General features: G+C 52.3%; 108 protein-coding genes and 3 pseudogenes (1 of these 111 cut by a window edge). 58 read left to right on the forward strand and 53 right to left on the reverse strand.

The annotated features are described in order from the left end of the window. Positions 1-151 precede the first annotated feature (151 nt). Both mobB and mobA read right to left on the reverse strand, forming a co-directional pair. Entirely contained in the window at positions 152-670 is a 519-nt protein-coding gene (mobB, locus tag OGY04_RS01075) for a molybdopterin-guanine dinucleotide biosynthesis protein MobB (RefSeq protein ID WP_286584624.1), read from the reverse strand. After that, positions 652-1236: a molybdenum cofactor guanylyltransferase MobA gene (gene mobA, locus OGY04_RS01080; RefSeq protein ID WP_003028614.1), complete on the reverse strand. Its 585-nt coding sequence runs from the start codon at positions 1234-1236 to the stop codon at positions 652-654. Before mobA ends, mobB begins: the two co-directional genes overlap by 19 nt. Before the next feature lie 69 nt (positions 1237-1305). Here mobA and OGY04_RS01085 point away from each other — a divergent pair, with 69 nt between their 5' ends. The 3 genes from OGY04_RS01085 (at position 1306) to dsbA (ending at position 3278) form a co-directional block, all read left to right on the forward strand. Next, entirely contained in the window at positions 1306-1575 is a 270-nt protein-coding gene (locus OGY04_RS01085; RefSeq protein ID WP_003028616.1) for a YihD family protein, read from the forward strand. A gap of 76 nt (positions 1576-1651) precedes the next feature. Next, positions 1652-2638 carry a serine/threonine protein kinase gene (locus OGY04_RS01090; RefSeq protein WP_111466290.1) on the forward strand — a complete coding sequence of 329 codons (987 nt, stop codon included), beginning with the start codon at positions 1652-1654 and terminating at the stop codon, positions 2636-2638. Positions 2639-2654: 16 nt separating this feature from the next. Continuing rightward, entirely contained in the window at positions 2655-3278 is a 624-nt protein-coding gene (dsbA, locus tag OGY04_RS01095; protein ID WP_003028621.1) for a thiol:disulfide interchange protein DsbA, read from the forward strand. Positions 3279-3291: 13 nt separating this feature from the next. On the opposite strand, the gene yihG is transcribed toward dsbA, so the two are convergent. Then, a complete protein-coding gene (gene yihG / locus OGY04_RS01100; RefSeq protein WP_063941720.1) occupies positions 3292-4227 on the reverse strand; it encodes a 1-acylglycerol-3-phosphate O-acyltransferase, YihG family in 936 nt (311 codons plus the stop codon). Between the two features lie 362 nt (positions 4228-4589). On the opposite strand from yihG, the gene polA reads away from it, so the two are divergent. Next, positions 4590-7376, forward strand: coding sequence for a DNA polymerase I (gene polA / locus OGY04_RS01105; RefSeq protein WP_286584627.1), 2787 nt, complete (start codon positions 4590-4592; stop codon positions 7374-7376). A 166-nt stretch (positions 7377-7542) separates the two neighbouring features. Next, positions 7543-7590 carry a small protein SpfP gene (gene spfP, locus OGY04_RS23160; RefSeq protein ID WP_071892919.1) on the forward strand — a complete coding sequence of 16 codons (48 nt, stop codon included), beginning with the start codon at positions 7543-7545 and terminating at the stop codon, positions 7588-7590. Between the two features lie 119 nt (positions 7591-7709). Here the strand turns inward: spfP and yihA are convergent, their stop codons facing one another. Then, positions 7710-8342: a ribosome biogenesis GTP-binding protein YihA/YsxC gene (gene yihA, locus OGY04_RS01110; RefSeq protein WP_286584630.1), complete on the reverse strand. Its 633-nt coding sequence runs from the start codon at positions 8340-8342 to the stop codon at positions 7710-7712. Positions 8343-8551: 209 nt separating this feature from the next. Between yihA and OGY04_RS01115 the strand changes: the two are divergent. The 3 genes and pseudogenes from OGY04_RS01115 (at position 8552) to hemN (ending at position 10978) form a co-directional block, all read left to right on the forward strand. Further along, a pseudogene (locus tag OGY04_RS01115) lies at positions 8552-8737 on the forward strand (hypothetical protein). Positions 8738-8906: 169 nt separating this feature from the next. Continuing rightward, positions 8907-9416: a Der GTPase-activating protein YihI gene (yihI, locus tag OGY04_RS01120; RefSeq protein ID WP_003028627.1), complete on the forward strand. Its 510-nt coding sequence runs from the start codon at positions 8907-8909 to the stop codon at positions 9414-9416. A 188-nt stretch (positions 9417-9604) separates the two neighbouring features. Beyond that, on the forward strand, positions 9605-10978 hold the full coding sequence (hemN, locus tag OGY04_RS01125; RefSeq protein ID WP_137376986.1) for an oxygen-independent coproporphyrinogen III oxidase: 1374 nt from the start codon (positions 9605-9607) through the stop codon (positions 10976-10978). Between the two features lie 87 nt (positions 10979-11065). On the opposite strand, the gene OGY04_RS01130 is transcribed toward hemN, so the two are convergent. The 4 genes from OGY04_RS01130 to glnA form a co-directional block, all read right to left on the reverse strand. Further along, positions 11066-11176: a YshB family small membrane protein gene (locus OGY04_RS01130; RefSeq protein WP_020996121.1), complete on the reverse strand. Its 111-nt coding sequence runs from the start codon at positions 11174-11176 to the stop codon at positions 11066-11068. A gap of 112 nt (positions 11177-11288) precedes the next feature. Next, the gene (gene glnG / locus OGY04_RS01135) at positions 11289-12698 is read right to left on the reverse strand and encodes a nitrogen regulation protein NR(I) (RefSeq protein WP_003825317.1); all 1410 of its coding nucleotides are present in this window, start codon (positions 12696-12698) and stop codon (positions 11289-11291) included. A gap of 10 nt (positions 12699-12708) precedes the next feature. Further along, entirely contained in the window at positions 12709-13758 is a 1050-nt protein-coding gene (gene glnL / locus OGY04_RS01140) for a nitrogen regulation protein NR(II) (RefSeq protein WP_008786986.1), read from the reverse strand. Positions 13759-14040: 282 nt separating this feature from the next. Then, positions 14041-15450, reverse strand: a complete 1410-nt coding sequence (gene glnA, locus OGY04_RS01145; RefSeq protein WP_008786987.1) for a glutamate--ammonia ligase — start codon at positions 15448-15450, stop codon at positions 14041-14043. Between the two features lie 379 nt (positions 15451-15829). Between glnA and typA the strand changes: the two genes are divergently transcribed. Further along, complete coding sequence (gene typA, locus OGY04_RS01150; protein WP_008786988.1) at positions 15830-17653, forward strand: ribosome-dependent GTPase TypA; 1824 nt, start codon at positions 15830-15832, stop codon at positions 17651-17653. A 67-nt stretch (positions 17654-17720) separates the two neighbouring features. On the opposite strand, the gene OGY04_RS01155 is transcribed toward typA, so the two are convergent. Together OGY04_RS01155 and OGY04_RS01160 are read right to left on the reverse strand one after the other, a co-directional pair. After that, entirely contained in the window at positions 17721-18509 is a 789-nt protein-coding gene (locus tag OGY04_RS01155; protein ID WP_008786989.1) for a DeoR/GlpR family DNA-binding transcription regulator, read from the reverse strand. Positions 18510-18548: 39 nt separating this feature from the next. Continuing rightward, complete coding sequence (locus OGY04_RS01160) at positions 18549-19445, reverse strand: sugar kinase (RefSeq protein WP_008786990.1); 897 nt, start codon at positions 19443-19445, stop codon at positions 18549-18551. 172 nt (positions 19446-19617) lie between these two features. Here OGY04_RS01160 and yihU point away from each other — a divergent pair, with 172 nt between their 5' ends. The 10 genes from yihU to fabY all read left to right on the forward strand — a co-directional run bounded on the left by yihU (position 19618) and on the right by fabY (position 29293). After that, on the forward strand, positions 19618-20508 hold the full coding sequence (gene yihU / locus OGY04_RS01165; RefSeq protein ID WP_286584634.1) for a sulfolactaldehyde 3-reductase: 891 nt from the start codon (positions 19618-19620) through the stop codon (positions 20506-20508). A 25-nt stretch (positions 20509-20533) separates the two neighbouring features. Beyond that, entirely contained in the window at positions 20534-21421 is an 888-nt protein-coding gene (locus tag OGY04_RS01170; protein WP_008786992.1) for an aldolase, read from the forward strand. A 31-nt stretch (positions 21422-21452) separates the two neighbouring features. Continuing rightward, positions 21453-22463, forward strand: coding sequence for a zinc-dependent alcohol dehydrogenase (locus OGY04_RS01175; RefSeq protein ID WP_008786993.1), 1011 nt, complete (start codon positions 21453-21455; stop codon positions 22461-22463). Between the two features lie 69 nt (positions 22464-22532). Beyond that, positions 22533-23966: an MFS transporter gene (locus tag OGY04_RS01180; RefSeq protein ID WP_008786994.1), complete on the forward strand. Its 1434-nt coding sequence runs from the start codon at positions 22533-22535 to the stop codon at positions 23964-23966. A gap of 104 nt (positions 23967-24070) precedes the next feature. Beyond that, positions 24071-25396: an MFS transporter gene (locus OGY04_RS01185; protein ID WP_020996120.1), complete on the forward strand. Its 1326-nt coding sequence runs from the start codon at positions 24071-24073 to the stop codon at positions 25394-25396. A 30-nt stretch (positions 25397-25426) separates the two neighbouring features. Further along, positions 25427-26317 (forward strand): aldose epimerase family protein, encoded by an 891-nt coding sequence (locus OGY04_RS01190; protein ID WP_111466284.1) that lies wholly within the window; start codon positions 25427-25429, stop codon positions 26315-26317. Positions 26318-26407: 90 nt separating this feature from the next. Beyond that, on the forward strand, positions 26408-27007 hold the full coding sequence (yihX, locus tag OGY04_RS01195; RefSeq protein ID WP_286584637.1) for a glucose-1-phosphatase: 600 nt from the start codon (positions 26408-26410) through the stop codon (positions 27005-27007). After that, positions 27001-27873, forward strand: coding sequence for a virulence factor BrkB family protein (locus tag OGY04_RS01200; RefSeq protein WP_008786998.1), 873 nt, complete (start codon positions 27001-27003; stop codon positions 27871-27873). Before yihX ends, OGY04_RS01200 begins: the two co-directional genes overlap by 7 nt. Then, positions 27870-28307, forward strand: coding sequence for a D-aminoacyl-tRNA deacylase (dtd, locus tag OGY04_RS01205; RefSeq protein WP_003825289.1), 438 nt, complete (start codon positions 27870-27872; stop codon positions 28305-28307). The genes OGY04_RS01200 and dtd overlap by 4 nt, the downstream gene beginning before the upstream one ends. 44 nt (positions 28308-28351) lie before the next feature. Then, on the forward strand, positions 28352-29293 hold the full coding sequence (gene fabY / locus OGY04_RS01210; RefSeq protein ID WP_003825286.1) for a fatty acid biosynthesis protein FabY: 942 nt from the start codon (positions 28352-28354) through the stop codon (positions 29291-29293). A 17-nt stretch (positions 29294-29310) separates the two neighbouring features. Here fabY and OGY04_RS01215 read toward each other — a convergent pair whose 3' ends face one another. The 3 genes from OGY04_RS01215 to OGY04_RS01225 all read right to left on the reverse strand — a co-directional run bounded on the left by OGY04_RS01215 (position 29311) and on the right by OGY04_RS01225 (position 31079). Next, positions 29311-29757 (reverse strand): helix-turn-helix domain-containing protein, encoded by a 447-nt coding sequence (locus OGY04_RS01215; RefSeq protein ID WP_048215203.1) that lies wholly within the window; start codon positions 29755-29757, stop codon positions 29311-29313. Beyond that, positions 29754-30065, reverse strand: coding sequence for a type II toxin-antitoxin system HigB family toxin (locus tag OGY04_RS01220; protein WP_048215202.1), 312 nt, complete (start codon positions 30063-30065; stop codon positions 29754-29756). Before OGY04_RS01220 ends, OGY04_RS01215 begins: the two co-directional genes overlap by 4 nt. A gap of 84 nt (positions 30066-30149) precedes the next feature. After that, positions 30150-31079: an alpha/beta hydrolase gene (locus OGY04_RS01225; RefSeq protein ID WP_111466282.1), complete on the reverse strand. Its 930-nt coding sequence runs from the start codon at positions 31077-31079 to the stop codon at positions 30150-30152. Positions 31080-31284: 205 nt separating this feature from the next. Between OGY04_RS01225 and OGY04_RS01230 the strand changes: the two genes are divergently transcribed. Next, positions 31285-31527, forward strand: a complete 243-nt coding sequence (locus OGY04_RS01230) for a ribbon-helix-helix domain-containing protein (RefSeq protein WP_020996119.1) — start codon at positions 31285-31287, stop codon at positions 31525-31527. Beyond that, the gene (locus OGY04_RS01235) at positions 31527-31901 is read left to right on the forward strand and encodes a type II toxin-antitoxin system VapC family toxin (RefSeq protein WP_020996118.1); all 375 of its coding nucleotides are present in this window, start codon (positions 31527-31529) and stop codon (positions 31899-31901) included. The genes OGY04_RS01230 and OGY04_RS01235 overlap by 1 nt, the downstream gene beginning before the upstream one ends. Before the next feature lie 36 nt (positions 31902-31937). On the opposite strand, the gene fdhE is transcribed toward OGY04_RS01235, so the two are convergent. Genes fdhE through fdnG form a run of 4 tightly spaced genes read right to left on the reverse strand, consistent with a single transcriptional unit; the run spans position 31938 to position 37461 of the window. Continuing rightward, on the reverse strand, positions 31938-32867 hold the full coding sequence (fdhE, locus tag OGY04_RS01240) for a formate dehydrogenase accessory protein FdhE (protein WP_003028685.1): 930 nt from the start codon (positions 32865-32867) through the stop codon (positions 31938-31940). Then, positions 32864-33499, reverse strand: a complete 636-nt coding sequence (fdoI, locus tag OGY04_RS01245; protein WP_003028686.1) for a formate dehydrogenase cytochrome b556 subunit — start codon at positions 33497-33499, stop codon at positions 32864-32866. The genes fdhE and fdoI overlap by 4 nt, the downstream gene beginning before the upstream one ends. Continuing rightward, positions 33496-34398 (reverse strand): formate dehydrogenase O subunit beta, encoded by a 903-nt coding sequence (gene fdoH / locus OGY04_RS01250; protein WP_003825273.1) that lies wholly within the window; start codon positions 34396-34398, stop codon positions 33496-33498. The genes fdoI and fdoH overlap by 4 nt, the downstream gene beginning before the upstream one ends. 12 nt (positions 34399-34410) lie before the next feature. Further along, on the reverse strand, positions 34411-37461 hold the full coding sequence (fdnG, locus tag OGY04_RS01255) for a formate dehydrogenase-N subunit alpha (RefSeq protein WP_100247862.1): 3051 nt from the start codon (positions 37459-37461) through the stop codon (positions 34411-34413). Positions 37462-37655: 194 nt separating this feature from the next. On the opposite strand from fdnG, the gene fdhD reads away from it, so the two are divergent. Then, positions 37656-38492: a formate dehydrogenase accessory sulfurtransferase FdhD gene (fdhD, locus tag OGY04_RS01260; RefSeq protein WP_286584639.1), complete on the forward strand. Its 837-nt coding sequence runs from the start codon at positions 37656-37658 to the stop codon at positions 38490-38492. On the opposite strand, the gene OGY04_RS01265 is transcribed toward fdhD, so the two are convergent. Further along, positions 38459-38965 carry a YgjV family protein gene (locus tag OGY04_RS01265; protein ID WP_153753922.1) on the reverse strand — a complete coding sequence of 169 codons (507 nt, stop codon included), beginning with the start codon at positions 38963-38965 and terminating at the stop codon, positions 38459-38461. The genes fdhD and OGY04_RS01265 overlap by 34 nt on opposite strands. Positions 38966-39023: 58 nt before the next feature. Beyond that, positions 39024-39545: a Crp/Fnr family transcriptional regulator gene (locus OGY04_RS01270; RefSeq protein WP_057066659.1), complete on the reverse strand. Its 522-nt coding sequence runs from the start codon at positions 39543-39545 to the stop codon at positions 39024-39026. 129 nt (positions 39546-39674) lie between these two features. On the opposite strand from OGY04_RS01270, the gene OGY04_RS01275 reads away from it, so the two are divergent. Next, on the forward strand, positions 39675-39887 hold the full coding sequence (locus OGY04_RS01275) for a YdgH/BhsA/McbA family protein (RefSeq protein ID WP_003825262.1): 213 nt from the start codon (positions 39675-39677) through the stop codon (positions 39885-39887). Between the two features lie 42 nt (positions 39888-39929). Here OGY04_RS01275 and OGY04_RS01280 read toward each other — a convergent pair whose 3' ends face one another. Both OGY04_RS01280 and OGY04_RS01285 read right to left on the reverse strand, forming a co-directional pair. Continuing rightward, positions 39930-40253 carry an AzlD domain-containing protein gene (locus tag OGY04_RS01280; RefSeq protein WP_003825260.1) on the reverse strand — a complete coding sequence of 108 codons (324 nt, stop codon included), beginning with the start codon at positions 40251-40253 and terminating at the stop codon, positions 39930-39932. Beyond that, positions 40253-40912, reverse strand: a complete 660-nt coding sequence (locus tag OGY04_RS01285; RefSeq protein WP_003825259.1) for an AzlC family ABC transporter permease — start codon at positions 40910-40912, stop codon at positions 40253-40255. The genes OGY04_RS01280 and OGY04_RS01285 overlap by 1 nt, the downstream gene beginning before the upstream one ends. Before the next feature lie 101 nt (positions 40913-41013). Here OGY04_RS01285 and OGY04_RS01290 point away from each other — a divergent pair, with 101 nt between their 5' ends. Beyond that, complete coding sequence (locus tag OGY04_RS01290) at positions 41014-41562, forward strand: helix-turn-helix domain-containing protein (RefSeq protein ID WP_003825255.1); 549 nt, start codon at positions 41014-41016, stop codon at positions 41560-41562. A gap of 57 nt (positions 41563-41619) precedes the next feature. Here OGY04_RS01290 and rhaM read toward each other — a convergent pair whose 3' ends face one another. The 5 genes from rhaM to rhaB form a co-directional block, all read right to left on the reverse strand. Further along, positions 41620-41934, reverse strand: coding sequence for an L-rhamnose mutarotase (gene rhaM, locus OGY04_RS01295; RefSeq protein WP_003825253.1), 315 nt, complete (start codon positions 41932-41934; stop codon positions 41620-41622). Next, positions 41931-43079 carry a lactaldehyde reductase gene (gene fucO / locus OGY04_RS01300; RefSeq protein WP_020996115.1) on the reverse strand — a complete coding sequence of 383 codons (1149 nt, stop codon included), beginning with the start codon at positions 43077-43079 and terminating at the stop codon, positions 41931-41933. Before fucO ends, rhaM begins: the two co-directional genes overlap by 4 nt. 73 nt (positions 43080-43152) lie before the next feature. After that, positions 43153-43980 carry a rhamnulose-1-phosphate aldolase gene (gene rhaD / locus OGY04_RS01305; RefSeq protein ID WP_008787010.1) on the reverse strand — a complete coding sequence of 276 codons (828 nt, stop codon included), beginning with the start codon at positions 43978-43980 and terminating at the stop codon, positions 43153-43155. Between the two features lie 143 nt (positions 43981-44123). Then, positions 44124-45383 (reverse strand): L-rhamnose isomerase, encoded by a 1260-nt coding sequence (rhaA, locus tag OGY04_RS01310; RefSeq protein WP_008787011.1) that lies wholly within the window; start codon positions 45381-45383, stop codon positions 44124-44126. Continuing rightward, positions 45380-46849, reverse strand: coding sequence for a rhamnulokinase (gene rhaB / locus OGY04_RS01315; protein WP_286584642.1), 1470 nt, complete (start codon positions 46847-46849; stop codon positions 45380-45382). The genes rhaA and rhaB overlap by 4 nt, the downstream gene beginning before the upstream one ends. Before the next feature lie 303 nt (positions 46850-47152). On the opposite strand from rhaB, the gene rhaS reads away from it, so the two are divergent. After that, a complete protein-coding gene (rhaS, locus tag OGY04_RS01320) occupies positions 47153-48001 on the forward strand; it encodes an HTH-type transcriptional activator RhaS (protein WP_008787013.1) in 849 nt (282 codons plus the stop codon). A gap of 147 nt (positions 48002-48148) precedes the next feature. Continuing rightward, the gene (rhaR, locus tag OGY04_RS01325; RefSeq protein WP_008787014.1) at positions 48149-48997 is read left to right on the forward strand and encodes an HTH-type transcriptional activator RhaR; all 849 of its coding nucleotides are present in this window, start codon (positions 48149-48151) and stop codon (positions 48995-48997) included. On the opposite strand, the gene rhaT is transcribed toward rhaR, so the two are convergent. Continuing rightward, positions 48994-50028: an L-rhamnose/proton symporter RhaT gene (rhaT, locus tag OGY04_RS01330; protein ID WP_003825242.1), complete on the reverse strand. Its 1035-nt coding sequence runs from the start codon at positions 50026-50028 to the stop codon at positions 48994-48996. The genes rhaR and rhaT overlap by 4 nt on opposite strands. A 289-nt stretch (positions 50029-50317) precedes the next feature. On the opposite strand from rhaT, the gene sodA reads away from it, so the two are divergent. Together sodA and kdgT are read left to right on the forward strand one after the other, a co-directional pair. Then, positions 50318-50938, forward strand: a complete 621-nt coding sequence (gene sodA / locus OGY04_RS01335; RefSeq protein WP_003825239.1) for a superoxide dismutase [Mn] — start codon at positions 50318-50320, stop codon at positions 50936-50938. Positions 50939-51171: 233 nt separating this feature from the next. Continuing rightward, the gene (kdgT, locus tag OGY04_RS01340; RefSeq protein WP_020996114.1) at positions 51172-52155 is read left to right on the forward strand and encodes a 2-keto-3-deoxygluconate transporter; all 984 of its coding nucleotides are present in this window, start codon (positions 51172-51174) and stop codon (positions 52153-52155) included. 41 nt (positions 52156-52196) lie between these two features. On the opposite strand, the gene OGY04_RS01345 is transcribed toward kdgT, so the two are convergent. Beyond that, entirely contained in the window at positions 52197-53093 is an 897-nt protein-coding gene (locus OGY04_RS01345) for a dihydrodipicolinate synthase family protein (protein WP_071444496.1), read from the reverse strand. Between the two features lie 152 nt (positions 53094-53245). Between OGY04_RS01345 and yiiM the strand changes: the two genes are divergently transcribed. The 4 genes from yiiM to OGY04_RS01365 all read left to right on the forward strand — a co-directional run bounded on the left by yiiM (position 53246) and on the right by OGY04_RS01365 (position 57189). Further along, positions 53246-53920 carry a 6-hydroxyaminopurine reductase gene (yiiM, locus tag OGY04_RS01350; protein WP_128317275.1) on the forward strand — a complete coding sequence of 225 codons (675 nt, stop codon included), beginning with the start codon at positions 53246-53248 and terminating at the stop codon, positions 53918-53920. Positions 53921-54149: 229 nt separating this feature from the next. Beyond that, positions 54150-54854: a GntR family transcriptional regulator gene (locus tag OGY04_RS01355; RefSeq protein WP_020996112.1), complete on the forward strand. Its 705-nt coding sequence runs from the start codon at positions 54150-54152 to the stop codon at positions 54852-54854. 8 nt (positions 54855-54862) lie between these two features. Further along, positions 54863-55816 carry a sugar phosphate isomerase/epimerase family protein gene (locus tag OGY04_RS01360; RefSeq protein WP_267457294.1) on the forward strand — a complete coding sequence of 318 codons (954 nt, stop codon included), beginning with the start codon at positions 54863-54865 and terminating at the stop codon, positions 55814-55816. 122 nt (positions 55817-55938) lie between these two features. Continuing rightward, positions 55939-57189 carry an MFS transporter gene (locus tag OGY04_RS01365; RefSeq protein ID WP_095533158.1) on the forward strand — a complete coding sequence of 417 codons (1251 nt, stop codon included), beginning with the start codon at positions 55939-55941 and terminating at the stop codon, positions 57187-57189. Positions 57190-57232: 43 nt separating this feature from the next. Here the strand turns inward: OGY04_RS01365 and cpxA are convergent, their stop codons facing one another. After that, positions 57233-58606: an envelope stress sensor histidine kinase CpxA gene (cpxA, locus tag OGY04_RS01370; RefSeq protein ID WP_003028758.1), complete on the reverse strand. Its 1374-nt coding sequence runs from the start codon at positions 58604-58606 to the stop codon at positions 57233-57235. Further along, entirely contained in the window at positions 58603-59301 is a 699-nt protein-coding gene (cpxR, locus tag OGY04_RS01375; protein WP_003028763.1) for an envelope stress response regulator transcription factor CpxR, read from the reverse strand. The genes cpxA and cpxR overlap by 4 nt, the downstream gene beginning before the upstream one ends. A 150-nt stretch (positions 59302-59451) precedes the next feature. Here cpxR and cpxP point away from each other — a divergent pair, with 150 nt between their 5' ends. The 7 genes from cpxP to OGY04_RS01410 all read left to right on the forward strand — a co-directional run bounded on the left by cpxP (position 59452) and on the right by OGY04_RS01410 (position 67158). Continuing rightward, entirely contained in the window at positions 59452-59952 is a 501-nt protein-coding gene (gene cpxP, locus OGY04_RS01380; RefSeq protein WP_008787022.1) for a cell-envelope stress modulator CpxP, read from the forward strand. Positions 59953-60099: 147 nt separating this feature from the next. After that, positions 60100-61002, forward strand: a complete 903-nt coding sequence (fieF, locus tag OGY04_RS01385) for a CDF family cation-efflux transporter FieF (RefSeq protein ID WP_003825216.1) — start codon at positions 60100-60102, stop codon at positions 61000-61002. Positions 61003-61187: 185 nt separating this feature from the next. Beyond that, positions 61188-62150 (forward strand): 6-phosphofructokinase, encoded by a 963-nt coding sequence (gene pfkA, locus OGY04_RS01390; protein ID WP_003825214.1) that lies wholly within the window; start codon positions 61188-61190, stop codon positions 62148-62150. 200 nt (positions 62151-62350) lie between these two features. Continuing rightward, on the forward strand, positions 62351-63340 hold the full coding sequence (gene sbp, locus OGY04_RS01395; RefSeq protein WP_284881202.1) for a sulfate/thiosulfate ABC transporter substrate-binding protein Sbp: 990 nt from the start codon (positions 62351-62353) through the stop codon (positions 63338-63340). 104 nt (positions 63341-63444) lie between these two features. Next, the gene (locus OGY04_RS01400) at positions 63445-64194 is read left to right on the forward strand and encodes a CDP-diacylglycerol diphosphatase (protein ID WP_020996109.1); all 750 of its coding nucleotides are present in this window, start codon (positions 63445-63447) and stop codon (positions 64192-64194) included. A 73-nt stretch (positions 64195-64267) separates the two neighbouring features. After that, the gene (locus tag OGY04_RS01405; protein ID WP_258736664.1) at positions 64268-65572 is read left to right on the forward strand and encodes an SLC13 family permease; all 1305 of its coding nucleotides are present in this window, start codon (positions 64268-64270) and stop codon (positions 65570-65572) included. Between the two features lie 113 nt (positions 65573-65685). Continuing rightward, positions 65686-67158 carry a DASS family sodium-coupled anion symporter gene (locus OGY04_RS01410; protein WP_003825206.1) on the forward strand — a complete coding sequence of 491 codons (1473 nt, stop codon included), beginning with the start codon at positions 65686-65688 and terminating at the stop codon, positions 67156-67158. A 39-nt stretch (positions 67159-67197) separates the two neighbouring features. On the opposite strand, the gene tpiA is transcribed toward OGY04_RS01410, so the two are convergent. Beyond that, positions 67198-67965 (reverse strand): triose-phosphate isomerase, encoded by a 768-nt coding sequence (tpiA, locus tag OGY04_RS01415; RefSeq protein ID WP_003028783.1) that lies wholly within the window; start codon positions 67963-67965, stop codon positions 67198-67200. Between the two features lie 108 nt (positions 67966-68073). Then, positions 68074-68673, reverse strand: a complete 600-nt coding sequence (locus OGY04_RS01420; protein WP_079935065.1) for a YiiQ family protein — start codon at positions 68671-68673, stop codon at positions 68074-68076. A 100-nt stretch (positions 68674-68773) separates the two neighbouring features. Here OGY04_RS01420 and OGY04_RS01425 point away from each other — a divergent pair, with 100 nt between their 5' ends. Next, entirely contained in the window at positions 68774-69202 is a 429-nt protein-coding gene (locus OGY04_RS01425) for a DUF805 domain-containing protein (RefSeq protein ID WP_008787028.1), read from the forward strand. 63 nt (positions 69203-69265) lie between these two features. Here OGY04_RS01425 and fpr read toward each other — a convergent pair whose 3' ends face one another. The 4 genes from fpr to OGY04_RS01445 all read right to left on the reverse strand — a co-directional run bounded on the left by fpr (position 69266) and on the right by OGY04_RS01445 (position 73630). Further along, positions 69266-70012, reverse strand: coding sequence for a ferredoxin--NADP(+) reductase (fpr, locus tag OGY04_RS01430; protein WP_048215185.1), 747 nt, complete (start codon positions 70010-70012; stop codon positions 69266-69268). Between the two features lie 95 nt (positions 70013-70107). Then, a complete protein-coding gene (gene glpX, locus OGY04_RS01435; RefSeq protein WP_003840506.1) occupies positions 70108-71118 on the reverse strand; it encodes a class II fructose-bisphosphatase in 1011 nt (336 codons plus the stop codon). A gap of 135 nt (positions 71119-71253) precedes the next feature. Continuing rightward, entirely contained in the window at positions 71254-72762 is a 1509-nt protein-coding gene (gene glpK / locus OGY04_RS01440; RefSeq protein ID WP_003028792.1) for a glycerol kinase GlpK, read from the reverse strand. Between the two features lie 22 nt (positions 72763-72784). Further along, positions 72785-73630: an MIP/aquaporin family protein gene (locus OGY04_RS01445; RefSeq protein WP_008787032.1), complete on the reverse strand. Its 846-nt coding sequence runs from the start codon at positions 73628-73630 to the stop codon at positions 72785-72787. A 428-nt stretch (positions 73631-74058) separates the two neighbouring features. On the opposite strand from OGY04_RS01445, the gene zapB reads away from it, so the two are divergent. After that, entirely contained in the window at positions 74059-74304 is a 246-nt protein-coding gene (zapB, locus tag OGY04_RS01450; RefSeq protein WP_095533156.1) for a septal ring assembly protein ZapB, read from the forward strand. A gap of 219 nt (positions 74305-74523) precedes the next feature. Here zapB and rraA read toward each other — a convergent pair whose 3' ends face one another. The 7 genes and pseudogenes from rraA to priA form a co-directional block, all read right to left on the reverse strand. Further along, complete coding sequence (gene rraA, locus OGY04_RS01455) at positions 74524-75009, reverse strand: ribonuclease E activity regulator RraA (protein WP_008787034.1); 486 nt, start codon at positions 75007-75009, stop codon at positions 74524-74526. A 92-nt stretch (positions 75010-75101) separates the two neighbouring features. Next, positions 75102-76031 (reverse strand): 1,4-dihydroxy-2-naphthoate polyprenyltransferase, encoded by a 930-nt coding sequence (gene menA / locus OGY04_RS01460; RefSeq protein ID WP_003825185.1) that lies wholly within the window; start codon positions 76029-76031, stop codon positions 75102-75104. A 67-nt stretch (positions 76032-76098) separates the two neighbouring features. Next, complete coding sequence (hslU, locus tag OGY04_RS01465; protein WP_003028803.1) at positions 76099-77430, reverse strand: ATP-dependent protease ATPase subunit HslU; 1332 nt, start codon at positions 77428-77430, stop codon at positions 76099-76101. A 9-nt stretch (positions 77431-77439) separates the two neighbouring features. Further along, positions 77440-77970 carry an ATP-dependent protease subunit HslV gene (gene hslV / locus OGY04_RS01470; protein WP_003028805.1) on the reverse strand — a complete coding sequence of 177 codons (531 nt, stop codon included), beginning with the start codon at positions 77968-77970 and terminating at the stop codon, positions 77440-77442. A 91-nt stretch (positions 77971-78061) separates the two neighbouring features. Then, positions 78062-79036 (reverse strand): annotated as a pseudogene (gene ftsN, locus OGY04_RS01475) (cell division protein FtsN). 93 nt (positions 79037-79129) lie between these two features. Further along, a complete protein-coding gene (gene cytR, locus OGY04_RS01480; protein WP_003825179.1) occupies positions 79130-80155 on the reverse strand; it encodes a DNA-binding transcriptional regulator CytR in 1026 nt (341 codons plus the stop codon). Between the two features lie 156 nt (positions 80156-80311). Next, the gene (priA, locus tag OGY04_RS01485; protein ID WP_284884964.1) at positions 80312-82510 is read right to left on the reverse strand and encodes a primosomal protein N'; all 2199 of its coding nucleotides are present in this window, start codon (positions 82508-82510) and stop codon (positions 80312-80314) included. A 257-nt stretch (positions 82511-82767) separates the two neighbouring features. Between priA and rpmE the strand changes: the two genes are divergently transcribed. From rpmE to OGY04_RS01500, 3 genes are all read left to right on the forward strand, one after another. Continuing rightward, entirely contained in the window at positions 82768-82980 is a 213-nt protein-coding gene (rpmE, locus tag OGY04_RS01490; RefSeq protein WP_008787040.1) for a 50S ribosomal protein L31, read from the forward strand. A gap of 338 nt (positions 82981-83318) precedes the next feature. Then, a complete protein-coding gene (locus OGY04_RS01495) occupies positions 83319-83999 on the forward strand; it encodes an oligogalacturonate-specific porin KdgM family protein (RefSeq protein WP_003825173.1) in 681 nt (226 codons plus the stop codon). Between the two features lie 78 nt (positions 84000-84077). Next, positions 84078-85502 (forward strand): MFS transporter, encoded by a 1425-nt coding sequence (locus tag OGY04_RS01500; protein ID WP_032945626.1) that lies wholly within the window; start codon positions 84078-84080, stop codon positions 85500-85502. Positions 85503-85560: 58 nt separating this feature from the next. Here the strand turns inward: OGY04_RS01500 and metJ are convergent, their stop codons facing one another. Further along, positions 85561-85878: a met regulon transcriptional regulator MetJ gene (gene metJ, locus OGY04_RS01505; RefSeq protein ID WP_003825168.1), complete on the reverse strand. Its 318-nt coding sequence runs from the start codon at positions 85876-85878 to the stop codon at positions 85561-85563. Positions 85879-86143: 265 nt separating this feature from the next. Between metJ and metB the strand changes: the two genes are divergently transcribed. Further along, the gene (gene metB / locus OGY04_RS01510) at positions 86144-87304 is read left to right on the forward strand and encodes a cystathionine gamma-synthase (protein ID WP_003028818.1); all 1161 of its coding nucleotides are present in this window, start codon (positions 86144-86146) and stop codon (positions 87302-87304) included. A 2-nt stretch (positions 87305-87306) separates the two neighbouring features. Beyond that, a complete protein-coding gene (locus OGY04_RS01515; protein WP_286584650.1) occupies positions 87307-89739 on the forward strand; it encodes a bifunctional aspartate kinase/homoserine dehydrogenase II in 2433 nt (810 codons plus the stop codon). 44 nt (positions 89740-89783) lie between these two features. Here OGY04_RS01515 and OGY04_RS01520 read toward each other — a convergent pair whose 3' ends face one another. Continuing rightward, positions 89784-90017, reverse strand: a complete 234-nt coding sequence (locus tag OGY04_RS01520) for a hypothetical protein (protein ID WP_048215181.1) — start codon at positions 90015-90017, stop codon at positions 89784-89786. A 58-nt stretch (positions 90018-90075) separates the two neighbouring features. Here OGY04_RS01520 and OGY04_RS01525 point away from each other — a divergent pair. Further along, positions 90076-91071: pseudogene (locus OGY04_RS01525) on the forward strand (bifunctional metallophosphatase/5'-nucleotidase); the annotation flags it as partial. A gap of 38 nt (positions 91072-91109) precedes the next feature. Here OGY04_RS01525 and OGY04_RS01530 read toward each other — a convergent pair. Beyond that, complete coding sequence (locus OGY04_RS01530; protein ID WP_048227742.1) at positions 91110-91487, reverse strand: carboxymuconolactone decarboxylase family protein; 378 nt, start codon at positions 91485-91487, stop codon at positions 91110-91112. Positions 91488-91576: 89 nt separating this feature from the next. Between OGY04_RS01530 and OGY04_RS01535 the strand changes: the two genes are divergently transcribed. The 3 genes from OGY04_RS01535 (at position 91577) to katG (ending at position 95879) form a co-directional block, all read left to right on the forward strand. Continuing rightward, positions 91577-92485: a LysR family transcriptional regulator gene (locus OGY04_RS01535; protein ID WP_060683061.1), complete on the forward strand. Its 909-nt coding sequence runs from the start codon at positions 91577-91579 to the stop codon at positions 92483-92485. A gap of 157 nt (positions 92486-92642) precedes the next feature. Next, entirely contained in the window at positions 92643-93530 is an 888-nt protein-coding gene (gene metF, locus OGY04_RS01540) for a methylenetetrahydrofolate reductase (protein ID WP_060683062.1), read from the forward strand. Positions 93531-93698: 168 nt separating this feature from the next. Continuing rightward, on the forward strand, positions 93699-95879 hold the full coding sequence (gene katG / locus OGY04_RS01545; RefSeq protein ID WP_048237076.1) for a catalase/peroxidase HPI: 2181 nt from the start codon (positions 93699-93701) through the stop codon (positions 95877-95879). A gap of 86 nt (positions 95880-95965) precedes the next feature. Here katG and gldA read toward each other — a convergent pair whose 3' ends face one another. The 3 genes from gldA to ptsP are packed head-to-tail and all read right to left on the reverse strand — an operon-like array spanning position 95966 to position 100258. Further along, positions 95966-97066: a bifunctional L-1,2-propanediol dehydrogenase/glycerol dehydrogenase gene (gldA, locus tag OGY04_RS01550; protein ID WP_286584653.1), complete on the reverse strand. Its 1101-nt coding sequence runs from the start codon at positions 97064-97066 to the stop codon at positions 95966-95968. Positions 97067-97078: 12 nt separating this feature from the next. After that, positions 97079-97741: a fructose-6-phosphate aldolase gene (gene fsa, locus OGY04_RS01555; protein WP_003825157.1), complete on the reverse strand. Its 663-nt coding sequence runs from the start codon at positions 97739-97741 to the stop codon at positions 97079-97081. Positions 97742-97756: 15 nt separating this feature from the next. After that, positions 97757-100258 carry a phosphoenolpyruvate--protein phosphotransferase gene (gene ptsP, locus OGY04_RS01560; protein WP_048227754.1) on the reverse strand — a complete coding sequence of 834 codons (2502 nt, stop codon included), beginning with the start codon at positions 100256-100258 and terminating at the stop codon, positions 97757-97759. Positions 100259-100566: 308 nt separating this feature from the next. On the opposite strand from ptsP, the gene OGY04_RS01565 reads away from it, so the two are divergent. From OGY04_RS01565 to OGY04_RS01585, 5 genes are all read left to right on the forward strand, one after another. Continuing rightward, entirely contained in the window at positions 100567-101646 is a 1080-nt protein-coding gene (locus OGY04_RS01565) for a PTS fructose transporter subunit EIIC (protein WP_286584654.1), read from the forward strand. A 14-nt stretch (positions 101647-101660) separates the two neighbouring features. Continuing rightward, the gene (locus OGY04_RS01570) at positions 101661-101981 is read left to right on the forward strand and encodes a PTS fructose-like transporter subunit IIB (RefSeq protein ID WP_003825151.1); all 321 of its coding nucleotides are present in this window, start codon (positions 101661-101663) and stop codon (positions 101979-101981) included. Positions 101982-102082: 101 nt separating this feature from the next. Next, the gene (locus tag OGY04_RS01575) at positions 102083-104380 is read left to right on the forward strand and encodes a formate C-acetyltransferase (protein ID WP_032945638.1); all 2298 of its coding nucleotides are present in this window, start codon (positions 102083-102085) and stop codon (positions 104378-104380) included. After that, the gene (locus tag OGY04_RS01580; protein ID WP_208744817.1) at positions 104346-105224 is read left to right on the forward strand and encodes a [formate-C-acetyltransferase]-activating enzyme; all 879 of its coding nucleotides are present in this window, start codon (positions 104346-104348) and stop codon (positions 105222-105224) included. Before OGY04_RS01575 ends, OGY04_RS01580 begins: the two co-directional genes overlap by 35 nt. Position 105225: 1 nt before the next feature. After that, on the forward strand, positions 105226-105582 hold the full coding sequence (locus tag OGY04_RS01585) for a PTS fructose-like transporter subunit IIB (protein WP_048215171.1): 357 nt from the start codon (positions 105226-105228) through the stop codon (positions 105580-105582). Here the strand turns inward: OGY04_RS01585 and OGY04_RS01590 are convergent. The 4 genes from OGY04_RS01590 to argE form a co-directional block, all read right to left on the reverse strand. Further along, on the reverse strand, positions 105569-106429 hold the full coding sequence (locus tag OGY04_RS01590; RefSeq protein ID WP_048227745.1) for a helix-turn-helix transcriptional regulator: 861 nt from the start codon (positions 106427-106429) through the stop codon (positions 105569-105571). The two genes, OGY04_RS01585 and OGY04_RS01590, sit on opposite strands and share 14 nt — an antisense overlap. Positions 106430-106580: 151 nt before the next feature. Further along, on the reverse strand, positions 106581-108314 hold the full coding sequence (locus OGY04_RS01595; protein WP_103015329.1) for a phosphoethanolamine transferase CptA: 1734 nt from the start codon (positions 108312-108314) through the stop codon (positions 106581-106583). Between the two features lie 209 nt (positions 108315-108523). Further along, positions 108524-111175: a phosphoenolpyruvate carboxylase gene (gene ppc / locus OGY04_RS01600; protein WP_286584655.1), complete on the reverse strand. Its 2652-nt coding sequence runs from the start codon at positions 111173-111175 to the stop codon at positions 108524-108526. Positions 111176-111444: 269 nt separating this feature from the next. Next, on the reverse strand, positions 111445-112596 hold the full coding sequence (gene argE / locus OGY04_RS01605) for an acetylornithine deacetylase (RefSeq protein ID WP_003028848.1): 1152 nt from the start codon (positions 112594-112596) through the stop codon (positions 111445-111447). A 155-nt stretch (positions 112597-112751) separates the two neighbouring features. Between argE and argC the strand changes: the two genes are divergently transcribed. The 3 genes from argC to argH all read left to right on the forward strand — a co-directional run. Next, entirely contained in the window at positions 112752-113756 is a 1005-nt protein-coding gene (gene argC / locus OGY04_RS01610; RefSeq protein WP_071444524.1) for an N-acetyl-gamma-glutamyl-phosphate reductase, read from the forward strand. Positions 113757-113766: 10 nt separating this feature from the next. Continuing rightward, entirely contained in the window at positions 113767-114540 is a 774-nt protein-coding gene (gene argB, locus OGY04_RS01615; RefSeq protein WP_003028854.1) for an acetylglutamate kinase, read from the forward strand. 108 nt (positions 114541-114648) lie between these two features. Further along, on the forward strand, positions 114649-114841 hold the beginning of the coding sequence (gene argH, locus OGY04_RS01620; protein WP_032945646.1) for an argininosuccinate lyase. It continues 1178 nt past the right edge of the window; 193 of the gene's 1371 nt are visible here — the first part of the coding sequence; it begins with the start codon at positions 114649-114651; its stop codon lies beyond the right edge, outside the window.

The raw sequence follows: 114841 nt of genomic DNA on the forward strand, positions 1-114841 counted from the left end.
AGCCCATCCTGACGGATGGGCTTTTTTGCGTCTGTGCGGGATGAAAACCGCCGGATGCGGCGTGCCGCCTTATCCGGCCTGCAGGGGCCGGGCTGAACGTATTTTGTAGGCCTGATAAGCGCAGCGCATCAGGCTCATCACAACACCACGGTTACCATCTTATCCATTGCGTAACAAAATCAGCAATTTGCTGTATGTCGTTGATATCTAACAATGGAACATCCACCGCCAGCGGAACATCACTGGCAACCGCGATAACATATTCGTCTATCGCCAATTCTTCAGGACTATGCCCGCAATCGTCACGAAAAAGCACGATCTTAGCGACAGGTTCATGCTTAAACCCTTCAACCAGCACTAGATCCAACGTCGCTGCATCCATCCGGCTTACCAGATACGCTAAATCCAGTTCGGGCTCTTCCGGTGTTTCTACCATTAATGCCCAACGTTGCTGGCTGGCGACCAGCGTTTGTGCTGCACCGGCTTTGCGCAGTTCATAGCTATCTTTACCGGGCTTGTCGACATCCATATTGTGATGAGTATGTTTAATCAATCCGGGACGTATACCTCTGGCACGTAGTTCCGGGATCAACTTTTTGAGCAGCGTGGTTTTTCCCGTCCCGCTCCATGCCGCAATGGCGAGTAATGGGATCATGATTTTTCCTGCCATTTTGCGAGCTCTTCGGGGGTGTTCACGTTTACGAACGCATCTTTATGATCGCTGAAATCGACAGCATGACCGCCAGCCAGACGCATAAAGACCATAACGCGTCGTTCACCGGACTGAAGATAATCCTGCAGCAAAGGCTGCATAGAGCGGTGCATCAGCGCAATGGTTGGGTGATCTCTTTCCCCATCATGCACCCAGACAACGGGTGCAGCTTTACGTTGCTCTTTTAGACGAGCGACCAGATCGTGAGGAATATAGGGCATATCGCACGGGCAAAACAGAAACCACTCCCCCGTTTGCTGCAGGAATACCGATAGCATCCCGGCCAGTGGGCCAGGGAAATCGGCCAAGGAATCGGGAATAACTTTCAGGCCGCTTTGCTGGTATATATCCCGGTGGCGATTGGCATTCACCACCACGGTTTCGACCTGCAAAGCGAGAATGTCGGCCACATGCCGCCAAAGAGGTTTACCGTCCAGTTCAAGCAGACCTTTATCGGTCCCACCCATCCGTCTGGCCTTACCGCCAGCCAGCACAACCCCTGTTATTGCACTATCCAGAATCACTGATATCGCCTCTTTTAATGTGGGATTGACCCTGCTAACGTATCTGTATTGAGCCTAAGGAGCACAACCATGAAATGTAAACGTCTGAATGAAGTTATTGAACTCCTCCAGCCTGCCTGGCAGAAGGAACCCGATCTTAACCTGATGCAATTTTTGCAGAAACTGGCGCAAGAGTCAGGTTTTGACGGCGAATTGGCGGATTTAACTGATGACATTCTGATCTATCACCTGAAAATGCGAGACTCAGCGAAGGATGCTGTCATCCCAGGTATTCAGAAAGATTATGAAGAAGATTTTAAAACCGCACTACTCCGCGCTCGTGGCGTAATTAAAGAGTAAAAGCTTGTAATCGCCGCCACCGAAAGCGCTGCGAAATGATATCCTGAATCATTCGTAGTATTTTCCGGATGATGGGATGAACGACAACGCTTTTAATTTCCAGACGCTACACCCGGATACCATCATGGATGCACTGTTTGAGCAGGGGATCCGGGTGGATTCCGGGCTTACCCCGCTTAACAGCTATGAAAACCGTGTCTATCAATTCCAGGACGAAGACCGTCGACGCTTTGTCGTTAAGTTTTATCGCCCTGAACGTTGGTCTGTCGATCAGATCCAGGAAGAGCACCAGTTTGCTCTGGAACTGGTAAGCGATGAAGTCCCGGTAGCTGCGCCGTTGGTACTGAACGGCCAAACGCTGTTAAGTCACCAGGGTTTCCATTATGCGATCTTCCCCAGCGTCGGTGGGCGCCAGTTTGAGGCCGACAACATCGATCAGATGGAGGCGGTCGGGCGCTATCTCGGGCGTATGCACCAGACCGGATCCAAGTGTACTTTTGCCTTCCGACCGACGATTGGCCTTGAAGAATACCTGACTGAACCGCGTAAAGTTTTTGAACACGCACAGCTTATCCCATCAGGGCAAAAAGCGGCTTTCCTGAAGGCAACGGATGCGCTTATCGCGGTGGTTACCGATCGCTGGCATACGCGTTTTACTACGTTACGCCTGCACGGTGATTGTCATGCCGGTAATATTCTGTGGCGCGATGGCCCGATGTTTGTCGATTTAGATGATGCCCGCAATGGTCCGGCTATTCAGGATTTATGGATGCTCCTCAATGGTGATAAAGCTGAACAACGCATGCAGCTAGAAACCATTATCGAGGCTTATGAAGAGTTTAGTGAGTTCGACATCTCTGAAATCGGACTGATAGAACCTTTACGCGCTATGCGTTTAGTTTATTATCTTGCCTGGCTGATTCGACGTTGGGCTGACCCTGCGTTCCCAAAAAACTTCCCGTGGTTAACCGGGGAAGATTACTGGCATCGTCAGACCGCGACCTTTATTGAGCAGGCAAAAATTCTGCAAGAGCCCCCCTTACAATTAACGCCAATGTATTAATCGGAGAAACTTGAACATGAAAAAAATATGGCTGGCGCTGGCTGGTATGGTCTTAGCTTTTAGCGCATCTGCAGCGCAGTTCCAGGATGGTAAACAATACATCACCCTGGAGAAGCCTGTTGCGGGTGAACCGCAAGTGTTGGAGTTCTTCTCCTTCTACTGCCCGCACTGCTATCAGTTTGAAGAAGTGCTTCATGTATCTGATAACGTGAAGAAAAAACTGCCGGAAGGCACCAAGATGACCAAATACCACGTCGAGTTTCTCGGGCCGTTGGGCAAAGATCTGACGCAGGCATGGGCGGTTGCAATGGCGCTGGGCGTTGAAGATCAGGTCACTGTTCCGCTGTTTGAAGGGGTTCAGAAAACCCAGACCGTTCAGTCTGTTGCTGATATCCGTAAAGTGTTTGTCGATGCGGGTATTAAAGGCGAAGACTATGATGCGGCATGGAACAGCTTCGTAGTGAAATCTCTCGTGGCACAGCAGGAAAAAGCAGCGGCTGATTTACAGCTGCAGGGCGTTCCGGCGATGTTCGTGAATGGCAAATATCAGGTCAACCCGCAGGGCATGGATACCAGCAGCATGGATATCTTTGTACAACAGTATGCGGATACCGTGAAATACCTGGTCGGTCAGAAGTAAAAGCAAAAGCCGGTCACTGACCGGCTTTTTTATTTGCAGCTTTAATCGCGTCGAGCTGCGCGTCTTTCTCACTCCACAGCGTATTCAACCACAGCTGAAAGCGGCGCTTGAATGCCTTATCGTTCACGTAATCACCGTGTAACTCTTCATGGATTGGCTCCAGATTCACCCGCACGACAATCCTCGTTAGCTTACCGCTCAGCATGTCGTAGAAAGGCCGACTGCTGTTTTCCGGATAGCATAACGTGACGTTCAACATTTTATCGAACTGTGACCCCAGTACGTTTAATGCCATCGCAATACCTGCCGCCTTGGGTGGGAGCAGGTTTTGATAGGGTGAGCGGGTTTGCTCACGTTTATCTTTGGTAAAGCGCGAACCTTCGACAAAATTCACAATGGTTGTCGGGTGTACGCGAAACTTCTCGCAGGAACGACGGGTTGTTTCGACATCTTTACCACGGCGTTCCGGATGGCGAAGCAGATAGCCACGTGAATAGCGTTTCATAAACGGCATATCCAGCGCCCAGCAAGCCAGGCCAATAAAGGGCACCCAGGCCAGCTGTTGCTTGAGGAAATATTTATTCATCGGGATGTGCTTACGGAACAGAACGCAAAGCACAACGATATCGGCCCAGCTGTAATGATTACAAATGAGCAGATACCAGTTTTTCTTGCTAAGACCTTCCAGTCCTTCAACATCCCACTTCAGCCGTGGATTAAGGTGCAGCAGTAGCGCCAGACCTTCACACCAGCAGTACATCATGAAATTACAGAAGACAGAAACCTTGCGCCAGACGACAGGAATGGGCAAAAGGAGTTTCACAACCCCGGCAAGGATGATCGGCACAGAACAAAAAATCGTGACCAATATGGTCAATACGATACTCAGCAACAGCGTTATCGCAGCGAGTATTCTCGTCATAATTAAATTATTCAAAAGGTTAGCCATAGACAGTGCGCGAAAGAGGCGCAAGGGGCTGATTTTATCAGAAAACGAACCAAATGATGGATCTTCCCTGAATAGAAAAAAGAGAATATCTATCCACATCAGGATATAAGCTGTAAAAATGGAATAAAATGCCGTGAGTTTATTTAACCAATTGAAATTGTTGTATAAATAAAATGGAGCATTAATTGCCTTGCTATATTTAAAGAGCTGAAAATTATTTATTCACAAAGTTATCCACAGCTGTCTTTGCGAGCAAAGCAGAAGATCTGCAAAAGTTTTTCGACAAATGCGGCGAAAAACTCATGTTTTCATCCTGTCTGTGGCATCCTTTACCCATAATCTGATAAACAGGCACGGACATTATGGTTCAGATCCCAGAAAACCCACTTATCCTTGTAGATGGCTCATCTTACCTGTATCGCGCATACCACGCGTTCCCACCGCTGACTAACAGCGCAGGAGAACCTACGGGCGCGATGTACGGTGTCCTCAACATGCTGCGTAGCTTGATTCTGCAATATCAACCAACCCATGCAGCGGTGGTATTCGACGCCAAGGGTAAAACCTTCCGTGATGAATTATTCGAACATTATAAGTCTCACCGCCCACCGATGCCGGACGATCTGCGTGCGCAGATTGAACCTCTGCATGCGATGGTAAAGGCGATGGGGTTGCCACTGTTGGCTGTTTCTGGCGTGGAGGCGGACGATGTTATCGGTACGCTGGCGCGGGAAGCAGAGAAGATCGGTCGCCCGGTGCTGATTAGCACCGGTGATAAAGATATGGCTCAGTTGGTGACGCCGAATATCACCCTAATCAACACCATGACCAATACGATCCTCGGCCCGGAGGAAGTGGTGAATAAGTACGGCGTCCCGCCGGAACTGATCATCGATTTCCTGGCGCTGATGGGGGATTCCTCAGATAACATTCCTGGCGTTCCAGGCGTAGGCGAAAAAACCGCTCAGGCACTGCTGCAGGGGCTGGGTGGGCTGGATACCCTCTATGCCGAATCAGACAAAATAGCGGGGCTGACCTTCCGTGGTGCGAAAACCATGGCGGGCAAACTTGAGCAGAACAAAGAGGTGGCGTACCTCTCTTATCAATTGGCTACCATCAAAACCGATGTTGAGCTGGAATTGACCTGTGAGCAGCTGGAAGTGCGTCAGCCCGCTGCAGAAGAACTGCTTGGCCTGTTTAAACAGTATGAATTTAAACGTTGGGTTACCGACGTTGAAGCGGGTAAATGGCTACAGGCGAAAGGGACGAAGCCGGCGGCAAAACCGCAAGAAACTATTGTCGTCGATGAAACGCCTGAGGAGCCGGCCACGGTTCTTTCGTATGAAAACTATGTGACGATTCTGGACGAAGCGACGCTGGAAGAGTGGATCGCTAAGCTGAAAAAAGCACCTGTCTTTGCCTTCGATACTGAAACTGACAGCCTGGACAACATTTCCGCGAATCTGGTTGGCCTGTCTTTTGCCATTGAACCGGGTGTGGCGGCGTATGTTCCTGTTGCCCACGATTACCTGGATGCCCCTGGCCAGATCGCGCGCGACCGTGCGCTGGAGCTGCTAAAGCCGCTGCTGGAAGATGAGAACGCGCACAAAGTCGGGCAAAATCTGAAGTACGATCGCGGCATACTGGCGAACTATGGCATCGAGCTGCGCGGCATCACCTTTGACACCATGCTCGAATCCTACATTCTTAACAGCGTCGCTGGACGACACGATATGGACAGCCTGTCGGACCGCTGGCTGAAACATAAAACCATCACCTTTGAAGAGATCGCCGGAAAAGGCAAAAACCAACTGACCTTTAACCAGATAGCACTGGAAGAGGCTGGCCGTTACGCTGCGGAAGACGCCGACGTTACGCTACAGCTGCATCTGAAAATGTGGCCAGAATTGCAGCAGCATAAAGGGCCGTTGAACGTCTTTGAAAATATCGATATGCCGCTGGTGCCGGTTTTGTCTCGCGTTGAGCGCAACGGTGTGAAAATCGATCCGGCTGTTCTGCACAAGCATTCAGAAGAGCTGACGCTGCGTTTGAATGAGCTGGAGCAAAAAGCGCACGAGATCGCCGGAGAAGCGTTTAACCTCTCTTCCACTAAGCAACTGCAAACTATCCTGTTTGAAAAGCAGGGTATTAAGCCGTTGAAGAAAACCCCTGGCGGCGCGCCATCAACGTCGGAAGAGGTACTGGAAGAGCTCGCGCTGGATTACCCATTGCCGAAAGTTATCCTGGAATATCGTGGTTTAGCAAAACTGAAGTCGACCTATACGGATAAGCTTCCGTTGATGATTAACAAGAAAACCGGGCGCGTGCACACCTCATACCATCAGGCGGTTACTGCCACCGGGCGCTTGTCTTCAACGGATCCAAACCTGCAAAACATCCCGGTACGTAATGATGAAGGTCGTCGTATTCGTCAGGCGTTCATTGCGCCAGAAGACTACCTGATTGTCTCTGCGGACTACTCACAGATTGAACTGCGTATCATGGCGCACCTTTCACGTGATAAAGGTCTGCTTACCGCGTTTGCCGAAGGGAAAGACATTCACCGCGCAACGGCGGCAGAAGTCTTTGGTTTACCTCTTGATTCCGTGACCAGCGAGCAACGCCGCAGCGCTAAAGCCATTAACTTCGGTTTGATCTACGGGATGAGCGCCTTTGGTTTGGCGCGCCAGTTGAATATTCCGCGCAAAGAAGCACAGAAGTACATGGATCTCTACTTTGAACGCTACCCTGGTGTGTTGGAATACATGGAACGCACCCGCGCGCAGGCGAAAGAGCAAGGCTATGTAGAAACGCTGGAAGGTCGCCGTCTCTATTTACCGGATATTAAATCCAGTAATGGTGCTCGTCGCGCTGGTGCTGAACGTGCGGCCATTAACGCCCCGATGCAGGGAACTGCTGCAGACATTATCAAACGAGCCATGATTGCCGTGGATGGATGGCTGCAAACCGAGCAACCGCGCGTGCGCATGATCATGCAGGTACACGATGAACTGGTGTTTGAAGTGCACAAAGATGATCTGGAAAGCGTCTCCAAAAAGATCCACCAACTGATGGAAAACGAGACTCAGATTGACGTGCCGTTGCTGGTGGAAGTCGGGAGTGGTGAAAACTGGGATCAGGCGCACTAAGGGTTTACTTAATAACGCTCCTTTTTCGTAACTAAGCAACATAAGAGAGAGCTTTTTGTGATGTCCATTAGAATTCCCTATGTAAGGAATGAAAAAAAATTACAAAAAGTGCTTTCTGAGCTGCTCAAAAAAGAGTAAAGTTATTCTCGTAGGGTACAGAGGTAAGATGTTCTATCTTTCAGACCTTTTACTTCACGTAATCGGATTTGGCTGAATATTTTAGCCGCCCCAGTCAGTAATGACTGGGGCGTTTTTTATTGTGCGAAAGAAAAGTTTTGCACATGCTGTAGGCCGGATAAGACGCGCAGCGGCGTCATCCGGCATATCGGTGGGTTATTCCCCTTCCTGCACCTCTTCAACCGGTGCCAGTTCACTAAACCAGCTATCCAGTTTTTGCCGCAGTTTGTCCACACCCAGTTTTTTCAGCGATGAAAATGCTTCTACCTGCACATCACCGTTAAATGCCAGTACGGCTTCACGTACCATATTCAGCTGCGCTTTGCGTGCACCGCTGGCCAGCTTATCTGCTTTAGTCAGCAGTACCAACACCTGAACTTTGCTCTCAACTGCCCACAGGATCATCTGTTGATCGAGATCTTTTAACGGGTGACGAATATCCATCAGTACCACCAGACCTTGCAGGCTCTGACGTTTTTCCAGATATTCAGCCAGCGCGCGCTGCCATTTACGCTTCATTTCTTCTGGAACTTCGGCATAACCGTATCCTGGCAAATCGACCAGGCGTTTGCCGTCAACGACTTCAAACAGGTTGATGAGCTGAGTACGACCCGGCGTTTTAGATGTACGCGCCAGACCTTTTTGATTCGTCAGGGTATTTAGCGCACTGGATTTGCCTGCGTTGGAACGGCCAGCAAAAGCCACTTCGATACCGGTATCGGAAGGTAAGTGGCGAATATCAGGCGCACTCATCACAAAGTGCGTCTGTTGATAATTCAAGTTAGTCAAAGCAGTCCTCTCCATCAATCAGGGCTTTGCAGCGATTATACCTGAACCCCAGCAAAAGGCTGGTTTTTCGACGAGTGGGCTGTGTAAGTAAAAACCTCGCGCTTTGTGAGACATTGCCGACAGTTTCTATACGAGATGACAGAGTAAAAAATGACAGAACTAAAATAAATCATATGGTTACATTTGGGCGCTATTCTTAAAATCAGAAATTGTTACCCAGGTTACTTGTACGTTTAAACCAAAACGGTAAAGTAGCGTCCATAGCGAGGAAGCTGAAAGGATAGACGACTCAGGATGAGGGTCAGGAGCGCCAGGAGGCGAAGACACAGGATTGTCAGGAAGACAAACGTCCGGAGACGTTAGTAAAAGGAAATGGAAACAACACGGAATGTTAGAGGCTAAGGGAAAAACAGGGTGTGTTGATAGCCAACAGGGATTGTAGAGCCCGTAAGGGTTGAGAGTCAGGAAAAAAGGCGACAGATTACTCTGTCGCCTTTTTTCTTTATTTCTGCTAGATTCCGGCGCAATTATATACTGAATAAAAACAGCCAAAGACGAATCATGATGAAACCAACTTCTACACCACGCGGTAAAGGTCCTGCAAAAGCGCGTCGTAAAACACGCGAAGAAATTAACCAGGAAGCTCGCGACCGTAAGCGCCAGAAAAAACACCGTGGTCATGCGGCAGGTAGCCGTGCGTCCGGTAGTGAAGGCGCATCTGGTGGCGGAAACCAAAATAAGCAAAAAGATCCTCGTATTGGCAGCAAAACCCCCATTCCATTGGGCGTGACCGAAAAAGTCACCAAACAGCACAAACCGAAGAGTGAGAAACCTATGCTTTCACCACAGGCTGAGTTGGATTTACTGGAAACGGATGAGCGCCTGGATGCGCTGCTGGAGCGTCTTGAAGCAGGAGAAACCCTGAGCGCGGAAGATCAGTCTTGGGTTGATGCCAAGCTGGACCGCATAGATGAGCTGATGCAAAAGCTGGGTCTTTCTTACGATGACGAGGAAGAAGAGGAAGAAGAAGAAAAGCAGGAAGACATGATGCGCCTGCTGAAAGGCGGCAACTAACGGTTTTACACCGTGGGTCTTCCCGTCCTGCTTATAACCCTTCCGGTTATATGTTATCTGGTGTGGTTATTCGTTAAACTACAGCGGTTGTCGCGGCGACAGAAGTGGCTGCGCAACCGACTTATCACCCGTACTGGGGTTAAGTCGGTACGCCGTACCCGCCAGAGACGCCATCGGAAGGAGTGAGCATGTCAGAGCAGTTAATAGACTGGGACCTGGCCCTGATCCAGAAATATAACTATTCCGGGCCACGATATACCTCGTACCCGACCGCGCTGGAGTTTTCTGAAGACTACGGCACTGAGGCATTTCTAAAGGCCGTGGCGCGTTATCCTGAGCGTCCTCTCTCGCTGTACGTTCACATCCCATTCTGCCACAAGCTGTGTTATTTCTGCGGCTGTAACAAGGTCGTGACTCGCCAGCAGCATAAAGCCGACCAATACCTCGATGTCTTAGAACAAGAAATTATTCATCGCGCACCGCTGTTCGCCGGACGCCATGTCAGTCAGCTGCACTGGGGCGGCGGCACGCCAACGTACCTGAATAAAGCGCAAATCAGCCGTTTGATGTCGCTGCTGCGTAGCAACTTTAACTTTAACGACGACGCCGAAATTTCGATCGAAGTGGATCCGCGAGAAATTGAGCTGGATGTGCTCGATCATTTACGCGCTGAAGGTTTTAACCGCCTGAGCATGGGGGTGCAGGACTTCAATAAAGAAGTTCAGCGCCTGGTGAACCGTGAGCAGGATGAGGAATTCATCTTTGCACTGCTGAATCATGCGCGTGAGATTGGCTTTACCTCGACGAATATCGATCTGATTTATGGTTTGCCAAAACAGACGCCGGAAAGTTTCGCCTTCACCCTGAAACGCGTTGCTGAGCTGAATCCAGACCGACTGAGTGTCTTTAACTACGCGCACCTGCCGACGCTGTTTGCCGCTCAGCGCAAAATTAAAGATGCCGACCTGCCCAGCGCGCAGCAGAAGCTGGATATCCTGCAGGAAACCATCTCTTCACTGACCGAAACTGGCTATCAGTTCATTGGCATGGATCACTTTGCCCGTCCGGATGACGAACTGGCCATTGCTCAACGCAAGGGTGTGCTGCATCGTAATTTCCAGGGTTATACCACCCAGGGTGATACCGATCTGCTGGGAATGGGCGTGTCAGCCATCAGTATGATTGGTGACAACTACGCGCAGAACCAGAAAGAGCTGAAGCGCTATTATCAGCAGGTAGACGAGCAGGGGGACGCGCTGTGGCGCGGAATCGCCCTGACCCGCGACGACTGCATTCGTCGGGATGTTATTAAGCTCCTGATCTGCAACTTCCGCCTCGACTATGCCGCTGTGGAACAGCAATGGGATCTGAACTTCGCTGACTATTTTGCCGAAGACCTGAAACTGCTGGCACCGCTGGCGAAGGATGGGCTGGTGGATGTCGATGAGAAGGGGATTCAGGTCACGCCGAAGGGCCGTCTGCTGATCCGTAATATTTGCATGTGCTTCGATGCGTATCTGCGCCAGAAAGCGCGGATGCAGCAATTCTCGCGGGTGATTTAACGCTTTTCCGGGTGGCGCTTCGCTTACTGTGCCTACGAAAATCTCAATACGTAGGTCGGGTAAGCGAAGCGCCACCCGGCGAACCCGCTAGCTGAACAGTCCAACCAGCGCTGCGCACAATACTGCGGCGACCGCAGTTTGTGGCGTATGGCTTTCGACCGCACCGCTCGACAGCAGATTAATGATTGATTCCAGCATGATGACTTCCCCCCGTTAGTCGGGCACGATCATACTTAACTCATCGGAACAGTAAAGCGCAAAATAGCAGCTATTTGCGCTCAATTATTAATCTTTACACAGTGACGATATATCACTCCATTCCGAGTTCTTTTAGCTTACGCGTCAAGGTATTACGACCCCAACCGAGCAAGCGTGCCGCTTCCTGTTTATGCCCCTGGGTATGACGTAGCGCGGTAGTCAACAGCGTGCGCTCCATCTCTGGTTGGGCCTCAGAAAGCAAGTTTTGATGACCGGAGCGTAATGCCCGATCCGCCCACTGTGCCAATAGCGTTGCCCAACTATCCGGCTGCATATGGGACGGTGCGTCTGGCACAGAGGTTTCAAACAGCTCGGTTGGTAAGTCCTGAATCAGGACTTCCTGCCCGGCGGCCATTACGGTTAACCAGCGGCAGGTGTTCTCAAGCTGACGCACGTTACCTGGCCAGGCCAGACGGGTGAGCGCAGCCTCAGTTTCCGGGTGTAATTGTTTGGCTTCCACCCCCAGTTCGCGGGCGGCCTCCTGCAGGAAATGTCGTGCCAGGCGGGGGATATCTTCCCGACGTTCGCGCAGTGGTGGCAGATGTACCCGGATGACGTTCAAGCGATGGAATAAGTCCTCACGAAATTTGCCTTCCTGCACGCGTAGTTCAAGATTCTGGTGCGTGGCGGCGATAATGCGTACATCTACCTTTACGGGCGCGTAACCGCCAACGCGGTAAAACTGTCCGTCGGCTAATACGCGCAATAAACGCGTTTGCACGTCCAGCGGCATATCGCCAATTTCATCGAGGAACAGCGTACCGCCGTCTGCCTGTTCAAAGCGCCCCTGACGAATGGTATTCGCCCCGGTAAACGCGCCTTTCTCGTGGCCAAACAGCTCAGATTCGATCAAATCTTTCGGGATTGCCGCCATGTTCAGCGCGATAAACGGCGCTTTGACGCGCGGGCTATGACGGTGCAACGCATGGGCGACCAGCTCTTTACCGGTTCCTGACTCCCCATTAATCAATACGCTGATTGAAGACCGGGACAGGCGACCAATAATGCGAAAAACGTCCTGCATTGCTGGCGCTTCGCCGATGATGTCGGTTGTAGGGCCGTTAATCTGAACATTGCGCGGCTGCTGCTGTTCCTGATAGTGACTGATGGCGCGCTCGACCAGCGCCACCGCTTCATCAATATCAAAAGGTTTGGGCAGATAATCAAACGCTCCTTGCTGATAGGCGCTGACGGCAGCATCCAGATCGGAGTGCGCGGTCATTATGATGACCGGAAGCATTGGATGCCGCTGTTTAATCTGTTTTAACAGCGTCAGGCCGTCCATACCCGGCATGCGGATATCTGACAACAGCACGTCCGGCGTTTTGCTGGCCAGCGCGTCCAGTACCTCTTTACCACTTTCAAATGTGGTACAGCTTAGCCCTGCCCCTGCGAGCGCACGTTCAAGCACCCAACGGATGGAACTATCGTCATCAACGACCCAGACTATTCCTCGTTGCATAAACGTCACCTTATTTCCTGATAGGCAGGTAAACCGAGAACTCGGTATGACCCGGCCAACTGGTAAATTCAATTTTGCCGGAATGTTGATCAATCAAATTACGGGCGATAGATAATCCAAGGCCGGTACCGCCTTCGCGACCGCTAACCATTGGGTAGAACAGCGTATCCTGCAAATGCGAGGGGATACCTGGACCGTTATCCTCTACATCAATTCGTGCCGCCAGACGGTAACGCATGCCGTGTAGCGTGAGCTGAAACGCGGTGCGGGTGCGCAGAATGATCTCGCCGCCTTCCGGTCCCAGCGCCTGCAAAGCATTGCGTACGATGTTCAGCAAAACCTGCTCGATCTGGTCCGGGTCGTGCAGTAATTCGGGCAGACTTGGGTCGTAATCCCGGATTAGCGTGACGTTTTCCGGCAGCTCCATCGAGACCAGCGCCACCACGCGTTCCGCCACTTTGTGAATACTTTCCGTGATGTGCATGCCGGGCTGTTGTGGCCCCAGCAGACGGTCGACCAGATTACGCAGGCGGTCCGCCTGTTCAATAATGACTTTGGTATATTCGGTCAGCGCCGGGTCCGGAAGCGCTTTACTGAGAAGTTGCGCCGCACCGCGTAATCCGCCCAGCGGGTTTTTAATTTCATGTGCCAGACCACGCACCAGATCGCGAGCGGCAATCTGCTGGGCGTGCTGGAGCTGTTCCTGACTCAGACGGCGCTGGTTATCCATAGGGGCCATCTCCAGCAAGATAAGGCCATCAGGCAGCCTCTGAGCGGTCACAGAGAGGATATGTGAGTGGCTGTCTATCACCAGCGTCACTTCGTTATCCGTAAAGCCCTGGCCTGCTTCCAGGCTCTCTCGCATCAGTCCGATGTTTAAGGAGAAATAACTCAACAGATCGGGAAGCGGTGTACCAAACAGTTTGCGGGAGCTTTGGGCGAGCAACTGCTGTGCCGCCGGGTTGGCGTAATGTACAGCCAGCTCATCGTCGACGAGTAAGATGCTGTTGATTAAAGAATTGAGGATCTGCCCAGCATCGGGCAGCGTGCCGGTTGCCATTCAGCAGTCTCCTGAAAAGTGTTGCACCAATTTAGTGCATTATAGCTTTTTACATCAAAAAAGCGCGAAAAAGCAGGTTGTTAGTGGAGAAAAAAGCCCATCCGGGGATGGGCTACAGATGACTGGCAAACATAGATGCCGGATGGCGGCTTTGCCTTATCCGGCCTACAAGGTAATGTTACCCTCCAGGCCTGATAAGTTTGCGCCATCAGGCGTCCTATCATTCACCATCGATCTCAAGCCTGCCTGAGCAGGCTAAAAGTTCCACGGCAACTCAAACGATTAAACGCTGTAGTACAGCTCAAACTCTACCGGGTGCGGAGTCATACGCACGCGGTCATCTTCTTCGCGACGCAGCGCAATGTACGCATCGATCGCTTCATTGGTGAACACGCCGCCTGCGGTCAGGAACTCGCGGTCCAGATCCAGTTCTTTCAGTGCTTCTTCCAGAGAACCAGCAACCTGTGGGATCTCTTTCGCTTCTTCCGGCGGCAGGTCGTACAGGTTTTTGTCCATTGCTTCGCCCGGGTGGATCTTGTTCTTAATACCGTCAAGACCAGCCATCAGCAGCGCTGCGAAGCACAGGTATGGGTTAGCAGCCGGGTCCGGGAAACGCACTTCGATACGACGCGCTTTCGGAGAAGCAACTACCGGGATACGGATAGACGCAGAACGGTTACGGGCAGAGTAAGCCAACATTACCGGTGCTTCGTAACCCGGGACCAGACGCTTGTAGGAGTTGGTGGTCGGGTTAGCCAGGGCGTTGATCGCTTTAGCGTGCTTGATTACGCCACCGATGTAGTACAGCGCCTGCTCAGACAGACCCGCATATTTGTCACCGGAGAACAGGTTTACGCCGTTCTTGGACAGGGACATGTGGCAGTGCATGCCGGAACCGTTATCGCCAAACATTGGTTTTGGCATAAAGGTCGCGGTTTTACCGAAACGGTGAGCGACGTTGTGAACGACATATTTGTAGATCTGAATTTCGTCCGCTTTTTTGGTCATGGTGTTAAAGCGGGTCGCGATTTCGTTCTGACCAGCAGTCGCCACTTCGTGGTGATGCGCTTCAACAACCAGGCCCATTTCTTCCATGATCAGACACATGGTAGAACGGATATCCTGAGAAGAATCTACCGGAGGAACCGGGAAGTAACCGCCTTTCACGCCTGGACGGTGACCTTTGTTACCACCTTCGTATTTGGTGGAAGAGTTCCATGCGCCTTCGATGTCATCGATAGCCACGTGGGAACCGGAAATAGTTGCGCCGAAACGGATGTCGTCAAACAGGAAGAATTCTGGCTCTGGCCCGAACAGAACGGTGTCTGCGATGCCGGTAGAACGCAGATACTCTTCAGCACGTTTAGCGATGGAGCGCGGGTCACGGTCGTAGCCCTGCAGCGTACCTGGTTCCAGGATATCGCAACGGATGATCAGGGTAGACTCTTCAAAGAACGGGTCGATGAGAGCAGTAGACGCATCTGGCATCAGAACCATGTCTGATTCGTTAATGCCTTTCCAGCCACCGATTGAGGAGCCGTCAAACATTTTGCCTTCTTCAAAGAATTCGGCATTTACCTGATGAGCAGGAATAGTGACGTGCTGTTCTTTACCTTTGGTATCAGTGAAGCGTAAATCAACAAACTTCACTTCGTGTTCGTTCAGCATCGTCAAAACGTGTTCAGCGGACATACTTACTCTCCCGGATTGGTCATTGTCGTCGTGGTAACGAAGTCTTCAATTCTGCAAAAATTGGCCGTGTCGCCATAAAAAATATAAAGCGAAATCTGTGCCAACTTTTAAATTGCCCCTAAAAGGCGTTATCATGCGCACCATCGTGCAAAGGGGCTGCACCATGAAGGTTGTATTGCACCATTATAGTGCTTTAATGTGAACATTAAGCACCATATTGGTGCAAAGCATGTCAGATTACCCCTTTTAACGCTCCGTGAATGTGATCACAAAGAAACTCTGCAATACTTGTTTGCGGAGGATGTTTGTGATCCTGTTTTGTACTGCGATTAATCCGTGTACAATAACGCGCTATTTCTAAAATGCCTGAGGCAAAGTTGTGATCGAAAATTTGCGTAACATCGCCATCATCGCGCACGTAGACCATGGTAAAACGACCCTGGTAGACAAGCTGCTCCAACAATCCGGTACGTTCGATGCACGTGCTGAAACCCAAGAGCGCGTGATGGACTCCAACGATTTGGAGAAAGAGCGTGGGATTACCATCCTCGCTAAAAACACCGCTATCAAATGGAATGACTACCGTATCAACATCGTTGATACCCCGGGGCACGCCGACTTCGGTGGTGAAGTTGAACGTGTAATGTCCATGGTCGACTCTGTGCTGCTGGTGGTGGATGCAATGGACGGTCCGATGCCGCAGACGCGCTTCGTGACCAAAAAAGCCTTTGCCCATGGCCTGAAGCCAATTGTTGTTATCAACAAAGTTGACCGTCCTGGCGCGCGTCCTGACTGGGTTGTTGATCAGGTATTTGACCTGTTCGTTAACCTCGACGCTACCGACGAGCAGCTGGACTTCCCGATCGTTTACGCTTCTGCGCTGAACGGTATCGCGGGTCTGGATCACGAAGACATGGCTGAAGACATGACTCCGCTGTATCAGACTATCGTTGATCGTGTACCGGCTCCGAGCGTAGATCTTGATGGCCCGCTGCAGATGCAAATCTCTCAGCTGGACTACAACAACTACGTTGGCGTAATCGGTATCGGCCGCATCAAACGCGGTAAAGTTAAACCGAACCAGCAGATCACTATCATTGATAGCGAAGGCAAAACCCGTAACGGTAAAGTCGGTAAAGTTCTGACCCATCTGGGTCTGGAACGTATCGAGAGTGATATTGCTGAAGCAGGCGATATCATCGCGATCACCGGTCTGGGCGAACTGAACATCTCCGACACCATCTGCGACCCGCAGAATGTTGAAGCGCTGCCAGCTCTGTCCGTTGATGAACCGACCGTTACCATGTTCTTCTGCGTAAACACCTCTCCGTTCTGCGGTAAAGAAGGTAAATATGTTACCTCTCGTCAGATCCTTGACCGCCTGAACAAAGAGCTGGTGCACAACGTTGCGCTGCGCGTTGAAGAAACCGAAGATGCGGATGCGTTCCGTGTATCCGGTCGTGGTGAGCTGCACCTGTCTGTTCTGATCGAAAACATGCGTCGTGAAGGTTTCGAAATGGCGGTTTCCCGTCCGAAAGTAATCTTCCGCGAAATCGACGGCCGTAAACAAGAGCCGTTCGAAAACGTAACGCTGGACGTTGAAGAGCAGCACCAGGGTTCTGTGATGCAGGCTCTGGGTGAGCGTAAAGGCGACCTGAAAAACATGAATCCAGATGGCAAAGGCCGCGTACGTCTTGACTACGTGATCCCAAGCCGTGGTCTGATCGGCTTCCGTTCAGAATTCATGACCATGACTTCCGGTACCGGTCTGCTGTACTCCACCTTCAGCCACTACGACGACGTTCGTGCGGGTGATGTGGGTCAGCGTCAGAACGGCGTACTGATCTCCAACGGCCAGGGTAAAGCAGTTGCGTTCGCACTGTTCAGCCTGCAGGACCGCGGTAAGCTGTTCCTGGGTCACGGTGCTGAAGTTTACGAAGGCCAGATCATCGGTATTCACAGCCGTTCTAACGACCTGACTGTAAACTGCCTGACCGGTAAGAAACTGACCAACATGCGTGCGTCTGGTACTGACGAAGCAACGGTTCTGGTTCCGCCGGTTAAGATGACTCTGGAGCAGGCTCTGGAATTCATCGATGACGACGAACTGGTAGAAGTAACACCAACCTCTATCCGTATCCGTAAGCGTCACCTGACTGAAAACGATCGTCGCCGTGCAATGCGTGGCGCGAAAGAAGAGTAATTAACACTCTTTTTCAGGTAAGCACAAAAAAGCCGCTGATTATCAGCGGCTTTTTTTATCTAAAAGATCAGGTCGTTTCCTGCTCTGCAATGACTAGCTCAATATTTTCTAAATCAAGCAATTGCTTGAATGAATTTGGTGGCTGGGAATCGGTAAAAAATGCCCGAATTTTACGCATATTACCGATGGATACAGCGGCTGAGGCGGTAAACTTAGTATGATCAGCAACTAACAGCGTATTACGTGCATGCTTAATCATCGTTTTGGCGACAAGCGCTTCGTTAACGTCAAATTCCAATAGTGTGCCGTCTTCCTCGATGGCACCAATACTGGTAATCAAATAGTCGGCTCTAAATCCTTCAATAAAGTTCACTGCTCCTGGGCCAACAATACCGCCATTATGAGCACGTAACGTTCCACCGGGCACCATAACCTCAAGATCTTGATTCTTATATAAGATCTGCGCAACACGAAGACTGTTAGTAATGATGCGAAGATCCCGACGGTTCAGCAAAGCTCGTGCGACGGCTTCCACCGTTGTACCAATGGTAATAAATACCGTACAGCGTTCAGGAAGATAATCAGCAACCGCTTCCGCTATCGCTTCTTTTTCCTGGGTAAGGGACAACTCTCGCTGTTCAAAGGCGGTATTCATGACGCTGGATACACGTCCGGCTCCACCATGATGTCTGGTGATCAAGCCCTGTTCGCTTAACTTACGAATATCCCGGCGCACGGTTTGCGTGGACACGTCCAGCAATTGTGCGAGCTCTTCGATATTCATATAGCCGCGTTCTGTAATGTAATGAACAAGTTGATCGTGTCGCGGATTACCGGTGACTTCAATGATGCTCATGAATACTCCTGGACTTCTTCCCCGTAATTGTTGGCTATTTTACGCATAAAGTGACAAAAATGATTCGGTTTGCGCACGATTAGGAATTCCGGCTCGTCCGCCCGCCTGAGTGCATTTCATCGCCGCCACCGCACTTGCGAAGCGAATCGCCTGGTCAGTCGGCATTTGCTCTGCAAGAGCTGCTGCCATTGCACCATGGAAAACATCGCCTGCACCGGTTGTATCCACAACATTGACAGAAAATGCAGTCTGTTGACACATATGACCATTTTCGATCCATAGTGACCCTTCGCCGCCAAGCGTAACGTACACTTTACCATTGGTTTGCTCAGCGGCCAGTTTAAGTGCCTGTTGTGCATCATCTTGCCCGGTCATTCTCTTCAGACCTGGAGTTGAAAAAACGGCATGATCGGCAAGCGCCACCAATGGGGTTATATCTTGTGGTGTCATATCGGCATCCAACAGCGTTGGAACTCCGGCGGCACGTGCCAGTTCGAAGGATTTCAACGTCCCTTCATGCCAACGTACATCGGCCAGAACGATGTCATAACGGGAAAAATCAATCGACTCCAGCCACCTTGCATCCGTATCGAGATCCGGGCTTGGATAGTTCACGATAATGCGTTCGCCATGCTGGTCGACCAAAATTGCGGACTGGGATGAACGGGAGTTCGGGTATTGCCGGCAGAACGCCGTATTGACCCCCCAGCTCTGAAGCTCGTTAAGCAAGGTATTCCCACAACTGTCATCGCCTACACGGCCTATAAAATCAACGTCAATACCAAGCCGGGCAATGGCGACAGCTGCTGTTGCCGCCGGGCCGCCACCTGTCTCCAGATATTGATTTGACTGATATTTTCCCCCGCCATCGGGCAGGTTGTTCAGAGAATAAATACGGTCCTGAACGGTGATTCCAACACATGCAATTCTGGTCATATTTGGTTAGTCCTGTGTGATCTTGTCTTCTTTTGTTCATTTTAATGACATAAATGATCAAATTAGTGACGCGTGTCTTGTTTTTAGTCATAAATTACAAATATGCTCAAAAACAGACGAAAACGAGTTTTTAATTGTAATTATTTTGTCAACCTGACACAGGAGAGCATTCATGACAACCGTTGCATTTTTGGGCTTGGGCCAGATGGGCAGCCCAATGGCTAATAATCTGTTGCAAAAGGGACATGCTTTGCGTGTGTTCGACGTAAACCAACAGGCAGTCAATGAATTAGTACAAAAAGGTGCGACTGCTGCTCAAACACCCGCTGAAGCCGCTAAAGGTGCCGAATTCATAATCACTATGCTGCCAAATGGCGACATCGTTCGGCAAGTTCTGCTGGGTAAAGATGGCGTCAGCGAAGGCCTGTCCCCCAATGCCCTGGTTATTGACATGTCCACGATTCATCCATTGCAGACCGATGAGTTGATTCATGAGATGAAAGAGAAAGGCATCAGCATGATGGATGCTCCTGTGGGCAGGACGTCAGTTAACGCGATTGACGGCACGCTGCTGATTCTTGCTGGCGGAACGCCTGAACAGGTTGAACGTGCTCGCCCTGTGCTGATGTGTATGGGGAATGAGCTGGTGGAAGCTTGCGGTCCCGGTATGGGGATCCGCGTAAAGCTCATCAATAACTATATGAGTATTGCGCTGAACGCCTTGTCAGCGGAAGCCGCTGTTCTTTGCGAGTCATTGGGTTTGAGCCTTGATGTGGCCATTAAGGTCATGAGCGGTACTGCCGCAGGCAAGGGGCACTTTACGACAACCTGGCCTGGCAAGGTACTTAAAGGAGACCTTTCTCCGGCATTCATGGTGGACCTCGCGTTGAAAGACCTGCGTATTGCCGTTGATGTCGCTAGTCAGACCGGTGCGCCGCTCAATATGGGCATTGCAGCAGAAACCTATTACACCCGTGCCAGCGAGAACGGTCGAGGCCGTCAGGACTGGAGTGCGCTGTTATCTCAGGTTCGTCAGCAGGCTGGCCGACCAGATTCACTCTAAATTTTAAACAGTTACAGGAGTTATTATGTCTTCCCACAATACCCCATACACGCTGAAAGATATTTCTCGCCCTGGCGGTGGATTTGCCATGCTGGCCGTTGATCAGCGTGAAGCAATGCGTCTGATGTTTGCAGCGTCTGGACATCCTAAACCTGTTGCCGACAGCGTATTGACTGATTTTAAAGTTGCAGCAACACAAATTCTGTCTCCCTACGCTTCAGCGGTTCTGGCAGATAAACAATTTTGTCTCGATCAGATTGTTTCTCAAGGTGCAGTCGCTGATTCATGTGGACTGATTGTGGCGGCTGACCATTTTGTTCCGGGTAATGGTATTCCGGTTGATAGTGTCGAAATTGACAGAGCAATTGATCCGCATAAAGCCCGCGAAATGGGTGCGAAAGCCATGAAGTTGTTAGTGCTGTGGCGTGAAGATGAACCCGCAGAAGAACGTTTGGCTATGGTGGCTGAGTTTGTTCAACGCTGTCGTAGCGCAGGGCTGGTCAGCATCATTGAGCCGGTCGTTCGTCCTCCTCGTCGTGGCTGGGAATTTGACCGGGAAAGCGCCATCGTTGCCGCAGCGGCTGAACTCGGCTGCACCGATGCTGACCTCTATAAAGCTGAAATGCCATTAGGCGGCAAAGGTGATGAACAGACCCTACTTGCTGCGTGTCAAAAGTTGCATGAACAAATGAAAATGCCGTGGGTCATTCTCTCTTCTGGTGTTGATGCGGACATTTTTGGCCGCGCGGTCCGTATCGCCATGAAGGGTGGAGCTTCCGGATTCCTGGCAGGGCGTGCCGTTTGGGCATCGGTTGTTGGTGCTCAAGATCCGCAAACAATGTTGCGTGATGTGTCGGTTCCACGCTTACAACGCCTGGCAGAAATCGTCGATGAAGGGATTTCTCAGCGTTAATCACCCATTTTAACGAATCTGGAGAAGAACCATGGATAAGATTACCCAAGTTCTATTTTCTGATATTGGGAAGGTGACCACCCAATATGTTGAGCTGCCGCACCAGGAACTTAAACCGCAAGAAGTCCGCATTGCTCCGGTGTTTTACGGAATATGTGGCTCTGATCTGCATGTACTGAAAGGAGGACACCCATTTGCAAAACCTCCGGTTGTGCCTGGACATGAAATTGCGGCACGCGTAACTGAAGTGGGCAGTGAAGTAACGAATGTTAAGCCGGGCGATCATGTCGTAGTCGACCCAATTATGGCCTGCATGGAGTGTCGTGCTTGTAAAGCGGGTCGCTTTAATCTGTGTGAGCCGCCACAGGTTGCTGGCTTCCGGGCGCCGGGTTTTGCCCGCTCGCAGCACATTGTACCTGCACGAAACTGCCATGTTGCACCTGCTTCGTTACCACTAAAAGCACTGGCTTTCGCTGAGCCCGCAGCCTGCGCGCGTCATTGCGTGAGCCGTATGCCGAAAGCGTCATTGGAAAGTGTATTAGTGATTGGTGCAGGGACAATTGGTTTATCCATCGTTCAAGCATTGCGCATCATGGGTGCGGGAAAGATCACCGTCATCGAGCCTGATGCCGCCAAGCGCGCGTTGTCGTTAAAACTAGGTGCCACGGAAGTCTGGGCTCCGGGGGAATTGGATGCACAGGTCCGTTTTACGGGGGCAATTGATGTTGTTGCCGCCCAGGCCACGCTGAATGATGCATTTACCCATGTTTATGCTGGCGGAACGGTAGTGTGCATGGGGGTACCGAGTGGCCCACGTGAAATTCCTCTTCCGATGATGCAGCGCTTCGAACGCGATTTGTTGAATTCCGGCATGTACATCCCGGAAGACTTCGATGCCGTGATTGAATGGCTTGCGGATGGGCGGTTTGACACCAGCGAACTGGTGACCGATCTCTTCCCTGTCGAAGATGCGGATAAGGCGTTTGAACGTGCGCAGCAAAATGACTCTATAAAAGTCATGCTGCAATTTGCTGAGGTTTGATGCTGTAACCCTCTGTCTGGCGCTGCTTAAGGGTAGCGCCATCCTACAACAATGAAAAAGGATGCTGCGATGAGTCACATCACCAGTCCTACACCTTACTCGATCGGTCGTCCCCAGGACGTGATTGATATTGTTAATAAACATTCAGCAGTAAACACCAGTGTCGGCGTCATTTTTATCGCTCTTGGTGGCATTCTAATTGATGCCTATCAGGCGGCGATGGTGGGTTTTGGTAATAAATATATCGCATTGCAATTTGGTATTTCACCGGGGCTGGCGGCGACGGTTAACGCCTCTGTTTTAGTCGCCGCCCTGATTGGTGGATTACTGGCGAACCGTGTGATTAACCGCTTTGGTCAAAAGCGTGCATTTATCATCGGAATGGGCCTGTGCACAATAGGTGCCGCAGCTGTCGCGATAGCCCCGAACATCTGGTGGGTGCTGGTGTGTCGCGTAATCATGGGATTTGGCTTGGGTATTGATTTCCCGCTGGCAACAAATGCGGTGGCAGAACTACGCGGCTCAACATCTAAGAAAACCGGTTCGTCAGTTAATCTCTGGCAAATGGCCTGGTATGTATCAACTACGGTTGTCTATCTTGTGCTGCTTCCACTGTTGTTGTCGGGTATCGCGGAAGAGCAATTATGGCGCTATGGTATTTTCATTGGTGCTATTTTTGCCGTCATTATCATGATTCTGCGTTATTTCTTCATCGGTGAGTCTGCAATGTGGGCCGCACGAGTCGGACGTTATGATAAAGCCTGCGATATTCTGGCTAAACGCTATGGTGTTCATGCTCGCGTTGCTGCCAAACCAAAAAACGATGATTTTTCTGCTGAAAAAACAGAAAGTAAGTTTCATGGCGGCTATGGGATTTTATTTAACTCACGTTATCGCAAACGTACTATTCTCGGCTGCGTTGTGGCGACGATGCAAGCCTGGCAATATAACGCCGTGGGTGTTTATTTACCGCTGACTTTGGCGGGAATCCTAAGTGGCGGATTAACCGGGGCTCTTAGCGGTTCTGCGGTAGTGAATGCCCTGTGTGGCATTACAGGTGGATTGATTGGTTCTCTTATCCTCCAGCGTTTGGGAACTCGCCTTCAGTCGATGTATGGTTTCGCCGTCGTAACGGTTGCATTACTGGCTTTAGGTGCATTAGCAACCACCAACCCATGGCTTTCTTTAGGTTTGTTGGGCGCAATCATTTTCTTCCATTCAGCGGGCCCGGGCGGCCTGGGAATGACCATTGCCACACTTTCTTATCCGCCATCTATTCGCCCGACAGGCGTAGGATTTGCTCGTGCAATTATGCGTACTGGGGCGATTGCCGGACTTATTTTCTGGCCTATGTTGTGGGGTGCATTAAAGACAGAAGCGTTCTATTGGCTGGCAATTGTTCCTTTTCTCGGCTTCCTGACATGCGTGTTGATTAAGTGGGAACCACTTGGTGCAAACGTTGACGCTGAAGACGCTGAGGTACTGGCTGAGTTGGATAAATAACAAGCAAGCGCGTCGCAACATGTCGACGCGCTTTTTCGTATAAATCCGCCGCTTTTTTAGTGATTTTATTGCGCAGATTTCTCGCCGACCCGGAGAGGAAAATTATGGCTGAAATAGAACATGTACCAGGGAAAGAGCTATCCGGCAAAGCCATGAGACGCGTTGTCATGGGCAGTTTCGCTGGCGCGTTGATGGAATGGTACGATTTTTTTATTTTCGGAACGGCGGCAGGGCTAGTCTTTGCTCCCCTGTTTTTCCCTGATAGCGATCCTTTTATTGGTTTAATCGCCGCATTCGCCACCTTTGGTGTGGGTTTTCTGTCACGTCCGCTTGGAGGCATTGTTTTTGGCCACTTTGGCGATAAAGTCGGTCGCAAAATAACGTTGATTTGGACGTTAGCGATAGTTGGTTCCTCAACGTTTTTAATCGGTTTCATTCCAACATACCAGGATATTGGTATCTGGGCCCCGATTATATTGATGGTTCTGCGCCTGGTTCAGGGGTTCGGTCTGGGTGGGGAATATGGCGGGGCTGCATTGATGACTATTGAATCTGCGCCTGAGGCGAAGCGCGGGTTTTTAGGTTCGCTCCCACAAACGGCAGCCTCAGTTGGGATAATGCTGGCGACAGGGGTGTTTGCATTATGCAATCACTTCCTGACTCAGGAAGAGTTTCTGGCCTGGGGATGGCGTATCCCTTTTTGGCTATCTGCCATCATGTTAATTGTTGGGATGTTCATACGGTTACATACTGAAGAAACACTGGATTTTAAAAAACAAAAAACGGCTGTCTCACAGGAACAATCAGCACCACCGTTGATTGAACTTTTCCGTAAGCATCCACGGAATATTCTGTTAGCGCTAGGGGCCAGGCTGGCGGAGAGCGTTTCGTCGAACATCATTAATGCCTTTGGTATTGTCTATATTTCCAGCCAGTTGGCATTATCAAGGGATATTCCACTCAACGGCATGCTAATCGCCTCAGCCATTGGCATTGTGTGTTGTCCATTAATTGGTTGGATCTCTGACCGCGTTGGGCAACGGAAGATGTATTTATTTGGCGCTGGTTTTTGCATCCTTTTTGCATTCCCATTCTTCCTGCTGCTGGATACGAAAAGCACACTTATCATCTGGTGCTGCATGATCCTTGGCTATAACCTGGGGCCAACGATGATGTTTGCAGTACAACCCACCTTATTTACTCGTATGTTCGGAACACGAGTGCGCTATACGGGTCTTTCCTTTGCCTATCAGTTCTCAGCAATTCTGGGTGGGTTAAGCCCGCTCATTGCCTCCAGTTTGTTGGCGCTGGGAGGCGGGAAACCGTGGTATGTAGCACTGTTTCTGTTTGTTATCTCAATACTTTCATTCAGTTGCGTCTGGCTTATCGAGCCACATTCAGACAATAAAAATGACGCTAATAACATTTAACTTCTTACCGAAATATCAGAGAGCAATAACATGAACAATGAATTGAATACTGAGCATTATCAAGCATTACAACGTGCTTTTGATACCGCCTGGCCGGGACCGATCGGCCAACCTATTTTTCTGGAAAAAGGACATCTACGTCTGCAAATTTTTCCGCGCGATGGTGCCAGAATCACCTCGCTTCAGGCGTTTGGTTTTGAAGTGTTACGTCAATGGGAGCCACAGCGTAAAGCATTTCAGTATGGCTGCTTTCCTATGGTTCCTTGGGCAGGCCGCCTTGGCGATGCAACATTGACCGTGGGGGAGAAACAGTACGTATTACCTGCTAACAAACCGCCTCATGCTCTACATGGTATGGCCTGTTATTCATCATGGGAAATTGTCGAACATAAAGCGGATACCTTGAAACTGCGCATGCCACTGGGCGCTCCTTGGCCCTGGGAAGGAGAGGTCCTGCAGACGCTGACTCTTGAAGACGATGCGTTAATTCTGCGACTTGAAATTCACACCATGTCTGAAACTTTTCCGGCATCTGCTGGATGGCACCCCTGGTTTGCAAAACAACTGGGCCAGCAGAATGAAGAAGATGAATTACTGGTATGTTTTAAGGCCGACTGGCAGGAAGAAGCCGGGAATAATGAGTTACCAACAGGTAATAAAATCCCCCCACAATCAGGCCCGTGGGATGACTGCTTTGGTTTTAATGATGGTCTCAATGTCAGATTACAGTGGCCAGGTAAGCTGAGTATGACGATGACATCGAGTGCGCAAAGCCTGGTCGTTTTTGACAAACAGCCCGACGCAACATGTGTCAATCCGCTTACTCAGGCGCCAAATGCGATAAATAGGACACCGCAGTTTGTCAGTGCAGGTCTTCCGTTGGTGATTGAGTCGCGCTGGCAATTTACACAGGAATTCTGATGGCTTAGCCAATAATCCCGACAGGGACTCATAGTCAAACTTCTCCTTTCCCGCTACAGTTATTCATCCACGGCGAATAAGGAGAAGGGCATGCTCTATATCTTTGATTTGGGTAATGTGATTGTCGATATCGACTTCAATCGCGTGTTAGGTACTTGGAGCGATCTGAGCCGTGTACCGCTGGCTTCGTTAAAGCAAAGTTTCACCATGGGAGAGGCTTTTCACCAGCACGAGCGAGGTGAAATAACGGATGAAGCCTTTGCCGAAGCGCTATGTCATGACATGGCGCTACCGCTAAGCTATGAGCAGTTCTCCCACGGCTGGCAGGCCGTTTTTGTTACCTTGCGTCCTGAAGTCATCGACATCATGCAAAAGCTGCGTGAGCAGGGGCATCGGGTGGTCGTCTTGTCGAATACTAACCGTCTGCACACGACGTTTTGGCCGGACGAATACCCCGAAATCCGTCAGGCTGCTGACCATATTTACCTTTCCCAGGATCTGGGCATGCGTAAACCGGAAGCGCGGATTTACCAGCATGTCCTGCAGTCTGAAGGTTTTTCTGCGCATGAGGCGGTATTTTTCGACGACAACGCCGATAATATTGAAGGGGCTAATCGGTTAGGGATTACCAGCATCCAGGTTGTCGATAAAACGACCATTCCGGACTATTTCGCGAAGTTGCTATGCTAAAAAATGTTCAGCAACAAGCCAGGCACCATACGCGTCCTGTTCGGGCCTGGCTGAAGCTACTATGGCAGCGGATTGATGAGGACAACATGACGACGCTGGCAGGGAATCTTGCCTATGTCTCATTGCTCTCATTAGTGCCGCTTATTGCCGTAGTTTTTGCGCTTTTCGCTGCATTTCCGATGTTTTCTGACGTCAGCGTCCAGCTACGTCATTTCATTTTTGCAAACTTTATCCCGGCGACGGGAGATGTCATTCAGCGTTATATCGAACAGTTCGTTGCCAACTCGAACAAAATGACCGCCGTTGGGGCGTGCGGGCTGATTGTGACAGCGCTATTACTGATGTATTCCATTGATAACGCGCTGAATACTATCTGGCGCAGCAAGCGTACTCGCCCCAAAGTTTACTCTTTCGCCGTCTACTGGATGATTTTAACGCTGGGGCCGCTGCTGGCAGGGGCCAGTCTGGCAATCAGCTCTTATCTGTTGTCATTGCGCTGGGCCAGCGACCTCAACACGGTGATCGATAACGTCCTGCGTATTTTCCCGCTGGTGCTCTCCTGGCTCTCTTTCTGGCTGCTTTACAGCATCGTACCGACTACACGTGTACCTAACCGTGATGCGGTTATTGGCGCCTTTGTGGCCGCTGTGTTGTTCGAAACCGGAAAGAAAGGATTTGCGCTCTATATCACGATGTTCCCGTCTTATCAGCTCATTTACGGTGTCCTGGCTGTGATCCCCATTTTATTCGTCTGGGTATACTGGACCTGGTGTATCGTCTTGCTAGGCGCGGAAATAACTGTCACTCTCGGGGAATACCGCAAACTTAAACAAGCCGCAGAACAAGAAGAAGCAGAGCAACCATGATTGCATTAATTCAGCGCGTAACCCGTGCCAGCGTCACCGTGGAGGGCGAGGTGACGGGTGAAATTGGCCCAGGACTTTTGGTTCTGTTAGGTGTCGAAAGGGATGATGACGAACAGAAAGCGAACCGCCTGTGCGAGCGCGTACTCGGCTATCGAATCTTTAGCGATGCCGAAGGCAAAATGAACCTTAACGTGCAGCAGTCAGGGGGCAGCGTGCTGGTGGTTTCACAGTTCACGCTGGCGGCAGATACCGAACGCGGCATGCGCCCAGGATTTTCAAAAGGGGCTGCGCCCGATCGTGCAGAGGCGCTGTATGAGTACTTTGTTGAGCGTTGCCGCCAACAGGAAATGAATACGCAAACCGGTCGATTCGCTGCGGATATGCAGGTTTCACTGGTTAATGATGGCCCCGTGACGTTCTGGTTACAAGTATGAACCAGCTACCGGTGTGGCCGCGGACAACAAGAGAGAATACGACGATGTATCACCTTCGTGTACCGCAAACAGAAGAAGAATTGGAGCGTTACTACCAGTTTCGCTGGGAGATGCTGCGTAAACCGTTGCACCAGCCTAAAGGCTCCGAACGGGATGCCTGGGATGCGATGGCGCATCACCAGATGGTGGTGGACGAAGAGGGGAATCTGGTCGCAGTAGGACGTCTGTACATCAATGCGGATAACGAAGCCTCCATACGCTTTATGGCCGTTGACCCCTCCGTGCAGGAGAAAGGGTTGGGCACGCTGATGGCGATGACCCTGGAGTCTGTGGCGCGTCAGGAAGGGGTAAAGCGCGTAACCTGTAGCGCCCGTGAAGATGCGGTCGAATTTTTCGCCAAACTGGGGTTTGTGAGCCAGGGAGAAATCACCACGCCGCAAACCACGCCGGTGCGTCACTTTTTGATGATTAAACCCATCGCGACGCTGGACGACATTCTCCATCGCGGGGACTGGTGCGGACAACTACAGCAAGCCTGGTACGAACATATTCCATTGAGTGAGAAAATGGGTGTGCGCATTCAGCAATATACCGGGCAGAAATTTATCACCACGATGCCCGAGACGGGCAATCAGAATCCGCACCATACGCTGTTTGCCGGTAGCTTGTTTTCCCTGGCGACGCTAACGGGCTGGGGACTTATCTGGCTGATGCTGCGTGAGCGTCATCTGGGCGGGACGATAATCCTTGCTGACGCGCATATACGGTACAGCAGGCCGATCACCGGGAAACCTACCGCTATCGCCGATCTGGGCTCGCTGAGCGGAGACCTGGACCGTCTGGCAAGAGGTCGTAAGGCGCGCGTTCAGATGCAGGTCGGGGTATTTGGCGACGACACGCCGGGCGTGGTGTTTGAAGGCACTTACATTGTGCTACCCGCAAAACCGTTTGGCGCATATGAAGAAGGCGGGAACGAGGAAGAGTAAGTCAGAGGGTATCTTCTCTACTCGATGAATGCGTCTGCCGGAAGATTAAAGCGTTCTGCAAGCGCTTTAATATGGCTTACAGTCAGTGCTCTGCGACCATTTAAGATGTTGCTGACGTTCGATTTTGAACCGAGTTCGTTGGCAAGGTCTGCTGCTTTGAGACTGTATTGGTCCATGAGCGTACGCAATACTGAAACGCCAGAGGGTGTTTTCTCCAGGTGTTGGTTGAGTGCTTTGAATTCCGGCGCATGTTTTTCATATTTACTGATTCGGGCACAGAGCAATTCAAATAGTGGGTTTTCAAGATCGTCGTGGTCGACCAGATACTCCACTAGCGCAAGTGCCCTGCGATACTCAGTGTCATTTCGGTCTTCCCCCAACAGTGGGATGGTTTTTACCGCATCGCTGAAGGTATCAACAATCTTTTTTGCGCTGGCTGCATCCATATGACGATGCGTTCTCATTCTTTATTACCCCGATAATATGCTGTCAGTTTGTCATATTCGGCATGGGAAACGATATGTTTGACAAATATCTTATGTGACCTGAAATCTATGTAGGAGATGAGTCTTAGGCTGTTACCAGAAACATCAATCACCCACCATTTATCTCTGTACTTAAAATTATCCAGTGAAGGAATATACTGCTTCATCTCTTCAGGCTGAATGAATGTTTTTTTCTCCAAAACATTCAGTAAATCAGCGAGAGCAAGCTGATGATTTGGATACATGAGCATTGCCTCGTTAAAAGGTTTTCGGCTGATAACATGCACGGTGTAGTTCCATTACAAGGTTTTCAACCTGTAAACAAAATAACGCAACGCAATTAAGTTTACAAGATGAAAACACTATATTAATTAAGCATGTCTTACTGCTGTAGAATTTATGGCGCGCCAGGCAACATCCCGCATTGCGCTTCGTGCCGCCTGACTCACCCCTGCTAGCTGGAAAAATCCGTGGATAACACCGAGATAGCGTTGGCAGGTGCAATCCACGCCCTGCTCCTGGAACCGTTGATACAGGGCCTCACCTTCATCTCGCAGTGGGTCGAATTCAGCTGTAATGATGTGCGTGGGCGGTAAACCGTTGAAGTCTTCGCGCCAGAGCGGGCTGACCTCGGGATGCAGTGGATCGGTTTGCGGCATATACATCTCGTAGCCCGACAGCAGTGTGTCGCGGGTGATAATGTAATCCTGTCCATTATGGTCATAGCTCGCAAAGCTGGCGGTTGCATCCAGCATCGGGTAGATCAGCATAAGCTGCGCAGGTTGCCATTGCCTGGTAGCTTTCAGGCGTAGTGCGGTGACCAGCGCCAGATGCCCGCCAGCGCTGTCGCCAGCCAGCGTAATGTTGTCCCGGTCTACTCCCAGTTTCTTGGCATACTTCCAGATAATATTGGCCCCCGATTCAGCATCGTTATGTGCTGCCGGGAAGATGTGTTCTGGTGCGAGGCGATACTGCACCGCAATGACCCGACAGCCGCTGTACCAGGCGAGTTGCCTTAGCTGGTTATCATGAGTGGTAAATCCGCCGCTGACAAAGCAGCCGCCGTGATAATAGATAACGCAGGGGAGATTTCCCGTGCAGCCCCGCGGCGAAACTACGCGAAACATCATGGCATCGAGTTCAATATCTTCAACCTGTACGCGGGTTTCAGTGTCTCCGGCCAGTACCGTGCTGGCGATGTAGCCTGCTCTCCGGTCATCAATATTCTGCTCGCGCGAAGAAGGACGTCCCGCCGCGATAAATGCCTCAACCAGCTGTGCAATCCCGCTTTCCAGTGCCATTTTCACATCTTCTTATCTGTATGGATATACAGGGTTATAACCTGGATAACTAAGAATGAAAATGGGAAAAATGGGGGTGGTTATGATTCTGGAAAGTGGCTCGCAAAAGTAAAAATCGTTCGTGTGAAGGCTACTTTCCCGCTTTTCTCAGGTGTATGTTGTGTGGAAATTAATCGCCGATGATATACTGGAGGTATATGTGAGTATGATGGTTGGGATGGATATGGGCAGAATTTTACTCGATTTATCAGATGAGGTGATTAAACGTCTTGATGACCTCAAGGTTCAGCGCAATCTGCCGCGAGCAGAACTCTTACGGGAGGCCGTTGAACAGTATCTTGAGAGGCAGGATCAGGCTGAAACAACAATTTCACGCGCTCTTGGGCTGTGGCAAGGCTGTGAGGAAGATGGTGTTGAATACCAGCGTAAACTCCGTGAGGAATGGTAATGGTCAAAGGATCAGCGCTTTTTGATACCAACATCCTCATCGATCTGTTTAGCGGTAGAAATGAAGCAAAACTAGCGATAGAAACATGGCCGCCGCAGAATGCAATCAGCCTCATTACATGGATGGAGGTGATGGTGGGCGCAAAAAAATACCATCAGGAAGCCCGTACTCGCGTTGCGCTAGGCGCTTTTAACGTGATCGGCGTTTCACAGGATATTGCTGAACGAAGCGTGAGTATCAGGCAGGAGCATGGGATGAAATTGCCGGATGCCATTATTTTGGCCACTGCGCAGATTCATCGTCTTACACTGGTTACGCGTAATACCAAGGATTTTGCAGGCATATCAGGCGTGGTCACGCCGTATACGTTATAACCCGGGCGACTTACGCCGCCCGGTGGTGCGAAGTACTTACTCCCCTTCACCTGGGAACAGGAACGGGTTGATGGAGCTGCGGGCAAAGCCCTCTTGCTCCATGTGCGCGTCCAGCATCAGTGAGGCGAGATCGTCAGCCACGGCCTCAACTTTAGGGTCTTTTTCCTGATAGAGAATCTTCAGGTAAGTCCCACAGTCGCCGCAGCTTTCAGCTTTAATTGCCGCCTGTTCGTTATCCAGCGACCAGTAGTTCAAATCACGGCTTTGCTCGCAGTTGCTGCACTTCACGCGCACCACGTGCCACTCGGTTTCGCACAGGTTGCAGTGCAGATAGCGCAGCCCCTGAGTGGTACCGATTTGCACCATGCTGGAGACCGGCATTGAACCACACACCGGGCAGTACTGACGCTGTTCGCCGTATTCCGCACGGGCTTTGCCGGGGATCAGGCTTGCCATCTGCGCCCAGTAGAGCGACAGGGCAGCCCAAATAAACGGCGCTTTATCGCTGCTGACGGAGGCGAAATCAGAGGCAAACAGCGCGCTGGCCATCAGCTCCAGTTCCTGCTCTGAGGCTTTTTCCAGATTTTCGATCACGGCAAGCGCAGGACCGCTCATTTCTGGTTTCAGCTCAGCAATTAACGACTGCAGCAGTTTTTGCCAGTGCTTGTCGCGTGGCAGAACGTGGATATCCAGCGGCGGTTTGCCCTGATCGTTCGCTTCTTTGATGCGAGCGGTCAGATCCATCTGCAGCGGATGGTCGTACAACACCACTTCCTGCGCGTGTGCGATCAGCGCGGCAAAGCGCAGATAATCGCCCAGCGGGTTGTTCTCGGCCAGCTCGCGCAGGCGCTCAGCGCGGCGGTTATACAAATTTTTGAGTCTGGGGAATAATAACGGCGGAATCATATCCGCCGTGCGTTTCTCGCTCTTCTCCAGCTCATCTTGCGGGATTATGCGAATACTCATTCAGATGACTTTTCCTGTTTCTGGCGGACTTCACGGTACCAGCGTGGGTGATGTTTCTTCGCCCATGAACTGGTAACCCATCCTTCCACCATCGCGGTAATGGTGCCTTTCACCCAAAGGGCGGCGTAAATGTGCACCATGATAACCACAATTAACGCTACTGCGGCAAATGAATGCAGCATTAACGCGAATCGGATCACCGGGATTGAGAAAGCAGGCGCAAAATACGGACGCCAGATGACCACTCCGCTCACCAGCAACAGGACCAGGAAGATAATCGCCGCCCAGAATACGCATTTCTGGCCGAAGTTATAACGTCCCGTGTCACCTACTTCCTCGTTGACGACAATCTTACGAATATTCTTCGCCCAAAAGATATCATCCCGATTGATTAGATTGTGGTGCCAGTAACGGAAAAACATGATGATAAACGAGGCAAACATGATCACGCCGACAAACGGGTGCACAATTCGCGCCAGTTGTGGAGTGCCCATGATGTGCATCAGCCAGTTAAAAGACGGGAAGAGAAAGCCCATCCCGCTCACCGCCGCCAGAATGAAGCAGAAGGCGGTGATCCAGTGGTTGATGCGTTCCGGCGCCGTGTAGCGCACGATGGTGTCACGTCGTTTCATTTGCGCACCTCGTCGTCTTTTTCATGCAGATTGTCTTCTTCTTCTTCCGCACGGTTCGGGCCTACGCCGACGTAGTGGAAGATGCTGGCCGCAAATGTCGCTGCAAAGCCGACGGCTGCGAGGGGTTTCCAGATGCCTTTCCAGAACTTAACGGTTGCGCTGATCTCCGGGTTCTCCGGCAGGCCGTGATACAGATTCGGTTTGTCCGCATGGTGCAATACGTACATTACGTGCGTACCGCCAACACCCGCCGGATCGTACAGACCCGCGTTTTCGTAACCACGCGTTTTCAGCTCCGCCACGCGCTCGCCTGCCAGCGTTTTCATCGACTCTTTGGTGCCGAAATGAATGGCGCCGGTTGGACAGGTTTTCACGCAGGCCGGTTCTTGCCCGACCACAACACGGTCAACGCACAGCGTACATTTGTAGACGCGGTTGTCTTCCGGATTGAGGCGCGGCACGTCGAACGGGCAGCCCGCGATGCAGTAGCCACAGCCGATACACTGCTCAGACTGGAAGTCGACAATACCGTTGGCATACTGAATGATTGCGCCTTCAGCCGGACACGCCTTCAGGCAGCCCGGATCGGCGCAGTGCATACAGCCATCCTTGCGGATAAGCCATTCCAGTTTGTCGTTTTGTTCCACTTCCGAGAAGCGCATCACCGTCCAGGATTTGGCGGTCAAATCGGCCGGGTTGTCGTACACCCCAACGTTGTTGCCCACTTCATCACGGATGTCGTTCCATTCAGAACACGCCACCTGACACGCTTTACAGCCGATACAGGTGGTGACGTCGATAAGCTTCGCCACTTCTTCCTGATGGTCCCGCGCCTGAGGCGCGGGGGTGAAACCGTTAGTGGCGGAACGACGAATGATGTCTTGCGATTGATAAGCCATAGGTCGTCTCCGTTACACCTTTTCCACGTTCACGAGGAAGGACTTAAATTCCGGCGTCTGCGTGTTCGCATCACCGACGAATGGCGTTAACGTGTTAGCGATAAAGCCTTTTTTCGCCACACCTTCGTAGCCCCAGTGAATCGGAATACCGATAGTGTCGATATCCTTACCGTTAGCCTTCAGCGTGCGAATACGTTTGGTCACCACCGCCTTGGCCTTAATGTAGCCGCGATTAGAGGAGACTTTGACGGTATCGCCGTGGGAGATACCGAGCTTATTCGCCAGCTTCTCGCCAATTTCCACAAACTGTTCCGGCTGAGCGATGGCATTCAGCAGCGCATGCTTGGTCCAGTAGTGGAAGTGCTCGGTCAGACGGTAGGTTGTACCGACGTACGGGAACTTATCTGCTTTACCCAGTGCTTCTTCGTCACCTTTAAAGATGCGCGCGGCAGGGTTAGAGATAACGTTCGGGTGCAGCGGGTTAGTCCCCAGCGGTGTTTCAAACGGCTCGTAGTGTTCCGGGAACGGACCTTCCGCCATCTTATCGATAGCAAACAGGCGTCCCATCCCTTCCGGCTGCATGATGAACGGCCCTACGTTGCTGCCAGGTGCGGCAGCACTGTAGTCCGGAATATCCATCCCGCTCCACTTCGCCCCATCCCATTTCAGGATCTGACGTTTTGGATCCCACGGATTCCCCTGCGGATCAGCGGAGGCGCGGTTATACAGAATGCGTCGGTTAAGCGGCCACGCCCAGGCCCAGCCCAGCGTATTACCAAGGCCTGACGGGTCGGCGTTATCGCGACGTGCCATCTGGTTGCCTTCCGGCGTCCAGCTACCGGCAAAAATCCAGCAGCCGCTGGAGGTCGTGCCGTCGTCACGCAGTTGGGCGAACGAGCTAAGCTGTTGGCCTTTCTTGACGATAACCGCACCGGTTGCCGGGTCGGTAATGTCGGCCAGCGCTTTACCGTTGCTCTCCATCGCCACTTCTTCCGAAGCCGGTTCGTGCGGGGTGGAGTAGTTCCAGGTCATGCTCAGCACCTGTTCCGGGTTTGCGCCACCTTGCTCGGCATACATCTTGCGCAGACGCAGGAAGATACCGGCGAGGATTTCGCCATCGGTAACGGCAATCCCCGGGGCATCCGCGCCTTTCCAGTGCCACTGCAGCCAGCGACCGGAGTTAACGATAGAACCGTTCTCTTCAGCGAAGCAGGTGGACGGCAGACGGAATACTTCGGTCTGGATTTTCGACGGATCAACATCGTTTGACTCACCGTGGTTCTGCCAGAAGGTGGAGGTCTCGGTGTTGAGCGGGTCGATAGTGACCAGGAACTTCAGTTTGGACAGTGAAGCCACAACTTTGTTTTTGTTCGGGAATGACGCGACCGGGTTAAAGCCCTGGCAGATATAGCCATTCACTTTGCCCTGATTCATCATCTCGAAGTACTGCAGGACGTCGTACCCTTTATCCCACTTCGGCAGCCAGTCGAAGCCCCAGCTGTTTTCCGCTGTCGCTTTATCGCCAAAGAAGGCTTTCATCATCGAAACGAAGAATTTCGGGTAGTTGCCCCAGTAGTTCACCTGACCTTCCAGCAACGGTTTTGGCGTGTTGGCGGCAAGGTAGGTTTGCAGGTCAGTCTGTTTCTCGCTTGGCAGCGTCATATAGCCTGGCAGGCTTTGTGACAGCAGGCCTAAGTCGGTCAGGCCCTGAATGTTGGAGTGACCGCGCAGGGCGTTAACACCGCCGCCAGCCATCCCCATGTTGCCAAGCAGCAACTGGATCATCGCCATGGTACGGATGTTCTGCGCACCCACGGAGTGTTGTGTCCAGCCCAGGGCGTACAGGAACGACGCGGTTTTATCTTTGGCGCTGGTTTCTGCGATGTACTCACAGACCTTCAGGAAGTCGGCCTTTGGCGTACCGCAGATGTTTTCTACGACGTCCGGCGTGTAGCGGGAGACGTGCTGTTTCAGCAGGTTCCACACGCAGCGCGGATGTTGCAGGGTGACATCGCGTTTGGCGAAGCCTTTTTCATCCAGCTCGTAGTTCCAGCTGGTTTTGTCATACTTGCGTTTGTCCGCGTCGTAGCCGGTGAACAGGCCATCTTCGAAACCGTAATCCTCACGCACGATCAGGCTGGCGTTGGTATAGGCCTCAGTGTATTCGCGGTTAAATTTTTCGTTGTTCAGCAGGTACAGCAAAACGCCTGACAGGAAAGCAATGTCAGTACCGGAACGAATTGGCGCATAGAAATCAGCCACCGCAGCGGTTCGCGTAAAGCGTGGATCGATAACAATCAGCTTCGCGCCGTTGTGAATTTTGGCTTCCATCGCCCAGCGGAATCCGACCGGGTGAGCTTCAGCGGCGTTACCGCCCATCACCACGACGAGGTTGGCGTTTTTAATGTCGACCCAGTGGTTGGTCATCGCACCGCGACCAAATGTTGGAGCAAGACTTGCTACCGTTGGTCCGTGTCAGACGCGTGCCTGGTTGTCGACCGCGAGCATACCGAGCGCGCGGGAGAATTTTTGCGTTAAATAGCCGGTTTCGTTACTGGAAGCGGAAGCACACAGCATTCCGGTGGAAAGCCAGCGGTTAACGGTTACGCCTTCAGCGTTTTGTGCAACGTAGTTAGCGTCGCGGTCTTCTTTCATCAGCTTAGCGATGCGGTCAAATGCCTCATCCCAGCTAATCTGTTGCCACTTATCTGAGCCTGGTGCGCGATATTCCGGGAATTTCAGGCGGCTTTCGGAGTGGATGAAGTCCACAAGTCCTGCCCCTTTTGGGCACAGCGCGCCACGGTTCACCGGGTGATCCGGGTCCCCTTCGATATGGAAGATGGATGCTTTGGCGTTTTTTGCGCCGTCACCGAGGCTGTACATTAACAGTCCACAGCCAACGGAACAGTAAGTGCAGGTGTTACGGGTTTCGCGGGTGCGCAGCAGTTTATATTGCCGTGTTTCCGCGAGCGCTACGCCGGGTGCAAAACCCAGTGCCGCTGCCGTGGTGCCTGCCATACCGCCAGCGCAGATCTTAAAGAACTGCCTTCTGCTGACCTGCATGGTTCGCTCCTTGTTTCGACATTGTCACGTTCCCTTCGCTTTTCTGTAACGCGAACGCGAGGGAAGTGGTTGTTATTTTTCTTTGCGGACGGGACCGCAAAGGTCCAGAATTGGGTGAATTTCCCTCCGTCCAGGAGGGATTTGTAAAGAATACCACAATGTTGGTATGCGTGTTCCAATATGGTTAAAAGAAAGTGAATAAGATTATTCAAGAAAACATCAAGAATGTGACATCTCTGACAGGATCGCGTCAGTTGACCCTCTGGAAGCGCGAGGATTTGCAACATCCTCAGCCTGATGAGGTAGCTGAAGAAGTGCCTGTTGCGCTGGTATACAACGGGATTTCGCACGTGGTGATGATGGCATCACCGAAAGATCTTGAGCACTTCGCGGTGGGTTTTTCACTTTCTGAAGGCATTATTGAGTCCCCGCAGGATATCTACGGAATGGACGTAGTGCCTTCCTGCAACGGATTGGAAGTGCAGGTTGAACTGTCCAGCCGTCGCTTTATGGGGCTGAAGGAGCGTCGTCGCGCGCTGGCTGGTCGCACCGGTTGCGGCGTTTGTGGCGTGGAGCAGCTCAATGACATTGGCAAGCCGGTCCAGCCGCTGCCGTTTACCCAGACATTCGATCTGGCGAATCTTGATAACGCTTTACGACATCTCAACGATTTTCAACCCGTGGGGCAACTGACAGGCTGCACGCACGCGGCTGCCTGGGTACAGCCGTCAGGTCATCTGGCGGGCGGGCATGAAGATGTTGGACGTCATGTTGCGTTGGATAAACTGCTGGGACGACGTGCAATCGAAGGGGAAACCTGGCAACAGGGCGCGGTATTAGTCTCCAGCCGCGCCAGTTATGAGATGGTGCAGAAGTCGGCGATGTGCGGTGTGGAGGTCCTGTTTGCTGTTTCTGCGGCGACAACGCTCGCCGTGGAAGTTGCAGAACGTTGTAACCTGACGCTGGTGGGTTTTTGCAAACCGGGCAGGGCGACGATCTATACGCATCCGCAACGTCTGGTCGCGCAGTGACGCCACCAGGCGGCCAGAATACTGCCGGAAAATGCCAGTTCCATGATTACGGCAACTGGCGAGCCAACAATCACATTGTTCAGCAGCCAACACAGGCTGCCACACAAGGTGTATCCCCGTAATTTTCCGCTGCGTTTTTGAAATGACGCAAAGGTCATCAGCAGGCTTCCCATCAGCGGCAAAATACTCGACAGATTTTGCCAAAGATAAATGCTACACAGCAGCGACCCCAGCATAAATCCCCACATCACCCAGCGGTGAAACGTGACGATGGCTGTCGCGTAGCGGCATGCGGCAATGATCATTAACCCAGCCGCAGCGTGTTGAGCCAAAAGATAGAAATGGATAGCTAACAGAGAAGTAGAGCTGGTGAGCAGCGTTAAAGTGATAGCCCGGCGTTGAAAATGAAAAGCGGAAATATCCAGTAAGAAGCTGATGCCAGCCAGCATCTGAGAAAGAAGAAATGCGTTCATTGTGGTCGCCATCTATTAAAGAGTGACGGGACAATAATCGACACATCACCGTAAGGCGTTAACCTTTGTTAAGACGCTGGCGAATACGGGACAGGCTAACGGGGGTAATGCCGATATAGCTGGCAAGATCGCGCTGGGTGAGCTGTGACTCCCAGTCCGGGAAGTGTGTTTGTACGTACTGATAGCGTTGCTCTGGGGTATTGAGCAGCAGCATTTGCTCTTTTTTCTCTTTGTAGATCAATTGCTGGACCAGTAGCTGAGTCTTAATATCCTGATTTTCCGGCGCATCAAGCAAAGCCAAGGGTATTTCAGTGGTTTCTCCCGCGGTTATCATTTGCAGGCTGTAATCGGCAGGTGTGTTAGTTAGCCAGTTCAGGTACAGAAAGCAGTATTCCCCGGCAAAGTAGAACTCTTTAACCCTTTCAACGCCGTTGTCCGCGTGATAAACCGCACGAGCCACACCATGATGTAAAAGATGAATTTTACTTTGTGGTTCACCCTGACGAAGTAACCAATTACCCGCCAGTTGCGTTTTTCTACGGCTGCCAGCAAGCCATTGTGATTCCTGATTACGTAACATCTCATCTCTCAAATAATTTGAATAAGACTGGCAAATCCTTCCGCTTTCAGTTGTTCGGGTATCAGCCTATTATTTATCACATCAAGGCACGGTGCCTTACTCAAACAACTAAGTTAAAGGGTTTATATCATGAAAAGCATCAAAACTTTTGTCGCAGTTATCGCTCTGGCTACTTCTTTCGGTTCTTTCGCTGCTCAGACAGTGACCGCAACCGGTTCTACGCTGGAAAGCGCTGAAGCAAAAATCGCCGCTCAGGCTGAACGTGCAGGCGCCAGCGATTACAAAATCACTCAGGCATACACCGGTAACCGCGTGCACATGACCGCCGAACTGCTGAAATAAGATACCTTAGTACTGTCGAAAGAGCGCCCTTGAGGCGCTTTTTTAGTTTATACCCGCCATTCGCAGCAATGCGGTCACCACTGCGGCAGCGACGATCACCACGATTAGCGGCATCTTGCGCCATGCGAGAAATACCGCAAAAGCCACGCCCAGCACGCGCGCCATGCCAGCGAAGTGTTCGCCTTCGTAAAAGGTAGTCGCCAGCGCAACGGAGAACAGTAATACCGTTGCGGCGTCGGAAAGCAGCGCCTGCGAGCGTTCCGAGAACGCTAAACGGCTCCCAAGCTTCGCTCCTCCTAAACGCATTAAATATGTTCCCAGAGATAACATGGCGATACCGACGATAAACAGCGTCATGTTGCCCATTATTTTTTCCTCGTCAGTAAGCCAAACAGTGAGAGCAAAACAGGTAAACCGACCGGCGCAAAGGGGATGGCGGCAAGCGACAACCCGGCGCCGCTACAGGCGCGAATCAGCGTGGTGCGGTTTTTAAAGGCCGGGACCACTAAGGCTAATAAAATTGCAGGGAAGACGGCATCCAGACCGATGGTTTCCGGGGCGGGGAGCAGTTTGCCGACGCCCGCGCCGATCAGTGTGCCAACAGGCCAGAAAATCGCGACGCCCAGACCGCACAGCCAGAAGGCGGCTTTACGTTGTTCGGGCGTTTTTTGCGACAGGCCAAAGACTACGCTTTCGTCGTTCATGATATGACAGCCGAGGAAACTCGCAGCCCGGGAGCCCACCAGATCGCGCACCGTGACGCCAAACGGCACGTGTCGGGCGTTGACCAGTAAACCGGCAGCCGCTGCCGCCAGTGGGTTACCGCCGCTGGCGACGATACCGATAAACATAAACTCGGACGCACCCGCCAGTACCGTAATCGAAAGCACAAACGGTACCCACAGCGGGAAGCCGTAGGCCATCGCCAGCGAGCCGTATGACATGCCGACTACGCCGACGGCCAGACAGACTAAAAAAATTGCTTTTATCGTGTCGCCTTTGAGACTGGAAAAATAATGTTTCATACCGTTTTAGCCATATCGAACGAATTTCCATTATAATGAACGCGACCAGTCAATATTACAAGTCGAACGATTCGTTCGATATAAAGAACATGGAGTCGTGAATGACCCAGCCCATCAGTATGATCGCGAAAAGCCTTGTGCGTGAACGTCAGCGCACCGGTTTGTCATTGGCAGAGATTGCCCGTCGCGCAGGGATTGCAAAATCGACACTCTCGCAATTGGAAGCGGGCAATGGCAATCCTAGCCTGGAAACGCTCTGGTCGCTGTGTGTGGCGTTAGATATTCCCTTTGCTCGCCTGCTGGAGCCGCAGGAACAAAAAACGCAGGTGATTCGCCGCGGCGAAGGAACAAAGGTGGTGGCTGAGCAGGCCCACTATCAGGCCATTTTACTGGCCGCCTGCCCACCGGGGGCGCGGCGGGATATCTATCTGCTGCTGACGCAGCCGGGCGCGGATCGTATTTCACAGCCGCATCCACCGGGATCGGTTGAACACATCATCGTGACGCAGGGTAAGGCGATGGTAGGATTGACGGAAGCGCCGGAGGAGTTAGGCGAGGGGGACTATATTTGTTACCCCGCCGATCGGGCGCATATTTTTAAAGCGCTGGAGCCTGACACCCAGGCGATTCTGGTTTCTGAGCAGAACTAACTGTTCTGTTGCGTTGTGCCGGATGCGGCGCGTTAGCGCCTTATCCGGCCTACAAGTCTATTGCAAATAAAACACTTCTTTTAGCTCTGCGCTAACCGGGCTGTTGTCCGGGTTTGCTGGCATGACGTCACGCATATGCTTCCACCAACGTTGGCAAACGTCGGTGCTGGCAACGGCATTCCAGCGTTCTTCGGACTCAATCTCAACGGTGGCGAACAGCAGATTGCGCGCCTGATCGAGATAAATCGCGTAGTGATGGGCGCCGTGCTCTTTCAGCACCGCTTCCAGCTCTGGCCAGATGGGATTGTGCCGACGTTGATATTCAACGTGCGCGTCGGCATTCACCTGCATCACAAAGGCCTTGCGGATCATAACGCCTCCAGATACAGCTCGCGGACCTCGTCGCGGCTGGCGGTGCGCGGGTTGCATGGCGCACACGGATCGGCCAACGCTTTATCCAGCCAGCCTTCAATATCCTCTTTCGTCACGCCAAGGGAACTAAAGCCCGCAGGAATACCAACACGCTTGCTGAGTGCACGAATCGCGTTGATGGCCTCCATACTTGCCGCTTCATCGCTCATGTCACGGGTATCGACGCCCATCGCCTGCGCCACGCGGGCAAAGCGCGCCACGGCGTTCGGACGGTTAAAGTTTTCGATTACCGGCAGCAGGATGGCGTTGCAGACGCCGTGTGGCAGATTATGGGTTGCGCCCGGCTGGTGCGCCAGCGCATGCACCAGACCCAGACCAGCGCTGTTAAATGCCATCCCCGCCAGATACTGACCAAACGCCATTTGCTCACGAGCTTCGAGGTTATGACCGTCGTCGACCGCTTTTGGTAGCCACAGGTTGATCAGGCGAATCGCTTCCAGTGCGTTAGCGTCGGTGAGCGGATGAGCACCAACGGAAACATAGGCTTCCACCGCGTGGGTCAGGGCGTCCATACCGGTTGCGGCGGTGACGGAGGCCGGGATTTCCAGCATTACGCTGGCATCATCCACAGCGATGTCCGGGATGATATTCGGGTCGATGATCACCTCTTTAACCTTACGGGCAGAGTCGATAATGACCGCGTTGCTGGTCATCTCTGCTGCCGTACCGGCGGTAGTGTTGATGGCGACCAGCGGGACGCCAGCATTTTTCACTTTGCCCACGCCGGAGTAAGCGGTAGAAGGGCCAGGGTTGGCTGTCAGGATTTTTACTGCTTTGGCGGTATCGATCGGGCTGCCGCCACCGAAGGCGATGATGTAGTCACATTCTGCGTTCTGATAGGCCGCAAACCCTTTCTGTACCAGCTCTTCTGTCGGGTTCGGGAATACTTCATCAAACAGGTGGTAAGACATTTGATGTTTATCCAGCGCGGCAAACAGGCTATCCAGCAGGCCCAGTTTTACCAGTTGACCATCGGTGACGATCAGCGCTTTGCCCCATTGTTTATTCGCCACGAGATTCACCATATCGGCAATCGCGCCGGCGCCATGCAGGCTAATTTTTGGCAGTGCCAACATAAAGCTCATCATTATTCTCCTTAATAATAAAATCCTGTAGGCCGGAAAGGCGAAGCCGCATCCGGCGTTGCGTTGGGAGGTATCAGTACAGCTCTATGGCGCTTGCCAGCGGCGTAACACCAAAGCGTTTGCCAAGTGCGACCAGCTCTTCACGTGAGATGGTCTGCTTCATACCGCCCATCGAAAAGATTTTGACCAGAACTTCGGCGGATTTCTCTGCGGTATCTATCAAACCGAACGCTTCGTCGAGGGTAGGTCCGCTTCCGAACACGCCGTGGAACGGCCAAAGTACCAGCGAGTGTTTCTGCATTTCCTCGGCGGTAGCCTGACCAATTTCATCTGTACCCGGCACCATCCACGGGAGAATGCCAACGCCATCCGGGAACACCACCAGGCACTCGGTGCTGCCTTCCCACAGCTTGCGGGTAATCAGCGCTGTGTTGTTTTCCAGTACGTAGGTCAGAGCGATCAGGTTGGTGGCATGGCAGTGCATGATCACGCGGTCTTTACCGTTCGTCGCTTTAATGCGTTCGCAGTGAGAGAGGAAGTGAGCCGGCAGTTCAGAGGTCGGCACGGCCTCGTGGGTCAGGCCCCAGAGGATGTGGTAGCCCGCACCGTCGCTGTCTATTTGTACCACGCCCAAGTTTGCCGCGGGATCGAGCTGGACGTTACGGAAAAACTTACCGGAACCGGTGACGATAAACGGTGTGTTTGCCAGCAGCGGCATCGGCTGACTTAGCGCAATATAGCGTGGTTTTTCGTGGAAATCGGCGCTAAACGGCGCGATATCTGCTTCATCAAGACGCAACGTCAGGTTGCCGCCATTACGCTCGTCCCAGCCTTTCAGCCACGCATCAGAAGTGGCTTTGATCATCCCCTGGACGAACCAGGAAGTCGTAATTTTTTGCATGTTCGGTGTTCCTGTTTATTGCCCGAACGTTATCGGGTCTTACGTAGGCCGGATAAGCGAAGCGCCATCCGGCAATCGTGTTTCATTTTTTGCCGGATGGCGACGCGGGGCGTCTTATCCGGCCTACAAGCCTGGCGTCACGGTTAGCTACGTTTGCTCAAAATCTCTTTTTCATAAGCGCGCACGCTGTCCAGCCACTGGCTGCCCGCAGGCGTGTCGTGGCGCTGGCAATACATCTCCCAGACGGCCTGCCACGGCAGCGATTTTTGCTCTTCCAGCAGGGCCAGGCGTGCGGTGTAGTCGCCGCTGGCTTCGAGCTGACGCAGTTGCTCGGTGGGTTCTAACAGCGCGCGCAGCAGGGCTTTTTTCATATTGCGGGTGCCGATCACCCACGCGGCGATGCGGTTAATGGAGGCGTCGAAGAAGTCGAGGCCAATGTGTACGCGGTCAAACAGGTTGTGGCGAACGATCTCGCTGGCAATCGCCTGAGTTTCATCATCCAGCAGCACCACGTGATCGCTGTCCCAGCGCACCGGACGACTGACGTGCAGCAGCAGGCGCGGTACATACAGCATGGCGGCGGAAATTTTGTCGGAGATCACTTCAGTCGGATGGAAGTGGCCCGCATCCAGACACAGTGCGGTCTGGCGGCTGGTGGCGTAACCCATGTAGAACTCGTTAGAGCCCACGGTGTAGCTTTCCGCACCGATGCCAAACAGCTTGCTTTCGACGGCATCGATATGGTGCGCCGGGTCGAGTTTCTCGCTGATCACTTCGTCCAGTGCGTCCAGCAGACGCTGGCGCGGCGCTAAACGGTCAACGGTGATGTCTTTCATGCCATCCGGGATCCAGATGTTCATCACCGATGGTGTACCCAACTGCTCGCCAAAATACGCCGAGACGCGACGGCTGGCTTTGCAGTGATCGATCCAGAACTGGCGAATGGTGTCGTCGGCGTGCGCCAGAGTGAAACCGTCGGCGCTCAGCGGGTGTGAGAAGCAGGATGGGTTGAAATCCAGCCCTAACTGGTTCGCTTTCGCCCACTCCACCCAGTTTTTAAAGTGCTCAGGTTTGATTTGGTCGCGTGCAACCGGCGTATCAGATTCCAGATAGATCGCGTGCAAATTCAGACGTTTTGGACCAGGAATCAGGCTCAGCGCCTGCTCCAGATCGGCCCGCAGTTCGGTGGCGTTACGCGCTTTACCCGGATAGTTACCGGTAGCCTGAATACCGCCAGTGAGCGAGCCTTCCGGGTTTTCGAAACCGGCGACATCATCGCCCTGCCAGCAGTGCATGGAGACCGGCAGACGATCGAGCTGGCGTAAGGCCGCCTCGACATCAATGCCTACCGCGGCGAAACGCAGTTTTGCCAGTTCCCAGGCTTGTTCAAGTTGAGTGGTCATGCGCAAAGCTCCTTTGTCTGTCGTAGTGATTGAAACTGCGCCTGGTAGCGGGCAATTTCACTTTCAGGATTGGGAATGAAGGTGGTCAGTTCGTAGTTGGCGCGCACCACCTGACGGAAATCATCGACGTTGTTCAGCTCGTCCAGCGTCATCAGCTGGATGCCAATATTGCCGAGCGTGGAAGCCTCAATCGGCCCGGACATCACGCGAATACCGCAGGCATCCGCACATAGCTGGTTCAGTAAGGTGTTCTGGCAGCCGCCACCGACAATGTGCAGTTGGCTAAATGCTGCACCACGCAGTTGTGCCAGTTCTTGCAGGATGTCGGCGTACAGCAACGCCAGGCTGTCGAAGATACAGCGCGCCAGTTCGGCGTTTTGCAGGGGAACGGGTTGGCCTGATTCACGGCATGCTGCCTGAATTTCTGTACTCATATCGTCGGGGTTGATAAAGCGATCGTCGTTCGGGTTTATCAGGAACTGGCAGGCCGGCAGCGCTTGCGTTTGGCTGATAAGCGTTGGCAGGTCGGTAATCTGGCGCTCTTTTAATACGCGCTGGAGCAGCCACAGCCCCATAATATTTTTCAGGACACGGTAGCGTCCTTCCGCGCCGCCTTCGTTGGTAATATTCGCCGCCAGCGCCGCATCGTTGGTATACGGTGTTCTGCTCTCAAAGCCCATCAGCGACCAGGTCCCGGAAGAGAGATAGGCGCTGTTTTTGTCGGCCAGCGGAGAAGCAATGACCGCGCTGGCCGTGTCGTGACTGGCGACGGCGACAACCGGAATTTGGTTTTTCTGTGGGCAAATCCAGTGGCCGATCACGTTCCCTGGATGCGTCGGGTGACCAAACCAGGCTTTGTCTGCCCCGGTCCACGCCAGCAGTGTGTCATCCCAGTCGTCGGTATTGATATTGACGAGCTGGGTGGTGGTGGCGTTGGTGTATTCCCAGTTCATTTTGCCGGTCAGGCGAAAGCTGAAGTAGTCGGGGATCAGCAGGGCGTGGGCCACCTGCGGGAGCAGTTCTGGCTGCTGTTCAACCAGCGCACGCAGTTGATACAGGGTGTTAAAGGGCAGAAACTGAATGCCGCTACGGCGGTAAATTTCACCTTTACCCGGCTGCTCCATCGCCTGCGCCATAATGCCGGTCGTGCGGCTGTCACGGTAAGAGACCGGCAGACCGACACGTTGACCGACGTTATCGATCAGAACGTAATCCACGCCCCAGGTATCAATGCCGATGCTGTCTATCCGAATGCCTTCATCGCAGACTTTTTTCAGGCCAAGACGAATATCGTTTTCCAGGCTGTCGATGTCCCAGGTGTCAAAACCGTCTGTTTTTTGCAGGCAGTTCATGAAGCGGTGGATTTCACGTAGCGTCAGGGAGCGGTGTTCACTGTCGTAACGCGCCAGCATTACGCGCCCACTGGATGCGCCGAGATCGACTGCGACACAATGGCGAAAAGTCATAGCGAGGTCCTTCTGAGTTTTATTGCACTCAGTCTAAGAACCCCAGATAACGCGTACCTTCTTGACAGTGACAGCCACAATTAGCGGCTGGCAACATGGCAAAGGTGAACGTGACGCTGTTCACAATTTCTATTAATAGGACCTGTTTTAGCGGATGTGACGCCTTCCGCAATTCGCGATCTTTCCCGCCATTTCTTGAAGAATTGACCGTGTTTACGCACTTTGGCGTCAAAAATTTAAGGTGAGGGTGATAACCCTTAATTACTATTCAGCCATGTTCATTTGATCGGGAAGGATGTCATCATGACGGTATTGCATTGCGTGGATTTTTTTCCGACAGGTAAAGCGCCAGTGGCTATTGAACCGCGGCTTCCTCAACCTGCGTTTCCAGAGCATCATCATGATTTTCATGAAATTGTGGTGGTCGAACATGGAACGGGGATCCATGTGTTCAACGGGCAGCCTTACACCATCAGCGGCGGTACGGTGTGTTTCGTTCGCGATCATGACCGGCATTTATATGAACATACTGACAATCTGTGCCTGACCAATGTGTTGTATCGCTCTCCGGATGCGTTTCAATTTCTGGCTGGGCTGAATCAGCTTTTACCTCAGGAACAGAACGGGCAGTATCCCTCCCATTGGCGGGTGAATCAGGGGGTGTTGCAGCAGGTTCGACAATTGGTGGGGCAGATGGAAGCGCTCGGTGAGGGGATGGATACACCAACGGCGGCAAATCGCGAGATCCTGTTTATGCAACTGCTGGTGCTGCTGCGTAAAAGCAGCCTGATGGAAGCAGCGACCGATAACGACGCGCGGCTTAACCTCCTGATGGCGTGGCTGGAAGATAACTTTGCCGACGAGGTGTGTTGGGAGGCGCTGGCCGAGAAGTTTTCCCTCTCTTTGCGCACTCTGCATCGCCAGCTCAAACAGCAAACCGGATTGACGCCGCAGCGCTACCTTAACCGCTTGCGTCTGATCAAGGCCCGGCATCTGCTTCGTCACAGTGATGACAGCGTGACAGACATCGCTTATCTCTGCGGATTCGGCGACAGTAACCACTTTTCGACGCTTTTTCGCCGTGAGTTCAAGTGGTCACCACGCGATATTCGTCAGGGGCGCGATCTCGTTGTGGCAAGCCGCCTCCAGTAACGCGAAAGCTATCAACGTTTTTTACCGCCGAATCTCAGATAATCATGTCCCTTAACGCCGGATGGTGGCTACGCCTTATCCGGCCTACGTGTCACGTAATCTGTAGGTCGGATAAGGCGTAGCCGCCATCCGACAGGGAATATTGTGATGGCGAATCATCTGGTCCTTCTGAAATCAGACTTCTTTGCGCATGAGCAGCAGGCTGTGGCCGTGGCTGACCGTTATCCGCAGGATGTCTTTGCTGAGCATACCCACGAGTTTTGCGAGCTGGTTATGGTCTGGCGCGGTAATGGTCTGCATGTCCTTAACGATCGCCCGTACCGGATAACCCGTGGCGATCTGTTTTACATTCGCGCCGAAGATAAACACTCCTACACCTCCGTGAACGACCTGGTGTTGCAAAATATCATCTACTGCCCGGAGCGGTTGACGCTGAATGTTGACTGGCAAGGGGCGATCCCCGGATTTAACGGTACGCCGAGGCAGCCGCATTGGCGACTCGGCAGCGTTGGCATGAGCCAGGTCCGACAGGTGATAAGCCAGCTTGAACATGAAAGTAATCAACGTGATGCACAGGCTTTTACCATGGCTGAGCTGCTGTTCGGGCAACTGGTGACACACCTTAAGCGGCATCGTTATGCCACGGATACGCTCCCGGCGACCTCCAGTGAAACGCTGCTGGATAAACTGATCACCGCGTTAGCCGGTAGCCATGAGCATGCGTTTGAACTGGATACGTTTTGCGAGCGCGAACAATGCAGCGAGCGCGTTTTGCGCCAGCAGTTTCGCAGCCAGACCGGGATGACCATCAACCAGTATCTCCGCCAGGTGCGGGTTTGCCATGCGCAGTATCTGCTCAAACATAGTCGGTTGATGATTAGCGAGATTTCCATGCGCTGCGGCTTTGAGGACAGTAACTACTTTTCGGTGGTATTTACGCGGGAAACCGGGATGACGCCGAGCCAGTGGCGTCATCTCAGTACTCAGCATGCTTAGCTGGCCATTCCCAGACCGACAATGTTTGCCGCGACAATGATCACTACGCAGCCGAGGCTTAGCACGCTGACCGGACGACGACCCGCGTTTTTCCACTCTTTCAATACCAGACCGACAATCCCGCCGCACAGAACATAGAAGCTCATGTGCAGCATCCAGCTTACATAGTCATACTGCGCCGGAATACGTGCGTGGCCCCAGGCGTAGAAGAAGAATTGCAGATACCACATCAAGCCACCAAGCGCAGAGAGCAGCACGTTGGTGATAATCAGCGGTTTGGCTAACGAGAAGTCGGCTTTTATCGACAAGTTCTTCACTTTTGCCAGACGAATGAAGCAGAAGCCCAGGTTAACAAGCGCGCCACCGCCCATAATGACCACATAGCTAGGCAGGGCGACATACAGCGGATCGACGCCCAACGCGGCGGCGGCATCGTGCATCGGTTTCGCCGCGTTCATCGCAAAGGACATCCCGGCGGAGAAAATACCGCACATGACGGCCAGAACCAGACCTTTTTTCAGGTTGAAATCTTCCGCTTTGATGCCCATTTTGCGTTCTTTTAACTGACCGGCACGGGTAACAATACCCACGCCAATCAGCGCGACCAGTACGCCAAGCAGCGTCATGCGGCCACCAGAGGTATTGATCAGTACATCAAAATTGCCGTTGATAATCGGGGTCATCAGCGTGCCGACAATCAGCGTAATACCTATCGCAATCCCGATACCCATCGACATACCGAGATAGCGCATGGTCAGGCCATAGTTGATATTTCCAATCCCCCACATTGCACCAAACAGAAATACCGGCGCCAGCGTGGAGAGGCTGAAGGAGCTGAAGTAGGCCCAGAAATCGGGAAGTAACATGGCGCTGATGGTCCACGGCAGGATTATCCAGGAGACGATCCCGCCAACCGACCACATCGTTTCCCATGACCAATGTTTGACTTGCTTGAACGGGGCATAGAAACAGGCGGCACTGGCTGCCCCTATCAAATGCCAAAAGATACCCATCGTAATCGCGTTACTCATGACTTAATCCTCGTTATTTTTTATCGTCGGTAATGACCCCTCCGACCTAACGAGTTTAAAAATTACGCAGGTGGTTAACCTTTTGACGATTGCCGCCCTTTTGCGCATGTTGGCAATTATCACGTTAAGTGGGTGATTCGGCTCACATCTTTAACAATGGGTTTGATTCATTAAGACCCTGTAAAAAGTACGGCATTGATAATCATTTTCAATATCATTTAATTAACTATAATGACCCAACTGCTTACGCGGCGTTAACACTGGCCGCCCGACAATACTGGAGATGATTATGAGTTATACACTGCCATCCCTGCCGTACGCTTATGATGCCCTTGAACCGCACTTCGATAAGCAGACGATGGAAATCCACCACACCAAACACCACCAGGCTTACGTAAACAACGCCAACGCTGCGCTGGAAAGCCTGCCTGAATTCGCCAGCCTGTCCGTTGAAGAGCTGATCACCAAACTGGATCAACTGCCAGCAGACAAGAAAACCGTACTGCGTAACAACGCGGGCGGTCACGCTAACCACAGCCTGTTCTGGAAAGGTCTGAAAACCGGTACTACGCTGCAGGGCGACCTGAAAGCGGCTATCGAACGTGACTTCGGCTCCGTTGACAACTTCAAAGCTGAATTTGAAAAAGCAGCGGCAACCCGCTTTGGCTCCGGCTGGGCGTGGCTAGTTCTGAAAGGTGACAAACTGGCTGTTGTTTCCACCGCCAACCAGGATTCCCCGCTGATGGGTGAAGCTATCTCTGGCGCTTCCGGTTTCCCAATCGTGGGCCTGGACGTTTGGGAACACGCTTACTACCTGAAATTCCAGAACCGTCGCCCGGACTACATCAAAGAGTTCTGGAACGTCGTGAACTGGGACGAAGCTGCCGCGCGTTTCGCAGCAAAAAAATAAGTTCTACGCTTTAACAAAGCCCTGCAAGCGATGCTTGTGGGGTTTTTTTGTGATCAAACTCAATATAAAAACAATGATCCACTTAAATTGAAACAAGGTTTTATTATGCGAGTGGGATCACTTTTATAGTCTCTATGAATGTCTATCTTCTTTTCATCAAGACGGGCGCATCTCAAAGCAAGATGCAATCGCCCATAAAAATTGCCCCATTTTTATGTCTACAGGTGATGGAAATGCAGATCAAACGTACGATAGAGAAAATCCCAGGCGGTATGATGCTGGTGCCGCTTTTCCTGGGCGCGTTGTGTCACACCTTTTCCCCCGGCGCCGGGAAATATTTCGGCTCTTTTACCAACGGTATGATCACCGGTACGGTGCCTATCCTGGCAGTCTGGTTCTTTTGCATGGGGGCGTCGATCAAGCTAAGCGCCACCGGCACCGTGCTGCGTAAATCAGGTACGTTAGTCATCACCAAGATTCTGGTGGCGTGGGTGGTTGCAGCGATTGCTTCACGCATTCTGCCGGAACATGGTGTAGAGGTCGGATTCTTCGCTGGGTTGTCTACGCTGGCGCTGGTGGCTGCGATGGATATGACCAACGGCGGGCTGTATGCCTCAATTATGCAGCAGTACGGCACCAAAGAAGAGGCCGGGGCGTTTGTCCTGATGTCGCTGGAGTCTGGCCCGCTGATGACCATGGTGATTCTGGGAACCGCCGGGATCGCGTCGTTTGAACCACACGTATTTGTTGGTGCGGTATTGCCGTTCCTGATTGGCTTTGCGCTGGGGAATCTGGACCCTGAACTGCGGGAGTTCTTCAGCAAAGCGGTGCAGACGCTGATCCCGTTCTTTGCCTTCGCATTAGGTAACACCATTGATTTGAGCGTGATTGCGCAGACCGGCGTGCTGGGTATTCTGCTGGGCGTGGCGGTGATTATCATCACTGGTATTCCATTGATTATCGCCGATAAACTGATTGGTGGTGGCGATGGTACGGCGGGGATTGCCGCTTCCAGTTCTGCGGGGGCGGCGGTTGCTACGCCTGTGCTGATTGCTGAAATGGTTCCGGCATTTAAACCGATGGCACCGGCAGCAACTTCCCTGGTCGCCACGTCGGTGATTGTGACCTCCATTCTGGTGCCGATTATCACGTCTATCTGGTCGAAAAGGGCCAAAGCAAGGGCGGCAGAAATTGATATTCGTGGCACCGTGAAGTAAGTCTCTTAAGCCGGATGGTCTGCACCATCCGGCTTAATTATTTACCCTTTGACGACAAACACCTCATCGATTGTTCGACACTCACTCTCGTTCAACTCTCCACCGGCATTACGTGACACGCTGGTACAATAGCCAAACTTACGCGATACCACGGTTTTGATGGTAGTGACAAAATCTTCGCCGATGGCATAGATGGACATGTAGGTGCCAATCTGGTCCTGAATATCGCGAAGCGCTGCCAGGTCTCCCTGTTTGAACGCTTCCCGCGCGCTGACAAACAGTTCCGGCATGACGTTGTTCAACCCTGAAATAATCCCCGCGCCACCTGCTAACAGGTTGGGAATGTAGTATTCGTCATAGCCGGACAGCACGGCAAAATCCTCCCGCACGGCGCGGGTGGTCTGAATCATACTGCGGGTATGGGACTGGCAGTCGACGGTGTCTTTAATGCCAGCGAAATTCGGGAACTCGGCGGCGAGGGTGGCTACCAGTTCGGGGGTTAAATCGCAGCCGGTGCGTGCCGGGAAGTTATAAGCAAACCATTTGCCGCTGAGTTTCTGCCCCAACTGACGGAAGTAGCTCAGCAGCTGTTTCGCCGTTTGTCCGTAGTAGTAGGGCGGCAGGATCATCACGGCATCGTAACCTGAGCGATACGCTTCCTGCGCCATCAATAAAACATCATTCTGGCAGGTGGATGAGACGTTGGCGACCATCTTCAGCGAGCTCATGGCGCGGGCCTCGCGGATCAGCAGCAGCCTTTCTTCGAGCGTAAAGGAGGCAAATTCCCCGATGCTGCCCATCAGCAAAATCACGTCGATTTTGGCCTCGGTAAGGCGTTTGAGATGCAGGCTTAGACCGTTGAGATCGATCTTGCCATCATTGTCCATTGGCGTAATGGAAGGACACCAGACGCCAGCAAATTGCGATTGACCAGTCACGTTGTCGACTCCTTATTTGAAATGATGTTTCAAAACCAGATTACATTGATAGCATGTGTCCCTAAGTTTCATGTGAACCGTGCTCTCATTTTGAGCGACTGGGGTAAAATAAATATGGTGTAATGGGGGAAATTTATCGGGAGAGGGAACAGATGCGATATCCGGTCGATGTTTTTACAGGCAAAGTTCGGGACTACACGGGAAGCCGTCCCAGCGCGATTGCTAAAGTCCAGATTGACGGTGAGTTGATGCTGACCGAACTGGGGCTGACGGGGGATGAACAGGCGGAAACGAAAATTCACGGCGGGCCGGATCGCGCGCTGTGTCACTATCCGCGTGAACACTATCAGCACTGGAGACAAGCATTTCCGGAGCAGGCGGAGCTATTTGTCGCGCCTGCGTTTGGTGAGAACCTCTCTACTGAGGGGCTAACTGAAGAGAATGTGTATATTGGCGACATTTTCCAGTGGGGAGAGGCGCTGATTCAGGTCACGCAGCCGCGCTCGCCGTGCTTTAAGCTGAATTTCCATTTTGGCATCAGCGATATGGCCAGCCAGATGCAAGATGCGGGCAAGACGGGCTGGCTGTGTAGCGTCATCGCGCCTGGTCAGGTGTCAGCAGACGCGCCGTTGATCCTGGCGTCACGCGTGAGCGACGTCAGCGTACAGGAGGCAATTGCTATCGCCTGGCATATGCCGTTTGATGATTCGCAATATCATCGTTTGCTGTCGGCTGCCGGGTTATCAAAAAGCTGGACCAGAACGATGCAAAAGCGCCGTTTAAGCGGCAAGATCGAAGACAATTCCCGTCGTTTGTGGGGAAAATAAACCTACCTTCATCTGGCAGTTAAATCAGGTGGAGACACCTGATTTACCTCTCCCCCGTGCTTCATCCCCCCTGTGTACAAAACCGGGCAAAAACCTGACGGTCTCGGTTTGCTTCAAAGCCATTCTTGATACCTGGTCCACAAAAAGAAACTCTGCGTTGAAAAAAAACTTGAGTATTTCCTGCACTCAAATATCTTAGCTTCAAATTGGTTTAAACCAGATGAGCGAAATGAAAAAGAAAAACAATGTTGATGTGCTCAGGGAGCGCTTTGAAAGCTGGTTAAACGAGAAGAATTTACCAGCGGGGTCCAAATTGCCTTCGGAAAGGGAGTTATGTGAGCTGCTGGATGCAAAGCGTATGACCTTACGTCAGGTTCTGATTGAGCTTGAGATCGATGCGCGTATTTTCCGCAAGAACCGCAGTGGTTGGTTTATTTCGTCGAAGCGATTTATTTATAACCCTAAATCACTTTCCAGCTTCAATGCTGAAGCCTGTGCTCAGGGACGTAAGCCTTTTTGGGATTATTTAACCAAAGAAACCATTGATACAGTTCCGCATCATGTTGATGATGTTTTTCTCTCCTCCGGTGACCGCTATTTAGTTACCGGCTGGTGCGGTCTTGATTCACATAAAGTGTTTTACCATGAATCCTATATTGATGCTGATGTTGCGCCAGGATTCATTAATAAATTGGGCAATCAGTCTTTTGCCAGCGTCTGGGAAGATGCGTTTGGCCATGTTTTAAATATCAAAGAAATGATTTTTAAACCGGTCAATATGCCAGAAGTGGCCTGCAAAGAGCTGGGTGTTGCGCCTAATACGTATGGAATTTTAGTAGAAAAACATCGGGCTACCCGAGATAAAAAAGTGGTTCAGGTTGATTTCGAATACTGGAGACTTGAATCAGTGGAACTTGTTATTCGCGATGAATGAGAAAAATAATGGGAAAATGTAACCAAGAACTTCTTGCGGAACGCGCGAGAAATATACCGCTGTACCTACATGCTTATGCTTTTCATCTGAATATGCGCTACGAGAGAGTCCTGCCGGGGGATCTTCTGGATATTGCGCATCAGCAAAAATTGAAGGGTGTAAAAATACATGTTGAGGATGGTGAGTCCCAATCACTGCAGAAACTGAACGATCAGCAGCTACACGATTTTAAAGAGAAGGCCAAAAAATATAATCTGGATGTGCATATCGAAACGAGCGCATCGGATAAGGCGACATTGACGGATGCCATCCGTATTGCTGTTGCTACTGGTGCAACTTCAGTGCGTTTCTACCCGCGTTATGAAGGGCATCTCAACGATGTTATGGCGAAGATTGCCAATGATATTGCATGGCTGTCTCAGTATGACGATTGCGGACTAAGCTTTACTATCGAACAGCATGAAGATCTGCAAGGCCATGAGCTGGTGACGCTGGTTAACAATAGCGGGATGAAAAATCTCTCTATTCTGTTTGATTTTGGCAACATGATTAATGCCAATGAGCAGCCGCTTTCTGCGTTAGAGGTTATGTCTCCTCTGATCACTCAGGTGCATATCAAAGACGCAAAAATTATTAAAGAAGGTAAAGGCTGGGGGCATGAGGCTTGTCGTTCAGGACACGGCGATTTACCCATGGAAGAAATGCTTAAGGCATTATTACTTTTAGGTGAAGATAAACCGCAAGTACATGCTTTTGGCCTGGAAGAAGAAGTTGAATATTATGCCCCTGCATTTCGCTTCGACGATGAGGGTGATAATCCATGGATCCCATGGCGCGATGCAAGTTATACGCCGCTGCCTGACAGCAACATGATTGATGCGCGACTGGCGCAGGAAAAAGAACATGCTCTTGCCCAAATAAAATACATTCGTGATATATGTGACAAGTTTATAGACAATTAATTAGTTTTCTTAAAATATTATTAAATGCGGAAAGGATTATGAAAGTAATCCCCTGGCTTTATTAATTATACAATTTAATTTAGATATTTCTCTCAACAAGCAATGAGGGTTTAATCATGTTCATGAATAAATGGGCAAGGCTCTGTTTTTTGATTTTAGGCGGCGGCACGATATTCAAGCTTTCAAGTATGAAAGATGTTTTCTATGTGCCAATGCAGAATGACTGGGGTTTAACTAATACGCAAATTGGGTTGAGCTTTACGGTTTATACGATTGTTCAGACAACCGGACTTTTTCTTTCTCTCTATATCGCAGATCGTTACTCCAAGAAAATATTATTACCGTTCGGTCTGATTGGCGTTGGGTTATGTGGCTTATATCTGGCAACGCTACCGTCATTTACTGGTTATCTCATTTGCTTTGCCGCGATGGCTTTCTTTGCCGATGTGGTTTATTGGCCGGTATTGCTGAAAGCCGTTCGTTTGCTGGGAACGAAAGAAGAACAAGGACGCATGTTCGGCTTTTTAGAGGCCGGACGTGGCGTGGTGGATGTTATCGTTGCATCTGGCGCTCTGTTTGTCTTCGTCCAGTTTGGTGAAGGTAAAGCGGGGATGCAGGCGGGCCTGTTGTTCTATACGGTAATTACGCTTGTGGCAGGTATTGTGACGTACTTTATTGTCGATGATGACAAAGTGAAAGGCGGCGAGAAAACCAGTGCCAACATGGAAGTGTTAAAGGGTATCAAACATGTTTTGTCCTGCCCTAATGTTTGGCTGGCTTCTTTAGGTATTTTCTTCGTTTATGCCGCGTACTGTGGACTGACTTACTTTATCCCGTTCTTAAAAGATATCTATATGCTGCCGGTAGCTCTCGTCGGTGCGTACGGCATCATCAACCAGTATGCGTTAAAAATGGTAGGTGGGCCGATTGGCGGAATGTTGGCAGATAAAGTTGCTAAATCACCGACAGTGTATCTGAAGTGGACGTTCCTGATCTCTGCTGTGGCGATGCTTGTGTTCATGCAGTTACCGCATCAAACAATGAACGTGTATATCGGTATGGCTGCGACATTAGGGTTCGGAGCGATTATCTTCTCACAGCGCGCCATTTTCTTCGCGCCGATGGATGAGATCGGTACCCCACGTGAGTATGCGGGCTCGGCAATGGCATTTGGTTGCATCATCGGTTATATGCCAGCGATGTTTGCGTACACGTTGTACGGCTATTTGCTGGATACCAATAGCGGCATCACTGGCTACAACTATGTCTTTAGCGTGATGATTGCGTTCAGTTTAATGGGCTTTATCTGTTCGACAATTCTGGTGAAGCGGATTAAAAAGCAAAAGCTAGCGGCTGCGGCTGCGGCGGCATAACGTGAATGCTTCCCCGGTAATCATGTCGTACCGGGGAAGCCTGTTAAGCGCGTTTATACAGCGGTAACCAAATCACCAGCCGTAAACCACCCAGCGGGCTGTCTTCGGCCTTCACCCAGCCACGATGCTGCTGGATCGCGGTTTCCACAATCGCCAGACCCAGACCTGTTCCGCCAGACTCGCGATCGCGCGCCTCATCGGTACGATAGAACGGACGGAAAATCTGTTCTCTGTCTTCAGGGCTAACGCCTGGGCCATCGTCGTCCACGGTGATGGTAATCCCGTCGATATCCACCGCGAAGCCAACTTCAATCTTCGTATGTGAATAGCGCAGGGCATTGCGCACAATGTTTTCCAGCGCACTTTCCAACGCATTTGGGTTACCGTACAGCGGCCACGGACCCGGCGGGAAATTCACCGTGAGTGATTTACCCATCTGCTCAGCTTCAAAGGCGGCGTTATCCAACACTTCACCCCAAAGCTGATTAGCTTTCACTGTTTCGCTGACCAGCGCGTTTTTCTGCTGATTACGTGACATCACCAGCAGGTCGTTGATCATGCTGTCCAGTCGGTGAGCTTCTGTTTCAATGCGCTCCAGCTCTTTGCTCTCACCGCTACGACGGCGCAGCAGAGCGGTGCCCAGTTGCAGACGCGTTAGCGGTGTTCTCAGCTCGTGAGAGATGTCCGACAGCAGGCGTTGCTGTGTGGTCATCATCCGTTCCAACGCCGTCACCATCTGGTTAAAGCTCGCGCCTGCCGCCAGGAACTCCTGCGGACCGGCTTCCAGCTCAGGATGTTGACGCAGGTTACCCTGAGCTACTTCATCCGCCGCGTTTTTCAACTTACGCGCCGGTTTCGCCAGACTCCAGGCAAGCCAAAGCAATAGCGGTGAGCTGACTAACATGGTGACGATCAGCAACAACAGCGGTCGGTCGAACAGCAGGTTGATAAAGTCAGATTGTGAGCTGCTGGCAGGTCGTATGAGATACAGCTGGTAGTTATCTTCACCGTCTCTGACGGAGAAAGGCCCGACCATCTCAACGCGACCGTATTTTTTCTTTTGCGGATGGTCGGCGTTATCGGCCTGACCAATAAAGTTACGAATGATCTGCATTTCGTTGCGTTCTGCGCCGATCACGCGTCCTTCCGTCGTAACAAGTAATAACCGCTGTCCTGGCGGCGCCCACTTGTCTATCGCCCGAAACAAGCGACGCCACCACATCAAATCGTTGGGTGGATCGTTCGCCAGTTCAGCTTCAACATGTTGCTCAATCATTAACCCCTGGCGCTGCTCGCTGTCCAGTAGCTCGGTCATCTGGCGTGAGTCGAGCTTGGGTAACATCAGTACCAACATCAACACCAGTGCCAACGTCAACCAGAAGATGGCAAAGATGCGTGCGGTTAAGCTCCCTATCATGAAGCGGAGACCATCAGGTAGCCGCGACCACGCAGGGTTTTAAACCACGGGTGTCCGTCTTTACGCTCTGGCAGCTTACGACGCAGGTTCGAGATATGCATGTCGATCGCGCGATCGAAAGGCGTCAGGCGTTTGCCCAGCACTTCCTGGCTCAGGTGCTCACGCGAAACCACCTGACCGAGATGCTGAGCCAGCAAATAGAGCAGGGTGAATTCGGTGCCGGTTAACTCCAGAATTTGCCCGTCAAAGCTGGCTTCCTGGCGACCCGGATTAAGGCTTAACGCATCAACTTCCAGCGTCGGCGAACCGTTATCGCTGTTCTGCTGCTGTTCGCTCCAGTGTGAGCGACGCAGAATAGCGCGGATGCGCGCGACCAGTTCACGGTCGTTAAACGGTTTAGGTAAATAGTCGTCCGCGCCCAGCTCAAGGCCAAGTACGCGATCCAATTCGCTGCCGCGAGCGGTCAGCATGATTACAGGTGTCTGGTGTGTCTGACGAAGTGCTTTCAGCGTATCAATGCCGTTTTTCTTCGGCATCATGACGTCGAGCAAAAGTAAATCGATGCTGTCATCCAGAAGCTCAAGCGCCTGTTCCCCATCATAGGCAACCAGCACATCGAAACCTTCCATTTCGAGCAACTCCTTTAACAGGGAAGTCAGCTCTCGGTCATCATCAACTAACAGGATTTTATTCATTGTTTACGTACCTCCGAGGCAGAAATTACGTCATCAGGCGTCGCTAATCTATGACTTTACGTTGTTTTACACCCCCTGACGCATGTTTGCAGCCCGAATCGTAAACTGTCTCTCGTTGAATCGCGACAGAAAAGATTTTGGGAGCAAGTGATGGGCAAAGTTACCGCTGCCGTCATGGCCTCAACGCTGGCACTCAGTACATTTAGCCATGCAGCTGAAGTCGTCACAGGCGATCACTGGCACCTGGGTGAAGGCTCATCGCAACGCAGCGTTCAGAGCCACATGTTTGACGGTATCAGTTTAACCGAACATCAACGTCAACAGATGCGAGATTTAATGCAGCAGGCAAGACACGAACAGCCTCCTGTTAATGTTAGCGAAATGGAGACAATGCATCGCCTTGTCACCGCAGAGAAATTTGATGAAAGCGCAGTGCGCGCTCAGGCAGAAAGAATGGCGCAAGAACAGGTTGCCCGCCAGGTTGAAATAGCCAGGATCCGCAATCAGATGTATCGCCTGTTAACGCCAGAGCAGCAAGCGGTTTTAAATGAGAAACATGAACAACGAATGGAGCAACTGCGCGATGTAGCGCACTGGAAAAAAAGCTCATCGTTGAATTTATTGAGTAGTAGCAACTCACGTTCCCAGTAGTAACCCTGTTTTCCTTGCCATAGACACCATCCCTGTCTTCCCCCACATGATGTGGGGGTTTTTTTTGCCCAAAATTTGTCCCTCGGTTATTGCCTGACTGTTTTACTTCATCCGTTATACTAGCGGCATATCCTGGCAGGAGTGTTTATGAATCAAACCTATGGGCGGCTAGTGAGCCGGGCGGCAATCGCGGCAACCGTGATGGCATCGCTGTTACTTTTGATCAAAATTTTTGCGTGGTGGTACACCGGATCGGTCAGTATTCTGGCAGCACTGGTGGATTCTCTGGTGGACATCGCGGCGTCGTTAACCAATCTGTTGGTGGTGCGCTATTCGCTGCAGCCCGCAGATGATGAACATACGTTCGGACACGGAAAAGCGGAATCGCTGGCGGCGCTGGCGCAAAGCATGTTTATTTCTGGTTCGGCGCTGTTTTTATTCCTGACCGGGATTCAGCATCTCATCCAACCCACGCCGATGAAAGATCCGGGCGTTGGGGTGGTTGTCACCATCATTGCGTTAGTGTGTACAATCATTCTGGTCTCGTTTCAGCGCTGGGTAGTGAAGCGTACGCAAAGTCAGGCCGTTCGGGCAGATATGCTTCATTATCAGTCTGATGTTATGATGAACGGTGCGATTCTCATTGCGCTCGGGCTGGCATGGTATGGCTGGCATCGTGCAGATGCCTTGTTTGCGCTGGGGATTGGCATCTATATTTTATATAGCGCATTACGCATGGGGTATGAGGCAGTGCAATCTTTGCTGGATCGCGCTTTACCCGATGAGGAACGTCAGGAAATTATTGATATCGTGACGTCATGGCCTGGAGTCAGCGGCGCTCACGATCTTCGCACGCGGCAGTCAGGGCCGACCCGCTTTATTCAGATTCATTTGGAAATGGAAGATAATCTGCCGCTCGTTCAGGCGCATTTAGTGGCTGAACAGGTTGAGCAGGCAATTTTACGGCGTTTCCCGGGATCGGATGTCATCATTCATCAGGATCCCTGTTCAGTCGTACCCAAGGAAGGCAAGATGTTTGAGCTTTCATAATTCGTTGTAAAAAAAGTGAACCGGGCCAGCATTTTGTGTATAAATTACCACCATTTGGCCTGACCTGAATCAATTCAGCAGGAAGTGATTGTTATACTATCTGCATATTCGTTGGATCGTTTCGATATGCGGAATCGACTTCCGGCAGCAGATTTCATTTTGCATTCCAAAGTTCAGAGGTAGTCATGATTAAGAAAATCGGTGTGTTGACAAGCGGCGGTGATGCGCCGGGCATGAACGCAGCAATCCGTGGTGTTGTACGTGCAGCGTTGACGGAAGGGCTGGAAGTCATGGGGATCCATGATGGCTACCTGGGTTTGTATGAAGACCGTATGGTCCAGCTTGACCGCTACAGCGTGTCCGACATGATCAACCGTGGCGGTACTTTCCTCGGTTCTGCTCGCTTCCCGGAATTCCGTGATGAAAACGTACGTGCGGTGGCGATCGAAAACCTGAAGAAGCGTGGCATCGACGCCCTGGTTGTTATCGGGGGTGACGGTTCTTACATGGGTGCAAAACGCCTGACCGAAATGGGCTTCCCATGCATCGGTCTGCCGGGCACTATCGATAACGATATCAAAGGTACCGACTACACCATCGGTTACTTCACCGCTCTGGGTACCGTTGTCGAAGCGATTGACCGCCTGCGTGATACCTCTTCTTCTCACCAGCGTATTTCTATCGTTGAAGTGATGGGCCGCTACTGTGGTGACCTGACCCTGGCGGCTGCAATTGCCGGTGGTTGTGAGTTCGTAGTGGTTCCGGAAGTGGAATTCAGCCGTGACGATTTGGTTACTGAAATCAAAGCGGGCATCGCGAAAGGTAAAAAACACGCAATCGTAGCGATCACTGAACACATGTGTGACGTTGACGAACTGGCGCATTACATTGAGAAAGAAACGGGTCGTGAAACGCGTGCAACCGTACTGGGTCACATCCAGCGTGGTGGTTCCCCGGTTCCTTACGACCGTATCCTGGCATCCCGTATGGGCGCCTATGCCATTGAACTTCTGCTGGAAGGTCACGGCGGTCGCTGCGTAGGTATTCAGAACGAGCAGCTGGTTCACCACGACATCATCGACGCTATCGAAAACATGAAGCGTCCGTTCAAAGGTGACTGGCTGGACTGCGCGAAAAAACTGTACTAATTGCAATTGCCGGATGGCGACTTGCGCCTTATCCGGCCTACATGATGCAAATCGTAGGCCTGATAAGCGTAGCGCCATCAGGCAAAAACTCGACTCCATATATTCCCCCAAGTTATAGCAAATCTTTTTTTATTCTTTAATGTTTGGATGCCTTTCTGGCACGCTTTGCTCATCACAACACTACCTAAGAGAGCTGGGCGATGAACAAATGGGGCGTAGGGTTAACATTATTGCTGGCATCGACCAGCGTTCTGGCAAAGGATATTCAGTTACTTAACGTATCGTACGATCCAACGCGTGAATTGTACGAGCAGTACAATAAGGCCTTCAGCGCGCACTGGAAGCAGGAAACGGGCGACAACGTTGTGATCCGCCAGTCGCACGGCGGTTCGGGTAAACAGGCGACTTCCGTCATCAACGGCATTGAAGCCGATGTTGTGACGCTGGCACTTGCTTACGACGTGGATGCCATTGCTGAACGTGGCCGTATCGATAAAAACTGGATTAAACGCCTGCCGGATAATTCTGCGCCTTACACCTCCACCATCGTGTTCCTGGTCCGCAAAGGCAATCCCAAACAAATTCATGACTGGAACGATTTAATCAAACCGGGCGTGTCGGTCATTACGCCAAACCCGAAAAGCTCCGGCGGAGCTCGCTGGAACTATCTGGCGGCATGGGGCTATGCCCTGCACCACAACAACAACGATCAGGCCAAGGCACTAGACTTTGTGAAGGCCCTGTATAAAAACGTTGAGGTACTCGATTCTGGTGCACGTGGCTCAACCAATACCTTCGTTGAACGTGGTATCGGTGATGTGCTGATTGCCTGGGAAAACGAAGCGCTGTTGGCAACGAACGAGCTGGGCAAAGATAAATTCGAGATAGTGACCCCGAGTGAATCTATCCTCGCGGAGCCGACCGTGTCCGTGGTTGATAAAGTGGTGGAAAAGAAAGACACCAAAGCGGTGGCGGAAGCTTACCTGAAGTATCTCTACTCGCCGGAAGGCCAGGAAATTGCGGCGAAAAACTTCTACCGTCCACGTGATGCAGAAGTCGCGAAGAAATACGAAAACGCATTTCCGAAGCTGAAGCTGTTCACTATCGACGAAGAGTTTGGCGGCTGGACGAAAGCGCAGAAAGAGCACTTCTCTAACGGCGGTACGTTCGACCAAATCAGTAAACGATAAATAAGTCTGTGATTTACCGACCCGGTGGCCAAGCGCGACCGGGTTTTTTATTTGTCATGGTTTTGCGTTACTCTTGCCCTTCAATGGGATACAGGAAACGCGTAATGAAAAAAGCAGGCTATCTTTTACTGGCGGTGATTGTGGTCGCCGCCGCTGCAGGTATCGGGTACTGGAAATTCACCGGCAACCCGGACGCATTACGCCAGATCGTTCTTCAGCAATGCCTGCCGCACCAGTTGCAGCAGCAGGACCCCGCCCCATGCGCTGAAGTAAAGCCGGATGCCGGATATGTGGTGTTCAAAGACCGTAACGGCCCACTGCAATATCTGTTGATGCCTACCTGGCGGATCAACGGTACGGAAAGTCCGCTGTTGTTGAAATCAGGCACACCGAACTTTTTCTGGCTGGCCTGGCAGGCGCGTAGCTTTATGAGCCAAAAATACGGCCAGGAAATCCCTGACAAAGCAGTCTCTCTGACCATTAACTCTCGTAGCGGGCGTACGCAAAATCACCTGCATATTCATATCTCCTGCCTGCGAACCGATGTCAGAAAGCAGCTGGATGACAACCTGGCGAAAATCAGCACCCGCTGGCTACCATTACCGGGTGGGCTGCGCGGTCATGAATATCTGGCGCGTCGCGTCACGGAAAATGAACTGGCACAACGCAGCCCGTTTATGATGCTGGCGGAAGAGGTGCCGGATGCGCGTGAGCATATGGGCAGCTATGCGTTGGCGATGGTGCGCCAGAGCGACGAATCCTTTGTCCTGCTGGCTACTCAGCGCAATCTGCTGGCTCTGAATCTCGCCTCAGCTGAGGAAATTCAGGATCATCAATGTGATATTCTGCGTTAACCCCACCTAATCTGGCGTTTACTCCGCATGCCTGTCCCCGTATTCTTGTTGAAAAAAACAACAGGAGACAGGCATGTCGCTCTGGCTTACACACCCTCTGTTTATCCCCTCTCTGGTGGTTGGTATCACCATTCTGCTCTGGGCTACGTCGCTGCTGCCGGAGTTTATAACGGCGCTGCTGTTCTTTGCCGTGGCGATGGTGGCCAAAATCGCGCCACCGGATGTGATTTTTGGCGGCTTTGCGTCCTCCGCGTTCTGGCTGGTGTTTAGCGGCTTTGTACTGGGTATCGCGATTCGTAAAACGGGGCTGGCGGACAGGGCGGCGAGGGCGCTGTCATCGAGGTTGACTGATTCCTGGCCGTTAATGGTGGCGAGCGTAGTGCTGCTGAGTTACGCGCTGGCATTTGTAATGCCATCCAACATGGGCCGCATTGCGCTGCTGATGCCGATCGTCGCGGCGATGGCGAAACGGGCTGGAATTAACGACGGCACGCGCGCCTGGTATGGTCTGGCACTGGCCGTCGGGTTTGGGACGTTCCAGCTTTCTGCGACGATTTTACCCGCTAACGTACCGAATCTGGTGATGAGCGGCGCGGCGGAAGGCTCTTACGGCATCCACCTCAATTATCTTCCCTATTTGCTGCTGCATACGCCGGTTCTGGGTTGGCTTAAAGGCGCGGTGCTCATTGTGCTTATCTGCTGGTTGTTCCCTGGCAAGCCGCATGCGCCGCGCGATCTCACGCCGCCGGAGCCGATGAGCCGGGATGAAAAACGTCTGGCCTGGATGTTAGCGGTGGTGCTGTTCTTGTGGGTAAGCGAAAGCTGGCACGGCATTGGTCCTGCGTGGACCGGGCTGGCTGCGGCAGTTATCACATTGCTACCACGGGTTGGCTTTATCAATGGCGACGAGTTTTCCACTGGGGTCAACATTCGTACCTGTATTTATGTGGCGGGTATTCTGGGGCTGGCGATCACCGTCACGCAAACCGGTATTGGTAGCGCCGTTGGCGAAGCGCTGTTACAGGTGATGCCGCTGGATGCGGAAAAGCCGTTTACCAGTTTCCTCGCGCTGACCGGTATTACCACAGCGCTTAATTTTATTATGACGGCGAACGGTGTTCCGGCGCTGTATACCACGTTGGCGCAAAGTTTTGCCGATGCGACGGGATTCCCGCTGCTGTCGGTGATTATGATCCAGGTGCTGGGTTATTCAACGCCACTGTTGCCTTATCAGGCTTCACCGATTGTAGTGGCGATGGCGCTCGGGAAAGTGCCTGCGAGGGCGGGGATGCTGCTGTGTATGGTGCTGGCGGCGGCAACGTATCTGTTGCTTCTGCCGTTGGATTACCTCTGGTTCAGTATACTGGGGAAATTATAACTGTATATAAATGTTAATTTTTTGTTTTGTGAGATGATGAATTGTTTTATTTGGGCTGATGGCGGTTAATACCGGGGCGCAGATTTGCGCACTGGAAACTCAAGGATTGATTCATGGACAGTTTGACCCCTATCCGCTGTTGGCCTGCCATCATCTCGCTCGTGATTACGCTGACCATCTGGTTTGTTATCCCGTGTCCTCCTGACGTAACCCCGCAAGCGTGGCACCTGCTGGCACTGTTTATTGGTACGATCGCTGCGATTATCGGTAAGGCTATGCCCATTGGCGCAATTGCGATTGTGGCGATTATGCTGGTGGCGATGACTGGCGTTACTAACCCCGGCAAACCCTCCGCGGCGTTGAACGATGCGTTGAGTGGCTTTTCGAACCAGTTAATCTGGCTGATTGGTTTATCCATTATGCTGTCGCAAAGTCTGTTAAAGACCGGCCTGGGGGCGCGTATTGGCTACGGGTTTATTGCGCTATTTGGTAAAAGAACGCTGGGTATTGCGTGGGCATTAACCCTTGCGGAAACGCTAATTGCACCCGTAACGCCAAGTAATACCGCGCGTGGCGGCGGCATTATCCACCCGGTAATGCGGGCGATTGCGGAGAGCCTCGGCTCGCAGCCAGGCCATGCCGAGAATGGCTCAACGGGCCGTTATCTCGCGCTGGTGAACTACAACATTAACCCGATCAGCTCGGCAATGTTCATCACCGCGACCGCACCTAACCCGTTAATCGTCAGCTTTTTGACGAAGGGGACGGATGGCGTGCTGAACATGACCTGGGGAATGTGGGCTATTGCGGCGCTTCTTCCTGCTCTGGTATCACTGGTTGTCATGCCGATTGTAATCTGGTGGCTCTATCCGCCAGCTATCACGCGCACGCCAAATGCGCCGCAGTTCGCGCGGCAAAAACTGGATGCGCTGGGTCCACTATCACTGGCAGAAAAAATCACCCTGGCAGTGTTCATTTTGCTGCTCTGCCTGTGGGCGGGTGTTCCAGCGATGCTGATGGGCAGTGCCTGGAGCGTAAACCCCACTAGCGCCGCGTTAATTGGTTTGTCGATTCTATTGATGGCGGGCGTATTGAGCTGGGATGACATTCTTAAATGCCGCGGGGCATGGGATACGATAGTCTGGTTTGCCGCGCTGGTGATGATGGCGGATTTTCTCAGCAAACTGGGGTTGGTGGGATGGCTGGCAACCAGCGTTGGTAGCGCAATCGACCATCTTGGCGTGCACTGGAGTGTTGCAACGCTGCTGTTGATTCTGCTTTACGTCTACTCGCACTACTTTTTCGCCAGCACTACTGCGCATATTACGGCTATGTTCGCTGCGTTTTTCGCCGCAGGATTAGGCCTCGGCGCGCCGCCAGCATTGCTTGGTTTAATGCTCGGTTTCTCCTCCTCCCTGATGATGTCGCTCACGCACTATGGCACGGGTACTGCGCCGATCATCTTTGGTTCGGGCTATGTCACGCTGGCAGAGTGGTGGAAAACGGGGCTGGTGATGAGTGTGGTCAACCTGACCATTTGGGGTGTGACCGGCGCCTTCTGGTGGCACTGGTTGGGATACTGGTAGTTAATACAGCGGGAGGAGTGCTCCTCCCGCCTTAACAACTTAAGCCTGTTTAGCGGCTTCTGCTGCTTTAACGATGACGGCGAAGGCGTCTGCTTTCAGAGAAGCACCACCAACCAGCGCACCGTCGATGTCCGGCTGAGCAAACAGTTCTGCCGCGTTAGCTGCGTTTACAGAACCGCCGTACTGGATGATTACTTGCTCAGCGATTTTCGCGTCAGCTTTAGCAATGTGGTCACGAATAAATTTGTGAACAGCCTGAGCCTGAGCAGGAGTTGCAGATTTACCGGTACCGATAGCCCATACTGGTTCGTAAGCGATAACGACGCCTTCGAATGCTGCTGCGCCCTGAGTTTTCAGAACCGCGTCGATCTGACGTGCACAAACTTCTTCAGTTTTGCCCGCTTCGTTTTCTGCTTCGGTTTCACCGATGCATAGAACTGGAGTCAGACCCTGCTCTTTCAGCACGGCGAATTTTTTAGCGATCAGCTCGTCAGATTCTTTGTGGTAAGTACGACGCTCAGAGTGACCGATAATGATGTACTGTGCGCCGATGTCTTTCAGCATTTCAGCACTTGTTTCACCAGTGAATGCGCCAGACAGGTTCAGGTCAACGTTCTGCGCGCCCAGAATGATGTGGCTACCGGCAGCGGCGTGTTTCGCCAGGTCGATATACATTTCCGGCGGAGCAATCGCTACTGCACAGCCAGCAACGCCAGCCAGTTCTTTACGCAGATTAGCAACCAGTTCGTTTACCATGTGGCGGCTGCCGTTCAGTTTCCAGTTACCCATCACTAAAGGATGTCGCATTTCATTTCTCCACGCTTGTCAGCGAATTAAGGAATATGGCCGCCCCTCAGGGCAGCATGGTCTGTGAAACAGTATAGAGATTCATCCCCCGAAAGGCTTTGCTTTTTGTCACTTATTCGACCCTTCGAGGTTTTCAGATAGAGCCAGCTTAATCGGTTCAACAGCGAAGGTCAGCCCCTTTTCACCGTTATCTGCTACGACATAGCGAATTGCGCCTTCTGTTTCGGCGTAATAGTGCTTACCTTTGCCTGCGGCGAGCAGTTTTTGTAGCTTTTTCTGGCTCTGTTCCTTCGTCAGTAGCGGTGCGACGGTGCGGATGACGGCGGTCATGTATTCCAGCGCTTTCGCTTTAGCTGCCTTTTGCTCTGGTCCCTGAATTGGTAACCAGGTTATTTGCATGCTTTTGATTTTCAGGGTGCCGCGCTCAAGGGCGGAAGACGCATACAGGTTTTCATTGATTTTGCTGGCCGCGCGGGTGAGATTTGCCCGATCGCGACTGCTGTCGATGGCGCGGAACTCATTCAGGATCAGCTTCGGATTCTGTGTATTAAAGTTTTCGCGAAACTGGCTAATCGACAGGTCAAAGGTCGGCGCGCCCGCCAGTAAATAGGGGGCTGTGGTTGCCGTCGATGGCTCTTCCGCCAATGCCGCAGTGCTCGCGGTTAAGGCTGAAAACAATAATAAAAACAGTGTAAATCCGTGCTTCATCAATCGTACCTTTCATTCTCACTGCTCACGATTAAAACGGTAACCGTCGAGCTTGTCAAAAGGGTAAACTGTTCTGGACGGTAATAATAAAGGAACTTACATGACCATACAGCAGTGGTTATTCTCATTTAAAGGGCGCATCGGGCGCCGTGATTTCTGGATTTGGATTGGCCTATGGATCGTCGGCATGCTGGTTCTGTTTTCGCTGGCGAGCAAACAATTACTCGATATTCAGACCGCGGCTTTTTGTCTGGTGTGTCTGCTATGGCCAACGGCGGCAGTGACGGTAAAACGTCTGCATGACCGGGGGCGTTCCGGAGCGTGGGCGCTGTTGATGATTCTGGCGTGGATGCTGCTGGCCGGAAATTGGGCGATGTTACCCGGCGTCTGGCAATGGGCGGTAGGCCGCTTTGTTCCAACGTTGATTCTGGTCGGCATGCTTATCGATCTGGGTGCGTTCATTGGCACCCAGGACGCAAATAAATATGGTAAGGATACGCAGGACGTAAAGTACAGGGCTGACTCGTAGGCCGGATAAGTGTATGCGCCATCCGGCAAAATGCCCGGGTGTTAACCGGGCATTGAAACGTTCTTACCAGTAGTGCTCTGCGGTCATATGGCCCGGTCGGCGGCGCAGGTGTTTGGTCATCTGCCGGGTGTCCTTCAGCAACTGCTGGGTATCGCGCACCATCTGCGGGTTTCCGCACAGCATCACATGACAGGTTTCTTTATCCATTGGCAGCCCGACCGCTTTTTCCAGTTCACCGCTTTCAATTAGTGCCGGTACACGCCCGGTCAGCGAATCTGCCACGGTTTCACGACTGACCACCGTCTGGATGCGTAATTTACCTTCGTAGCGCTTTTCCAGGGCCTGCATCAACGGTAGATAGCTCAAATCGGCGGCATAGCGCGCGGCATGGACCAGCACCAGATTTTTGAAGCGATCCAGGTCTTTGCCTAATTGCAGAATCGACAAATATGGGCCGATAGCCGTGCCGGTTGCCAGCATCCACAGCGTGTCGCAATCGGGGACTTCATCCAGCACGAAGAAACCAGCAGCTTCACTCACCACCTGGACTTCATCGCCAGGCTTCAGTGCTGCCAGACGAGGACTGAGTTTGCCGTCGGGAACCGTCACCAGATAAAACTCTAAATCGGGGTTATCAGGGGCATTGACGTAAGAATAAGCACGCTGGACGCGCTCGCCCTCGATCTCAAGGCCAAGCTTGGTGAATTGACCTGCAGTGAAAGGAAGAACCGGAGCTCGCACGGTCAAACTAAACAGGGCATCGGTCCAGTTCTGTACCTTCGTGACTTTGCCTGTTACCCAATCTGCCATGGTTCTCTCCTGTCTGCTTTGATTGCCTTATCTTCGTTCGTTGGACGAAAGATTTCCAGCCCATATGGGCTGGAAGGCTCTATTGATCAAATCAATTACAGGATGTGCGCCTGCACATCGGGATCTTTGCGATCGAGGTAGTGAATCGACTGAATGCGACGGATCGTACGTGATTTACCGCGGATCAGCAGCGTTTCGGTGGTCGCGATATTACCTTTGCGGCTAATCCCTTCCAGCAAATCGCCTTTGGTGATGCCGGTGGCAGAGAAAATGACGTTGTCGCTACGCGCCATTTCATCGAGACGCAGCGCTTTGCCCGCTTCAATACCCATGGCGGCGCAACGAGCGAGTTCCTGTTCGCCAATGCGACGGTTCTCTTCGCTGTCGCCTTTGACGTCATGACGCGCCAGCAAACGACCCTGCATGTCGCCGTCCAGCGCGCGGATAACGGCGGCAGAAACGACACCTTCCGGTGCGCCGCCAATGCCGTACAGCACGTCAACTTCACTGTCTGGCATGCAGGTCAGAATGGAGGCCGCAACGTCACCGTCTGGAATAGCAAAGACACGCACGCCCAGTTTTTGCATTTCGGCGATCGTTTCATCATGGCGTGGCTTGGCCAGAATGGTGACGGTCAGTTCACTCAGCGGCTTATTGAGTGCAGCGGCAACGTTATGCAGGTTGGCTTCCAGCGACAGGTTCAGGTCGATAGACCCTTTTGCGCCTGGGCCGACAATCAGCTTTTCCATGTACATGTCTGGCGCGTTCAGGAAGCAGCCTTTATCGCCAACAGCCAGTACGGCCAGCGCGTTTGCCTGACCCATTGCCGTCATGCGTGTGCCTTCGATAGGATCGACGGCGATGTCGACCGCATCACCAAGACCGGTCCCGACTTTCTCACCGATAAACAGCATCGGTGCTTCATCGATCTCACCCTCGCCAATCACGATGGTGCCGTCGATATTGACCTGGTTGAGCATAATACGCATGGCGTTTACCGCCGCGCCGTCAGCGGTATTTTTGTCGCCGCGGCCCAGCCATTTATAGCCAGCCAGCGCGGCCGCTTCGGTCACGCGTGAAAATTCAATGGCAAGTTCTCGTCTCATTGCAAACTCGTAGCTGAAAGGAATGGCGCGAAGTGTAGCACAGGGGAGGGGGCGAGATTATTGATGTGTGTGCGGGGTTGTCCCCGCACGAAGATATTGCCGGATAAGGCACAGTTGCCATCCGGCTATGACGTATTACTCGTCGTGATCTTCCCACGCCATGGCGCGTTTGACCGCTTTTTTCCAGCCGCTGTAACGGAAGTTACGTTCGGTGGTTTCGATGCCTGGGCGGAATTCACGCTCGATGACCGCTTTTTCCTGCAGCTCATCCAGATTCTGCCAGAAGCCTACTGCCAGACCAGCCAGGTATGCCGCACCCAATGCGGTGACTTCGCGGACTTCCGGGCGCTCAACGCGCGTGCCGAGAATGTCGGACTGGAACTGCATCAGGAAGTTGTTGGCGACCGCACCGCCATCGACGCGCAGGGCGTGCAGGCGAATACCGGAGTCAGCCTGCATTGCTTCCAGAACATCACGGGTCTGGTATGCAATAGATTCAAGCGTGGCGCGGATGATGTGGTTGGAGTTTACCCCACGGGTCAGACCAAAGATGGCACCGCGAGCATACGGGTCCCAGTACGGTGCGCCCAGGCCAGTAAATGCCGGAACGACGTACACGCCGTTGGTGTCTTTCACTTTGGTGGCGAAATATTCGGAGTCGAACGCATCGCTGATGAGTTTCATTTCATCACGCAGCCACTGGATAGATGCGCCAGCCATAAATACCGCACCTTCCAGCGCGTAGTTCACCTCCCCGGTCGGTCCGCAAGCGATGGTGGTCAGCAGTCCGTTTTCGGACTTAACGGCTTTCTCGCCGGTGTTCATCAGCATGAAGCAGCCGGTACCGTAAGTGTTTTTCGCCATCCCTTCCTTCACGCACAGCTGGCCAAACAGCGCCGCCTGCTGGTCACCGGCGATACCGGAGATAGGAATACGAATACCGCCTTTACCACCGATGTTGGTCTGGCCGTACACTTCAGAAGAGCGACGAACTTCAGGCAGCATTGCACGCGGAATATCCAGCGCATCCAGCATCGTGTCATCCCAGTCCAGGGAGTGGATGTTGAACAGCATGGTACGTGAGGCGTTGGTGTAATCCGTGACGTGTACACGTCCCTGCGTCATTTTCCAGATAAGCCAGGTATCTACGGTACCGAACAGCAGTTCGCCGCGACGAGCGCGCTCACGCGAGCCTTCTACGTGGTCGAGGATCCACTTCACTTTGGTGCCGGAGAAGTACGGGTCAATGACCAGACCTGTATTATTACGGATGTACTCTTCCATACCGTCGCGCTTGAGCTTTTCGCAGATATCCGCGGTACGACGACACTGCCACACAATCGCGTTATAGATAGGTTTACCGGTTTCGCGTTCCCAGACAATGGTGGTTTCACGCTGGTTGGTAATACCGATCGCTGCAATTTCATCGGAACTGATATCGGCTTTCGCCAGAACTTCTACCAGCGTGGAGCTTTGGGTCGCCCAAATTTCCATCGGGTCATGTTCTACCCAACCTGCTTTCGGGTAGATTTGCTCGAATTCGCGCTGTGAAACGGCAACGATATTCGCATCGTGGTCCATTACGACCGCGCGGGAGCTGGTGGTGCCCTGGTCGAGCGCAACGATATATTTTTTTTCAGTCATAATTTTTTGTCCCGTAGTCACATTACTGCGAAGCTTTTTGTTGAGTGTTGGCCGCAACGTCTTTTTCTTCAATCGCGCAGACATCGCACGGTAAATGACGACCAATCAGTTTGCGATATGCCCATGCGCCCAAAATCGCGCCGGTAATCGGGCCAAACACCGGAACCAGGAAGTAAGGGATATCGCGACCACCCGTGAAGGCAATCTCACCCCATCCGGCCATCCAGGCGAAGAGTTTCGGTCCGAAGTCACGTGCCGGGTTCATCGCAAAACCTGTCAGCGGACCCATGGATGCACCAATAACGGCAATCAACAAGCCGATCAGCAGTGGTGCCAGCGGACCACGAGGAACACCGTTACCATCGTCGGTCAGAGCCAGAATCAGCCCCATTAGAATAGCGGTAATGACCATTTCAACCGCGAAGGCCTGCACAAAATTGATATGCGGGTTCGGGTAGGTGGAGAAAGTACCTGCCAGACCCAGGCTCTCGGTACTGCCGCGTACGATATGGTTAGTTTGTTCGAAATCGAGGAAAAGATTGTAATAAAGCCCGTAAACCAGTGCCGCTGCGCAAAAGGCGCCGGCAATTTGCGAAATAATAAAAGGAACAACTTTGCGTTTATCAAAACAGGCGAACAGCCAGAGTGCGATGGTTACCGCGGGATTCAGGTGTGCACCAGAAACGCCTGCGGTCAGATAGATAGCCATCGCTACCCCCAGACCCCAGATGACACTGATTTCCCACTGACCGAAAGTAGCCCCAGCCACTTTAAGTGCAGCGACACAGCCCACACCGAAGAAAATCAACAACCCGGTACCGAGGAATTCAGCAATGCACTGGCCTTTTAAGGTTGATGTTTGACTCATAATCGGATCCTGAAGAGAGTTTAATGTTTATTGTGTGCGAGAAGGTCACTGACATCCCCGGAGCCGGTAGGCACACTGTTAATTTATCGTTAACGCGCAAAAACGAGAAATATCGAAATTAAAATGTGTGTACTGCATCAACAAAATGAGCGTTTTCGCGCCATTGTGAGGTATTTGTTATACAAAAATAGTGTGAGCTGAATCATTTCACTGATCAATCTGTTAACACTTAAGAGTTATGACAGTAATGTCACCAGGAGAAAGACTAAAAGTGTTGCAAACCGCAATCTGCGCGGGATGCCGCTGGACAGGGATGACGCGGCTTCATACAATCGGTGTTAAGTAGAGTGCGCTCGTTTTTATTAAGGCGTCGCCGGTTATCGGGACGAGGATTTTTATCCATCAACGCCTTGCAATTCAGGAGAGGTATGACGATGTCATTAGAAGTGTTTGAGAAACTGGAAGCAAAAGTACAGCAGGCGATTGATACCATCACGCTGTTGCAGATGGAAATCGAAGAGCTGAAAGAAAAGAACAACTCACTGTCGCAGGAAGTTCAGACTGCACAGCAGCAGCGTGAAGAACTGGAGCGTGAGAACAACAGCCTGAAAGAACAGCAAAGCGGCTGGCAGGATCGTCTGCATGCCCTGCTGGGTCGCATGGAAGAAGTCTAATCCTCGTCATATTTCACGTTATGGCGGCGTTGGCTGCGTGCATTCACCCCAGTCACATAGTGACCTATGCTCCTGGGGATTCACTTACTTGCCGCCTTGCCCTGACGTGAAATCTTTAGAGGATTTAGAGTGCGAGTTTGTAGGCCGGATAAGGCGTAAGCCGACATCCGGCAATCAGCGACAACGCATAAAAAAGGCACCTTGCGGTGCCTTTTTCGCTTACTCGATATCGAGCGGGTCTTCGGAGAGGATTATCCCGGTGTTATCGGCGTACAGGTGGTCGCCGGAGAAGAACGTCACGCCGCCAAAGTTGACGCGCACATCGCTTTCCCCAATGCCTTCACCTGAGGCACCTACCGGAATAGCGGCAATCGCCTGAATGCCGATATCCAGTTCTTCCAGATCGTCTACCTGGCGTACTGAGCCGTAGATGACCAGACCTTCCCATTCATTCTGTACGGCCAGCCGCGCCAGCTCGGCATCGACCAGCGCACGACGGACAGAACCGCCGCCATCGACCAGCAGAATGCGACCACGGCCGTTTTGTTCGAGCAGATCGTACAGCAACCCGTTGTCCTCGAAACATTTTACCGTGATGATTTGTCCGCCAAACGACGACCGTCCCCCAAAGTTAGAGAACAGCGGTTCCACGACGTTGACATCTTCCTGATAGATGTCACAAAGCTCGGATGTATCGTATTTCATAGGCTTAACGTTCAGTTGCTGCGAGAATTTTTAGTATATCGCGCTATGTGTACTGTTGGCAAAATCATCAATTGTTAATTGATATTTGTCAGTTAAAGAGACCACTGACTTAAGAAAATTCCAACGACAAACAGCAGGTTAGTTAACAATGCCGCTTTTACGGTGCGTTCCAGCATCGGACGCATTGCAGCCGGGTCCATCTCGCGCATTACATAGCGAGCCTGTTTGATCAGCAGCGGAGCGGCGAGGATAAACAGCCATCCCCACAGGCTTTGCAGTGAAAACAGGTTGAACAGTGCCAGACAGACCAGCGTGCCCATCAGCAGACAGGCGTGGTAGCGGCGGGCATTGACAGCGCCTAAACGTACGACCAGCGTGTTCTTGCCGTTCTCTCTGTCGCTGTTGATATCGCGCAGGTTGTTGACGTTGAGCACGGCGGTTGCCAGCAGGCCGCAGGCGGTGGCAGGCAGAATCAGCGCTGGAATCAACGTATGCGCCTGCAGATACCAACTTCCCATTACGCTGAGCCAGCCGAAGAATACCAGCACAGAAATATCGCCCAGGCCGATATATCCGTAAGGGCGATTACCCACGGTGTAGGTGATCGCGGCGATAATCGACAGACCGCCGAGCACCAGGAAACCGACAAAATCCGCCAGCGTGTGACAGGCTACAGCAACCAGAGCCAGCCCGGACAGACAGATCAGCACCACGGTGACGATCAGCGCGCGCTTCATCTGCTGTTGGGTGATGACCCCTTTTTGCATACCGCGCAGCGGTCCAATACGGTCGGGTTTGTCGCTGCCTTTAACGGCATCGCCATAGTCGTTAGCGAGATTGGACAGAATTTGCAGCAGTCCTGCCGTAATCAATGCCAGCAGAGCAACCAGCGGATCGAAGTATCCTTGCCACCATGCTAATGCCGTACCGACGATGATCGCCGCGAAGGCGAGCGGTAAGGTCTTAGGTCGTAAACTTTCCAGCCAGGCTTGTGAGCGGCTAATTTGTTGTTGTTCAGTCATATTTAGCGCCAATAAAAATGGGGCTTTATCAGCCCCATCAACAGTGATGAAAATGCATTGAACGCGATTATAGGATAAAACGGCTCAGATCTTCATCTGCGACCAGCGCATCCAGATGTTTGCTCACATATTCGGCATCAATTGTGATGCTTTGGCCGTTCAAATCGCTCGCATCATAGGAAATATCTTCCATCAGACGTTCCAGAACGGTATGCAGACGACGTGCACCGATGTTTTCGGTGGTTTCGTTAACCTGCCAGGCCGCTTCGGCAATGCGTTTAATACCGGATTCAGTGAAGTTGATGTCCACACCTTCAGTCGCCATCAGCGCTTTGTACTGGACGGTGATGGAGGCATTCGGTTCGGTAAGGATACGCTCAAAATCGCTGGTGGTCAGCGCCTGCAGCTCGACACGAATCGGCAGACGACCCTGCAGTTCTGGGATCAGGTCGGACGGTTTGGCTACCTGGAATGCACCAGAAGCGATAAACAGAATGTGATCTGTTTTCACCATGCCGTGCTTGGTGGAGACCGTGCAGCCTTCAACCAGCGGCAGCAGGTCGCGCTGTACGCCTTCACGGGACACGTCCGGGCCGGAGGATTCGCCGCGCTTACAGATTTTGTCGATTTCGTCGATAAACACGATCCCGTGCTGCTCAACGGCGTCGATAGCTTCTTGTTTCAGCTCTTCCGGGTTCACCAGTTTGGCCGCTTCTTCTTCAATCAGCAGCTTCATCGCGTCTTTGATTTTCAGCTTACGCGGTTTTTGCTTCTGACCGCCCAGGTTCTGGAACATGGACTGCAGCTGGCTGGTCATCTCTTCCATTCCTGGAGGCGCCATAATTTCAACGCCCATCGGTGCGGCGGCGAGATCGATTTCGATCTCTTTATCATCCAGCTGGCCTTCACGCAGTTTTTTACGGAATGCCTGACGCGCTGCAGAAGGTTCCTGCGGCTGCTCTGACTGTCCCCAGTTATTTTTAGCAGGTGGGATCAGCACGTCGAGAATGCGCTCTTCCGCCATCTCTTCGGCACGGAAGCGGTTTTTCTCGATTGCCTGCACGCGGACCATTTTGATGGCAGCATCGGTCAGATCGCGGATGATGGAATCTACTTCTTTACCAACATAGCCGACTTCGGTGAATTTTGTTGCTTCAACTTTGATGAACGGCGCGTTGGCCAGTTTTGCCAGACGACGGGCAATTTCGGTTTTACCGACGCCGGTCGGGCCAATCATCAGAATGTTTTTCGGCGTGACTTCATGACGCAACTCTTCGTTGAGCTGCATACGACGCCAGCGGTTACGCAGGGCGATCGCCACGGAACGCTTAGCGTTATCCTGGCCGATGATGTGTTTGTTCAGTTCGCTGACAATTTCGCGTGGGGTCATTTCAGACATGGGGGATCCTTACGCTTTGGAGTTCAATTCTTCGATGGTATGGAAGTGGTTGGTATAAATGCAGATATCCCCTGCAATATCCAACGCTTTCTCAGCAATCTCGCGAGCGCCAAGCTCGGTATTTTCAAGCAGAGCGCGTGCAGCAGCCTGGGCGTAGGGACCGCCGGAGCCGATGGCAATCAGATCGTTTTCTGGCTGGATGACGTCGCCGTTACCGGTGATAATGAGCGATGCAGTTTCATCTGCGACGGCCAGCAGCGCTTCGAGTTTGCGCAGCATACGGTCGGTACGCCAGTCTTTTGCCAGTTCAACGGCCGCTTTCACCAGGTGACCCTGGTGCATTTCCAGCTTGCGTTCGAACAGTTCGAACAGCGTGAATGCATCCGCAGTACCACCCGCAAAGCCCGCAATGACTTTGTCGTTATACAGACGGCGGACTTTCTTCACGTTGCCTTTCATTACGGTGTTACCCAGTGTGGCCTGACCATCACCGGCGATTACCACATGGCCGTTACGGCGTACGCTTACTATTGTTGTCACGAGCAGACCCCTTGGTTACAAATGCAATGTACAGGCCCCGCACAGTGTACGGGGCGTAATGCAAGTATAGATGGGGGGGATTTTGGGGGTTTCAACCCCCAGTGGAGAGTCGAATGCAGTTTGTGTGACCAGCAACCTTCAGGCGGCTGATGGTGTTGTCGGCATTCTCTTTGCCTTTGACCGGACCAATGACCACGCGATTCCAGCCGTTATTGGTGGTAATACGGGAGTTAAAGCCTTCAAAGGCCAGCTGCGCACGCACAGTTTCTGCCTGCTCAGCGCCTTTAAATGATCCGCACTGAACCATCCAGCGGCGTTCATCTTTTTTCTCAGCAGTCTGTTTTGGCGGCTGCGTTTCATTCGTTATCGGCGCGGCCGGCTGCGGTTTTGGCTGAGCAGCGGTGGTATGCGCTGGCGTTTGCAGCAGATCCTGATACGGCTGTTGCGCCGCCGGTTTTGGCTGCGGTTTCGGCTGCTGTACCGGCGCGGCTTGTGCTGTACGCGTTTGCTGCTGCTGATACGGCTGTTCTGTTGCCCGTGGACGCGGCTGCTGAGCCTGCTGCTGTGCGTTATTCCACTGCTGCTGTTGCACCTGACGCTGACGCTGCAGCGTTTGCTGGCGTTGTTCAGGCGTTTGCTCGTTCCACGGTACTTCGTTGAGCTGCGTCGGCTGTTGACGCATATCAGCCTGCATTTGCGCCAATAGCTGGCGCTACTCATTGGTTAGCTGGTCGGCATTCAGCACCTCGCCGCCCGCAGACGGTTCGGTAGGCGCACGTACGCCAGGCTGACGGCTTTCCAGCTCTTTGATGTATCGCCAGCGCTCTTCTGGTTTTGGCGGAATGCCATTACCGGTGACTTTCTGGTTTTGCAGCGTTTCGGACTCTTCTTTCTTGTGATGCGTAATGAAGTACAGACCACCGATAAAGGTCACGAGTACGGCTGCAGCAATAGCAACCATTGCGGGCGATACCGCAGGCGTATTGCGTTGTTTTTTCCGTGATGTGCTCTTCTTGCGCCGCGAAGGTGCCGGTTGGCCGCGACGTACATAATCTCGTTGTGCCACTATCGTTTCGCTGTATTTATTCGTTCGTCAGCCCGCCATGTTACTTAAGCGGCGGGCCTTTGACCAGACAGGGGAGTCCGAAAGCACTTTACTTTACGTCAGTGCCCGGGTAGTACCCCGAATAATAAGCTCGCAGTCCAGTAAACGTGAGCCACTGCTGACGCTCTGCCCTTGTAATTGATCGAGCAGTAACAGCATAGCTTCACGTCCGATATCGAAACGCGGCTGTGCGACGGTTGTCAGGGGTGGATCACAAAATTCCGTGAGCGAAATGTTATCAAAGCCAATAATGGATAAATCATCAGGGACTTTCAGACCCTGACGTTTGGCGTAAGAGAGTGCACCCAGCGCCATGACGTCGCTGTGACAAAAGACAGCGGTAGGCGGCTGCGGTAGTTCAAGGAGCTGCTTCAACGCATTGGCTCCCGCTTCATAGGTAAAGTCACCGCGCGCGATGAAATGCGGATCGACCGTAATTCCGCTGCGGCGTAATGCCTGAACGTAGCCTTGCAGACGGTAATGGCACAGCGGCATATCTTCGGGTCCGGCGATACAACCAATGCGTTTATGTCCCAGTTCCAGCAGATAATTCATCGCGTTAAAGGCGGCGGTGAGGTTATCAATGTGCACGGTAGGGAGTTCCAGCTCTGGCGCGAACTCGTTCGACATGACCATCGGCGGTAAATTGCGCTGTTCTTCCACGCTGGCATCAAACGGCAGGCGCGAGCTGAGCAGTACCATGCCATCGATCTGCTTGGTGATAATGAGGTTAAGAAACGTCTTTTCCTGCTGGTTCTGGTGCGCGCAGTCGCCAATAAGCACCAGGTATCCCTGTTCTGCGGCAGTCACTTCGATGCCACGAATCACTTCGCTAAAAAACGGATCGCAGATATCCGGCACAATCACCAGAATGGTACGTGACTCATTACGCTTAACGTTACGTCCCATTGATTGGGGTAGATATCCCACTTCCAGTGCTGCCTGCTCAACCTTGTTACGGGTTGACTGTGAGACTTTGTCCGGGTTCATTAATGCGCGGGATACGGTTGCCGTTGAGACTTTCGCCTTCAGAGCAACATCTTTCATCGTAGCGGCGGCAACCTGCTTATTCGGTTTCACTCTTTCTCCTCGCCAGAGAGCTGCTGGCACAGACTCGTCCCTGGATAACCTTCATCTGAAACATTTTTATCAGATAGTGAATGGAAGCGGTTACAGAATTTTCATAAAAAGTGTGATGGATCTTTAATTTTACGATCCGCCTCGCATCGTGAGGGGTTATCCCTCGATGGGATCGACATCCAGCACCCATTTAACCTTGCGTGCATCGGGTAGCGTATTGATCAGTGCCAGCGTGCCGCTGACGATATGTTGCAGACGAATTCGTGATGGATGTTGCAACAATATTTGCCAACGATAACGACCACCGCGTTTGGGCGCCAGTGCGGGAACCGGGCCGAGCACCCAGAGTTTGTCATCGGCCAACGGGCTGGCTTGAATGAGATTCCGTAGTTGCTGCAAGAACATTGGTGCATGCTGGTTGTTATGATCTTCTGCCCGCACGATCACATGGCTGGTCCACGGTGGAAGCTGGAGCGTTTGTCGCTCGGCCAGCGCCTGTTCGGCAAACGCGTCATAGCCTTTATACAGCAAGGTTTGCAGCAGCGGATGTTCAGGATGGTGCGTTTGCAGCACCACTTCGCCTTGCTTCCCGGCGCGTCCGGCACGGCCAGAGACCTGCGTATAGAGCTGGGCGAAGCGTTCTGCTGACCGGTAATCTGCGGAGAATAGCGCGCCGTCAACGTCCAGCAGCGCCACCAGAGTGACGTCCGGGAAGTGGTGGCCTTTGGCCAGCATTTGCGTGCCTATAAGAATTCGTGCGCCGCCGCGATGCACTTCCGCCAGATGCTGCTCCAGCGACCCTTTACGGCTGGTGGTGTCACGATCGATACGTGAAATTGGCACACCGGGGAAAAAAGGTGCCAGAGCCTGCTCAAGCTGTTCGGTGCCGAGTCCTACCGGAACCATATGCGTCGAGCCGCAGGAAGGGCACTGACGCGGTATTGGGCGCTGGCTGTCGCAGTGGTGGCAACGCAGGTGGTGCTGCGCCTGATGTAGCGTGTAGTAATGATCGCAACGCGGACATTCGGCAATCCAACCACAGTCGTGGCACAGCAGCGCAGGCGCAAAACCGCGACGGTTCAAAAACAGGATCACCTGGTTATCCGCCTGCAGGTGCTGACGCATACGGGCGATTAGCGCAGGGGCGAGTCCGGCCTGCACTTGCTGACCTTTGAGATCCAGCACGTGCTGAGTGGCTGGGCGCGCATTTCCGGCGCGGCGCGTCAGGCGTAGCATGCGATATTTGTTCTGCCGCACGTTACACAGCGTTTCCAGTGCCGGAGTGGCTGAGCCGAGAATAATCGGGATTTGCTCGCTATGGGCGCGGTAAACCGCGAGGTCGCGCGCATGATAGCGCCAGCCTTCCTGCTGTTTATAAGAGCTGTCGTGTTCTTCGTCGATGACAATCACGCCGAGATTTTTAAACGGCGTAAACAGCGAAGAACGCGTGCCGATAACTATCGCCGCCTCGCCATTTTTTGCTTTCAGCCAGGCTGAAAGACGTTCACTGTCGTTTAAACCGGAGTGCAGGACTTCGACCGGCGCATTAAAACGTTCGCGAAAACGGGCAATAGTTTGCGGCGTCAGGCCAATCTCCGGCACCATCACCAGAGCCTGCTTGCCCTGGGCAAGGACGTTTTCCAGAACGCTAAGATAGACCTCTGTTTTGCCTGATCCCGTTACGCCCGCTAATAGCCAGGCGCTAAAACTGTCTGAGGCGCTGTGAATCGCCCCGACGGCGGTGGCCTGCTCGGTGTTCAGCCGCAGACGCTCACCGGAAACCGCGTAGTGCGTACGCCAGTCGCTAAAGCCTGGTGTTTCGCTCGCCAGATCGCACAGCCCTTTTTTCCGCAGTGCCTGTAATGCGGCATCATTAAATTCCAGTTCAGCCACCTGGTCGCGCCAGATTTTCCCCTGGCGTAGCGCAGCCAGCGCCTGTTGCTGCTTGGGAGAACGCTTCAGGCTGTTGAGGTCAATAATATGGCCTTCTTCAGTAGCAAACCAGAACCACATGGGCGCGTTTGTCGCCGGGCGTCCCTGGCGCAGTAAAATTGGCAGAGCGTGAAACAGTACGTCACCGATGGGATGATGATAATAATCAGCCGCCCACAACAGCAGACGCCAGACAGAGGTCGAGTAGACCGGTTCGCTGTCCAGCACTTCGATAACGGCTTTCAATTCGCTCCGCGGCAGTTCACTGTGCTCGCTGACGGAAAGGACGATACCCACGCGCTCCTGCTGCTTGCCAAAGGGCACGCGTACACGACACCCGGCTTTGGCACTCAAGCCTTCCGGCAGGAGGTAGTCAAAGGTGCGAGGTAGCGGAACAGGTAAGGCAACGTGCGCAACGGGCATTGAATCATCCTGACTTGAAATCTGGCGGGTTAGTATACACATTAGTGGAGGGTAGAATGCGGATCAGTTTGCATGAGCAGGTTAATTTCTGTATGATTCGCCGCCTTTGATGCAAATTGATTGCGTCAAACAATGACCATTACCCGAGAGTTTCAGGCTGTTGATGCAGCGTGAAAGGTGACGGGGAATAATTAACATCGCGTGGTGTCTGGCGTTAGGGCTGGAAGAGCGACGCGGCCTTAAACCGAGGTTTTCCCATGAAAAAAGATATTCACCCGAAATACGAAGAAATTACTGCAAACTGCTCTTGCGGTAACGTCATGAAAATCCGCTCTACCGTCGGTCACGATCTGAACCTGGACGTGTGCGGTCAGTGCCACCCGTTCTATACTGGCAAGCAGCGTGATGTTGCTACCGGTGGCCGTGTTGATCGCTTCAACAAGCGTTTCAGCATCCCAGGCAGCAAGTAAGTTTCAGCTGTCAGAAAAAAGCGCCTTATGGCGCTTTTTTTGTTTCTGCGCTTCAGAACTGAAATATATATTGATGTATTGAATAATCTATTTTATTTAATAAATAAAACGGTGTTTTATTTTTTCGATAAAATATTGCAACTGGTGATCTGCGTCCTTTTTATCTTCTGTCTTTTGCCATTTTTAGCAGTTCCTGGCAAAATACCAAAGGTTTCTGCTTTCTTTCTAAAATACACTTTCGTGGAAATATAAAATTAATCTAAAAGCCTTTTTGTTTTCCCATTTTATGGACAAACGAGATGGATTATTTCCGTTGTTGAGTGTGAAGAGGGATTGTCATGAAATTTAAATCTGCGTTATTACTGATTCCATTATTCTCTGCGGCCGCACAGGCGGGTTATGTTGATTACCGACATGAATATTATGACGATGGACGTAATTACGATCGTGTGTATATGTCTCACCGTTTTGCCACGGGTTTTGGTGTGGCAGTAGAAGCCATTTCTCGTTCCGAAAACACGCAGTCAAATGATGCGTGGAATAATATGGAAAGTAACGGCAACGAGTATACCGCAAGCTATCAGTTCACCTGGCAGGGTCTTGTCTGGCAGCCCGGCATTGCGATCGAAACGGGCGATAATATCGCGATTTATAAGCCTTATATCCGCGTGCAGTACAACATCAACGACAACTGGTGGACCGCGTTCCGCTATCGTCAGGAGTACATGCGCAGAAACACTGACGGCAAAGATGACCGCATGGTCTATCGTCCGGAAGCCTGGCTTGGTTATAACGTCAATGACTGGATGTTTGAGCTAAATGGTATTTATAAAATTGCCGATAGCGAAGATTTATATAACAACCGGAAAGATGATTATGAATATAACTTCCGCGTGGCGTACAAATTAGGCTCCTGGGTTCCATTTGTTGAGGTTGGCAACGTTTCCTCGGGTTATAACACAACAACGACAGACGATCGTCAGACCCGTTATCGTGTCGGTCTTGGTTATAACTTTTAATCGGTAATAGTTTTCGTATCGGCTGATTACGTCGATAAGCATAGTTTGTGTGAATAATATGTCTAAGGAGTTGACATCATGTCTAATGATGGAACTATTATCGGAAATAATGAAACCACTGCTGTCAGGCCTTTCGGAATTAGAGATAAAATTGGTTATTTATGTGGTGACCTCGGAACCTGTTTTATTCTTGGCTTAGTTAATAGTTTTTTAATGATTTATTACACTAACGTCCTCGGTATTTCCGGCGTTATTGTTGGCTCACTCTATTTTGTGACCAAACTCTTTGATGCGTTCGTTGATGTTGGTGTAGGGCGCTTATGCGATACCTCTAAACTGACGGTACATGGACGTTTCAACCCGTGGGTGCGTCGCATGAAGTATCCATTTTGCATCATTGCGGTTGTCCTGTTCCTGCCGTTTGTGAATGATTTTTCTTATACGGCGAAAATCATCTACATCTGCTGCTCCTATTTCATTTACGGTTCGCTGTTATCTACCGTGAGTATTCCGTACGGCGCTATGTCTGCGGCGATTAGCTCGAATCCTGAAGATCGTGTATCGCTTTCAACCTGGCGTAGCGTTGGGTCAGCAATTGGCGGTGGGGCAACTGGCTTTTTCATTCCAATCCTGATGTACACCACCCTGGTGGATGGAAGCCAGGTGATTTCCGGGCAACACTTCTTCTGGATTTCCATTGGTTGCGCAGTGCTGGGCTTGATCTTTTTATCCTTGACCTGTCATTTAACGACGGAGCGCGTGCGCGTGGAGAGAAAAGAGAGCATGCCCGTTTCGGTGTTGCTGAAGGGACTGGCACGCAATAAGGCGCTGATTGTTTTAGTGGTTGTGGATTTGCTGATTGTAATTAATCAGGGGTTGTCCGGTACCAACATGACTTACCTGTTTAATGACTATTTCCACAATAAAGAGGCGATGTCAGTCGCGTTGCTGTTTACCTTTGGTTCCCTGGTTTTGCTGGCGCCATCGGCATCCTGGCTCACGAAGCGGTTTGGTAAAAAAGAAGCCAGCGTAGGCGCGTTGCTTTTTGCCGTGGTCATGTATGTGATTATGTACTTTGTCCACATTACGGATGCAAAGGTCTATCTGGTTTTCTTGTTCCTGGCGACGCTGGGTGCAGGGTTATTCAACCTGATGATTTGGGCGTTTATGACTGATGTTTGTGACTACCATCAGTATGTCACTGGCGATCGCGAGGATGGCACGGTTTATGGTGTGAACTTCTTTGCGCGCAAGGTTGGTCAGGCATGCGCAGGGGCGATTGGTGGCTTTATGTTGGCTATCATTGGCTATCAATCATCGTCAACAGGTGGTGCAGTGCAAACCAGCATTGTGCAGGAAAATATTTATACGATGGCGAATCTCTTGCCGGCGCTATGCCTGTTTTTGGCGGCGGTCATTCTGATTTATTTCTATCCATTGAACCGTACGGAAACGCTCAAAATGGAAGAAACATTGAATAAACTCAATGGTATTAGTAAGTAACACTGTGAGAAAAGGCGGGAGCATTCCCGCCTCTACACGCCCATTGCTGTTCTAACTATCAGTATTCCCACGTTTCCGGGTTGATACCCAGTTCACGCATGATTACCTTTGCTTCTTCCGGGATTTCATCACTGCGTTCTTTACGCAGGTCGTCATCGTTGGGTAAGGGTTGCCCAGTAAAAGCATGCAGAAACGCTTCACACAGCAGTTCGCTGTTGGTGGCGTGGCGCAGGTTGTTCACCTGACGACGCGTGCGTTCATCGGTAAGGATTTTTAACACCTTCAGAGGAATGGAAACCGTAATTTTTTTGACTTGCTCACTCTTCTTACCGTGCTCAGCGTATGGGCTGATATATTCGCCGCTCCATTCAGCCATGAGATACCTAATCCTCTTCGTCATTAATATTGAGGCCAGAACCTGAGCCCGGACCATAATTGCGCGTAGTTTATCGTAGTGGCGTGGCCCTGACACGAAGTAAGCCGACGCAGATGTACGCTAATGCATATAATTTTAACGGCTATTTCCAGTTTGCTCAATCTATACGCAAAGAAGTTTAGATGTCCAGATGTATTGACGGCTATCGTAACTATGATTACTCTGGTGTCTGACTTTTCACCGACTCAGCCAGGATCTCCTCAATATGACGCGTAAACAGGCCACCATCGCAGTGCGTAGCGGGTTAAATGACGACGAACAGTACGGTTGCGTTGTCCCGCCGATTCACCTCTCCAGCACCTATAACTTTACCGGATTTAATGAACCTCGCGCCCATGACTATTCGCGTCGCGGCAACCCAACGCGCGATGTTGTTCAGCGTGCGCTGGCGGAACTGGAAGGCGGTGCAGGTGCTGTGCTGACCAATACTGGCATGTCGGCGATTCATTTGGTAACCACGGTCTTCCTCAAGCCAGGCGATCTGCTGGTCGCACCACATGACTGCTACGGCGGGAGCTACCGACTGTTTGACAGTCTGGCAAAGCGTGGCTGTTACCGGGTCCTGTTTGTCGATCAAGGAGATGAGCAGGCATTGCAGGCCGCATTGGCGGAAAAACCGAAGCTGGTGCTGGTAGAAAGCCCAAGCAACCCGCTGCTGCGCGTGGTGGATATTGCGAAAATCTGCCAGCTGGCGCGTGAAGCTGGCGCGGTCAGCGTGGTCGACAACACTTTTTTAAGCCCGGCATTGCAAAATCCACTGGCATTGGGCGCCGATCTGGTGTTGCATTCATGCACGAAATATTTAAACGGTCACTCAGATGTGGTGGCTGGTGTTGTGATAGCGAAAGATCCGGAAACGGTCACTGAACTGGCATGGTGGGCGAATAATATTGGTGTGACCGGCGGCGCGTTTGATAGTTATCTGCTGTTGCGCGGCCTGCGTACTCTGTCTCCTCGAATGGAGGTGGCGCAACGTAATGCTCAGGCGATAGTCGATTATCTGCAAACTCAGCCGCTGGTGAAAAAATTGTATCACCCGTCATTGCCGGATAATCAGGGCCATGAGATTGCCGCGCGTCAGCAAAAAGGCTTTGGTGCGATGTTAAGTTTTGAACTGGATGGTGATGAGCAAACGCTGCGCCGCTTCCTTGGCGGGTTGTCATTGTTTACGCTGGCGGAATCGTTAGGGGGTGTTGAAAGTCTGATCTCCCACGCCGCAACCATGACACACGCGGGCATGGCGCCAGAAGCGCGTGCTGCTGCCGGAATTTCCGAAACGCTGCTGCGTATCTCCACCGGTATTGAAGATGGCGAAGATTTAATTGCCGACCTGGAAAATGGCTTCCGGGCTGCAAACAAGGGGTAAACATGAGTGTGATTGCGCAGGCAGGGGCGAAGGGTCGTCAACTGCACAAATTTGGTGGTAGTAGTCTGGCAGACGTGAAATGTTATCTGCGTGTCGCAGGCATTATGGCGGAGTACTCGCAGCCTGATGACATGATGGTTGTTTCAGCCGCAGGCAGTACCACTAACCAGTTGATTAGCTGGCTGAAATTAAGCCAGACCGATCGCCTTTCTGCGCATCAGGTTCAACAGGCGTTACGTCGCTATCAGAGCGAGCTTATCAGCGGTTTGTTACCGCCTGATATAGCGGATGGACTAATTGGCGCGTTTATTCAAGATCTGGAGCGTCTGGCTGGATTACTCGACAGCGGCGTGAACGATGCCGTCTATGCTGAGGTTGTTGGGCATGGTGAGGTATGGTCCGCGCGTTTGATGTCTGCGGTCCTTAACCAACAGGGGCTGGAGTCAGCCTGGCTGGATGCGCGCGATTTTTTACGTGCTGAACGCGGTGCCCAGCCGCAGGTAGATGAAGGTCTTTCTTACCCGCTGCTACAGCAACTGCTGGCGCAGCATCCGGGTAAACGGCTGGTGGTTACCGGCTTTATTAGCCGCAGCAATGCCGGTGAAACGGTCCTGCTGGGGCGTAACGGCTCCGACTACTCGGCGACGCAGGTTGGCGCGCTGGCGGGCGTTTCTCGCGTAACTATCTGGAGCGATGTCGCCGGGGTTTACAGCGCGGACCCGCGTAAAGTAAAAGACGCCTGTTTGCTGCCGCTGCTGCGTCTGGATGAAGCCAGCGAGCTGGCGCGTCTGGCGGCACCGGTTCTCCATGCCCGTACCTTACAGCCGGTTTCCGGTAGCGATATCGATCTCCAACTGCGTTGTAGCTATACGCCGGAGCAGGGTTCAACGCGCATTGAACGCGTACTGGCCTCCGGTACCGGGGCGCGTATTGTGACCAGTCATGATGACGTCTGCCTGATTGAGTTTTTGGTTCCGACTGGTCAGGACTTTAAGCTGGCTTATAAAGAGATTGATCAGGTTTTAAAACGTACCCAGGTGCGTCCGCTGGCAGTGGGTGTGCATCCTGACCGCCAACTGCTGCAATTTTGCTATACCTCCGAAGTTGCTGACGGCGCACTGAAAATTCTTGATGAAGCTGGTCTGCCAGGCGAGCTGCGTCTGCGCCAGGGGCTGGCGCTGGTGGCGATGGTCGGGGCGGGCGTCACCCGTAATCCGCTGCATTGCCACCGTTTTTGGCAACAGTTGAAAGGTCAGCCGGTTGAATTCACCTGGCAATCGGAAGAGGGTATCAGCCTGGTCGCGGTACTGCGTACTGGGCCAACAGAGAGCCTGATTCAGGGTCTGCATCAGTCTATTTTCCGCGCGGAAAAACGCATTGGTCTGGTGCTTTTCGGCAAAGGCAACATCGGCTCACGCTGGCTGGAGCTGTTCGCTCGCGAGCAGAGCACGCTCTCGGCGCGCACCGGATTAGAGTTTGTGCTGGCGGGTGTGGTTGATAGCCGTCGTAGCCTGCTGAATTACGAAGGGCTGGATGCCAGCCGCGCGTTAGCTTTCTTTGATGACGAGGCAGTAGAGCAGGATGAAGAGTCTCTATTCCTGTGGATGCGTGCTCACCCGTATGATGATTTAGTGGTGCTGGACGTAACTGCCAGCGAGCAACTTGCGGATCAGTATCTGGATTTTGCCAGCCATGGTTTCCACGTTATCAGCGCCAACAAACTGGCGGGGGCAAGCAGCAGTCATAATTATCGCCAAATTCATGATGCTTTTGAAAAAACCGGTCGCCACTGGCTGTATAACGCTACCGTAGGCGCAGGCTTGCCGATCAATCATACCGTGCGCGATCTGATTGATAGCGGAGATACCATTCTGTCGATCAGCGGGATCTTCTCCGGTACGTTGTCGTGGTTGTTCCTGCAATTTGATGGCACGGTCCCGTTCACCGATCTGGTGGATCAGGCGTGGCAACAGGGGCTGACTGAACCCGATCCGCGCGTAGATCTTTCCGGCAAAGATGTGATGCGTAAGCTGGTGATTCTGGCGCGTGAAGCAGGTTACGACATCGAACCGGACCAGGTTCGCGTGGAATCGCTGGTGCCTGCGCACTGTGAAGAAGGCTCTATTGACCATTTCTTTGAGAATGGTGATGAGCTGAACGAGCAGATGGTGCAGCGTCTGGAAGCGGCGCGTGAAATGGGGCTGGTGCTACGCTATGTGGCGCGTTTTGATGCTAACGGTAAAGCGCGCGTTGGTGTTGAGGCGGTTCGTCCTGAACACCCGCTGGCGGCGCTGCTGCCGTGCGATAACGTATTCGCTATTGAAAGCCGCTGGTATCGCGATAACCCGCTGGTGATCCGTGGACCGGGCGCAGGTCGTGACGTCACAGCCGGCGCTATTCAGTCAGACATCAACCGTCTGGCGCAGCTGCTGTAGTTTTTGTTGCCGGATGACGCTTACGCTTATCCGGCCTACATATTTCATGAATCGTAGGCCCGGTAAGCGGCAGCACCACCGGGCAAATCGTGCTGGGTGATCAGGGCGTTGTATTGATCTACCAGCGTCCTTATCGTCTGAAATACCGAATGGGCGGAGTAGCGGGGGCTTTGCTGAAATTCCGTCTGCTGCCGCAACCAGGCGAGAAAATGATGGCTTGCCGCCAGAGTTTTTGACGCGCCTTCTTCAACACGCCCCTGCGTTAACAAACACACCATTTTACGCGTATCGCCTCGTTGTCAGATTTGTCACTCATTTTGCCACCATCCCTGATAGGTTAAGTGGTTGCAACGCTATATCGATGAGCTTAAAGGCAAAGTCGATCTCACCGTGGCACTCATCCACGAAGGTACGCCAGCACGTCAGTCCAGTCTGGGGGGCACCGATGTGCGCCGTGCGCTGGATAAATATATCCAGACCGCAGGCCAGGTGCAGGGGCTGGATATCCTGATCACCGGCCATGCGCATGTGGGCACGCCGGAGCCGATTAAAGTCGGTAATACCTTAATTCTCTCCACCGACAGCGGCGGTATTGATGTGGGTAAACTGGTGCTGGATTACCAGCAAAAACCGCATCAATTTACCGTTAAGAACTTCGAACTGAAGACCATTTTTGCTGATGAGTGGCAGCCAGACCCGCAAACGAAACAGGTCATTGATGGCTGGAATAAAAAGCTCGATAAAGTGGTACAACAAACGGTAGCCAACTCTCCGGTTGAGCTGACGCGTGCTTACGGTGAATCTTCTTCCCTGGGAAATCTGGCGGCAGATGCATTGCTGGCTGCGGCGGGCAAAGATACCCAGTTAGCACTCACTAACTCGGGCGGCATCCGGAATGAAATTCCGGCGGGTGCTATCACGATGGGTGCCGTCATTAGCACCTTCCCGTTTCCGAACGAGCTGGCAACCATGGATCTCACCGGGAAGCAGTTACGTAGCCTGATGGAGCACGGCGCGGGTTTAAGCAACGGCGTATTGCAGGTGTCCAAAGGACTGGAGATGAAGTATGACAGCAGCAAACCGGTTGGCCAGCGGGTCACCGTATTGACGCTTAACGGTAAGCCAATTGAGGACGCTGTGGTTTATCACATTGCCACCAATAGCTTCCTGGCAGACGGCGGTGATGGTTTTACGGCATTCACCGAAGGTAAAGCGCGTAACACATCCGGCGGTTACTATGTCTCTAATGCTGTCGTTGATTATTTCAAAGCGGGAAATACGCTGACGGATGAGCAACTCAAAGGCATGCGTGTGGAAGATGTGAAACCGTAGTGAGGTCAGGCCAGCAGATATTCCGCTGGCCTGTTGTTTTAGCCTTTGTGGGAGGCAAACACCTCTTTTGCGGCGAACAAGCCGTTGAGTGCCGCGGGGAAGCCAGCATATACGGCCATCTGCATAATCACTTCAATGATCTCATCCTGCGTTAAACCCACGTGTAATGCCGCGCCAATATGCACTTTCAACTGCGGTGCGGCGTTACCCAGCGCAGTTAATGCCGCGACGGTAGCGATTTCTCTACTGCGTAAATCCAGCCCCGGCCTTGAATAGATGTCGCCAAAAGGAAATTCAATCAGGTATTGGGCGAAGTCTGGCGCAATATCCTGCAGACTTTCGACGACCGCATCGCCCCCTTTACCATCCACTTTTTGCAACATCTCCTGACCGGTAATAAAGCGTTCTGAAGGCATCATTCCTTCCTCTTTCGTGTGGTTTGTAGTGTGAGGATAGGGCGTGCGGAATGATTGGGATAATACCGTTTCCGTGATACCTTTTCGGTATGACAACATCGTCTTTGCACTCTCTGGACATTCGCCTGCTGCGTTACTTTTCCGTAGTAGCGGAAGAGAACAATATGAGCCGGGCGGCGCAGCGCTTGTTTATGTCGCAGCCGCCGCTGAGTCGCCACATTCGCCAGCTTGAAGAACGCCTGGGAGTGACGCTTTTTGTCCGTCATACCCGTGGGCTTACGCTGACGGAGGATGGCCAACGCGTACTTGAAATCGTACGCCCGCTATTGGCGCTACAGGATAAAACCTGGGCGGCGCTGGGTCAGTTAGTGAAAACGGGGGAGCAATCTCTGCGCTTAGGGCTAAGTACGGCGTTTGAGCAGGGTGTCTTTACGGCGCTTGAGTCCCGGCTTAATATGCGCATACAGAAGCTACATATTGTCCGGCATGGTTCGCCTGAACTGGCGCGCCAGGTGCGTCGGGGCAAACTGGATGCCGCTCTGGTGGCACTACCGCTTGAAACTTCGGGGCTTAGCGTCACGCCGCTTGGCTGGCAAGAATCGATGATTGCCGCCTTACCCGCGCAGTGGGCAGAAGCGGCACTGTCGTCACTCTCATTAACCGCGCTGAGCCACCGACCGCTGTTCTGGTTCAAACGCGAACGTAACCCTGCCTTCTTTGATTACACCCGACACATTTTTCGTCGTGCGGGTTACTCGCCTGCCTGTATTGAAGAGCCGCTGGAACATGACGTGCTGCTGGCGCGGATCGCGCAGGGTGACGGCCTGAGCCTGATTCCGGCCTCCTTTTCCGCGATCCAGCGTCAGGGCGTGATATTCCTTCCTCTTACCGATACCGAGTTGCGTATTAGCATGGGGTTGCTGATGCTGCCTGAGAACGTAACAAAATTAGCGTGGCTGCAGACGGTCGTGACGCAATCCCTCATCATTTCAGGCTGATGTGAATTTTTTTCACGTTGGCTGAGTATTCCTCACCTTTAACGATGATTTTTGTGTTGACGCCAGCATGCTTTTCCGTCATTTTTACATCTAGACGTCTAAACGTATAGCAGTTCACAACACAACATATAACGACAAAAGATTGATGAGGTAAGGTATGAGCTTTTTTCACGCCAACCAGCGGGAAGCCCTGAATCAGAGCCTGGCGGAAGTACAGGGTCAGATTAACGTTTCGTTTGAGTTTTTCCCGCCGCGCACCAGTGAAATGGAGCAAACCCTGTGGAACTCCATCGATCGCCTGAGCAGCCTGAAGCCGAAGTTTGTTTCAGTCACCTATGGTGCAAACTCTGGTGAGCGCGACCGTACGCACAGCATTATTAAAGGCATTAAGGATCGCACTGGCCTTGAAGCGGCTCCGCACCTGACCTGTATTGATGCTACCCGCGATGAGCTGCGGACCATTGCTCAGGACTACTGGAATAACGGTATTCGTCATATTGTTGCTCTGCGCGGTGACTTGCCGCCGGGAAGCGGTAAACCGGATATGTATGCCTCTGACCTGGTGGCTCTGCTGAAAGACGTTGCGGACTTTGATATCTCCGTTGCGGCTTATCCGGAAGTACACCCAGAAGCGAAGAGCGCTCAGGCCGATTTGCTGAACCTGAAGCGTAAGGTTGATGCCGGTGCAAACCGCGCCATTACTCAGTTTTTCTTCGATGTGGAAAGCTATCTGCGCTTTCGCGATCGCTGCGTGTCTGCGGGAATCGATGTGGAAATTATTCCGGGTATCCTGCCAGTCTCCAACTTTAAACAGGCGAAAAAATTTGCCGATATGACCAATGTTCGTATCCCTTCCTGGATGTCGACCATGTTTGATGGTCTGGATGATGATGCGGAAACCCGCAAGCTGGTAGGTGCAAACATCGCTATGGACATGGTGAAAATCCTCAGTCGCGAAGGGGTGAAAGATTTTCACTTCTATACCCTTAACCGTGCCGAGATGAGCTACGCTATTTGTCACACACTGGGTGTAAGACCGAATTAAACAGATGCCCCAGCCCTCTACGGAGGGCTTTTTATTGATCATTTTGATCTACATCTCTGTAACTTTAAATATAAAAGGAATTAGCTATCGAATCTGTGGGTTTTTTCGACTATATCTTATCTCTGGTGGTGTATATCGTAGTCAGAACACTGTAAAGGGAGCATATAGATGAGCATGTCCGACGATAGCCAAAACGCATCAACTGCCGGTAAGTGTCCTTTTCATCAGGGCGGTCACGATCAGAGTGCGGGAGCAGGAACGAACAACCGCGACTGGTGGCCCAATCAACTCCGTGTAGATCTTTTAAACCAACATTCCAACCGTTCTAACCCGCTGGGTGAGGACTTCGACTACCGTAAAGAGTTTAGCAAACTCGACTATTCTGCCCTGAAAGGGGATCTCAGAGCCCTTCTGTCCGAATCTCAACCGTGGTGGCCCGCTGACTGGGGAACCTATGCCGGATTATTTATCCGCATGGCATGGCACGGTGCAGGGACCTATCGCTCCATCGATGGACGCGGTGGCGCGGGTCGCGGACAGCAGCGTTTTGCACCACTGAACTCCTGGCCGGACAACGTCAGCCTGGATAAAGCGCGTCGTCTGCTTTGGCCAATCAAGCAGAAATATGGCCAGAAAATTTCCTGGGCCGACCTGTTTATCCTTGCGGGTAACGTGGCGCTGGAAAACTCAGGCTTCCGCACTTTCGGCTTCGGTGCCGGTCGTGAAGACGTCTGGGAACCGGATCTCGACGTAAACTGGGGTGATGAAAAAGCCTGGCTGACCCACCGTCATCCGGAAGAACTGGCAAAAGCGCCGCTGGGCGCAACCGAAATGGGCCTTATCTATGTGAACCCGGAAGGGCCGGACCATAGCGGCGAACCGCTCTCTGCGGCCGCGGCTATTCGCGCGACCTTCGGTAACATGGGTATGAACGACGAAGAAACCGTAGCGCTGATTGGCGGCGGTCATACGTTGGGTAAAACCCATGGTGCAGCACCGGCTTCGCACGTAGGCGCCGATCCAGAATCCGCACCAATTGAAGCGCAGGGCCTGGGCTGGGCCAGCAGCTACGGCAGCGGCGCGGGTGCAGACGCAATTACTTCCGGTCTGGAAGTGGTCTGGACGCAGACGCCGACCCAATGGAGCAACTATTTCTTCGAGAACCTGTTCAAATATGAATGGGTACAAACCCGCAGTCCGGCAGGTGCGATTCAATTTGAAGCGGTTGACGCACCGGAAATTATCCCCGATCCGTTCGATCCGTCGAAAAAACGTAAGCCAACAATGTTGGTTACCGACCTGACGCTGCGTTTCGATCCGGAGTTCGAGAAGATCTCCCGTCGTTTCCTGAACGATCCGCAGGCCTTCAACGAAGCATTTGCCCGCGCATGGTTTAAGCTGACGCACCGTGATATGGGGCCAAAAGCACGTTACATCGGACCGGAAGTGCCAAAAGAAGATCTGATTTGGCAAGACCCGCTGCCGCATGCGTTCTTTAACCCAAGCGAAGAAGATATCCTGAAACTGAAGGCGACCATTGCCGCTTCCGGGTTGTCCGTGGGCGAACTGGTATCGGTAGCGTGGGCTTCGGCATCAACGTTCCGCGGTGGGGATAAACGTGGCGGCGCTAACGGTGCGCGTCTGGCGCTGGACCCACAGCGTGGCTGGGATGTGAATGCTACCGCGGCACGCGTACTGCCTGTGCTGGAAGGCATTTATAAGTCAGCCCATACCGCTTCGTTAGCCGATATTATCGTGCTGGCCGGTGTTGTCGGTATAGAGCAGGCGGCTAGCGCTGCGGGTGTCAGCATTAAAGTACCTTTTGCGCCGGGCCGCGTGGATGCGCGTCAGGACCAAACGGATATTGAGATGTTTGAACTGCTTGAGCCGATCGCCGATGGCTTCCGTAACTACCGCTCCCGTCCTGACGTATCGACCACCGAGTCGCTGCTGATTGATAAAGCGCAGCAACTGACGCTGACCGCACCGGAAATGACCGTGCTGGTGGGCGGTATGCGCGTACTGGGCACCAACTTCGACGGCAGCCAGCATGGCGTCTTTACCGATCGTCCTGGCGTGCTCAGCACTGACTTCTTCGTCAATCTGCTGGATATGCGCCATGAGTGGAAGGCGGTTGATGAGTCAAAAGAGCTGTTCGAAGGTCGTGACCGTCTGAGCGGTGAAGTAAAATACACGGCAACCCGCGCCGATCTGGTGTTCGGTTCTAACTCCGTACTGCGCGCAGTGGCTGAAGTTTATGCCTGCAGCGATGCTCACGAGAAGTTCGTGAGAGATTTCGTTGCCGCATGGGTGAAAGTGATGAACCTGGATCGTTTCGATCTGCTGTAACAGATAATGCCGGATGTCGCTTGTGCGTATCCGGCATAGTATGAATAAAAAAATCCCCGCGATTGCGGGGATTTTCTGTTTGCAGGTTATTCCCACTCTTGCAGGTAACGTTGACCGTACTGATCAGCCACCAGCAGGGCGGCATACACCTGGTCCGGCGTCGCGCCGCCAGGCATGTTGTGGATGGTTTCGCCTTCGGCACAGGCCTCAGCCACAATGCGCATTTTCGCCGGGATATCCTGTTTGATGTCCAGTTGCGCCAGGGTAATCGGCAGGCCAACGGAATGGCACAACGCGGCAACGGTTTCAATTTCATCGACCGGTGCGTTTTCCAGCACCAGCTGCGTCAGCGTACCAAACGCCACTTTCTCGCCGTGATAGTAGTGATGCGCATCCGGGATTGCGGTCAGACCGTTATGAATGGCGTGAGCCGCTGCCAGACCACCGCTTTCAAAACCGACGCCACTCAGATAGGTGTTGGCTTCAATAACACGTTCCAGTGCTGGTGTCACCACGTGCTGCTCGGCTGCCAGCATCGCTTTTTCGCCTTCTTCGATCAGCGTATTAAAGCACAGCTCTGCCAGCGCCAGCGCCGCCTGAGTACACTGACCGCCCGCCATGGTGGTTGCGCCGCTGCGTGAACAGGCACGTGCTTCGAACCAGGTTGCCAGCGCATCGCCAATACCCGCAGCTAACAGACGCGCCGGTGCGCCCGCGACAATTTTGGTATCCACAATGACCCTGTCCGGGTTGTTGGGCAGCAGCAGATAGCGATCGAATTCACCGGCATCGGTGTAAATGACGGACAGCGCGCTGCACGGCGCATCGGTAGAGGCGATGGTTGGGGCAATGGCGACAGGCACGCCCATAAAGTGCGCCAGCGCTTTGGCGGTATCCAGCGTTTTACCGCCGCCAATACCAAGTACTGCGCCACACTGCGCTTTTTCCGCTACGCCGCGCAGACGGTCGATTTCGTTTTGTGAACATTCGCCGCCAAACGGTGCAATTTCCAGCGCCAGTCCGGCATCCTGGAAGCTTTTTTCCAGTGCGCCCTGGGCAAAGCCTAAGACAAACTTGTCCCCAACGACCAGCCAGCGTTCTGCCAGTGGTTTGAGGTAGCTACCAAGACGGGTAATAACATCGGCACCCTGGATGTACTTACCAGGTGATTGAATAATGCGATCCATACTTTATTTCCCTCACAGGTTGATGTGACCAAATGCGTTGTTCCAGTCCTGCTCAAACTTCTCTATTGCTGACTCTACCGCAGGGGTATTGAGCATTTGTTGCGCTACGTCTAATGGCAGGGTGATAGCTTCACATCCTGCCAGTAAGCAATCCAGCGCCTGACGCGGGGTTTTAAAGCTGGCTGCCAGTACCATGCTGTTTGGCGCATGCAGCTCCAGTAACGTTTGCAGTTCCTGTACTGTGCGAATCCCGTCGCCGCCCTGTGCGTCGATACGGTTAACGTAAGGCGCGATATATTTAGCTCCTGCCAGCGCAGCCAGTAGCCCCTGAGATGCACTGTATACGGCGGTTCCCAGCGTGGTGATACCCTCTTTTTTCAGCATCTTAATCGCGGCCAGACCTTCGGATGTCACCGGGATTTTCACTACCAGACCAGGCACCGCGTTGCTCAGGCGTTTGGCTTCTTCCACCATGCCCTGTGCGTCTCGGCTCATGGTTTGGGCAAACAAAATACCCTCTTCGCCGATGGCGTTTTGCAGGCGTGGCAGTACATCCCAGATAGATTCTTTGCTTGCCGCCACAATGCTTGGGTTGGTGGTAACACCCGCGATAGGGAAGATGCGTGCCAGACGTTCAACTTCCGCGACGTTGGCGGTATCAAGGTAAAGTTCCATACAAAAACATCCTCTTTAAAGTTCAAGTTCATGTTGCAACAGGCTGGCGATAGCGTCGGCTGAGGCGGCACTAACCAGCGCGTTACGGAATTCTTCATGCATAATGCGGCGCGCCAGACGCGAGAAAATACGCATATGCTGATCGCCAGCGGCATGTTTGTTGAGCGTCAGCATAATAATGAACTGTGCATCATCATCACCCCAACGTACCGGCGCTTGCAGGCGAGCTACGCTGATGGTGGACTGCTCAATATGTTCGGATTTGCTGTGTGGAATGGCGAAGCTAAAACCTAATCCGGTAGAGAAGACGGCTTCGCGTGCCCACAGGTCTGCTTCCAGTTTACGTGGATAGCGACAACGGCCTGCCAGCAGGAGGTTGTCGGTCATCCCTTTGATGACCTCTTCTTTACTGCGCCAGTCGCTGTCCAGTGTGATGCATTCGGCGGTAACCAGAGGCGTATCCTGTTGGGTCATGCGGAACTGGGCCAGCAGATGTTCGACCTCCAGCGAGGTTCGACAAGCCATCGCTTGATTCAGCAATTGACGGCAGGCACGGCTGTCGAGTTGCGCCATCCGTGCTTTGGCGGCGGGAATGGAGGGAGCGCTCATACTGATTTCGTCCAGACCCAGTCCCACCAGCAATGGCAGCACCGAACCTTTGGCACCCAGTTCGCCGCACAGGCCAATCCATTTCCCCTGCCGATGTACTGCCTGCACGGCGTAATCCAGCGCGCGCAGGAAGGCCGGATTCAGGCTGTTGTAGTGGCGGGTAACTTTGGCGTTGTCACGGTCGACCGCCAGCAGGTATTGCGTCAGGTCATTGCTGCCAATACTAAAGAAATCAATCTCTTCACAGCATTGGTCAATGATGAACATCACAGACGGAACCTCCAGCATAATACCGAGCTGGATCTTCTCATCAAACGGAATGTGTTCACTTCGCAGTTGCTGCTTGGCTTCTGCCAGTTTCTCTTTGACCCACAGGATCTCTTCCATCGAGGAGATCATTGGGATCATGATTTTCAGGCTACCGTGCGCTGAGGCGCGCAGGATCGATCGCAGTTGCGTAGTAAACAACGTGGCATATTCTTCATAAATACGCACCGCGCGATAACCGAGAAATGGGTTGGTCTCAGCAGGAATATTCAGATAATCAACGGGTTTATCACCGCCGATATCCATGGTGCGTACAATAATGCTGCGTCCCTTTGCGGGTTCCAGCGCCTGGCAGAAAATGTTGTATAGCTCGTTCTCATCCGGGGCGCAGGTACGGTCCATATACAGCATTTCCGTACGGAACAGGCCAACCGCTTCCGCACCGTTACTAAAGGCTGCTTGTGCTTCCACGGAGTGGGCGATGTTGGCGGCGACTTCCATACGGATTCCATCAGCCGTGCGTGCCTCCTGGGTCAGCCAGATACGTTGCTGTTCCCGAATGGCATCCTGGATACGGGCTTCTTGCTGATAATAACGTACGATGGATTCATCAGGGGCAACGACGACTGCTCCTGCGTTACCATCGATATAAACCGTTTGCTGTAGCCATGGCATCAAAGATTCAATATCTACGCCAACCAGCGTAGGGATGTTGAATGACCGGGCGAGAATCACCGTGTGTGACGTAGTACCACCGCTTTTTAACAGCAAGCCTTTCAGCAATGTTTTGTCCAGTTCGAGGAACTGGCTCGGTGTTAGCTCATCCGCCATGCAAACCGTAGGCTGGGTCAGTTTTCCCGGTGCAGGGAAGCGCTGTTCCCCATAAATTTGCTGCAGAAGCTGGAAGCAAACATCGCGTACATCCAGTGCACGCTCCTGTAAATAACTGCTGCTTGAACGGGCGAATTCATCACAAAAATGTCCGGCACTTTCGACAACCGCCTGGGCGCAGCTTAACCCGCGTGATACGCCAGCGAGCAGGTGCTGGCGCAGTGAGAGGTCGCTTGCCAGCGAGCGGTGTGCTTCCAGAATCGCACTGGTAGCGCCGTCGCTGTCGAGTAATCGAAACTCAATATTTTTCATCAACAGCGTTAAACCGTTATCCAGTGCCGCTTGCTCGGTTTCAATATCTTGAGCGGATGGAAGGTTACTGAGCGCGTTAAGATCCAGCGAAGAAAGCAGACTCAGAACGCCTCCTGCGCTGCCGCTGCAGACGGTGCGAGCGCGGAAAAGCTGTGGATTTAAATGGGTGAGCGATGCCGGAAGTGGCTCCAGCTCGTTGTTTTTGGCTTCCGCTAGCGGTGCATCGCAGTGCGGAAATTCATTTCGTAACCATTGGCTCAGATGCTGGTGGGCTGCCTGTTCATCTGTACCGGAAATCAGCAACTGGCAGCTATCACCTGCCAGAGTATCGGTGCCAATCAACGATAGTGCGCTCTTAGCGTTGCCCTTACGTTCGGTACGCAGGTTGTGCCACTCAATGTGTGAGGTAAAGGTGTTGCACTGCGTTTCTATGTGGCTTGCCGGGCGTGCATGTACGCCATTGGGTAGCTCACAGGTAAATTCCACAATCAGGGCCATAGCCTCATCTCCCATAACGATTTCTCGCTACAGGATAAAAGGGCAACGCCTGAGCCTGCCATGTGACAAATCTGCCAAAAACTGGATAAATGTAATGTAACTATCAAAGTGAGACATCCCTCACAAGTCAGCGTATCCACTATAAATTCCGAGAAACTGCAAGTTATGAGGCGGATCGCATTTTTGTACTGACATTACAAAAGTCCAGCAAATGGCCTTTTTATCCACTGTTTGCGTCGCGTCAGATTGCCTATTGTTTTCCGCAACAAGTTTATGGATATGGGCTTTAGGCAGCCCGGGAGCGACTTATGAAAGAGTTGGTACAAATCCTGAAAAATACTCGTCAGCACCTGATGACCGGTGTTTCGCATATGATCCCCTTCGTAGTAGCGGGCGGTATTTTGCTGGCTGTCTCCGTCATGCTGTATGGCAAAGGCGCGGTACCGGATGCTGCGACCGATCCTAATCTTAAAAAGCTGTTTGATATTGGCGTCGCCGGGTTGACTTTGATGGTGCCATTTCTTGCTGCTTATATCGGCTATTCCATCGCTGAACGTTCTGCTCTGGCCCCTTGTGCGATTGGCGCATGGGTGGGAAACAGCTTCGGTGCAGGTTTCTTTGGCGCATTAATTGCTGGGATTATTGGCGGTATCGTTGTCCATTATCTGAAGAAGATCCCCGTACATAAGGTGTTGCGTTCGGTAATGCCTATCTTCGTTATTCCCATCGTCGGCACTTTTATCACCGCAGGCATCATGATGTGGGGGCTGGGGGAGCCTGTTGGCGCGTTAACCACTAGCCTGACCGAGTGGCTGCAGGGTATGCAGCAGGGCAGCATTGTGCTGCTGGCGGTAATTATGGGACTGATGTTGGCCTTCGATATGGGAGGGCCAGTTAACAAAGTTGCCTACGCCTTCATGCTGATTTGCGTGGCGCAGGGGGTTTATACCGTCGTGGCAATCGCCGCAGTAGGGATCTGCGTACCGCCGCTGGGTTTAGGTTTAGCGACGCTGATTGGTCGTAAGAATTTCTCTTCTGAAGAACGCGAAGCCGGTAAAGCTGCGCTGGTAATGGGCTGCGTTGGCGTAACGGAAGGCGCGATTCCGTTTGCTGCAGCCGATCCGCTGCGTGTCATTCCATCGATTATGGTGGGTTCCGCCTGTGGCACGGTAACCGCCGCCCTGTTTGGTGCGCAGTGTTATGCCGGCTGGGGCGGGCTGATTGTTCTGCCTGTAGTGGAAGGAAAACTGGGTTATATCGCGGCGGTTGCCGTTGGTGCTGTAGTGACCGCCGTGTGCGTTAACGTACTGAAAAGTCTGGCGCGGAAAAAAGTGTCTCAGGTCGATCAGAAAGAAGATGACCTGGATTTAGATTTTGAAATGAATTAAGTGAGGAATGAGTCATGACCAAGATTATCGCAGTAACCGCATGTCCTTCTGGCGTTGCCCACACCTATATGGCAGCCGAAGCGCTGGAAAGCGCCGCTAAAGCTAAAGGTTGGCAAGTAAAGGTTGAGACTCAGGGTTCGATCGGTCTGGAAAACGAACTGACCGCGGCGGATGTGGCGGAAGCCGACATGGTCATTCTGACCAAGGACATTGGTATTAAATTTGAAGAACGTTTTGCGGGCAAAACTATCGTTCGCGTCAACATCAGCGATGCAGTGAAACGTGCCGACGCCATCATGAACAAGATTGGCGCGCATCTGGCGCAAACCGCTTAACCGTTTGTTTGCCGGATGGCGGCTTCGCCTTATCCGGCCTACAGATGCGTAGGCCTGATAAGCGTAGCGCCATCAGGCAACTATTCCCGCAGGAGTTCCTCATGACGAACCGTATCCAACGTTTAAAAACCGCTCTGTTTCAGAACAACCGTGAAATTTCGCTTGAACGTGCACTGTTATATACCGCCAGCCACCAGCAGACGGAGGGAGAGCCGGTTATTCTGCGTCGGGCGAAAGCCACCGCATATATTCTTGAGCACGTTGAGATTTCGATTCGTGATGAGGAACTGATTGCCGGAAACCGTACTGTTAAACCGCGTGCGGGCATTATGTCACCGGAAATGGATCCTTACTGGCTGCTTAAAGAGCTGGAGCAGTTTCCAACCCGTCCGCAGGACCGTTTTGACATCAGCGAAGAGGATAAACATCTCTATCGCGATGTGCTGTATCCGTACTGGGAAAAGCGGTCGATGAAAGATTTCATCAACGGTCAGATGACCGATGAGGTTAAAGCTGCCGTCAGTACCCAGATTTTTAGCATTAACCAGACTGACAAAGGTCAGGGACATATCATTATTGATTATCCACGCCTGTTGAATCATGGGCTTGGCGAACTGGTAGCGCAGATGCGAGCGCATTGTCTGCAGCAGCCGGAGAATCACTTTTATCAGGCTGCGCTGCTGCTGCTTGAGGCTTCGCAAAACCATATTCTGCGTTACGCTATGCTGGCAGAGAAGATGGCGGAAAGCTGCCCGGATGCGCAGCGACGCCAGGAATTACTGACGATTGCTGAAAACTCTCGGCATAACGCCCAAAGCAAGCCGCAAACCTTCTGGCAGGCATGTCAGCTGTTCTGGTACATGAACATTATTTTGCAATATGAATCCAACGCCAGTTCTCTTTCACTTGGACGCTTCGACCAGTATATGCTGCCGTTTTATCAGGCTTCGCTGACGCAGGGGGAAGACCCAGCATTCTTACAAGAGATCCTCGAATCCCTATGGGTGAAATGTAATGACATCGTACTGCTGCGATCCACCAGCAGTGCGCGCTACTTCGCTGGCTTCCCAACAGGCTACACCGCGCTACTGGGGGGATTGACGGAGAATGGTCGTAGTGCGGTAAATGTATTGTCTTTCCTCTGTCTTGATGCGTATCAGAACGTACAGCTACCACAACCAAACCTCGGTGTGCGCACGAATGCATTGATCGATACACCGTTCCTGATGAAAACAGCACAGACCATTCGCCTTGGTACCGGCATCCCGCAAATCTTTAACGATGAAGTGGTGGTGCCCGCGTTTCTGAATCGCGGTGTTTCGCTGGAAGATGCGCGGGATTACGCGGTAGTAGGCTGTGTCGAGCTGTCTATTCCAGGCAGAACATACGGTTTGCACGATATCGCTATGTTTAATCTGCTGAAAGTGATGGAAATTTGTCTGCATGAGAACGAAGGCAACCGCACTCTGACGTACGACGATCTCCTGGCGCATATTCGTGCCAAAATCAGCCACTACATCACGTTGATGGTGGAGGGCAGTAATATCTGCGATATCGGTCACCGCGACTGGGCGCCGGTGCCGCTGCTCTCCTCGTTTATTAGCGACTGTCTGGATAAAGGGTGCGATATTACCGACGGCGGTGCGCGTTATAACTTCTCCGGCGTACAGGGGATCGGTATTGCAAACCTGAGCGATTCGCTGCATGCGCTCAATGGGCTGGTATTCGAACAACAGCGCTTATCTTTTGATGAACTTTTGTCGGTGCTAAAAGATAACTTTGCTACCCCGGAAGGCGAGAAAGTTCGCGCCAGGCTGATCAATCGCTTCGAAAAATACGGCAACGATATCGATGATGTAGATAACATTAGCGCCGAACTGCTACGTCATTACTGCAAAGAGGTAGAGAAATACCAGAATCCGCGCGGCGGGCAATTTACGCCGGGTTCGTATACCGTCTCTGCACACGTGCCGCTGGGTTCGGTCGTTGGGGCAACACCGGATGGCCGCTTAGCCGGGGAGCAACTGGCAGATGGGGGGCTGTCGCCGATGCTGGGACAGGATATGCAAGGACCGACGGCGGTATTGAAGTCGGTCAGCAAGCTGGATAACACACTGCTTTCCAATGGGACGTTGCTGAACGTGAAGTTTACGCCAGCCACACTGGAAGGTGAGGCCGGTTTACGCAAGCTGGCGGATTTTCTGCGGGCATTTACCCAGCTCAAACTCCAGCATATCCAGTTTAACGTGGTGAATGCCGACACATTGCGCGAAGCTCAGCAGCGCCCGCAGGATTTCACCGGGCTGGTGGTGCGCGTGGCGGGTTACAGCGCCTTCTTTGTCGAGTTGTCGAAGGAGATCCAGGATGACATCATTCGCCGCACCGCGCATCAACTGTGAGGTAATTGACCCTCGTGGCGAGGAAGTCGCGCGTATATTCAACATTCAGCGTTACTCACTGAATGATGGGCAGGGTATTCGTACGGTCGTCTTTTTTAAAGGCTGTCCGCATACCTGCCCTTGGTGTGCTAACCCGGAATCACTCTCGCCACGTATTGAAACGGTACGGCGGGAGAGTAAATGTCTGCACTGTACACCCTGTCTGCGTGATGCCGACGAGTGTCCCTCTGGGGCATTTGAACGTATTGGTCGTGATATCACGTTGGACGATCTGGAACGTGAAGTGATGAAAGATGATATTTTCTTTCGTTCTTCTGGTGGGGGGGTAACGCTTTCCGGCGGTGAAGTGCTGATGCAAGCGCCCTTTGCCACACGGTTCCTGCAACGTCTGCGGCGCTGGGATGTGCGCTGTGCAATTGAAACGGCTGGCGATGCGCCGGCCGGTCGCTTGTTATCGCTGGCAAAAGAGTGTGATGAGGTGTTGTTCGACCTCAAAATAATGGATGGAGATCTGGCTCGTGAGGTCATCAACATGAACCTACCGCGTGTACTGGCGAATTTACGGCTATTGGTGGAGGAAGGGGTTAATGTCATACCTCGCCTGCCGCTGATTCCGGGCTTTACGATGAATTCAGATAACACGCAGCATGTGTTGACGATGTTGTCATCACTAGGCATAAAACAGGTACACCTGCTACCGTTTCATCAATATGGCGAGCCCAAATACAGCCTGCTCGGTTTGCCCTGGTTGATGAAAGAAGTGCCCGTACCGACGGCGCAAGAGGTGGATATTATACGTAAGATGGCAGAATGCGCCGGATTTCAGGTAACAGTAGGAGGATAGTATGACCATCGCACCTGTACGATATCTGGTTGCTGTCACCGCGTGCGTAAGCGGCGTGGCCCATACCTATATGGCAGCTGAGCGGCTGGAGAAACTCTGCCAGCAGGAAAAATGGAGCATCAAGATCGAAACTCAAGGGGCATTGGGAACCGAAAATCGCCTGATGGAAGAGGATATTAACCGCGCTGATGTGGTGTTGCTCATTACTGATATTGAACTGGCAGGAGCAGAGCGTTTTACGCAGAGCCGATACGTTCAGTCGGGCATTAGCGCATTTCTGCGTGAGCCGCAGCGGGTGATGAGCGCCGTACGAAAGCTGCTTTCAGCGCCACAGCACACACATCTTACTCTGGATTAGCTTCTTTCTCCGTCAATTGGCTGTGGTACTGCCGACGGTATTCTGATGGTGAACGTTCGGTATTTTTGCGAAACAGGCGGCAGAAGTAGTTGCTGTCAACAAACCCACAAATGTGCGCCACCTCTTTAATCTTCAATTCGTAACCCTTCAACAGCGTTTTTGCGTGTTCCAGTCGCGTGTGGTTCAGGTATTCGTTAAAACCGATAGCGCCCGTTTTTTGAAAAAGGTGGGAAAGATAATTGGGTGATATGTAGAACGCCTGCGCGACGGATTCTCGGGTGAGCGGTGAAGCGTAGCGTTCGTCAATATAGTTGCGAATGGCTTCGAAAAGCGCCTGGCTGCGTGATGCGGTTTGGATCTGGCTGCCGAGCAGATCGCGGCAGTGGCTCAGTAAGCTTGCAACGATTAGCCTGGCGGTTTGCTGCTCCTGCGGCTGCATCTGCATTTCATTGAGCGTTTGCAGCAGGAATGAGCCAACACGCGGTCCACGCCGCGCGACGTGCTGGCGGGTAAGGTTTTGATATTGCTTACCGTCCCACTGAACGATGCTAAAACCCAGTTGCTGTTTGCCAAATAAGATACTGAGCGTGGTCACCGGTGTGAGCCACTGTGGAAAGTTCCAGCCACCAGCCGGAACGAACAAGGCATCGCAAGGCTGTAACGTCGCGGATGTGCCAGCAACACCATTATCGGTGAATTCACCTTCCAGCACAATCTCTAGTCGGGGAAAATCGACCTGATACGCCAGTTCCGGCGTTGAGCTACTGGTGCTGGCAAAGTAAATCTGCCGCAGCGGTGTGGGGCCGTTGATCAGGCGAGAGAGCAGGTGGCTGATGTCGTGATACATGTTAATCCCTTGCAGGCAGCAGACAGGGAAACAGTAACGTTGAAAACAATCGCCCTCAAGTGATTATTGCCGGATGGCGGCTAATGCCTTATCCGGCCTACAAGTCTTTGCGAGCTGTAGGCCGGATAAGCGTAGCGCATCCGGCAGACTGTTACTGATTACCGATTTGATCGCCGTAAGGCAGGGTATCGTAATCAATCAGGGCATTCTTTTTGTACGGGTTGCCAATCCAGCGGGTCGTCTCTTTGAACTGCGGGCTGGTAATGGCACGAGTTGGATCGAAACCATCATAGGTGAAGCCCGCTAAATCAGACCAGGTGTGGATAAGCTCTGAGCTGCTGTATTTACGATTCACATCCTGTGAGAAGTCACGTGGGTGTGCGGCCTGCCATTTTTCCGAGGTCCACAGCAGGAACGGCACCGTATACATATGGCGCGTTGGGTTGTCTTCATTACGACCCTGCGTTTTATGCGGCGGCGTATCGTATACCTCTTCTCCATGATCGGAGAAGTACAGCAGGAAGCCGTTCGGATCGGTCGCTTTATAGTCTTTGATCAGACTGGCAATGATATGGTCATTGTAAACATTCGCGCTGTCGTAATCGTTGTAAGCTTCCAGCTCATCGTTACTCAGGCCAGCGGGCACATTGTCGATATTATTGTCGAACTTACCCTGACCATCCGGGTAACGGAATTTGTACTTAATATGCGTACCCAGCAGGTGAACGATGATGAACTTTTTCGGTGCAGGGTCAGCCAGTACTTCTTTAAATGGCGCCAGCACGTTGCTGTCATATTCGCGCGCACTTTGGGTACGCTGCTGGTTCATATAGAACTGTTTATCCGTCTGCTTAGAGAACACCGTCAGCATGGTGTTGCGGGCGGTCATCGTCTGCTGATTGGTGATCCAGAAGGTTTTATAACCTGCCTGTTTCATCATGTTCATCAGGGACGGCTGAGTCAGATACAGATCCGGGTTCTTCTCGTTGGCAAAAGTCAGCGCCTGCTGCAGGATTTCAATGGTGTACGGACGTGAGGTCACGACATTATTGAACACGGTGAAGTTAGGATCGGATTTATGCAGCGCATCCAGTTCCGGCGTTGTTTCGCGTGGGTAACCGTACAGGCTCATGCGGCCACGTTGCGTTGACTCGCCAATCACCAGTACCAGCGTACGCGGCGCATCACCGGAGTTGTCTTTAAAGTTGGCCAGCGGCGGCAGGGCATTGTTCTCATTCAGCAGGCTGTTCAGCGCGGTTAACTGCTGACGATACTGATAATACCCGGAGATGAACTGCCACGGTGCGGCAGGCTCCATGCGTGAGGCGAGACCATCCAACGTTTTTTCAAACGGCTTATGTTTGATAAACGTGTTCACCGCCATCGGATGCAGAATCAATCCGTATAACAGTGCAAACGACACCAGATAGCGCCAGGGTGATGGAATATGCACAGGACGCAGACGTGTCCATAGCAGAATTGCCACAGCTGTATAGGCCAGCGCAATTAAGACAATCTTCAGGCTGAAATATTGGCTCAGATATTCGCTGGCTTCGTTCGCATTGGTTTCAAACATTACGTACAGAACGCTTTGCGAGAACTCTTGCCCGTAGATGACGTAATAGCTCAGAGCAGCCAGCGAGGCCGCCCATAACACCACGCCTATCACTGCAGCAATAATGCGGATACGGTTTGGAAATAAGAATACCGGAATCAACCACAGCGAACTAAACAGCAAGGAGTCGCGTAAACCGGTAGATCCGCTGTAGCCACTAAAATAGATAACGGCCTGCAGTAATGAGGAAAAAAACCAAAAATAGAGGAGCGCCCAACCCAGGGCTTTCCAGCTAAAGGCGGGTTTAGACTGGAGTTGTAAGGATTGCATAATGTGAGCCTGTCTTTAATCGTAGCGCCAAGAGTAGCGACTAAACATTAAGAGGAACTGAAGCATCACGATCTTAGGATCGTGTTTTGTTGTTGATATATTCATGGAGTGAATATATTCAGGCGGGAATATATTGAAAAAGAAGCGGTTAGGACAGCAGTTTTTGCCGTCGCCTTCATACAATAGCACGAAGGCGACGAGAGGGGTCGTTAGCCAGTATTACGCATACCAGCGGCGACACCAGCGATTGTGACCATCAATGCTTGTTCCACGCGTGGGTCCGGTGCATTGCCTTGCTCTTCCGCCAGGCGTGAGCGGTGTAACAGCTCTGCCTGTAAGACGTTCAGTGGGTCAGTATAAACATTCCTTAACTGAATGGACTCGGCAATCCACGGCAGGTCGGCCATCAAATGCGAGTCGTTGGCAATCGCCAGTACGACATCGATATCTGCTGCCAGGCGTTGGCGTAGCTCTGCACCCAGCGGCCACAGATCTTTTTTGACCAGGCGCTGATCGTAATACTCTGCCAGCCACAGGTCTGCTTTCGCGAAAACCATTTCCAGCATGCCAAGGCGTGTGGAGAAGAATGGCCAGTCGCGGCACATGGCTTCAAGTTCGCTTTGCTTGCCGTCTTCAACCACTTTTTGCAGCGCGGTACCTGCACCCAACCAGGCCGGGAGCATCAGGCGGTTCTGCGTCCAGGCGAAGATCCACGGAATGGCGCGCAGAGACTCTACCCCGCCGGTCGGACGGCGTTTTGCCGGACGTGAACCGAGCGGGAGTTTACCCAGTTCCTGCTCCGGTGTCGCTGAGCGGAAATAAGGGACGAAGTCTTTGTTTTCACGCACATATCCACGATAGAGCTCGCAGGAAATATCGGAAAGCTCATCCATGATATGACGCCAGCTATCTTTCGGTTCTGGCGGTGGTAACAGGTTGGCCTCCAGAATTGCTCCGGTATACAGCGACAGGCTGCTGATGGTCACTTCCGGCAGGCCGTACTTAAAGCGGATCATCTCCCCTTGTTCTGTCACGCGCAGACCGCCTTTCAGGCTGCCCGGCGGTTGAGAGAGTAGCGCCGCATGTGCAGGCGCGCCGCCGCGACCAATGGAACCACCGCGACCGTGGAACAGCGTCAGTTCGATACCGGCTTTTTCGCAGGTTTTGATTAGCGCGTCCTGAGCCTGGTATTGCGCCCAGGAGGCCGCCATCACGCCCGCGTCTTTTGCGGAATCAGAATAGCCAATCATGACCATCTGTTTGCCCTGAATAAAGCCGCGGTACCAGTCGATATTTAAAAGTTGAGACATGACGTCATCGGCATTGTTGAGGTCGTCCAGCGTTTCAAATAGCGGAGCGACCGGCATAGCAAAACCAATTCCGGCTTCTTTCAGCAGCAGATGCACGGCCAGCACATCCGACGGAGTTTTCGCCATCGAGATAACATAGGCGGCAATGGAGCCATATGGGGCTTCGGCAATGACCCGACAGGTGTCGAGCACTTCACGGGTGTCGTTGCTCGGTTCCCAGTTACGCGGCAGGAGCGGACGCTTGGAATTCAGTTCGCGGATCAGGAAAGCCTGTTTATCCGCTTCCGACCAGTTTTCGTAGTCGCCAATACCCAGATAACGGGTCAGTTCGCCCAGGGCTTCAGTATGACGGGTGCTTTCCTGACGAATATCAATACGCACCAGCGGTACACCGAAACACTTCACGCGCCTAAGGGTGTCGAGCAATTCGCCATTGGCGATAATACCCATGCCACAGGCCTGCAGAGACTGGTAGCACGCGTATAGCGGGTCCCAAAGCTGTTCGTTTTGGGTGAGCAGTCCCGCAGGTTTCGGCAATTTCTCGCCTTTCAGACGGGCTTCAAGCCAGGCCTGAGTTGCCATCAGACGAGAACGCAAGGTTTTCATCAGATAGCGATAAGGTTCAGCTGCGCCTTCTTCGCCTACCAGCGCCATCAGCTCCGGCGTGGCATCCACCATTGAAAGCTCAGAAATCAGAAACTGGATGTCTTTCAGGAACAGATCTGTTGCTTTCCAGCGGCTGAGCAGCAGCACGTGACGGGTGATATCTGCCGTTACGTTCGGGTTACCATCACGGTCGCCGCCCATCCAGGAAGTAAATCGAACCGGGACAAAATCAACCGGCAGCTTATAACCCAGATGCTCTTCCAGTTGTTCATTCAGCTCGCGCAGGTAGTTCGGTACACCTTCCCACAGGCTGTTTTCAACTACCGCGAAACCCCATTTGGCTTCATCAACCGGGCTTGGGCGCAGCTTGCGGATCTCATCCGTATGCCAAGACTGGGCAATGAGCTGACGCAGACGGCGCATCAGTTGGTTGCGTTCATAATCGACGAGGTCTTTGTTATCAAGCTGCTTGAGGCAGGCATTCACTTCACCCATTTTATGGATCAGCGTACGACGAGTGATCTCGGTCGGGTGGGCGGTGAGTACCAGCTCCAGAGAGAGTGATTCTACGGCTTTCTTGATGGTGGCGTCATTGAGGTTGGGCTGCTCTTTCAGTTTACGCAGAGTGCGAGCAATCACTTCCGGGTTGCTGGCTGCTTCGCCTTTTGGCGAAATGCTGTGGTATTGCTCGGCGGTGTTGGCCAGGTTCAGGAACTGGCTAAATGCGCGGGCAACCGGCAGCAGCTCGTCGTTAGACAGATTTTGCAGTGTGGTGAGCAATTCCTGGCGATTAACTTCATTGCCAGCGCGAGATGATTTGGACAGCTTACGAATTGTTTCTACGCGATCAAGAATGTTCTCTCCCAGCGCATCCTTGATGGTCTCTCCCAGCACTTTGCCGAGCATACTGACATTACTACGCAACGCGGAATATTGTTCGTTCATATTAACCCAGACACCCCATCTATTTTGAATATGTCCTGTATCTTTCACGCCTGACTATCACGCGAAATCTTGCGGACTTAATTTTTTAGCCGTCTTTTATAAAGCCACGTAAAACACGTGACGTCAATTGCTGCGAAATCGGTTCAGCAAACGAATAAATGCCGTGAATTTACGTTATTTAATTCACATCCAATCAAATAAGCGTTGCTTATGGAAATGTTAAAAAATCACCCCGCTTACCACTAAAGGATTGGCGGGGTGACAAGCAGTTAATGCCAGCAGAAATGATGCACAACCTGGGTGATTAATTCGCGAGTTGGCTTAATAAAGCGTGTTTCCAGATATTCATCCGGCTGATGCGCCTGATTAATAGAACCAGGACCCAATACCAGCGTCGGGCAAAGCGTCTGGATAAATGGCGCTTCGGTGCAGTAGTTCACCACTTCAGTCTGTGCGCCCAGCAGTTTCTCAACCACCTCTACCAGTTGATGGTCAGGCGGACACTCATAGCCTGGAATCGGTGGATGCAGTTCCGATACGGTCAGGCGGCCCGGCCAGCGTTCGCTGACAGGGGCCAGCGCTTCGTTAAGTAACCCATTGAGATCGTTTAGCGTCATACCTGGTAGCGGGCGAATATCCATATGCAGTTCGCAGCAGGCGCAGATTCGGTTGGCGGCGTCGCCACCGTGGATGTGGCCCAAATTTAACGTTGGATACGGAACGGTAAAGGCATCATGGTGATAGCGCGCTTTCAGGTCATCGCGCAGATGCATGATATGGCCGATGGCATCATGCATCAGTTCAATCGCATTAACGCCACGTGCCGGATCGCTTGAATGACCCGATTGTCCCAGAATGCGTATCGCATTAGAGATATGACCTTTGTGCGCGCGAACCGGTTGCAGTGAAGTGGGTTCGCCAATAATCGCGCAGTCTGGGCGCAGAGCAGTGGTTTCAGAAAAGTAGCGAGCTCCCGCCATGCTGGTCTCTTCGTCAGCAGTGGCCAGAATGTAGAGGGGCTTTTTCAGCTTCGTGACGTCGACATCACGCAACGCGTCGAGGATAAAGGCGAAGAAGCCTTTCATGTCCGCCGTACCCAAACCATAGAGCTTATTGTCATGCTCGGTCAGGGTGAACGGATCGCGCGTCCAGCGTCCGTCGTCAAAGGGTACGGTATCGGTATGGCCCGCCAACAACAGACCACCAGCGCCCTGTCCAATGCTCGCCAGCATATTGAATTTATTTCGCGTATCGGGAACCGGCTGGACCTCCACATTGAAGCCTAAATCTTTAAACCAGCCCGCCAACAGAGTGATTAAACCTGCATTGCTTTGATCGAGCGCTTCTTCGGTAGCGCTAATCGATGGCGTGGCAATCAGAGCGCGGTAAATCTCGATAAATGGCGGTAAATTGTTTTTCATTGTTGACACACCTCGGGTCATGATAGTATCAATATTCATGCAGTATTTGTGAATAAAAATACATTAACGTTGAGCGTAATAAAACCCACCAAGTGTAAGGTGAGGTGATAAAGGCTTATACCTGGCAACAGAATCTAAGAAGGTGAGCAGCCCCGATGTTGAATACGCTGATTGTGGGCGCCAGTGGCTATGCCGGCGCAGAGCTTGTGACCTATGTAAATCGCCATCCTGATATGACCATAACCGCTTTGACCGTCTCAGCGCAAAGCAATGATGCAGGAAAATTAATCTCCGATTTGCATCCGCAGTTGAAAGGCATTGTCGATTTACCGTTGCAGCCAATGTCAGATATCAGCGAGTTTAGCGCAGGGGTGGATGTTGTGTTCCTCGCAACGGCTCATGAGGTAAGTCATGACCTGGCTCCGCAGTTTTTGCAGGCCGGTTGCGTGGTGTTTGACCTCTCTGGCGCGTTTCGCGTAAATGACGGCGCGTTCTATGAAAAATATTATGGTTTTACCCATCAGCATCCCGACCTGCTGGAGCAGGCAGTTTACGGGCTGGCGGAATGGAACGAAGACCAGCTGAAAGAAGCGAATCTGATTGCTGTGCCGGGTTGTTACCCGACGGCGGCGCAGCTTTCGCTGAAACCACTGATTGATGCCGGGCTGTTGGATCTCAGCCAGTGGCCGGTAATTAATGCGACCAGCGGCGTGAGCGGCGCGGGCCGTAAAGCGGCTATCTCTAATAGTTTTTGCGAAGTAAGCCTGCAACCGTATGGCGTGTTTACCCATCGTCACCAGCCGGAAATCGCCACTCATCTGGGGGCTGAAGTGATTTTCACCCCACATCTGGGCAACTTCCCGCGCGGAATTCTGGAAACTATCACTTGCCGCCTTAAAGCGGGCGTAACTCATGCTCAGGTGGCTCAGACGCTACAACAGGCGTATGGCGATAAACCGCTGGTGCGTCTGTATGACAAAGGGGTTCCAGCGCTGAAGAATGTGGTTGGATTACCATTCTGTGATATCGGGTTTGCTGTGCAGGGTGAGCATCTGATCGTTGTGGCGACGGAAGACAACTTATTGAAAGGCGCGGCGGCACAGGCGATGCAGTGCGCAAATATTCGTTTTGGCTTTGCCCAAACGCAGTCTCTTATTTAAGGGTGCAACAATGAATCCATTAATTATCAAGCTGGGCGGCGTTTTACTGGATAGCGAAGAGGCGCTGGAGCGTCTGTTTACCGCACTGGTGAATTATCGTGAGTCGCACCAGCGTCCGCTGGTCATTGTGCACGGCGGCGGCTGCGTGGTCGACGAGCTGATGAAGCAGCTGAATCTGCCGGTGAAAAAGAAAAATGGTCTGCGCGTCACGCCTGCCGATCAAATTGACATTATTACCGGTGCCCTGGCGGGAACGGCGAATAAAACCTTGCTGGCCTGGGCGAAAAAGCATCACATCGCGTCTGTTGGTCTGTATCTTGGCGATGGCGACAGCGTAAAAGTGACGCCGCTCGATAAAGAACTGGGTCATGTTGGACTGGCGCAGCCGGGTTCGCCTAAGCTGATTAACACGCTGCTGGAAAGCGGTTTTCTGCCGGTAGTGAGCTCTATTGGTGTCACTGATGATGGTCTGCTGATGAACGTGAATGCCGATCAGGCTGCAACGGCGCTGGCGGCAACGCTGGGTGCGGATCTGATCCTGCTCTCTGATGTGAGCGGTATTCTGGATGGCAAAGGCCAGCGCATTGCCGAAATGACCGCGGCGAAAGCGGAACAGCTGATTGAACAGGGCATTATTACCGATGGCATGATCGTGAAGGTGAATGCAGCGCTGGATGCCGCGCGTACGCTGGGCCGTCCGGTGGATATCGCCTCCTGGCGTCATGCAGAGCAACTTCCGGCGCTGTTTAACGGCACGCCAATTGGTACGCGTATTCTGGCTTAACCATTAATGTGCCGGATGGCGGCTTCGCCTTATCCGGTCTACGTGGGTTTTGTAGGCCCGGTAAGCGCAGCGCCACCGGGCAAAAATATCATATTAAGGAAATTCGTTATGGCACTTTGGGGTGGGCGTTTTACACAGGCAGCAGATCAGCGGTTCAAACAGTTCAACGACTCGTTGCGTTTTGACTACCGCCTGGCAGAACAGGATATTGTTGGCTCTGTGGCCTGGTCCAAAGCGTTGGTAACGGTAGGTGTACTGACTGCCGATGAACAGCTGCAGTTGGAAGAGGCGCTGAATAACC

This window comes from Citrobacter sp. Cpo091 (assembly GCF_030332645.1).
GTDB classification, from domain to species: Bacteria; Pseudomonadota; Gammaproteobacteria; order Enterobacterales; family Enterobacteriaceae; genus Citrobacter; species Citrobacter portucalensis.

Excerpts from the sequence above, each read along its gene's own strand:
- gldA (WP_286584653.1), bottom strand. The coding sequence starts at position 97,066 with ATGGATCGCATTATTCAATCACCTGGTAAGTACATCCAGGGTGCCGAT.
- OGY04_RS01215 (WP_048215203.1), bottom strand. The coding sequence starts at position 29,757 with ATGAGAACGCATCGTCATATGGATGCAGCCAGCGCAAAAAAGATTGTT.
- OGY04_RS01590 (WP_048227745.1), bottom strand. The coding sequence starts at position 106,429 with ATGTATCACGACATCAGCCACCTGCTCTCTCGCCTGATCAACGGCCCC.
- fdoI (WP_003028686.1), bottom strand. The coding sequence starts at position 33,499 with ATGAAACGACGTGACACCATCGTGCGCTACACGGCGCCGGAACGCATC.
- fabY (WP_003825286.1), top strand. The coding sequence starts at position 28,352 with ATGTATCACCTTCGTGTACCGCAAACAGAAGAAGAATTGGAGCGTTAC.
- OGY04_RS01185 (WP_020996120.1), top strand. The coding sequence starts at position 24,071 with ATGGCTGAAATAGAACATGTACCAGGGAAAGAGCTATCCGGCAAAGCC.
- fucO (WP_020996115.1), bottom strand. The coding sequence starts at position 43,079 with ATGAGCTTTATGTTGGCACTGCCAAAAATTAGCCTGCATGGCGCCGGC.
- OGY04_RS01445 (WP_008787032.1), bottom strand. The coding sequence starts at position 73,630 with ATGAGTCAAACATCAACCTTAAAAGGCCAGTGCATTGCTGAATTCCTC.
- OGY04_RS01270 (WP_057066659.1), bottom strand. The coding sequence starts at position 39,545 with ATGTTACGTAATCAGGAATCACAATGGCTTGCTGGCAGCCGTAGAAAA.
- sodA (WP_003825239.1), top strand. The coding sequence starts at position 50,318 with ATGAGTTATACACTGCCATCCCTGCCGTACGCTTATGATGCCCTTGAA.
- priA (WP_284884964.1), bottom strand. The coding sequence starts at position 82,510 with ATGCCCGTTGCGCACGTTGCCTTACCTGTTCCGCTACCTCGCACCTTT.
- OGY04_RS01265 (WP_153753922.1), bottom strand. The coding sequence starts at position 38,965 with ATGAACGCATTTCTTCTTTCTCAGATGCTGGCTGGCATCAGCTTCTTA.
- OGY04_RS01170 (WP_008786992.1), top strand. The coding sequence starts at position 20,534 with ATGTCTTCCCACAATACCCCATACACGCTGAAAGATATTTCTCGCCCT.
- mobB (WP_286584624.1), bottom strand. The coding sequence starts at position 670 with ATGGCAGGAAAAATCATGATCCCATTACTCGCCATTGCGGCATGGAGC.
- OGY04_RS01585 (WP_048215171.1), top strand. The coding sequence starts at position 105,226 with ATGACCATCGCACCTGTACGATATCTGGTTGCTGTCACCGCGTGCGTA.
- hslU (WP_003028803.1), bottom strand. The coding sequence starts at position 77,430 with ATGTCTGAAATGACCCCACGCGAAATTGTCAGCGAACTGAACAAACAC.
- fieF (WP_003825216.1), top strand. The coding sequence starts at position 60,100 with ATGAATCAAACCTATGGGCGGCTAGTGAGCCGGGCGGCAATCGCGGCA.
- pfkA (WP_003825214.1), top strand. The coding sequence starts at position 61,188 with ATGATTAAGAAAATCGGTGTGTTGACAAGCGGCGGTGATGCGCCGGGC.
- OGY04_RS01535 (WP_060683061.1), top strand. The coding sequence starts at position 91,577 with ATGACAACATCGTCTTTGCACTCTCTGGACATTCGCCTGCTGCGTTAC.
- OGY04_RS01405 (WP_258736664.1), top strand. The coding sequence starts at position 64,268 with ATGTCGCTCTGGCTTACACACCCTCTGTTTATCCCCTCTCTGGTGGTT.
- OGY04_RS01200 (WP_008786998.1), top strand. The coding sequence starts at position 27,001 with ATGCTAAAAAATGTTCAGCAACAAGCCAGGCACCATACGCGTCCTGTT.
- zapB (WP_095533156.1), top strand. The coding sequence starts at position 74,059 with ATGACGATGTCATTAGAAGTGTTTGAGAAACTGGAAGCAAAAGTACAG.
- cpxR (WP_003028763.1), bottom strand. The coding sequence starts at position 59,301 with ATGAATAAAATCCTGTTAGTTGATGATGACCGAGAGCTGACTTCCCTG.
- OGY04_RS01365 (WP_095533158.1), top strand. The coding sequence starts at position 55,939 with ATGAATAAATGGGCAAGGCTCTGTTTTTTGATTTTAGGCGGCGGCACG.
- rhaA (WP_008787011.1), bottom strand. The coding sequence starts at position 45,383 with ATGACCACTCAACTTGAACAAGCCTGGGAACTGGCAAAACTGCGTTTC.
- OGY04_RS01285 (WP_003825259.1), bottom strand. The coding sequence starts at position 40,912 with ATGAAACATTATTTTTCCAGTCTCAAAGGCGACACGATAAAAGCAATT.
- yihI (WP_003028627.1), top strand. The coding sequence starts at position 8,907 with ATGAAACCAACTTCTACACCACGCGGTAAAGGTCCTGCAAAAGCGCGT.
- cpxA (WP_003028758.1), bottom strand. The coding sequence starts at position 58,606 with ATGATAGGGAGCTTAACCGCACGCATCTTTGCCATCTTCTGGTTGACG.
- OGY04_RS01280 (WP_003825260.1), bottom strand. The coding sequence starts at position 40,253 with ATGGGCAACATGACGCTGTTTATCGTCGGTATCGCCATGTTATCTCTG.
- OGY04_RS01175 (WP_008786993.1), top strand. The coding sequence starts at position 21,453 with ATGGATAAGATTACCCAAGTTCTATTTTCTGATATTGGGAAGGTGACC.
- OGY04_RS01085 (WP_003028616.1), top strand. The coding sequence starts at position 1,306 with ATGAAATGTAAACGTCTGAATGAAGTTATTGAACTCCTCCAGCCTGCC.
- tpiA (WP_003028783.1), bottom strand. The coding sequence starts at position 67,965 with ATGCGACATCCTTTAGTGATGGGTAACTGGAAACTGAACGGCAGCCGC.
- argB (WP_003028854.1), top strand. The coding sequence starts at position 113,767 with ATGAATCCATTAATTATCAAGCTGGGCGGCGTTTTACTGGATAGCGAA.
- OGY04_RS01575 (WP_032945638.1), top strand. The coding sequence starts at position 102,083 with ATGACGAACCGTATCCAACGTTTAAAAACCGCTCTGTTTCAGAACAAC.
- OGY04_RS01500 (WP_032945626.1), top strand. The coding sequence starts at position 84,078 with ATGTCTAATGATGGAACTATTATCGGAAATAATGAAACCACTGCTGTC.
- cpxP (WP_008787022.1), top strand. The coding sequence starts at position 59,452 with ATGGGCAAAGTTACCGCTGCCGTCATGGCCTCAACGCTGGCACTCAGT.
- OGY04_RS01580 (WP_208744817.1), top strand. The coding sequence starts at position 104,346 with ATGACATCATTCGCCGCACCGCGCATCAACTGTGAGGTAATTGACCCT.
- menA (WP_003825185.1), bottom strand. The coding sequence starts at position 76,031 with ATGACTGAACAACAACAAATTAGCCGCTCACAAGCCTGGCTGGAAAGT.
- OGY04_RS01425 (WP_008787028.1), top strand. The coding sequence starts at position 68,774 with ATGACCATACAGCAGTGGTTATTCTCATTTAAAGGGCGCATCGGGCGC.
- OGY04_RS01495 (WP_003825173.1), top strand. The coding sequence starts at position 83,319 with ATGAAATTTAAATCTGCGTTATTACTGATTCCATTATTCTCTGCGGCC.
- rhaR (WP_008787014.1), top strand. The coding sequence starts at position 48,149 with ATGGCGAATCATCTGGTCCTTCTGAAATCAGACTTCTTTGCGCATGAG.
- OGY04_RS01275 (WP_003825262.1), top strand. The coding sequence starts at position 39,675 with ATGAAAAGCATCAAAACTTTTGTCGCAGTTATCGCTCTGGCTACTTCT.
- OGY04_RS01290 (WP_003825255.1), top strand. The coding sequence starts at position 41,014 with ATGACCCAGCCCATCAGTATGATCGCGAAAAGCCTTGTGCGTGAACGT.
- yihG (WP_063941720.1), bottom strand. The coding sequence starts at position 4,227 with ATGGCTAACCTTTTGAATAATTTAATTATGACGAGAATACTCGCTGCG.
- metF (WP_060683062.1), top strand. The coding sequence starts at position 92,643 with ATGAGCTTTTTTCACGCCAACCAGCGGGAAGCCCTGAATCAGAGCCTG.
- rhaB (WP_286584642.1), bottom strand. The coding sequence starts at position 46,849 with ATGACTTTTCGCCATTGTGTCGCAGTCGATCTCGGCGCATCCAGTGGG.
- fdoH (WP_003825273.1), bottom strand. The coding sequence starts at position 34,398 with ATGGCTTATCAATCGCAAGACATCATTCGTCGTTCCGCCACTAACGGT.
- OGY04_RS01420 (WP_079935065.1), bottom strand. The coding sequence starts at position 68,673 with ATGAAGCACGGATTTACACTGTTTTTATTATTGTTTTCAGCCTTAACC.
- sbp (WP_284881202.1), top strand. The coding sequence starts at position 62,351 with ATGAACAAATGGGGCGTAGGGTTAACATTATTGCTGGCATCGACCAGC.
- fpr (WP_048215185.1), bottom strand. The coding sequence starts at position 70,012 with ATGGCAGATTGGGTAACAGGCAAAGTCACGAAGGTACAGAACTGGACC.
- argC (WP_071444524.1), top strand. The coding sequence starts at position 112,752 with ATGTTGAATACGCTGATTGTGGGCGCCAGTGGCTATGCCGGCGCAGAG.
- OGY04_RS01225 (WP_111466282.1), bottom strand. The coding sequence starts at position 31,079 with ATGGCACTGGAAAGCGGGATTGCACAGCTGGTTGAGGCATTTATCGCG.
- OGY04_RS01230 (WP_020996119.1), top strand. The coding sequence starts at position 31,285 with ATGATGGTTGGGATGGATATGGGCAGAATTTTACTCGATTTATCAGAT.
- OGY04_RS01410 (WP_003825206.1), top strand. The coding sequence starts at position 65,686 with ATGGACAGTTTGACCCCTATCCGCTGTTGGCCTGCCATCATCTCGCTC.
- OGY04_RS01155 (WP_008786989.1), bottom strand. The coding sequence starts at position 18,509 with ATGAGCATCATTGAAGTCACCGGTAATCCGCGACACGATCAACTTGTT.
- OGY04_RS01400 (WP_020996109.1), top strand. The coding sequence starts at position 63,445 with ATGAAAAAAGCAGGCTATCTTTTACTGGCGGTGATTGTGGTCGCCGCC.
- glpK (WP_003028792.1), bottom strand. The coding sequence starts at position 72,762 with ATGACTGAAAAAAAATATATCGTTGCGCTCGACCAGGGCACCACCAGC.
- rraA (WP_008787034.1), bottom strand. The coding sequence starts at position 75,009 with ATGAAATACGATACATCCGAGCTTTGTGACATCTATCAGGAAGATGTC.
- OGY04_RS01515 (WP_286584650.1), top strand. The coding sequence starts at position 87,307 with ATGAGTGTGATTGCGCAGGCAGGGGCGAAGGGTCGTCAACTGCACAAA.
- OGY04_RS01570 (WP_003825151.1), top strand. The coding sequence starts at position 101,661 with ATGACCAAGATTATCGCAGTAACCGCATGTCCTTCTGGCGTTGCCCAC.
- polA (WP_286584627.1), top strand. The coding sequence starts at position 4,590 with ATGGTTCAGATCCCAGAAAACCCACTTATCCTTGTAGATGGCTCATCT.
- OGY04_RS01565 (WP_286584654.1), top strand. The coding sequence starts at position 100,567 with ATGAAAGAGTTGGTACAAATCCTGAAAAATACTCGTCAGCACCTGATG.
- metB (WP_003028818.1), top strand. The coding sequence starts at position 86,144 with ATGACGCGTAAACAGGCCACCATCGCAGTGCGTAGCGGGTTAAATGAC.
- OGY04_RS01520 (WP_048215181.1), bottom strand. The coding sequence starts at position 90,017 with ATGGTGTGTTTGTTAACGCAGGGGCGTGTTGAAGAAGGCGCGTCAAAA.
- glpX (WP_003840506.1), bottom strand. The coding sequence starts at position 71,118 with ATGAGACGAGAACTTGCCATTGAATTTTCACGCGTGACCGAAGCGGCC.
- OGY04_RS01190 (WP_111466284.1), top strand. The coding sequence starts at position 25,427 with ATGAACAATGAATTGAATACTGAGCATTATCAAGCATTACAACGTGCT.
- rhaT (WP_003825242.1), bottom strand. The coding sequence starts at position 50,028 with ATGAGTAACGCGATTACGATGGGTATCTTTTGGCATTTGATAGGGGCA.
- dsbA (WP_003028621.1), top strand. The coding sequence starts at position 2,655 with ATGAAAAAAATATGGCTGGCGCTGGCTGGTATGGTCTTAGCTTTTAGC.
- ptsP (WP_048227754.1), bottom strand. The coding sequence starts at position 100,258 with ATGGCCCTGATTGTGGAATTTACCTGTGAGCTACCCAATGGCGTACAT.
- rpmE (WP_008787040.1), top strand. The coding sequence starts at position 82,768 with ATGAAAAAAGATATTCACCCGAAATACGAAGAAATTACTGCAAACTGC.
- OGY04_RS01360 (WP_267457294.1), top strand. The coding sequence starts at position 54,863 with ATGGGAAAATGTAACCAAGAACTTCTTGCGGAACGCGCGAGAAATATA.
- fsa (WP_003825157.1), bottom strand. The coding sequence starts at position 97,741 with ATGGAACTTTACCTTGATACCGCCAACGTCGCGGAAGTTGAACGTCTG.
- rhaD (WP_008787010.1), bottom strand. The coding sequence starts at position 43,980 with ATGCAAAAAATTACGACTTCCTGGTTCGTCCAGGGGATGATCAAAGCC.
- katG (WP_048237076.1), top strand. The coding sequence starts at position 93,699 with ATGAGCATGTCCGACGATAGCCAAAACGCATCAACTGCCGGTAAGTGT.
- OGY04_RS01130 (WP_020996121.1), bottom strand. The coding sequence starts at position 11,176 with ATGCTGGAATCAATCATTAATCTGCTGTCGAGCGGTGCGGTCGAAAGC.
- glnG (WP_003825317.1), bottom strand. The coding sequence starts at position 12,698 with ATGCAACGAGGAATAGTCTGGGTCGTTGATGACGATAGTTCCATCCGT.
- fdhE (WP_003028685.1), bottom strand. The coding sequence starts at position 32,867 with ATGAGTATTCGCATAATCCCGCAAGATGAGCTGGAGAAGAGCGAGAAA.
- kdgT (WP_020996114.1), top strand. The coding sequence starts at position 51,172 with ATGCAGATCAAACGTACGATAGAGAAAATCCCAGGCGGTATGATGCTG.
- glnA (WP_008786987.1), bottom strand. The coding sequence starts at position 15,450 with ATGTCCGCTGAACACGTTTTGACGATGCTGAACGAACACGAAGTGAAG.
- metJ (WP_003825168.1), bottom strand. The coding sequence starts at position 85,878 with ATGGCTGAATGGAGCGGCGAATATATCAGCCCATACGCTGAGCACGGT.
- yihU (WP_286584634.1), top strand. The coding sequence starts at position 19,618 with ATGACAACCGTTGCATTTTTGGGCTTGGGCCAGATGGGCAGCCCAATG.
- OGY04_RS01160 (WP_008786990.1), bottom strand. The coding sequence starts at position 19,445 with ATGACCAGAATTGCATGTGTTGGAATCACCGTTCAGGACCGTATTTAT.
- OGY04_RS01530 (WP_048227742.1), bottom strand. The coding sequence starts at position 91,487 with ATGCCTTCAGAACGCTTTATTACCGGTCAGGAGATGTTGCAAAAAGTG.
- OGY04_RS01595 (WP_103015329.1), bottom strand. The coding sequence starts at position 108,314 with ATGCAATCCTTACAACTCCAGTCTAAACCCGCCTTTAGCTGGAAAGCC.
- OGY04_RS01180 (WP_008786994.1), top strand. The coding sequence starts at position 22,533 with ATGAGTCACATCACCAGTCCTACACCTTACTCGATCGGTCGTCCCCAG.
- yiiM (WP_128317275.1), top strand. The coding sequence starts at position 53,246 with ATGCGATATCCGGTCGATGTTTTTACAGGCAAAGTTCGGGACTACACG.
- hemN (WP_137376986.1), top strand. The coding sequence starts at position 9,605 with ATGTCAGAGCAGTTAATAGACTGGGACCTGGCCCTGATCCAGAAATAT.
- rhaS (WP_008787013.1), top strand. The coding sequence starts at position 47,153 with ATGACGGTATTGCATTGCGTGGATTTTTTTCCGACAGGTAAAGCGCCA.
- argE (WP_003028848.1), bottom strand. The coding sequence starts at position 112,596 with ATGAAAAACAATTTACCGCCATTTATCGAGATTTACCGCGCTCTGATT.
- yihX (WP_286584637.1), top strand. The coding sequence starts at position 26,408 with ATGCTCTATATCTTTGATTTGGGTAATGTGATTGTCGATATCGACTTC.
- OGY04_RS01355 (WP_020996112.1), top strand. The coding sequence starts at position 54,150 with ATGAAAAAGAAAAACAATGTTGATGTGCTCAGGGAGCGCTTTGAAAGC.
- OGY04_RS01090 (WP_111466290.1), top strand. The coding sequence starts at position 1,652 with ATGAACGACAACGCTTTTAATTTCCAGACGCTACACCCGGATACCATC.
- glnL (WP_008786986.1), bottom strand. The coding sequence starts at position 13,758 with ATGGCAACCGGCACGCTGCCCGATGCTGGGCAGATCCTCAATTCTTTA.
- ppc (WP_286584655.1), bottom strand. The coding sequence starts at position 111,175 with ATGAACGAACAATATTCCGCGTTGCGTAGTAATGTCAGTATGCTCGGC.
- OGY04_RS01235 (WP_020996118.1), top strand. The coding sequence starts at position 31,527 with ATGGTCAAAGGATCAGCGCTTTTTGATACCAACATCCTCATCGATCTG.
- rhaM (WP_003825253.1), bottom strand. The coding sequence starts at position 41,934 with ATGATCCGCAAGGCCTTTGTGATGCAGGTGAATGCCGACGCGCACGTT.
- dtd (WP_003825289.1), top strand. The coding sequence starts at position 27,870 with ATGATTGCATTAATTCAGCGCGTAACCCGTGCCAGCGTCACCGTGGAG.